This is a genomic window from Shinella sp. R2-11, from assembly GCF_055330205.1.
In genome coordinates this window covers 164,549-275,972 of record NZ_JBVAPC010000004.1, presented here as the reverse complement: position 1 = coordinate 275,972, position 111,424 = coordinate 164,549, and the positions used below count along the sequence as shown (strand labels likewise).

107 protein-coding genes and 1 tRNA gene (2 of these 108 cut by a window edge) are annotated in these 111,424 nt (G+C 65.6%); 59 read left to right on the top strand and 49 right to left on the bottom strand.

The window, feature by feature from the left end; all coding sequences use genetic code 11:
- Positions 1-266 carry the 3' end of an RNA polymerase sigma factor gene (locus tag ACZ1A1_RS13205; RefSeq protein ID WP_119256868.1) on the top strand. Its footprint begins 289 nt before the window's first position, so only the last 266 of its 555 coding nucleotides appear in the window; its start codon lies beyond the left edge, outside the window; the stop codon is at positions 264-266.
- Between the two features lie 120 nt (positions 267-386).
- Positions 387-1,892: a sensor histidine kinase gene (locus ACZ1A1_RS13200; protein ID WP_463620296.1), complete on the top strand. Its 1,506-nt coding sequence runs from the start codon at positions 387-389 to the stop codon at positions 1,890-1,892.
- 75 nt (positions 1,893-1,967) lie between these two features.
- Here ACZ1A1_RS13200 and ACZ1A1_RS13195 read toward each other — a convergent pair whose 3' ends face one another.
- The 6 genes from ACZ1A1_RS13195 to ACZ1A1_RS13170 form a co-directional block, all read right to left on the bottom strand.
- Complete coding sequence (locus ACZ1A1_RS13195; protein ID WP_424547250.1) at positions 1,968-2,396, bottom strand: hypothetical protein; 429 nt, start codon at positions 2,394-2,396, stop codon at positions 1,968-1,970.
- Positions 2,397-2,458: 62 nt separating this feature from the next.
- Positions 2,459-2,857: a glycine zipper domain-containing protein gene (locus ACZ1A1_RS13190; protein WP_463620295.1), complete on the bottom strand. Its 399-nt coding sequence runs from the start codon at positions 2,855-2,857 to the stop codon at positions 2,459-2,461.
- Between the two features lie 136 nt (positions 2,858-2,993).
- Positions 2,994-3,782, bottom strand: coding sequence for a heme ABC transporter ATP-binding protein (locus ACZ1A1_RS13185; protein WP_313193602.1), 789 nt, complete (start codon positions 3,780-3,782; stop codon positions 2,994-2,996).
- Positions 3,783-3,788: 6 nt separating this feature from the next.
- Entirely contained in the window at positions 3,789-4,910 is a 1,122-nt protein-coding gene (locus tag ACZ1A1_RS13180; protein WP_463620294.1) for a FecCD family ABC transporter permease, read from the bottom strand.
- Positions 4,897-5,847: a heme/hemin ABC transporter substrate-binding protein gene (locus ACZ1A1_RS13175; RefSeq protein ID WP_463620293.1), complete on the bottom strand. Its 951-nt coding sequence runs from the start codon at positions 5,845-5,847 to the stop codon at positions 4,897-4,899. Before ACZ1A1_RS13175 ends, ACZ1A1_RS13180 begins: the two co-directional genes overlap by 14 nt.
- Positions 5,848-5,903: 56 nt before the next feature.
- Positions 5,904-6,950, bottom strand: a complete 1,047-nt coding sequence (locus ACZ1A1_RS13170; RefSeq protein ID WP_463620292.1) for a hemin-degrading factor — start codon at positions 6,948-6,950, stop codon at positions 5,904-5,906.
- A 227-nt stretch (positions 6,951-7,177) separates the two neighbouring features.
- On the opposite strand from ACZ1A1_RS13170, the gene ACZ1A1_RS13165 reads away from it, so the two are divergent.
- The 4 genes from ACZ1A1_RS13165 to ACZ1A1_RS13150 all read left to right on the top strand — a co-directional run bounded on the left by ACZ1A1_RS13165 (position 7,178) and on the right by ACZ1A1_RS13150 (position 9,612).
- Positions 7,178-7,606 carry a hypothetical protein gene (locus ACZ1A1_RS13165; protein ID WP_313193599.1) on the top strand — a complete coding sequence of 143 codons (429 nt, stop codon included), beginning with the start codon at positions 7,178-7,180 and terminating at the stop codon, positions 7,604-7,606.
- Between the two features lie 57 nt (positions 7,607-7,663).
- On the top strand, positions 7,664-8,551 hold the full coding sequence (locus tag ACZ1A1_RS13160; RefSeq protein WP_313193598.1) for a TonB family protein: 888 nt from the start codon (positions 7,664-7,666) through the stop codon (positions 8,549-8,551).
- A 405-nt stretch (positions 8,552-8,956) separates the two neighbouring features.
- Positions 8,957-9,349, top strand: coding sequence for a DUF2325 domain-containing protein (locus ACZ1A1_RS13155; RefSeq protein ID WP_313193734.1), 393 nt, complete (start codon positions 8,957-8,959; stop codon positions 9,347-9,349).
- A complete protein-coding gene (locus tag ACZ1A1_RS13150) occupies positions 9,346-9,612 on the top strand; it encodes a hypothetical protein (protein ID WP_463620291.1) in 267 nt (88 codons plus the stop codon). Before ACZ1A1_RS13155 ends, ACZ1A1_RS13150 begins: the two co-directional genes overlap by 4 nt.
- A gap of 95 nt (positions 9,613-9,707) precedes the next feature.
- Here the strand turns inward: ACZ1A1_RS13150 and ACZ1A1_RS13145 are convergent, their stop codons facing one another.
- Positions 9,708-10,082, bottom strand: coding sequence for a DUF423 domain-containing protein (locus ACZ1A1_RS13145; protein ID WP_313193596.1), 375 nt, complete (start codon positions 10,080-10,082; stop codon positions 9,708-9,710).
- A gap of 15 nt (positions 10,083-10,097) precedes the next feature.
- Positions 10,098-10,514 (bottom strand): group II truncated hemoglobin, encoded by a 417-nt coding sequence (locus tag ACZ1A1_RS13140; protein WP_463620290.1) that lies wholly within the window; start codon positions 10,512-10,514, stop codon positions 10,098-10,100.
- A 135-nt stretch (positions 10,515-10,649) separates the two neighbouring features.
- Here ACZ1A1_RS13140 and ACZ1A1_RS13135 point away from each other — a divergent pair, with 135 nt between their 5' ends.
- From ACZ1A1_RS13135 to ACZ1A1_RS13120, 4 genes are all read left to right on the top strand, one after another.
- Positions 10,650-11,210: a TetR/AcrR family transcriptional regulator gene (locus ACZ1A1_RS13135; RefSeq protein ID WP_463620289.1), complete on the top strand. Its 561-nt coding sequence runs from the start codon at positions 10,650-10,652 to the stop codon at positions 11,208-11,210.
- Positions 11,211-11,270: 60 nt separating this feature from the next.
- Entirely contained in the window at positions 11,271-11,612 is a 342-nt protein-coding gene (locus ACZ1A1_RS13130; RefSeq protein ID WP_463620288.1) for an SMR family transporter, read from the top strand.
- Positions 11,613-11,720: 108 nt separating this feature from the next.
- On the top strand, positions 11,721-12,506 hold the full coding sequence (locus ACZ1A1_RS13125) for a ThuA domain-containing protein (protein WP_313193592.1): 786 nt from the start codon (positions 11,721-11,723) through the stop codon (positions 12,504-12,506).
- 8 nt (positions 12,507-12,514) lie between these two features.
- Positions 12,515-13,558 (top strand): Gfo/Idh/MocA family protein, encoded by a 1,044-nt coding sequence (locus tag ACZ1A1_RS13120; RefSeq protein ID WP_415214730.1) that lies wholly within the window; start codon positions 12,515-12,517, stop codon positions 13,556-13,558.
- A 2-nt stretch (positions 13,559-13,560) separates the two neighbouring features.
- On the opposite strand, the gene ACZ1A1_RS13115 is transcribed toward ACZ1A1_RS13120, so the two are convergent.
- Positions 13,561-14,577 (bottom strand): LacI family DNA-binding transcriptional regulator, encoded by a 1,017-nt coding sequence (locus ACZ1A1_RS13115; RefSeq protein WP_463620287.1) that lies wholly within the window; start codon positions 14,575-14,577, stop codon positions 13,561-13,563.
- Positions 14,578-15,038: 461 nt separating this feature from the next.
- Here ACZ1A1_RS13115 and ACZ1A1_RS13110 point away from each other — a divergent pair, with 461 nt between their 5' ends.
- The gene (locus ACZ1A1_RS13110) at positions 15,039-16,013 is read left to right on the top strand and encodes a hypothetical protein (protein WP_463620286.1); all 975 of its coding nucleotides are present in this window, start codon (positions 15,039-15,041) and stop codon (positions 16,011-16,013) included.
- Between the two features lie 5 nt (positions 16,014-16,018).
- On the opposite strand, the gene arsC is transcribed toward ACZ1A1_RS13110, so the two are convergent.
- Positions 16,019-16,441, bottom strand: coding sequence for an arsenate reductase (glutaredoxin) (gene arsC, locus ACZ1A1_RS13105; RefSeq protein ID WP_463620285.1), 423 nt, complete (start codon positions 16,439-16,441; stop codon positions 16,019-16,021).
- Between the two features lie 162 nt (positions 16,442-16,603).
- Here arsC and ACZ1A1_RS13100 point away from each other — a divergent pair, with 162 nt between their 5' ends.
- The gene (locus ACZ1A1_RS13100; RefSeq protein WP_463620284.1) at positions 16,604-17,167 is read left to right on the top strand and encodes a dual specificity protein phosphatase family protein; all 564 of its coding nucleotides are present in this window, start codon (positions 16,604-16,606) and stop codon (positions 17,165-17,167) included.
- A 439-nt stretch (positions 17,168-17,606) separates the two neighbouring features.
- Here the strand turns inward: ACZ1A1_RS13100 and ACZ1A1_RS13095 are convergent.
- The 4 genes from ACZ1A1_RS13095 to xylF form a co-directional block, all read right to left on the bottom strand.
- Positions 17,607-17,683: transfer RNA gene (locus tag ACZ1A1_RS13095), tRNA-Arg, on the bottom strand.
- Positions 17,684-17,841: 158 nt separating this feature from the next.
- Positions 17,842-18,627 (bottom strand): ATP-binding cassette domain-containing protein, encoded by a 786-nt coding sequence (locus tag ACZ1A1_RS13090; RefSeq protein WP_313193586.1) that lies wholly within the window; start codon positions 18,625-18,627, stop codon positions 17,842-17,844.
- A 14-nt stretch (positions 18,628-18,641) separates the two neighbouring features.
- Positions 18,642-19,955: a sugar ABC transporter permease gene (locus ACZ1A1_RS13085; protein ID WP_203319654.1), complete on the bottom strand. Its 1,314-nt coding sequence runs from the start codon at positions 19,953-19,955 to the stop codon at positions 18,642-18,644.
- A 176-nt stretch (positions 19,956-20,131) separates the two neighbouring features.
- Entirely contained in the window at positions 20,132-21,172 is a 1,041-nt protein-coding gene (gene xylF, locus ACZ1A1_RS13080) for a D-xylose ABC transporter substrate-binding protein (protein ID WP_463620283.1), read from the bottom strand.
- 244 nt (positions 21,173-21,416) lie between these two features.
- Between xylF and ACZ1A1_RS13075 the strand changes: the two genes are divergently transcribed.
- Positions 21,417-22,637 carry an ROK family transcriptional regulator gene (locus ACZ1A1_RS13075; RefSeq protein ID WP_463620282.1) on the top strand — a complete coding sequence of 407 codons (1,221 nt, stop codon included), beginning with the start codon at positions 21,417-21,419 and terminating at the stop codon, positions 22,635-22,637.
- Positions 22,638-22,709: 72 nt separating this feature from the next.
- On the opposite strand, the gene iolG is transcribed toward ACZ1A1_RS13075, so the two are convergent.
- The 6 genes from iolG to ACZ1A1_RS13045 form a co-directional block, all read right to left on the bottom strand.
- A complete protein-coding gene (gene iolG, locus ACZ1A1_RS13070; protein WP_203319651.1) occupies positions 22,710-23,702 on the bottom strand; it encodes an inositol 2-dehydrogenase in 993 nt (330 codons plus the stop codon).
- Positions 23,703-23,801: 99 nt separating this feature from the next.
- Positions 23,802-24,821, bottom strand: a complete 1,020-nt coding sequence (locus ACZ1A1_RS13065; protein WP_234186600.1) for an ABC transporter permease — start codon at positions 24,819-24,821, stop codon at positions 23,802-23,804.
- 36 nt (positions 24,822-24,857) lie between these two features.
- Complete coding sequence (locus ACZ1A1_RS13060; protein WP_415214704.1) at positions 24,858-26,396, bottom strand: sugar ABC transporter ATP-binding protein; 1,539 nt, start codon at positions 26,394-26,396, stop codon at positions 24,858-24,860.
- A 103-nt stretch (positions 26,397-26,499) separates the two neighbouring features.
- Positions 26,500-27,429, bottom strand: a complete 930-nt coding sequence (locus ACZ1A1_RS13055) for a sugar ABC transporter substrate-binding protein (protein WP_463620281.1) — start codon at positions 27,427-27,429, stop codon at positions 26,500-26,502.
- 256 nt (positions 27,430-27,685) lie between these two features.
- Positions 27,686-28,498: a TIM barrel protein gene (locus ACZ1A1_RS13050; RefSeq protein WP_463620280.1), complete on the bottom strand. Its 813-nt coding sequence runs from the start codon at positions 28,496-28,498 to the stop codon at positions 27,686-27,688.
- 162 nt (positions 28,499-28,660) lie between these two features.
- Positions 28,661-29,692, bottom strand: coding sequence for a LacI family DNA-binding transcriptional regulator (locus tag ACZ1A1_RS13045; RefSeq protein WP_234186604.1), 1,032 nt, complete (start codon positions 29,690-29,692; stop codon positions 28,661-28,663).
- Between the two features lie 162 nt (positions 29,693-29,854).
- Between ACZ1A1_RS13045 and ACZ1A1_RS13040 the strand changes: the two genes are divergently transcribed.
- The 5 genes from ACZ1A1_RS13040 to ACZ1A1_RS13020 all read left to right on the top strand — a co-directional run bounded on the left by ACZ1A1_RS13040 (position 29,855) and on the right by ACZ1A1_RS13020 (position 33,681).
- On the top strand, positions 29,855-30,940 hold the full coding sequence (locus tag ACZ1A1_RS13040) for a fatty acid desaturase family protein (protein WP_463620279.1): 1,086 nt from the start codon (positions 29,855-29,857) through the stop codon (positions 30,938-30,940).
- 24 nt (positions 30,941-30,964) lie between these two features.
- Positions 30,965-31,279 carry a MocE family 2Fe-2S type ferredoxin gene (locus tag ACZ1A1_RS13035; protein WP_119256909.1) on the top strand — a complete coding sequence of 105 codons (315 nt, stop codon included), beginning with the start codon at positions 30,965-30,967 and terminating at the stop codon, positions 31,277-31,279.
- A gap of 73 nt (positions 31,280-31,352) precedes the next feature.
- Positions 31,353-32,576: an NAD(P)/FAD-dependent oxidoreductase gene (locus ACZ1A1_RS13030; protein ID WP_463620278.1), complete on the top strand. Its 1,224-nt coding sequence runs from the start codon at positions 31,353-31,355 to the stop codon at positions 32,574-32,576.
- Between the two features lie 10 nt (positions 32,577-32,586).
- The gene (locus tag ACZ1A1_RS13025; protein WP_463620277.1) at positions 32,587-33,381 is read left to right on the top strand and encodes a 3-methyl-2-oxobutanoate hydroxymethyltransferase; all 795 of its coding nucleotides are present in this window, start codon (positions 32,587-32,589) and stop codon (positions 33,379-33,381) included.
- Between the two features lie 63 nt (positions 33,382-33,444).
- Positions 33,445-33,681 carry a hypothetical protein gene (locus tag ACZ1A1_RS13020; protein ID WP_460928402.1) on the top strand — a complete coding sequence of 79 codons (237 nt, stop codon included), beginning with the start codon at positions 33,445-33,447 and terminating at the stop codon, positions 33,679-33,681.
- On the opposite strand, the gene ACZ1A1_RS13015 is transcribed toward ACZ1A1_RS13020, so the two are convergent.
- Positions 33,678-34,148: a hypothetical protein gene (locus tag ACZ1A1_RS13015; RefSeq protein ID WP_463620276.1), complete on the bottom strand. Its 471-nt coding sequence runs from the start codon at positions 34,146-34,148 to the stop codon at positions 33,678-33,680. The two genes, ACZ1A1_RS13020 and ACZ1A1_RS13015, sit on opposite strands and share 4 nt — an antisense overlap.
- Before the next feature lie 24 nt (positions 34,149-34,172).
- On the bottom strand, positions 34,173-35,180 hold the full coding sequence (locus ACZ1A1_RS13010) for a LysR family transcriptional regulator (RefSeq protein WP_313193575.1): 1,008 nt from the start codon (positions 35,178-35,180) through the stop codon (positions 34,173-34,175).
- Between the two features lie 256 nt (positions 35,181-35,436).
- On the opposite strand from ACZ1A1_RS13010, the gene chvE reads away from it, so the two are divergent.
- The 6 genes from chvE to ACZ1A1_RS12980 all read left to right on the top strand — a co-directional run bounded on the left by chvE (position 35,437) and on the right by ACZ1A1_RS12980 (position 42,906).
- Positions 35,437-36,510: a multiple monosaccharide ABC transporter substrate-binding protein gene (gene chvE, locus ACZ1A1_RS13005; RefSeq protein ID WP_463620275.1), complete on the top strand. Its 1,074-nt coding sequence runs from the start codon at positions 35,437-35,439 to the stop codon at positions 36,508-36,510.
- 121 nt (positions 36,511-36,631) lie between these two features.
- On the top strand, positions 36,632-38,167 hold the full coding sequence (mmsA, locus tag ACZ1A1_RS13000; RefSeq protein ID WP_463620274.1) for a multiple monosaccharide ABC transporter ATP-binding protein: 1,536 nt from the start codon (positions 36,632-36,634) through the stop codon (positions 38,165-38,167).
- A complete protein-coding gene (gene mmsB / locus ACZ1A1_RS12995; protein WP_463620273.1) occupies positions 38,167-39,468 on the top strand; it encodes a multiple monosaccharide ABC transporter permease in 1,302 nt (433 codons plus the stop codon). The genes mmsA and mmsB overlap by 1 nt, the downstream gene beginning before the upstream one ends.
- Positions 39,469-39,595: 127 nt before the next feature.
- A complete protein-coding gene (gene araD1, locus ACZ1A1_RS12990) occupies positions 39,596-40,591 on the top strand; it encodes an AraD1 family protein (protein WP_463620272.1) in 996 nt (331 codons plus the stop codon).
- Between the two features lie 61 nt (positions 40,592-40,652).
- The gene (locus tag ACZ1A1_RS12985; protein WP_463620418.1) at positions 40,653-42,086 is read left to right on the top strand and encodes an aldehyde dehydrogenase family protein; all 1,434 of its coding nucleotides are present in this window, start codon (positions 40,653-40,655) and stop codon (positions 42,084-42,086) included.
- A 196-nt stretch (positions 42,087-42,282) separates the two neighbouring features.
- Entirely contained in the window at positions 42,283-42,906 is a 624-nt protein-coding gene (locus tag ACZ1A1_RS12980) for a hypothetical protein (RefSeq protein WP_463620271.1), read from the top strand.
- Between the two features lie 85 nt (positions 42,907-42,991).
- On the opposite strand, the gene ACZ1A1_RS12975 is transcribed toward ACZ1A1_RS12980, so the two are convergent.
- The 3 genes from ACZ1A1_RS12975 to ACZ1A1_RS12965 are packed head-to-tail and all read right to left on the bottom strand — an operon-like array spanning position 42,992 to position 46,171.
- Entirely contained in the window at positions 42,992-43,816 is an 825-nt protein-coding gene (locus ACZ1A1_RS12975) for a transglutaminase family protein (RefSeq protein ID WP_463620270.1), read from the bottom strand.
- 14 nt (positions 43,817-43,830) lie between these two features.
- A complete protein-coding gene (locus tag ACZ1A1_RS12970; RefSeq protein WP_463620269.1) occupies positions 43,831-44,772 on the bottom strand; it encodes an alpha-E domain-containing protein in 942 nt (313 codons plus the stop codon).
- Between the two features lie 4 nt (positions 44,773-44,776).
- Positions 44,777-46,171, bottom strand: coding sequence for a circularly permuted type 2 ATP-grasp protein (locus ACZ1A1_RS12965; protein ID WP_313193566.1), 1,395 nt, complete (start codon positions 46,169-46,171; stop codon positions 44,777-44,779).
- 323 nt (positions 46,172-46,494) lie between these two features.
- Here ACZ1A1_RS12965 and ACZ1A1_RS12960 point away from each other — a divergent pair, with 323 nt between their 5' ends.
- Positions 46,495-47,379 (top strand): DMT family transporter, encoded by an 885-nt coding sequence (locus tag ACZ1A1_RS12960; RefSeq protein ID WP_463620268.1) that lies wholly within the window; start codon positions 46,495-46,497, stop codon positions 47,377-47,379.
- A gap of 81 nt (positions 47,380-47,460) precedes the next feature.
- Here the strand turns inward: ACZ1A1_RS12960 and ACZ1A1_RS12955 are convergent, their stop codons facing one another.
- Positions 47,461-48,882 carry a DEAD/DEAH box helicase gene (locus tag ACZ1A1_RS12955; RefSeq protein WP_313193564.1) on the bottom strand — a complete coding sequence of 474 codons (1,422 nt, stop codon included), beginning with the start codon at positions 48,880-48,882 and terminating at the stop codon, positions 47,461-47,463.
- 519 nt (positions 48,883-49,401) lie between these two features.
- Between ACZ1A1_RS12955 and ACZ1A1_RS12950 the strand changes: the two genes are divergently transcribed.
- Together ACZ1A1_RS12950 and ACZ1A1_RS12945 are read left to right on the top strand one after the other, a co-directional pair.
- The gene (locus ACZ1A1_RS12950; RefSeq protein WP_313193563.1) at positions 49,402-49,854 is read left to right on the top strand and encodes a host attachment protein; all 453 of its coding nucleotides are present in this window, start codon (positions 49,402-49,404) and stop codon (positions 49,852-49,854) included.
- A 120-nt stretch (positions 49,855-49,974) separates the two neighbouring features.
- Positions 49,975-53,601, top strand: coding sequence for a PAS-domain containing protein (locus tag ACZ1A1_RS12945; protein WP_463620267.1), 3,627 nt, complete (start codon positions 49,975-49,977; stop codon positions 53,599-53,601).
- Positions 53,602-53,605: 4 nt separating this feature from the next.
- On the opposite strand, the gene mnmC2 is transcribed toward ACZ1A1_RS12945, so the two are convergent.
- Positions 53,606-54,328: a tRNA (5-methylaminomethyl-2-thiouridine)(34)-methyltransferase MnmC2 gene (gene mnmC2 / locus ACZ1A1_RS12940; protein WP_463620266.1), complete on the bottom strand. Its 723-nt coding sequence runs from the start codon at positions 54,326-54,328 to the stop codon at positions 53,606-53,608.
- On the opposite strand from mnmC2, the gene ACZ1A1_RS12935 reads away from it, so the two are divergent.
- Positions 54,327-55,505 (top strand): NAD(P)/FAD-dependent oxidoreductase, encoded by a 1,179-nt coding sequence (locus ACZ1A1_RS12935; protein ID WP_463620265.1) that lies wholly within the window; start codon positions 54,327-54,329, stop codon positions 55,503-55,505. The genes mnmC2 and ACZ1A1_RS12935 overlap by 2 nt on opposite strands.
- A gap of 6 nt (positions 55,506-55,511) precedes the next feature.
- Here the strand turns inward: ACZ1A1_RS12935 and ACZ1A1_RS12930 are convergent, their stop codons facing one another.
- The gene (locus tag ACZ1A1_RS12930; RefSeq protein WP_313193559.1) at positions 55,512-55,886 is read right to left on the bottom strand and encodes a PRC-barrel domain-containing protein; all 375 of its coding nucleotides are present in this window, start codon (positions 55,884-55,886) and stop codon (positions 55,512-55,514) included.
- A gap of 136 nt (positions 55,887-56,022) precedes the next feature.
- Between ACZ1A1_RS12930 and puuE the strand changes: the two genes are divergently transcribed.
- The 3 genes from puuE to ACZ1A1_RS12915 are packed head-to-tail and all read left to right on the top strand — an operon-like array spanning position 56,023 to position 57,995.
- Positions 56,023-56,955: an allantoinase PuuE gene (puuE, locus tag ACZ1A1_RS12925; RefSeq protein ID WP_119256931.1), complete on the top strand. Its 933-nt coding sequence runs from the start codon at positions 56,023-56,025 to the stop codon at positions 56,953-56,955.
- Positions 56,952-57,449 (top strand): 2-oxo-4-hydroxy-4-carboxy-5-ureidoimidazoline decarboxylase, encoded by a 498-nt coding sequence (uraD, locus tag ACZ1A1_RS12920; protein ID WP_463620264.1) that lies wholly within the window; start codon positions 56,952-56,954, stop codon positions 57,447-57,449. Before puuE ends, uraD begins: the two co-directional genes overlap by 4 nt.
- Before the next feature lie 51 nt (positions 57,450-57,500).
- Complete coding sequence (locus tag ACZ1A1_RS12915; RefSeq protein WP_463620263.1) at positions 57,501-57,995, top strand: ureidoglycolate lyase; 495 nt, start codon at positions 57,501-57,503, stop codon at positions 57,993-57,995.
- 241 nt (positions 57,996-58,236) lie between these two features.
- Here the strand turns inward: ACZ1A1_RS12915 and guaD are convergent, their stop codons facing one another.
- The 3 genes from guaD to ACZ1A1_RS12900 form a co-directional block, all read right to left on the bottom strand.
- Positions 58,237-59,544 (bottom strand): guanine deaminase, encoded by a 1,308-nt coding sequence (guaD, locus tag ACZ1A1_RS12910; protein WP_463620262.1) that lies wholly within the window; start codon positions 59,542-59,544, stop codon positions 58,237-58,239.
- Positions 59,545-59,706: 162 nt separating this feature from the next.
- Positions 59,707-60,894, bottom strand: a complete 1,188-nt coding sequence (locus ACZ1A1_RS12905) for an arabinose transporter (RefSeq protein ID WP_463620261.1) — start codon at positions 60,892-60,894, stop codon at positions 59,707-59,709.
- Positions 60,895-61,070: 176 nt separating this feature from the next.
- Positions 61,071-61,958, bottom strand: a complete 888-nt coding sequence (locus ACZ1A1_RS12900; RefSeq protein ID WP_463620417.1) for a LysR substrate-binding domain-containing protein — start codon at positions 61,956-61,958, stop codon at positions 61,071-61,073.
- A gap of 106 nt (positions 61,959-62,064) precedes the next feature.
- Between ACZ1A1_RS12900 and ACZ1A1_RS12895 the strand changes: the two genes are divergently transcribed.
- Entirely contained in the window at positions 62,065-62,250 is a 186-nt protein-coding gene (locus ACZ1A1_RS12895) for a hypothetical protein (RefSeq protein ID WP_415213031.1), read from the top strand.
- On the opposite strand, the gene xdhC is transcribed toward ACZ1A1_RS12895, so the two are convergent.
- Entirely contained in the window at positions 62,247-63,068 is an 822-nt protein-coding gene (gene xdhC / locus ACZ1A1_RS12890; protein WP_463620260.1) for a xanthine dehydrogenase accessory protein XdhC, read from the bottom strand. The genes ACZ1A1_RS12895 and xdhC overlap by 4 nt on opposite strands.
- 39 nt (positions 63,069-63,107) lie before the next feature.
- Positions 63,108-63,881, bottom strand: a complete 774-nt coding sequence (locus ACZ1A1_RS12885; RefSeq protein ID WP_463620259.1) for a 3-hydroxybutyrate dehydrogenase — start codon at positions 63,879-63,881, stop codon at positions 63,108-63,110.
- A 192-nt stretch (positions 63,882-64,073) separates the two neighbouring features.
- On the opposite strand from ACZ1A1_RS12885, the gene glpK reads away from it, so the two are divergent.
- The 8 genes from glpK (at position 64,074) to bacA (ending at position 72,341) form a co-directional block, all read left to right on the top strand.
- Positions 64,074-65,564 carry a glycerol kinase GlpK gene (gene glpK, locus ACZ1A1_RS12880; protein ID WP_463620258.1) on the top strand — a complete coding sequence of 497 codons (1,491 nt, stop codon included), beginning with the start codon at positions 64,074-64,076 and terminating at the stop codon, positions 65,562-65,564.
- 51 nt (positions 65,565-65,615) lie between these two features.
- Positions 65,616-66,020: a YkgJ family cysteine cluster protein gene (locus ACZ1A1_RS12875; RefSeq protein ID WP_463620257.1), complete on the top strand. Its 405-nt coding sequence runs from the start codon at positions 65,616-65,618 to the stop codon at positions 66,018-66,020.
- 94 nt (positions 66,021-66,114) lie between these two features.
- Entirely contained in the window at positions 66,115-66,489 is a 375-nt protein-coding gene (locus ACZ1A1_RS12870) for a YciI family protein (protein WP_318909687.1), read from the top strand.
- A complete protein-coding gene (locus ACZ1A1_RS12865) occupies positions 66,486-67,751 on the top strand; it encodes an RNA polymerase sigma factor (RefSeq protein ID WP_463620256.1) in 1,266 nt (421 codons plus the stop codon). Before ACZ1A1_RS12870 ends, ACZ1A1_RS12865 begins: the two co-directional genes overlap by 4 nt.
- A gap of 81 nt (positions 67,752-67,832) precedes the next feature.
- Positions 67,833-68,894, top strand: a complete 1,062-nt coding sequence (locus ACZ1A1_RS12860) for an LLM class flavin-dependent oxidoreductase (protein ID WP_463620255.1) — start codon at positions 67,833-67,835, stop codon at positions 68,892-68,894.
- A gap of 46 nt (positions 68,895-68,940) precedes the next feature.
- Complete coding sequence (gene map, locus ACZ1A1_RS12855; RefSeq protein ID WP_119256945.1) at positions 68,941-69,693, top strand: type I methionyl aminopeptidase; 753 nt, start codon at positions 68,941-68,943, stop codon at positions 69,691-69,693.
- 76 nt (positions 69,694-69,769) lie between these two features.
- Positions 69,770-70,960, top strand: coding sequence for a YbfB/YjiJ family MFS transporter (locus ACZ1A1_RS12850; RefSeq protein WP_463620254.1), 1,191 nt, complete (start codon positions 69,770-69,772; stop codon positions 70,958-70,960).
- Between the two features lie 103 nt (positions 70,961-71,063).
- The gene (gene bacA / locus ACZ1A1_RS12845; protein WP_463620253.1) at positions 71,064-72,341 is read left to right on the top strand and encodes a bacteroid development protein BacA; all 1,278 of its coding nucleotides are present in this window, start codon (positions 71,064-71,066) and stop codon (positions 72,339-72,341) included.
- A 9-nt stretch (positions 72,342-72,350) separates the two neighbouring features.
- Here the strand turns inward: bacA and ACZ1A1_RS12840 are convergent, their stop codons facing one another.
- A complete protein-coding gene (locus ACZ1A1_RS12840) occupies positions 72,351-73,364 on the bottom strand; it encodes a polysaccharide deacetylase family protein (protein WP_463620252.1) in 1,014 nt (337 codons plus the stop codon).
- 139 nt (positions 73,365-73,503) lie between these two features.
- On the opposite strand from ACZ1A1_RS12840, the gene ACZ1A1_RS12835 reads away from it, so the two are divergent.
- The 3 genes from ACZ1A1_RS12835 to der all read left to right on the top strand — a co-directional run bounded on the left by ACZ1A1_RS12835 (position 73,504) and on the right by der (position 76,330).
- Entirely contained in the window at positions 73,504-74,088 is a 585-nt protein-coding gene (locus tag ACZ1A1_RS12835) for an NnrU family protein (RefSeq protein ID WP_463620251.1), read from the top strand.
- A gap of 103 nt (positions 74,089-74,191) precedes the next feature.
- Positions 74,192-74,863: a tetratricopeptide repeat protein gene (locus ACZ1A1_RS12830; RefSeq protein ID WP_463620250.1), complete on the top strand. Its 672-nt coding sequence runs from the start codon at positions 74,192-74,194 to the stop codon at positions 74,861-74,863.
- Between the two features lie 36 nt (positions 74,864-74,899).
- On the top strand, positions 74,900-76,330 hold the full coding sequence (gene der / locus ACZ1A1_RS12825) for a ribosome biogenesis GTPase Der (protein ID WP_119256949.1): 1,431 nt from the start codon (positions 74,900-74,902) through the stop codon (positions 76,328-76,330).
- Here der and ACZ1A1_RS12820 read toward each other — a convergent pair.
- The 4 genes from ACZ1A1_RS12820 to ACZ1A1_RS12805 form a co-directional block, all read right to left on the bottom strand.
- Positions 76,281-77,138, bottom strand: coding sequence for an AraC family transcriptional regulator (locus ACZ1A1_RS12820; RefSeq protein ID WP_463620249.1), 858 nt, complete (start codon positions 77,136-77,138; stop codon positions 76,281-76,283). The two genes, der and ACZ1A1_RS12820, sit on opposite strands and share 50 nt — an antisense overlap.
- Before the next feature lie 64 nt (positions 77,139-77,202).
- The gene (locus ACZ1A1_RS12815) at positions 77,203-77,754 is read right to left on the bottom strand and encodes a YbhB/YbcL family Raf kinase inhibitor-like protein (protein WP_463620248.1); all 552 of its coding nucleotides are present in this window, start codon (positions 77,752-77,754) and stop codon (positions 77,203-77,205) included.
- Positions 77,755-77,852: 98 nt separating this feature from the next.
- A complete protein-coding gene (locus ACZ1A1_RS12810; RefSeq protein ID WP_463620247.1) occupies positions 77,853-78,767 on the bottom strand; it encodes a sugar kinase in 915 nt (304 codons plus the stop codon).
- Between the two features lie 15 nt (positions 78,768-78,782).
- Complete coding sequence (locus ACZ1A1_RS12805; RefSeq protein WP_463620246.1) at positions 78,783-79,787, bottom strand: Ldh family oxidoreductase; 1,005 nt, start codon at positions 79,785-79,787, stop codon at positions 78,783-78,785.
- Positions 79,788-79,935: 148 nt separating this feature from the next.
- Here ACZ1A1_RS12805 and bglA point away from each other — a divergent pair, with 148 nt between their 5' ends.
- Genes bglA through ACZ1A1_RS12790 form a run of 3 tightly spaced genes read left to right on the top strand, consistent with a single transcriptional unit; the run spans position 79,936 to position 82,175 of the window.
- Entirely contained in the window at positions 79,936-81,579 is a 1,644-nt protein-coding gene (gene bglA / locus ACZ1A1_RS12800) for a beta-galactosidase BglA (RefSeq protein ID WP_463620245.1), read from the top strand.
- Positions 81,580-81,634: 55 nt separating this feature from the next.
- Positions 81,635-81,883 (top strand): type II toxin-antitoxin system ParD family antitoxin, encoded by a 249-nt coding sequence (locus ACZ1A1_RS12795; RefSeq protein ID WP_337182330.1) that lies wholly within the window; start codon positions 81,635-81,637, stop codon positions 81,881-81,883.
- A complete protein-coding gene (locus tag ACZ1A1_RS12790) occupies positions 81,876-82,175 on the top strand; it encodes a type II toxin-antitoxin system RelE/ParE family toxin (RefSeq protein WP_463620244.1) in 300 nt (99 codons plus the stop codon). Before ACZ1A1_RS12795 ends, ACZ1A1_RS12790 begins: the two co-directional genes overlap by 8 nt.
- A gap of 2 nt (positions 82,176-82,177) precedes the next feature.
- Here the strand turns inward: ACZ1A1_RS12790 and ade are convergent, their stop codons facing one another.
- The 8 genes from ade to ACZ1A1_RS12750 form a co-directional block, all read right to left on the bottom strand.
- On the bottom strand, positions 82,178-83,872 hold the full coding sequence (gene ade / locus ACZ1A1_RS12785) for an adenine deaminase (protein ID WP_463620243.1): 1,695 nt from the start codon (positions 83,870-83,872) through the stop codon (positions 82,178-82,180).
- Between the two features lie 170 nt (positions 83,873-84,042).
- A complete protein-coding gene (locus tag ACZ1A1_RS12780; RefSeq protein ID WP_463620242.1) occupies positions 84,043-84,912 on the bottom strand; it encodes an aldose 1-epimerase family protein in 870 nt (289 codons plus the stop codon).
- 300 nt (positions 84,913-85,212) lie between these two features.
- Positions 85,213-86,538, bottom strand: coding sequence for an omega-aminotransferase AptA (gene aptA, locus ACZ1A1_RS12775; protein ID WP_463620241.1), 1,326 nt, complete (start codon positions 86,536-86,538; stop codon positions 85,213-85,215).
- A gap of 158 nt (positions 86,539-86,696) precedes the next feature.
- Entirely contained in the window at positions 86,697-87,032 is a 336-nt protein-coding gene (locus tag ACZ1A1_RS12770; RefSeq protein ID WP_463620240.1) for an ArsR/SmtB family transcription factor, read from the bottom strand.
- 186 nt (positions 87,033-87,218) lie between these two features.
- Positions 87,219-87,983: a HugZ family pyridoxamine 5'-phosphate oxidase gene (locus ACZ1A1_RS12765; RefSeq protein WP_463620239.1), complete on the bottom strand. Its 765-nt coding sequence runs from the start codon at positions 87,981-87,983 to the stop codon at positions 87,219-87,221.
- 75 nt (positions 87,984-88,058) lie between these two features.
- Entirely contained in the window at positions 88,059-89,102 is a 1,044-nt protein-coding gene (gene choV / locus ACZ1A1_RS12760) for a choline ABC transporter ATP-binding protein (RefSeq protein WP_463620238.1), read from the bottom strand.
- Positions 89,099-89,974, bottom strand: a complete 876-nt coding sequence (gene choW / locus ACZ1A1_RS12755; protein ID WP_415213008.1) for a choline ABC transporter permease subunit — start codon at positions 89,972-89,974, stop codon at positions 89,099-89,101. Before choW ends, choV begins: the two co-directional genes overlap by 4 nt.
- Positions 89,975-90,120: 146 nt before the next feature.
- Positions 90,121-91,080 carry a choline ABC transporter substrate-binding protein gene (locus tag ACZ1A1_RS12750; protein WP_415213007.1) on the bottom strand — a complete coding sequence of 320 codons (960 nt, stop codon included), beginning with the start codon at positions 91,078-91,080 and terminating at the stop codon, positions 90,121-90,123.
- Between the two features lie 228 nt (positions 91,081-91,308).
- On the opposite strand from ACZ1A1_RS12750, the gene ACZ1A1_RS12745 reads away from it, so the two are divergent.
- From ACZ1A1_RS12745 to ACZ1A1_RS12715, 7 genes are all read left to right on the top strand, one after another.
- Complete coding sequence (locus ACZ1A1_RS12745; protein WP_313193525.1) at positions 91,309-91,896, top strand: thymidine kinase; 588 nt, start codon at positions 91,309-91,311, stop codon at positions 91,894-91,896.
- 192 nt (positions 91,897-92,088) lie between these two features.
- A complete protein-coding gene (locus tag ACZ1A1_RS12740) occupies positions 92,089-93,177 on the top strand; it encodes a hypothetical protein (RefSeq protein WP_463620237.1) in 1,089 nt (362 codons plus the stop codon).
- A 187-nt stretch (positions 93,178-93,364) separates the two neighbouring features.
- Positions 93,365-94,513 (top strand): hypothetical protein, encoded by a 1,149-nt coding sequence (locus tag ACZ1A1_RS12735; RefSeq protein ID WP_415213004.1) that lies wholly within the window; start codon positions 93,365-93,367, stop codon positions 94,511-94,513.
- 1 nt (position 94,514) lies between these two features.
- Positions 94,515-96,425 carry an AAA family ATPase gene (locus tag ACZ1A1_RS12730; protein WP_463620236.1) on the top strand — a complete coding sequence of 637 codons (1,911 nt, stop codon included), beginning with the start codon at positions 94,515-94,517 and terminating at the stop codon, positions 96,423-96,425.
- 10 nt (positions 96,426-96,435) lie between these two features.
- Positions 96,436-97,737, top strand: coding sequence for a DUF6638 family protein (locus tag ACZ1A1_RS12725; RefSeq protein ID WP_463620235.1), 1,302 nt, complete (start codon positions 96,436-96,438; stop codon positions 97,735-97,737).
- Entirely contained in the window at positions 97,730-98,884 is a 1,155-nt protein-coding gene (locus ACZ1A1_RS12720; protein ID WP_463620234.1) for a DUF2333 family protein, read from the top strand. The genes ACZ1A1_RS12725 and ACZ1A1_RS12720 overlap by 8 nt, the downstream gene beginning before the upstream one ends.
- 119 nt (positions 98,885-99,003) lie before the next feature.
- Positions 99,004-100,683 carry a formate--tetrahydrofolate ligase gene (locus ACZ1A1_RS12715; RefSeq protein ID WP_463620233.1) on the top strand — a complete coding sequence of 560 codons (1,680 nt, stop codon included), beginning with the start codon at positions 99,004-99,006 and terminating at the stop codon, positions 100,681-100,683.
- 100 nt (positions 100,684-100,783) lie between these two features.
- Here ACZ1A1_RS12715 and ACZ1A1_RS12710 read toward each other — a convergent pair whose 3' ends face one another.
- Together ACZ1A1_RS12710 and ACZ1A1_RS12705 are read right to left on the bottom strand one after the other, a co-directional pair.
- Positions 100,784-101,290: a DUF1993 domain-containing protein gene (locus ACZ1A1_RS12710; protein ID WP_463620232.1), complete on the bottom strand. Its 507-nt coding sequence runs from the start codon at positions 101,288-101,290 to the stop codon at positions 100,784-100,786.
- Positions 101,291-101,393: 103 nt separating this feature from the next.
- Positions 101,394-102,230: an extensin-like domain-containing protein gene (locus tag ACZ1A1_RS12705; protein ID WP_463620231.1), complete on the bottom strand. Its 837-nt coding sequence runs from the start codon at positions 102,228-102,230 to the stop codon at positions 101,394-101,396.
- A gap of 232 nt (positions 102,231-102,462) precedes the next feature.
- On the opposite strand from ACZ1A1_RS12705, the gene ACZ1A1_RS12700 reads away from it, so the two are divergent.
- The 4 genes from ACZ1A1_RS12700 to queF all read left to right on the top strand — a co-directional run bounded on the left by ACZ1A1_RS12700 (position 102,463) and on the right by queF (position 108,848).
- The gene (locus tag ACZ1A1_RS12700; RefSeq protein WP_463620230.1) at positions 102,463-104,730 is read left to right on the top strand and encodes a TonB-dependent hemoglobin/transferrin/lactoferrin family receptor; all 2,268 of its coding nucleotides are present in this window, start codon (positions 102,463-102,465) and stop codon (positions 104,728-104,730) included.
- A 256-nt stretch (positions 104,731-104,986) separates the two neighbouring features.
- On the top strand, positions 104,987-107,176 hold the full coding sequence (locus ACZ1A1_RS12695) for an anthranilate synthase (RefSeq protein WP_463620229.1): 2,190 nt from the start codon (positions 104,987-104,989) through the stop codon (positions 107,174-107,176).
- Between the two features lie 293 nt (positions 107,177-107,469).
- Complete coding sequence (locus ACZ1A1_RS12690) at positions 107,470-108,387, top strand: cation diffusion facilitator family transporter (protein ID WP_463620228.1); 918 nt, start codon at positions 107,470-107,472, stop codon at positions 108,385-108,387.
- Positions 108,384-108,848: a preQ(1) synthase gene (gene queF, locus ACZ1A1_RS12685; RefSeq protein WP_463620227.1), complete on the top strand. Its 465-nt coding sequence runs from the start codon at positions 108,384-108,386 to the stop codon at positions 108,846-108,848. Before ACZ1A1_RS12690 ends, queF begins: the two co-directional genes overlap by 4 nt.
- Before the next feature lie 30 nt (positions 108,849-108,878).
- Here queF and ACZ1A1_RS12680 read toward each other — a convergent pair whose 3' ends face one another.
- Positions 108,879-109,454 (bottom strand): HupE/UreJ family protein, encoded by a 576-nt coding sequence (locus tag ACZ1A1_RS12680; protein ID WP_463620226.1) that lies wholly within the window; start codon positions 109,452-109,454, stop codon positions 108,879-108,881.
- A gap of 269 nt (positions 109,455-109,723) precedes the next feature.
- Here ACZ1A1_RS12680 and ACZ1A1_RS12675 point away from each other — a divergent pair, with 269 nt between their 5' ends.
- Complete coding sequence (locus ACZ1A1_RS12675; RefSeq protein WP_313193512.1) at positions 109,724-110,302, top strand: ATP-dependent Clp protease proteolytic subunit; 579 nt, start codon at positions 109,724-109,726, stop codon at positions 110,300-110,302.
- Positions 110,303-110,693: 391 nt separating this feature from the next.
- Positions 110,694-111,424, top strand: partial view of a 2-isopropylmalate synthase gene (leuA, locus tag ACZ1A1_RS12670; RefSeq protein WP_313193511.1) — the 5' portion only. The gene runs 976 nt beyond the window's last position; the window shows 731 of its 1,707 coding nt (coding positions 1-731); its start codon is at positions 110,694-110,696; its stop codon lies beyond the right edge, outside the window.

Here is a 111,424-nt window from a genome sequence, read left to right as displayed (position 1 = left end):
AGTACGGCTCGCTGGACATGCAGGATTTCAAGAAGGCGCTGGAAAAGCTGCCGGACGAACAGCGCGAGGCCATCATCCTCGTCGGCGCCTCGGGCTTTTCCTACGAGGAGGCGGCGGAAATCTGCGGCTGCGCCCTCGGCACGATCAAGAGCCGCGTCAATCGCGCCCGCCAGCGCCTGCAGGAGCTTCTGCAGGTCAGCGGCGAAAGCGACTACGGTCCGGACGCCGTGTCCGCGCCGATCACCTCGCGTGCATTCGCATCCTGATGGCTAGAAAGCCGCCCGTCCTCGTGGCGGGCGGCGGAAAGATTGAGGGAGAACGGCGAAAATACAACCGTTTTCGCGCCTGACGGGTGAAATCGGACGTGGAATCGCCTACCAAAGGGCATGAAGGACAACGTTCAGCCATTGCCGACCGGTGTTGCTGCGATTCTCGGCGCGCGGGATCGGCTTGCGGCATTGCAAGCCGCCATGCCGGTCTTTCTTGGCCCCGATCCCGATTTCGACGATATTGTTGGCCTTGCCGCCTGTCTGGCCGATACCCCCATGGCCTTCGTCACCGTTCTCGGCGAGACGGACCAATGGTTCCTGGCGCGCCGCGGCACGCCGGACATCCGCTCTCCCTCGGAGGAGACCTTTTGCGCACGGATGCTGGCGGAGAAGGATGCCGCGCCGCTCATGGTGGCCGACGCGTGCAAGGATCCCCGCTTTTCCGGCCTGCCGAGCGTCAGCGGCGAGGCGCATGTCCGTTTCTATGCGGGCGCGCCGATCGTGATGGACGGCCAGTCCATCGGCACCGTCGCCGTCGTCGACAGGAAGGCGCGCACGGCCGCTGCCGATACCCTGCTGCCGCAGCTCGTCAAGCTCGCCTCGCTCGCGGGCGTCCTGATCCGCCAGAAGGAAGAGGCGCGGCGGCGCATGCTGGCCGCCGAGGTCCTGTCGCGTGACGAGAAGCGCCATGCGCTGGCGCTCGACGCCGCCAATGTCGCAAGCTGGATGTGGGACCTCTCCACGGGCATCGTGTCGGGCAACGATACTTTCCACCGCATGCTCGGCTTCCGCACGACGCGGCCGATGAGCGCGCGCAGCTTCTTCAGCGCGGTCCACCCCGCCGACCGCAAGACGACCATCGACCGGCTGCGCAACGCGCTCGCCACCGGCAAGGAATATGACGGCCTGTTCCGGGCGTCCAAGTCGGGCCGCTGGCTGCTCGGACGCGGCCGGGTGCATGAATGGGACGCGGAGGGCAAGCCGACACTCTTCCTCGGCATCAATGTCGACGTCACCGACGGGCAGCTCGCCTCCGAGCGCACGCGGCTCCTGCTGCGCGAATTGAACCATCGCGTCAAGAACACGCTCGCCATGCTGCAGTCGCTCGCCCGCCAGACCCTTCGCCAGACGAGCGATCCGGTGGAGTTCATGGATGCCTTTGCCGGCCGCCTGCAATCGCTCTCCGAGGCGCATGGGCTGCTCAGCGATCACGAATGGGGCGTCATCCATCTCAAGATGCTGCTGCAGAAGCAGATCATGCCTTATGCGCTCGACTACGAGAGCCAGGTCGAGATCCACAAGGACGAGGTGGAACTGGGGCCGGACGAGGCGGTCGGCCTCGGCCTCGTGCTGCACGAGCTTGCCACCAATGCCCGCAAATACGGGGCGCTCTCGGTCCGCTCCGGCAAGGTGGTGATCACGGCGCGCATCGTCAACGAAGAGGGCCGCCGCGTGCTCAACATGACCTGGCACGAGGTCGGCGGGCCGCCGGTCAATCCGAACGGGCGGCGCGGCTTCGGCTCCGTGCTGATCGAGCGCAGCCTCGACAAGATCCTCGGCAGCAGCGTGCATGTCGAATATCTGCCGAAGGGCGTTACGGCCGTCGTGCGGATGCCGCTGTAAGTTTTAAGGAAACGGACGTCCTTGTGCGCCCGTTCGGGCGCACGGCTCTCTTGTCAGCAATCCCCGGATTGTCAGTCAGTCGTCGCGGCGCGATTTCGGCGCCAGCAGGAAGCCGAGGGCAAGCGCCACGGCCGTCGCGGCGAAGGGCTTTTGCGTGGCGACGGTGGCGGCCGCGGCCATCAGGTCGCGGCGCGCGGCAAGCTGCTGCCGGCGGATGCGGCGCAGTTCCCGCTCCCGCCTGTTGCGGGCGGCGACGACGACGAGCACGATGATGGCCAGCAGGAGGAAGCCGCCGGCAAGGCCGAAGAGGGCCGGCGCCGTGCCGTAGCGCTCGGCCAGCAGCACCGCGCCGCCGACGACGGCCAGCACATAGGCGGTGACGAGCAACACGCCGGCGATCAGGCCGCCGATCGCGTTGCGCCGGGCGCTGTCGACCGTTTCCTCCACCCGGTCCGTGACGCGGGTGACGAGATTTTGCACGAGAATGGCCCCCAGTGACAGCATGCCTTGTGTGCTCCGCGGAAGTGAGGGGACGCCGGAGCGTCCCGGGATCGTGAAGGGATGGATCAGCGCCGCAGGAGCGCGGCCAGAAGGAAGCCGGCGGCGGCGGCAACGCCGAGCGTCGTCAGTGGGTGCTCCTTGACGGCCTTGCGGGCCATGCGGCCGGAATCCTGGTAGCGGGACTGGAGCTCGGAGAGGATGTCCTCGCCGGCGGCGATCATGTCGCGGAAGTCGCTTTCCGCGCGGTCCTTGAGGCCATGCGCGGCATCGCTCATCTCGGCCTTGGCCGCCCGGGCCTTCTTGCGGATGTTTCCTGCCCCCTTCGAGGCGTCGTCGGCGAGCAGGCGGGCGAGCGAGGCGATTTCCTCGCGAAGTTCCGTGATCTGGTCCTCGACGGCCAGGGCTTCGTCCTTGAGCCCGTTTTTGAGGTTCTTGCTGCGGGATGAAAACATTCCGTTGGCCATGCCGTTTCTCCTTTGCGGTCGCCCGCGTGTTCGCGGGCCGAACTGCGCTCCACCCCCTTGGCGGAACGGTCTTCCGGGGCAGAAAACGTGCAATGTCGCAAAAAGTTCCCTGGATCTGCTCCAGGACGCTGGAACGTCAGGCCGAAGCGGTATGGGGCAGCACGAAGGGCACGCCCGCCTCGGGCACGCCGTTGATGCGCATGCGGCAGCCGAAGACGGCTTCCATCGCATCGTCCGTCATGACATCGGCCGGACGCCCCGCCCGCTCGATGCGGCCGGCCTTCATCATCACCATGTGGTCGGCGAACATGGCTGTGAGGTTGAGGTCGTGCATGACGGCGATCACCCCGCCGCCGTTTTCGCAATAGCGGCGGGCGAGCTGCATGATGGTGAGCTGGTGGCGGATGTCGAGCGCCGAGACCGGCTCGTCGAGCATCAGGAAGCAGGGCTCGCCGTCGAGGACGGGCTCCCAGATCTGGGAGAGCACGCGGGCAAGCTGCACGCGCTGCTGCTCGCCGCCGGAAAGCTCCTGGTAGAGCCGCCCGGCAAAGCCCGAGAGGTCGACGGCGCGGAGCGCCTCGGCCGTGATGGCGTCGATGCGGTCGGCATGGCGGTTCGGGCCGACGGTCAGGCCGAGGCGGACGATCTCGCGCACGGTGAAGGGAAAGGCGATGGTCGCGGCCTGCGGCAGCACCGCGCGCTTGATGGCGAGCTGCCAGGGCTCGAGCGCGCGGATGTCGTGGCCGTTGAGGGTGATGTCGCCCTTGCTGGCAAGCTCGCCGGCGACCGCCTTCAGCGTCGTCGTCTTGCCGGAGCCGTTGGGGCCGACGATGGCGGTCAGCTCGCCGGCCTTCGCCTCCAGCGATACGCCATGGACAATGGTCTTGCCGGAAAGGCTGACCGTGAGGTTCCTTGCAGCGATCATCGCGTCCTACCAGCCGTTCCGCGTGCGGTCGCGCAGCAGCACCCAGAGGAAGAAGGGCGCGCCGGCCAGCGCAGTGATGATGCCGATGGGCAGTTCCGCGGGGGCGACGATGGTGCGCGCCAGCATGTCCGCCCCGAGCATCAGCACGCCGCCGAGCAGCGCGGAGGCCGGCAGCAGGTAGCGATGGTCCGGGCCTATGACGATGCGCAGCAGGTGCGGCACCACGATGCCGACGAAGCCGATGCCGCCGCTAACGGCGACCGAGGCGCCGACGGCGCCCGCCACGGCCACGACCGCGGTGTATTTCAGCCGCTGCACCTTCACGCCCATGTGGAAGGCGGCGGCCTCGCCGAGGGTGATGGCGTTGAGCCCGCGCGACAGGAAGGGCACGACGAGGAGGGCGATCAGGATGATCGGGCCGGCGGCGAAAAGCTTCACCCAGGTCATGCCCGAGAGCGAGCCGAGGCTCCAGAAGGTGACGTCGCGAAGCTGCTTGTCGTCGGCCATGTAGATGAGGATGCCGGTGACGGCGCCGGCAAGGGCCGCGATGGCGATGCCGGCGAGCAGCATGGTGGCGACGGAGGTCTGCCCGCCGCGCGTGGCGATCTGGTAGAGCAGCAGCGTCGTCAGAAGCCCGCCGAGGAAGGCGGCAAGCGGCAGCGCATAGGCGCCGAGCGCCAGCATGAGGCCGGTCGGCAGGCTGCCGCCGAGCACGATCATCAGCACCGCGCCGAGCGCCGAGCCCGAGGAGATGCCGACGAGGCCGGGATCGGCGAGCGGGTTGCGGAAGAGGCCCTGCATGACGGCGCCCGACATGGCGAGCGCCGCGCCGATCAGGAAGCCGAGCAGGGCGCGGGGCATGCGGATGTCGAAGACGATGATGCGGTCGCGCATGCTGAGCGCGGTGTCTTCCGCGCCGGTGAGGAGCGCGCCGATGACATTGACCGCCGATGCGTCCGACGCGCCGGTCGCGATGGACAGCGCGATCGCGGCGACCGACAGGATGACGAGGAGACAGAGGGTGAGGCGGGCGATCGCGGTGCGGTCGCCGGCCGCCTGCCCGCCGGCGGCGCGCATCAGGAAGGACCTGCGTGCGACCGGGCCGCGCATGGCGTCATTGAGAGACATTGCCGGGCTTGCCGTAGAGTTCTTTGTTGAGGTCGCTGACGGCCGAGGCGGTGCGCGGTCCGAAGCCGAGCAGGTGCAGGCTGTTCATGCGCAGGACCGCCTTGTTCTTGCCGGCCGGCGTCACGGCGATGGCGGGATGGGCGAGCACTTCCTCGTCCGTGCTGCCGGCGCCCGGGCGCGTCATGACCATGACGACGTCGGGCTTGGCATTGATGACCGCCTCGTCGGTGAGCGGCTTGTAACCGTCGAAGGTGCCTTCGGTGGCGTTGATCGCGCCGGCAAGGCCGATGATGCCGTCGGCGGCCGTGTGGTTGCCGGCGGCCATGATGCGGCCGTTCTGGAAGCTCAGGATGAAGAGCACGCGCTTGCGCTCGCTTTCCGGCCGCTTGGCGGCATCGGCGATGGCGCCGTCGAGTTCGGCGCCCACCTTCTCTTCCAGCGCCTTCGCCTTTTCCGGCACGCCGAGGAAATTGCCGACAACGTCGATCTTCCTGAGGATCGCGGCGCGGTCATAGCCTTCCGGCACGGTTTCGAAGGGAATGCCGGCGCTCTTCAGCACGGCCAGCGCATCGGCCGGGCCGCTGCCTTCCACCGCGAGGATCGCGGTGGGATTAACGGCGATGACGCCTTCCGGCGAGAGGGCGCGCATGTAGCCGACGTCCGGCAGCTTCAGCGCCTCCTCGGGATACATGCTGGTGGAATCGCGCGCGACGATCCGTTCGCCTTCGCCGAGCGCATAGACGATTTCCGTCACCGCGCCGCCGATCGTCACGAGCTTCGACGTGTCGACCTTCTGCATGTCCTGCGCGGCCGCCCTGCGGACGAAGCCGCCGTCGACGGGCATGGTGAAGGGCGCCAGCAGCGGGGCGGAAAGCGCGAAGACGGTGAGGGCCACTTCCCACGGGCGGGCGCGGCGCAGATCGAAGCTCTTGCTCATGATCGTAATCCTTGGGTCGTGGTCCCTGGGGTCGTGTTCCCCGATGGTGCTCGTCTTCAGGCGGCGGCGCTGTCGGGGCGCGGCAGGCCGTCGAGGATCTCGCGCCAGTCGGCGCGCTCGCTCATGCCTTCCTTCCGCTTGCCGAAGAACTGGACGATCATCTCGCCGCTCGCGTCATAGGCTTCGAGCGAGGTGACGTGGCCGTCGCTGGTCGGCTTGCGGACCACCCAGCATTCGGCGATGTGGTCGGTGCGCAGGTGCATGTGGAAGGTGGGGTCCATCACGTTGATCCACGGGCCCATCGGCTGGATGTTCTTCACCGGGCCGGTGTGGATCTGGATCGTGCCGTGATTGCCGACGAAGCACATGATCTCGGCGTCGCGCTCGGCCGAGGCGCGCAGCAATTCGCTGACGGCATCGGCGCGCACCTGACGGGCGAAATCCTCGCCGACGCTGCGCACGGCGTCCTGGCGGGCGATCTTCAGCTTGCGCAGCATGCCGAAGAACTGGTGCGTATCCGTCATGGCGCTCCAGTTCTCGCGCAGCGCGTCGACGTCGACCGGGCCGGTCTCGACGGTCTTTTCCAAGACGACTTCCACGAATTCCTGCGACTGGTCCTCCAGGCGGAAGTCGGCGACGATGGCCTCGTAGGCTTCGAGGCTGGAGGCCGGGCGAAGGTGGACCTTGTGCACGGCGTCGCCGGCCTTGTCGAAGAACTGCAGGCTGCGGCGGGCCTGTTCGCCGTCCGTCTTCGTCACGGCGAAGCCGTGGGCCCAGGTGCCCGGGAAGATGCGCAGGTCGATGTTCTCGCCGAGCACGATCGAGGCGTGCTTGCCGGTGGTGACCTTCTCGAACACGCCGATCTTCTCGTGCACGACGCTTTCGTTGCGGGTCAGCGCCATGATCTCGCCGAGGGTTTCGGCGCGCTCGAGGAAGCGGTTGGCGCTGCCGTCGATGCGGATCGCGGTGAGCCCGACCTCGGCCGCGACGAGCGCCGCCTCCGAAATGCCGAGCTGGGCGGCGATGTCACGCTCGCGCATCTTGGGGTTTTCCGCGCGGAAGGCGCGGATTTCGGCAGGGGTCGGTCGGGTCGTGTCGGTCATGGTCGCGGCCTTCGTCAAATGTTCCGGGCCAATTTCCTTTCGGCTTCCCCTTGGCTGATTTCATCGGCGAAACAGGAGTTTGCAGCGGAATTTGGCGCTTACTATCTTGACTTGATTACTCATATTTATCTATAGGCGCAATACCGGACTGACAACCTCATGTTAATTTTGTAAGACTCCGTTAGCCAGGGCGGATGCCCGGGCCGGGAACCCGAAACAGGCAAGCCATGATCGTACGCACCCTTCTACTCTCGTCGATGCTTGCAGCCGCCGCCGTCTCCGGCGCGGCCGCGCAGGAAGCCGCTCCCAAGGGGCTGGATGTCGAACTCAATGCGCTTGCCGCCTCGCAGAAGGGCTGCCTCTTCACCTTCGTCGCGGTGAACGGCTTTCAGCAGAACGTTTCGAAGGTCTCCTTCGAATTCGTGATCTTCAACGACAAGGGCACGGTGGAGCGGCTGGCGCTGCTCGACTTCCGCGACCTGCCGGCCGGCAAGTCGAAGGTGCGCCAGTTCGACGTGCCGGGCATCAAGTGCGAGGCGGTGAAGAACCTGCTGATCAACGACGCGCCGGTCTGCGAAGGTGAGGGGCTCGACAAGGCCCGCTGCATGGACGGCATCGTCACCCGCAGCAAGGCATCGGCCGGTCTCGAAGGTTGAGTTGAGTGGCGGCCCGCATGACGCGGGATCGCGGAAAACGGAATGGTGGATAAGACGATGGCTGGAAGCAAGTGGCTCTGGATCGGTGCGGGGGCTCTTTCCCTGCTGGCCCATGCCGGGGCGGCCGCGATCCTCACCATGACGCCGGCGGCGCCGGAAGACGAGGCGCTGATCGCCGGCGGCGTCGTCGCGGAAGTGGCCATGCTCGGCAACGGCGCCTTCGAGGCGGTCGAGTCGGGCAATCCCGAAGAGGCGATCACACCGGAAGCGATCCAGCCCGACATCACCGAGCCGCAGGAAGTCGCGGAAATCCAGCCCACGGAGATCCAGCCCGAGACGACGGAGATTACGCCCGTCGATCCGGTGATCTCGGAGCCCGTGCAGGAGCTGATCGTTCCCTCCGCCGAGGTGGAGATCGCCGCGATCCCGATCCCGGAAATCAAGCCCGAGGTCGAGCCGGAAGAGGAGATCAAGCCGGTTCCCGAGGTGAAGAAGGAAGAGCCGGTCAAGAAGGTCGAGCGCAAGAAGCCGAAGCAGAAGGTCGTCCGCAAGGCCGGCGAGAAGGGCACGGCGAAGGTGAATGCCACGAAGGGCGAGGTGGACGGCTCGGCCGACGTGAAGACCGCTTCCGTCGGCGGCCAGCAGAAGGGCAATTCATCGACGGCCGGCAATGCCGCCGTCAGCAATTATCCGGGCAAGGTCCGCAACAAGATCAACCGCGCCAAGCGGCGCGCGCCGGGTGGCGAGAGCGGCAGCGTGGTCGTGAGCTTCGTCGTGGGTTCGGGCGGGCAGGCGAGCGGCATCCGCGTTGCGCGCAGCTCCGGCAGCGCGGCGCTCGACAGGGCCGCGGTCGATTCGGTGCAGCGGGCCGCGCCCTTCGCGAAGATCCCCGAGGCCGCGGGGCGCTCGTCCTGGGCGTTCAACGTGCCGATCGTGTTCAACTGAGGCGATCTTTCCCGCCGCCTTCCGGACGGCGGGATTTTTTTGTCGGAAAATATGACTTTGATAGTCATGTTTATACTTTACTCTGAAAATCAAGTTTTGTAGGTTGCCCCGGACTGAGGCTCCGCCCACGCGGAGTGCCAAAGGGGATACTGCATGAATATGATGACTGCGGGCCGCATGGAGTCGGTCCTGAAGGCAATGATCGCCGAGCGCGACCGGCGCATCGCCGATCTGGAGCGCCAGCTTGCCGCGCTCCGCAAGCAGATGGCCGAGGGTTTGCAGGAGGGAGCGGCCGCAGCGCCGGCCGCCCCGCGGATGGAGGTGCGGGCGCCGCAGGCGCAGGCCCCCCGCAGCGTGGAAGTCACCAGAGTAAAGCGCCGGACCGGCGAAGCGGAGAGGAAGGCGATGCGCGAGAAGAGGCAACAGCAGCAGGCCCGCCAGCGGCAGGACAATGACGAGAGGGCCGAGGGCAAGGCGGGCCTCGAAGGCCGCAGCTTCCTCTATGTCGGCGGTCGCGACTGCCAGGTGGCGCATCTGCGCCAGATCGCCAGTTCCTACGGCGCCAACCTCATCCATCACGACGGCGGCCTGCGCGAGGCGGTTTCCCGCATCGACAACGTGCTGCCCTCCGTGGACTGCGTCTTCTGCCCCATCGACTGTATCAGCCATGATGCCTGCATCCGCGTGAAAACGGGCTGCAAGAAGTGGGAGAAGGCCTTCGTGCCGCTGCGCAACGGCAGCAAGTCCTCCTTCGAGCGGGCCCTGCAGAGCATGAGCCAGGGAGATAGTACCCAGTGAATGACGAAAGACCCGAGGCCTTCGCGATGATCGGCCTGCACAAGCTGGCCGCCCAGAACGGCGACGGCCTCGTACCGGAGCTCTATGCCCTCCTGACGCGCCGCGCTTGCCTGCTGGACAGCGCCAATGTCGTGGAATTTCCCGTGCACGACGCCCGCCCGCCGGCGCGCCGGGCGGCTTTCGAGGACGATATGGCCCTCGATGCGCGCAACGACAATGTCGTCGCGTTCTCCTCGCTGCGTCGCGCGCCCTCCGGGCGCTGACGTCAGGCTTGCTTCTTAGAGCATTTCCGCTTTTCTCCGAATCGCGAAAACGCTCTAACTCTTTGTTTTAACGCAATTCCGGACGCAAAACCGCTTCACACTTTTGCTGGAATTGCTCTAGGCAGGAACGCGCCGAGCGCCACTGCCAGCCATCCCGCCATCATCACGACGCCGCCGGTCGGCGCGGACATGGGGAAGAGCCCGTGTCCCGCCGAATGGCGGAAGACGAGGTCGCCGGCAAAGAGCGCCGTGCCGAGGGCCAGCAGCAGCGCGGCGAGCGGCGCGGTCCGCACCGCAGGCCAGGCCGCGTGGAGCGCGACCAGCGCCGGGGCATGGGCAAGGCACATGGCGGAAGCGCCGGCCATCAGGCGCGGATCGCTGCCATGCGAGGCGGCCGCGGCCGTTGCGACGCCGGCAAGGCCCATCAGGCCGGCGACGAGAAGGCTTGCCGAGCGGAGCGAAAAGGACATGGATGACTCCCGGGGCTATTCCTGGTTCTGCATGTGGTGGGCAAGCCGGGTGACCGGCTCGAGGATGATCTTCCGCAGGCCCTCGCCGGGCACCGTCTCTTCCAGCGCGCGCACGAAGCAGAGCAGCCATTCGTCCCGTTCGGCCGGGCCGATCGGCGCCACGAAATGGCGGCGGCGCAGCATGGGGTGGCCGCGCTTCTGCGTATAGAGCGGCGGGCCGCCGAGCCAGCCGGTCAGGTATTCGTAGAGCTTTTCCTCGCTGCCCGTCAGGTCCGGCGGATGGATGGCGCGGCAGCGGGCCGCTTCCGGCATTGTATCCATCAGTTCGTAGAAGCGGCGCGTCAGGGCGCGCACGCCCGTCTCGCCACCCACCGCCTGGTAGAGGGTGATCGTCTCGCCCTGCCGTTCCTGCTCTTCCGTCGCGTCGGTCATGGTTCTTCCCGTTGTCCAGGGTCTTAGCGCCGCCGCATCCGCCACGCAATCCCGGCTGAAAAGCTGCGGCAATGCGCCCGGGAGTGCCGTTTGGAGGAGATTGACAAGAAACCGTCCGGACGGTATGTTTTTATCATGAGCAAGGCCCATCACCGCAAGAAGCATCCCGAAGCCGTCCGCCAGCAATTGCTGGAGGTCGCGGCGAAACTGTCGCTGGAGAAGGGGCCGGCGAGCGTGACGCTCGATGCCGTTTCCCAGGCGGCGGGGGTCAGCAAGGGCGGTCTGCTGCACCATTTCCCCAACAAGCTGTCGCTGCTCGACGGCCTGTTCGACGACCTGACGGAAAAGTTCGACCGGGCGCTTGCCGAGCGAATGCGCGACGATCCCGAGCCGAAGGGCCGCTTCACGCGGGCCTATGCGGCGATCTGGTTCCTGCCGGAGGGCCTTTCCGACGGCGAGCAATGGAAAGTGCTCACCGTCGCGCTCATCTCCGAGCCGCACCTGCGCGAGCGCTGGGGACAATGGGTCGACCGGCACCTTGCCGAAAATGTCGGCACGGATTCGACGCTCGACGCCATGCTCGTCCGCTATGCGGTGGACGGGCTGTGGCTGGCCGACCTGCTCGGGGCGCCGGCCATGGATGCCGCAACGCGCGCGGCCATGCTGGAGCGCCTGATGGCCCTGTCGCGCACCTGACCGTCTTTGCAATCTGCGCCGGAAGGCGCCCGTTGGCGCGGCCCGCGCCGGAGACCTCGCATGAACATCACCGCCGTCTATGCCGTCCTCGTCCTCGCCATCGTCTTCGAAGTGCTCGGCACCTCCGCCATGCAGGCCGCGCAGCACTTCTCCCGCCTCGGGCCGACCCTCGTCATGGTGGTCTGCTATGCCGTGGCGTTCTACTTCCTCTCCTGGAGCCTGCGCTACGTTCCGGTCGGCATCGCCTATGCGATCTGGAGCGGCCTCGGCATCGTGCTGATCTCGCTCGTCGGCTATTTCGCCTTCGGCCAGAAGCTCGATCTTGCCGCCATTGCCGGCCTCGGGCTGATCATTGCCGGCGTCCTCGTGCTGAACCTTTTCTCCAAATCGACATTCCACTGAAAGGGAGCCGGAATCGCGAGGGGACCCGCTTGCCAAAAAGCGGGACTGCCTCTAACGGTTTCGACGAATTGAAAGCGGTTTCAATTTTCGGCCTTGAAGGAATGGCACATGGCAATACGCACCATCGTATGGGGTGAGAACATCCACGAGCAGACGAACGAGATCGTCCGCTCGATCTATCCGAACGGCATGCACAACACGATCGCCGAGGCGCTGAACAGGGATCCGGCGATCCGCGCCACGACGGCGACGCTGCAGGAGCCGGAACACGGGCTCACCGAGGCCCGCCTTGCCGAGACGGACGTCCTCGTCTGGTGGGGCCACAAGGATCACGGCGCGGTCGACGATGCGGTGGTGGAGCGCGTGGCGCGGCGCGTGTGGGAGGGCATGGGCCTCCTCGTGCTGCACTCCGGCCATTTCTCCAAGATTTTCAAGCGTCTGATGGGCACGCCCTGCGCGCTGAAATGGCGCGAGGCGGGCGAGCGCGAGCGAGTCTGGGTGATCAATCCCCGCCACCCCATCGCCGAAGGGCTCGGCGAGAATTTCGTGCTGGAAAACGAGGAGATGTATGGCGAGCAGTTCTCCGTGCCGGAGCCGCTGGAGACCGTCTTCATCTCGTGGTTTGCGGGCGGCGAGGTGTTCCGCTCGGGCCTCACCTGGCGCCGCGGCGCCGGCAACATCTTCTATTTCCGCCCGGGCCACGAGACCTACCCGACCTATCACGACGCCACGGTCCAGAAGGTCCTGGTCAACGGCGTGAAATGGGCCTTCAACCCGCAGGGCACCTATGCGGCGATCCACGACGCGCCGAACGTGCCGGTCGACAAGGCCCTGGAGCCGATCGAGGAGCGCGGCCCGAAACTGCATGAGGCCGGCGAAGCCGGTTACCGCTGAGGCGAACGATGCGTCTTCTCGTTGTTGGAACAGGCGGCATGGCCAATACACATGCCAGATATTTTGCCGCGATAGACGGCGTCGAGCTGGTCGGCGCGGTCGATGTCGACCCCTCGCGGGCCAAGGCCTTCGCCGACCAGCACGGCATCGCGAACGTCTTCACCTCGCTGGAGGACGCCATCGCCTGGAATGGCTTCGACGCGGCGACCAATGTCACGCCCGACCGCGCCCACCATCCGACGACGCTGGCTCTGCTGGCGGCGGGCAAGCATGTGATGTGCGAGAAGCCGCTGGCGGAAAACCACGCCAAGGCCGACGAGATGGCCCGCGCCGCCGAGGCCTCCGGCCTCGTGACCATGGTGAACCTCACCTATCGCAACGTGGCGCCGCTGCAGAAGGCGCGCGCGATGGTGCTGGCGGGCGAGATCGGCCGCGTGCGCCATGTCGAGGCGTCGTACCTGCAAAGCTGGCTCGTCTCGAAGGCGTGGGGCAACTGGGCGACGGAAAGCCAGTGGCTCTGGCGCCTTTCCACCCGGCACGGCTCGAATGGCGTGCTGGGCGATGTCGGCATCCACATCCTCGATTTCGCCAGCTACGGCGCGGCGAGCGACGTGGACCACGTCTTCGCGCGGCTGAAGGCCTTCGACAAGGCGCCCGACAACCGGATCGGCGAATACGACCTCGACGCCAATGACAGCTTCACGATGACGGTGGATTTCGACAACGGCGCGCTCGGTGTCATCCATGCCAGCCGCTGGGCGACCGGCCATCTCAACGAGCTTCGCCTGCGCATGCATGGCGACAAGGGTGCCCTCGAGGTCATCCATTCGACCGAGGGATCGAAGCTGCGCGGCTGCCTCGGCGAGGATGTCGAGCAGGCCGTTTGGCGCGAGATCGACGCCGGCACGGTGCCGACCAATTACGAGCGCTTCGCAGCGGCCGTCGCGGCGGGCGAAAGGATCGAGCCGGGCTTCCGCCATGCCGCCGAGCTCCAGAAGGTGCTCGATCTTGCCATTGAAACCGAGAAGGGGCGCTGCGAGCTGGCGGTCTGATCTTAAGTCCGGGCCGGGCCTGTCGAGCCGCGGATGACGAACTCGACCGGCCAGACCTCCTGAAGCGCTTCCGGCGCTTCCCCCTGCAAAAGCCGCAAGGCCATGTCGCCGATCCGCCCGCCCGCCGCGCGGATCGGCGATTGCGTCGTGGTGACGGCCGGAACGAGATTGTCGGGGCTGAGATAGGGAAAGACGTCGTCATGGGCGATGAGCGAGACATCCTCGCCCACGGCAAGCCCCGCGATGCGGATCGCCCGCATCGCGCCGAGCGCCGACATCATCGACCCCGCGATGACCGCCGTCGGCGGGGCGGGGAGGGCGAGGAAGCCCTGCATGAGCCGGAAGCCGGTCTCGTCGGTGAATTCGCCGTGGCCGGTCAGCGCCGGATCCGCCGCGATGCCTTCTGCCGCGAGCGTCCTGCGGTAGCCCTCGTCCCGGTCGCGGGCATAGGTGCTGTCCGTATCGCCGTTGATGAGGGCGATGCGGCGATGGCCGAAGGCGGCGAGATGCTTCGTCGCGGTGGCGATGGCCCCGAAATTGTCGATGTCGAGGAAGGCGAAGGGCTTTTCCGCCTCGCTCCGCCCATGCACGATGAAGGGCAGGCCGAGCGCCTGCAACAGCGCGATGCGCTCGTCGGTGCAGGCGGGCGTATGCACGATGACGGCATCCACCCGCTTGCTCGCCGCAAGCCGGCGATAGGCGGCCACCTCGTCTTCCGCGGTCTCGACGGTCGAGACGAGGATGTCGATGCCTTCCTGCTGCAGGCGCGTCGAAAGACCGCCCATGAACTCGCTGGAATGGGGCCCGAAGCGCCCGCCGCCCTGGAAGACGATGCCGATGGCGCCGGCCCGGCCGGTCGCCAGCCGCTGGGCGATGCTGTTCGGGCGGTAGCCCAGCTGCTCCGCGGCCTCCAGCACGCGCGCGCGTGTCTCTGCCTTGACCTCCGGGTAGCCGCTTATCGCCCGGCTCACCGTCGTCTGGGAGAGGCCGATGCGCGCGGCAAATTCCTTGAGGTTCATCCTCTTCCCCTCGGAGGCAGTCTTTCGATTGCGGCCTTTATGGACTCTCCCGCCCATCGCCGCAAGCAAGGGCAGGGGCATGGCTGTCCGCTTCCGGTAAAGCCGTTCGCGCGAAGGCATCATTCAGGTTGCAGAATCCCGCTTGATAAATGTTAACGACACGTTAAGGTCCGGATTTGAACGACATGGTTGTGGCGGAGGTGAGTTTCGCTTCTGCTAATATGTCGATGGGGTGAGGGCCGGAGGGAACGCGGCCGCTCATCCGGGCCTTTCGGGCAGGGACGGCTTCGAGGGCTATTCGCGACGATTTTGGGGGGAAGATCATGCAGGCGGGCAGCGTGTTGCCGGCCGCGACGGGTCCGTCTGTTCGATCGGATCTGCAGCCGGAAAATCTCGACGCGAGGGCAGGCGGGCGGTCACGCGACGCCTTGGCGGGGCAGGGCCGGCCGGGCGCGCCGTTCGTGTATAGCCGGAGCGAGGCTGGCCGGCGGCCCGCCTATTTCCGCGTGCTGGAGCGGGTGTTCGGCGCGCGGCGGGCGCGGCTTCGCAGCCTCCTGTTCGCGCGGGCGCCAGTGCTTTTCCTTATGGTGGAGGAGGCGTTCCTTCTTTATGTACTGGTCGGGCTTTTCCGTGCCCTGCTGGGACGGCGGACCGTGGGGCTCCTGCTCAAGCCGGGGCCGCTCGCCATTTCGCCCCGCTGGGGAAACCGCTGGCGGCGCGCGGTGCTGCAAAGGCTGAAGCGCTGCCGCGCGGTGCGCACGCTCTCCATCGTGCCCTTCAGCGTCCTTCCGCCCGCCGCCGCCATTGCCGATGGCTATATCTACGATTTCCAGCTCTGGGACCTGAGCGAGGAGGAGCGCAAGGCGGTGAACGCTCTGCGCGCCGAGCGCCGGCCGGGCGACCGCCTTGTGCTGACGGCCATCGGCAGCCAGTGCGGCCGGAAAGGCTTCGATCTCTTCGCCGATATCTATGCCCGGTCCGCGCGGCTGCGGGCGTGCTACCAGTTCATCGCCTGCGGCAAGGTTGCCGTGGCCGCGGCCGAGCATGCGGAGGTCCTGCGCGAGGGCGGCGGCGTCACGGTCGACCGCTTCATCTCCGATGCCGAGCTGCTGGGCGCCTATGCGGCGAGCGATGCGATCTGGTGCTTCTACCCGCGGACGGGGGACCACGCCTTCGGTATTCTCGGGCGGGCGGCGCAGCTCGGCCTTCCGGTGGTGGTGCGCGAAGGCTCGCTCGCCCATCGTCTGTGCGCCATCGAGGACGTGCCGCATCTCGCCGCCCGGATGGAGGGGCTTTCGGCCCGTCTCGCCGGCCCGCTGCCGCCGCGGGACGAGCTGCGCGGCCGCCGCGCGGCCGAGCGCTTTGCCCTCGAAAGCGAGGCGACGCTGCGCGTCGCCCTCGGCCTTGCCGCGCCGCATACGGCCACGGAGGCATAAAGCTCTCAGGTGAGCCGCTTGCCGTCCTCGCCGATCACCTTCTCGCCATCCTCCTTGGCGAAAGGCCCCTTGTGCGTGTCGGGAAGGATATCCAGCACGACTTCCGAAGGCCGGCAGAGCCGCGTTCCGAGCGGCGTCGTCACGAAGGGGCGGTTGATGAGGATCGGCTCGGCCAGCATGTGGTCGAGCAACTCATCGTCCGACAGCGCGGGATCGGCAAGGCCGCGGGCAGCATAGGACGCCTCCTTCTCACGAATGGCGGCGCGCACCGCAAGGCCGGCGGCGGCGATCAGGGCCCGCAGCTCCTCCCGTGTCGGCGGTGCGGCGAGATAGTCCACGATCCTCGGCTCGATGCCGGCATTGCGGATGAGGGCCAGCGTGTTGCGCGAGGTGCCGCATCGCGGATTGTGATAGATGATCGCTTCCATGGCCGGCCTTTTGAAGAGGTGTCCGGCAAGGGATACGCGATCCCGGCGCAGCGTCAAGCCGGAAGGCGAGGCGACGCCATCCCCGCCATTTCGGAGCTGGCGTTCAGCGCCCTGTCAGCCGCAAGGCCTTTCCTGCCGCCGAAACCGGCAGGAAAGGCGATCATGAAACGGTTCTTGAAATGGACAGGGCTTGCGTCCGTCGTGGCGGGCCTCGGGCTCGGCATCTATCTCGTGGCAATACAACTGACAGGAAATTTCGCCGCCGTGGTGCCGGGGGAAGCCTACCGCTCCAACCAGCCCACGCCGGCCGATCTTGCGGCCTATGCTGAGCGCTACAAGATCCGCACCGTCATCAACCTGAGAGGCCGGGATGAAAAGTCGGCCTGGTACAAAAACGAGGCCGCCGCCGCAAGACAGCTCGGCCTCACCCTGATCGACTTCCCCCTGAACGCCAGCCGGCGCCTCGACGCGAAGACGGCGGACGGCCTTGTCGCAACCCTCCGCGACGCTCCACGCCCGATCCTTATCCATTGCCGCTCAGGCGCCGACCGAACCGGCCTCGCCTCCGTCATCTATCTCTCCCGCATAGCCCAGAAAGACGAGGAAACCGCCGAACGCCAGCTCTCCATCCGCTACGGCCATTTCGGCGTTCCCTTCTTCTCTCCCACCTATGCGATGGACGAAAGCTGGGAGGATATGGAGGCCGCGGCGCGTTCCGCCGGCTGAGAGTTCCCGCTTGCAAAGGGCGGGTGCATTGGGTTCGGGAGAACGGGGCTGTGAAGAGAAGGGAAGCGATATGGAGGCGGCAAATATCGGCCGTCTCTGACCACTCTTCTGCTTCTTCAGCTTCCGCTGACCGGCTTACTCGCGAAACGCACGTAATTCATTTCATCCGTTTACTAGAGACGACGGACTCTCCAAAACTTGGATAGCGATAAGAGACCAGGCCGCAATCACTGAATGATGCAGGTCCCCGGCCAATCGCTGCATTGGCGGCCGGCGCAGTTCGCCAGAGACAAGCCAACGATCAAGATGCAGGTGATGGTGGTGATCTTCTTCAACGGATGGTTCCCTTGCGTCTGGCGATGTATGTGGCATTCAGCCATTCCACCGCGCCGGCGGCAACACACCATTTGTCGAGAGGTCCACAAAGGGTTGATTTTGGTGGCGCACCCGACAGGATTCGAACCTGTGACCTTTGGAATCGGAATCCAACACTCTATCCAGCTGAGCTACGGGTGCATCCAGGGCGATGACTCGCCTGTCCGATGAGAGGGTTCTTAACCCAGGTGGGGGCGGGCTTCAATGCGGAAATTGCGGAAATGGCAAACTGTTATGGGTTTGCCGGTGATGAAGGGGAAAGGCCGCCTCTTGGGGCGGCCTTTCTGGCGTTAGGGGGATCAGGCGGTCTGCATGGCGCCGGGGCCGGGGATGGCTTTTTCGGGGACCTTGCCGAGGATGATCATGCCGAGCACCTCGTCCTTGGTGACGTCCTCGGTGCGGGCGTGGCCCACCACTTGGCCGTTCTTCATCACCGAGACGCGGTCGGCGAGGTCGAAGACGTCGTGGATGTCGTGGCTGATCAGGAAGATGCCGATGCCTTCCTTCTTGAGCTGCTTGATCAGTTCGCCGACCTGCGCCGTCTCCTGGGGCCCGAGCGCCGCTGTCGGCTCGTCCATGATGAGGATGCGGGCGTTGAAGAGGATGGCCCTTGCGATCGCCACCGACTGGCGTTGGCCGCCGGAAAGCGCCTTCACCGGCTCCTTGAAGCGCTGGAAGTTGGGGTTGAGGCGGCCCATGACCTCGCGGGTCTTGGCCTCCATCGCCACGTCGTCGAGCGTGCCCCAGGGGGTGCGCAGCTCGCGGCCGAGATAGAGGTTGGCGGCGGCGTCGACATTGTCGGCGACGGCCAGCGTCTGGTAGATCGTCTCGATGCCGTATTTCTTGGCGTCGCGCGGGTTGGCGATGTCGGCGGGCTCGCCGTTGATCAGGATCTCGCCGCTGTCGCGCTTGTAGGCGCCGGAGAGGATCTTGATCAGCGTCGACTTGCCGGCGCCGTTGTGGCCGAGCAGGGCGACGACCTCGCCGGGATAGAGATCGATAGAGGCATTGTCCACGGCATGGATGCCGCCGAAGGAGATGGAGATGTTCTTCATCTCCACGAGGGGCGTACGGGTGTCCGTCATTGGGTGGGCTCCTCTTACTTGGCGCGGGCGCGGTAGATCGTGTCGAGCCAGACGGCGACCACGAGGACCACACCGACAACGATGCGCTGGAACGGGGTGTCGATGCCGACCAGCACCATGCCCGATTGCAGCGATTGCATGACGAGGGCGCCGAGCATGGCGCCCGCGATGGTGCCCATGCCGCCGCCGAGCGAGGTGCCGCCGATGACGGCGGCCGCGATGGTGTAGAGCTCGTCGAGCTCGCCCTGCGCGTTGGTCGCGGCGTTGAGGCGGGCGGTGGAGATGGCGGCGGCGATGGCGCAGAGCATGCCCATCAGCGCGAAGATCTTGACCGTGACCCAGCGGGTCTTGATGCCGGCGAGCTCGGCGGCTTCCTGGTTGCCGCCGATGGCGAAGACATAGCGGCCGAAGCGCAGGCGCGTCGAGATGAAGGTCATGACGATGCCGACGACGATGGCGATCAACACGGGGATGGCGATGCCGTGCGGGATGAAGAGGCCGCCGTCCGGCCAGGCGATGCCGTTGGCATCGGCATATCTGCGGGCGATGGCGACGGGCCAGGGATAGCTGTTGACGACCCCGACGGCGCCGAGCACCAGCGCGCAGCCGATGGCGACGAGGAAATATTCGGCCCACATGGGGCGAAGCGGAAAGCCGAAGCGCTTGCGCTGCTTGCGGGAATTAGCGATCGTCGCGACGATGGCGACGCAGGCGAGGGCGCCGACGATCCAGCTTGCCGTCGCGCCGATCGAGCCCTCGGTGCCGCCGCCCATCAGGCGGAAGGTGGCGTCCATCGGGGCGACCGTGCGCCCGCTGGTGACGAACCAGGTGGCGCCGCGCCAGACGAGCAGGCCACCGAGCGTGACGATGAAGGACGGCACGTTCATGAAGGCGATGATCGAGCCTTGCAGCGCGCCGATGGCGGCGCCGAGCAGGAGGCCGGCGAGCAGCGTGACAATCCAGGTGGCCGGATGGTTGAAGCCGAGAAGCTGCGGCAGCAGCTCGGCCTGCAGCACGCCCATGATCATGCCGACGAACCCGAGGATCGAGCCGACGGAAAGGTCGATGTTGCGCGTGACGATGACCAGCACCATGCCGGTCGCCATCACGGCGACGGAGGCGGTCTGGACGGAGAGGTTCCAGAGGTTTCGCGGCGTCAGGAAGAGGCCGCCGGACAGGAAGTTGAAGCCGATCCAGATGATCAGCAGCGCGCCGACCATGCCGAGCAGGCGCGTGTCGATCTCGGTCGCGCGGAAGAAGCGCTTCACCGGATTCTCGCTCGCCGAGCGCGCACGGTTGGCATGTGCGGTATTCGTGATGTCGGCCATGGTCTTGCCGTCCCCCTCACTTCTGTTGAACGTTCGTTTCGGGCGCGCAGTTCGGGTGCTGCTTCTTGAAAGGATGGATCCGCGTCATCCTCCGCCCGCTGCCCACCTTGCGCAAGCGCCGCAACGGTGTCGTTGCGGCGCCTGGCGATGGTCAGGTCGTTACCGGTAGATCGGGCTCAGTCGCAGGCTGCGACCGAACCGGCCTTCACGCCCTGGCAGGCCGCGTCCTTGGAGATCCAGCCGGCGTCGATGACGACGTTCAGGTTGTCCTTGGTGACGGGCAGGGGGGCGAGGAAGACGGACTTCATCTCGACGCCCTTCGGGCCGCCGTTGAAGGTGGTGACGCCTTCGATCTCGTCCATGGTCTTGCCACCGGCAAGCTCGGCCGCGATTTCCGCGGCGCGCTTGCCGAGTTCACGCGAGTCCTTCCAGACCGAGACGGTCTGCGTGCCGAGCGCGACGCGGTTGAGCGCGGCGTGGTCGGCGTCCTGGCCGGAGACCGGAACGGAGCCGGCAAGGCCCTGGGCCGCGAGCGCCGCGATCGCGCCGCCGGCGGTGCCGTCGTTCGAGGCGACGACCGCGTCGACCTTGTTGTCGTTCGCCGTCAGGAACTGCTCCATGTTCTTCTGGGCATTTTCCGGCTTCCAGCCATCGGTATAGGCTTCGCCGACATTCTTGATCTTGCCGGCGTCGATCGCTTCCTTCAGCACTTCCTGCTGGCCAGCGAAGAGGAAGTCGGCGTTCGGGTCGGCGGAGTTGCCCTTGATGAAGACATAGTTGCCTTCCGGCTTCACCTTGAACACTTCGCGGGCCTGCATGCGGCCGACTTCCTTGTTGTCGAAGGTGATGTAGAAGGCGGCCGGGTTTTCGATCAGGCGGTCGTAGCCGACGACCGGGATGCCTTCCGCCGCGGCCTTCTCGATGGCCGGGCCGATGGCATCCGAATCCTGCGCCAGGACGATGATGGCGTTGGCGCCCTGCGAGATCAGCGATTCGATGTCGGTCAGCTGCTTTGCGGCGGACGACTGGGCGTCAGCGGAAATGTACTTGTCGCCGGAAGCCTCGAGCGCTGCCTTGATGGCGGCTTCGTCGGTTTTCCAGCGCTCTTCCTGGAAGTTGGACCAGGAGACGCCGACGACGAGGTCCTTGGCGTGAACGGCGGAATGCATGGAAACGATGATGGCAGCCCCTGCCATCAGCTTCAAAACGGATTTCATCTTATCTCCTCCCAAGTGAACACCGGCCGCCTGGACGAACCCCGTCCTTTCAACGACCGGCCACGATAGCACTGTCTCGACAACCCCTCCCGACACGCCGGGACTTTTTTCTCGACAGTCGAGAAAATAAATGTCAGATGTTTCGAAGGCTGTCAACAAGGCTTTGACGGCTCTTGAACGGCGGCGTGACAGGTGCTTTGGAGGGGCATGTGTTGCATCTCATGAAAGCGAGCGGAAACAGGCGATGCTGGTGAAGTCGAGCACGGAGCTAGTGCGTCAGCAGAACAGCGCGCTCGTGCTCGCCTCCCTGCGCCGGCATGGCCCGCTCGCTCATACCGATATTTCCCAGCATACCGGCCTTGCCTCGGCGACCGTCTCGGCCATCACGGCGGAGCTCGAAAAGGCCGATGTGCTGGAGCGGCGCGAGCAGCAGGCGACCGCGATGCGCGGGCGGCCCCGCGTCATCTTCGGCCAGCGGCGTGCGGCGGGCTATCTCATCGCGGTGCGCATTTCCTCCGACATCGTGCAATATTCGCTGGCGGACTATGGCGGCACGCTGATCGACCGGTTCGAGGAGGCGCGCAACCATGCGGACAGCTCCACGCAGCCCTTTGCGGAGGCCTTCGTGGCGGCGCTGGAGAAGCTGGCAAGCCGGTCGCGGATCGCGCGGGAAGACGTGCTCGTCGTTTCGATCAGCAGCAAGGGGCTCGTCGATCCGGCGCTTGCGCGGCTCGTCTGGTCGCCGATCTTCGGGTCGCAGCAGGTGGATTTCGCCGCGCTGCTCCAGCCGCCCTGGCGGGCGAAGATCCTGCTCAGCAACGAGACGCTGCTTGTCGCGCATGCCATGGCGCTGCGCATGGAGCGGGCCGGCATGGAAAACCTGCATTCCGTCGCCGCGCTGTCGCTCGGCCACAGCATCGGGCTCGGCATCGCGCGCTTCGACCGCTCCGGCGAATTGTCGGTGACGGCGCCGAATTTCGGGCACATGCTGAATTCGTCGGACGGCAAGCTCTGCCGCTGCGGCTCGCAGGGATGCATCGAGGCCTCCGCCGGCTTCTACGGCATCCTGCGCACGGCCTTCGAAGTGCCGCCGGATACGATTCCAGCCAAGTTCGTGCCGCTGGCCGAGATGGACAAGATCGCGCTCCGGGCGCGGCAGGGGCACCGCATGTCGGAATATGCCTTCCGCCAGGCCGGGCTTGCGCTGGGGCAGGGGCTGTCGCGCATGGTCAGCCTCCACGAGAGCATGCCCATCGCCATCACCGGCCCGGGCACGCGCTATTTCGATCTCATGCGGCGCGGCCTCCAGGAGGGGCTGGCGCAGTCGCAGCAGGTCCGCCTCTTCGGCGCGCCGCCGATCACCGTCGTGCCGGAGGAGGCGACGCTGGTGCTGGAGGGGCATCTCGACCGGGCATTGGCGGAGATGGACCACGATATCATCGCGGCGCGGACGAGCGGGGATTAGGGCGCGCCCGCCGGACGCAAAAAGACCGGACGATGGAACCGCCCGGTCAGGTGCCTTGGCAGTCGTCTTCCGTCAGGCGACGGAGATCTGGCGCTTTTCTTCCACCGACTTCACGGCCGCGTCAGCGAGCGCCAGGGCGGCGAGGCCGTCGGCGCCGGAGGGCGAGATGGCGGCGCCCTTCTCGATGGCGGCGATGAAGGCCGCGATCTCGTTGGCATAGGCCTCGGTGTAGCGGGTCATGAAGAAATCGTGCAGTGGCGGGCGGGTGTAGCCGTCGCCGTTGGCGATCTCGATGGAGACCGGGCGCTGGTTCTCGGCGGAGACGACGCCCTTGGAGCCGTGCACCTCGATGCGCTGGTCGTAGCCGTAGGTGGCGCGGCGGGAGTTCGAGATGATCGCCTGCTTGCCGGACTTCGTCTGGAGGATGACGGAGACGCTGTCATAGTCGCCGGCCTTGCCGATTTCCGGATCGACCAGCACGGCTGCCGTCGCGAAGACAGAGGCGACCTCCTCGCCGAGCAGGAAGCGGGCCATGTCGAAGTCGTGGATCGTCATGTCGCGGAAGATGCCGCCGGAGCGCTTGATATAGTCGACCGGCGGGGCGCCGGGGTCGCGCGAGGTGATCGTCACCATCTCGACGTCGCCGATGCGGCCGTCGTCGATGGCCTTGCGGACGGCCATGAAATGCGGGTCGAAGCGGCGGTTGAAGCCGACCATCAGCTTGCCCCTGGTCTCCTCGACCACCTTCATGCAGGCGCGGACGCGGTCAACGTCGAGGTCGATGGGCTTTTCGCAGAAGATCGCCTTGCCGGCGCGGGAGAAGCGCTCGATGAGGTCGGCATGGGTGTCGGTCGGCGTGCAGATCACGACGGCGTCGATGTCCTTGGCGGCTTCGATCGCCTCGATGGTGCGGACCTCGCAGCCATACTGCTTGGCGATGGCGTCGGCAGCGGCGGGGAAGGCATCGGCGACGGCGACGAGCACGGCATCGGGATTGCCGGTCACGGCCTTGGCGTGGACCTTGCCGATGCGGCCGGCGCCGAGAAGACCAAATCTCACAGTCATCTTCATTCTCTCTGGTGTACTGCCGGCCGCGCCGGCGGGGAGGGACGGGGCGATGCGCTCGCCCCGCGAAGGCGCCGCGGCCGGGCCGCGGAGATTGAATCAGACCTTGCGCTTCTTCTGGCGGTAGACGTCGACGACGACGGCGGCCACGATGATCACGCCCTTGACGATCTCCTGGTAGAAAGCATCGACGCGCAGGAACGTAAAGCCCGATGTCATGACGCCGAGGATGACGGTGCCGATGACCGTGCCGGTGATGCGGCCGACGCCGCCGGCAAGCGAGGTGCCGCCGATGACGGTCGCGGCGATGGCGTCGAGTTCGTACATCACGCCCATGCCGGCCTGCGCGGTCTGGGCTCTTGCCGCGGTGACGACGCCGGCAAGACCGGCAAGCGCCCCGGCGATGGCATAGACCTTCACCAGATGGGATTCGACGTTGATGCCGGAGACGCGGGCGGCCTGCACATTGGCGCCGATGGCGTAGGTGAACTTGCCGTAGCGGGTGTAGCGCAGCGCGATGTGGAAGATCACCGCGACGACGAGGAAGATCACGACGGGCCAGATGCCGGTGCCGATGAAGTTGAACTGCTCGGTGAGGCCGGAGACCGGCTGGCCCTTGGTGTACCACTTGGAGATGCCGCGGGCGGAGACCATCATGCCGAGCGTGGCGATGAAGGGCGGAATCTTCGTCTTGGCGATGAGCTGGCCGTTGATGAAGCCGGCCAGAAGGCCGACGCCGATGCCGACGACGACCGGCACGATGACCGGAAGGTCCGTCAGCGAGGGATAGAGCGCGCGCGGCCATGTCGAGGCTTGGGCGAGCGAGGCGGTGAACATCGCCGTCATGCCGACCACCGAGCCGGACGACAGGTCGATGCCCCCGGTGATGATGACCTGCGTCACCCCGACGGCGATGATGCCGATGACCGAGACCTGAAGGATGATGATCGTCAGGCGCTGCGAGTTCATCAGGAAGCTCTGGCCGACGAAGATCCAGCCGAGGATCTCGTAGACCAGCGCGATGCCGACGAGGACGAGAAAGATGCTGAGTTCCGGCGGCAGCCGGCGGGCAGATTTCTGCGCGGCGACCTGGGCCTGCGCTGCGGAATTCGTGCTCATGATTACCTCCCTTGCGGCCGCTCGGCGGCCCTGAACTTATTGGGCCGCCAGTTCCATGACCTTGACCTGCGTCGCCTCGGCGCGGTCGAGGATGCCGGTGACGCGGCCCTCGTGCATGACCATGACGCGGTCGCTCATGCCGAGCACTTCCGGCATTTCCGACGAGATCATGACGACGGCGACGCCGTCGCGGGCAAGCTCGGTGACGAAGCGGTGGATTTCCGCCTTGGCGCCGACATCGATGCCGCGCGTCGGCTCGTCGAGGATGAGGATGCGCGGATTGGTGAGCAGCCAGCGGCCGATCAGCACCTTCTGCTGGTTGCCGCCCGAAAGGTTCTCGATCCTTTCGGAAAGGTTCGGCGTCTTGACGCGCAGCTTCCGGCTCATCTCCTCGCAGACCTTGCTCAGCGCGCCCTCCTGGACGAAGCCGTTCTTGACGAACTTGTCCTGCAGCACGGCGATCTGCATGTTCTCCAGAATATCGAGGATCAGGAGACAGCCGGTGTCCTTGCGGTCTTCCGTCAGGAAGGCCATGCGGTGGCGGATCGCCGTGTTCGGGCTGTCGATCGCGACTTCCTTGCCGTTGATCGAGATCGTGCCTGATGTGGCGGGCGTCACGCCGAAGATCGTCTCGGCGACGTTCGAGCGACCCGAGCCGACGAGGCCGGCGAGGCCGAGGATTTCACCGGCGCGCACGTCGAAGGAAACATCGTGGAAGACGCCCTTGAGAGTGAGGTTCTTCACCGACAGGACGACGTCGCCGATCGGCACCTCCTCCTTCGGGAACATCTGGGTGATCTCGCGGCCCACCATCATGCGGATGATGTCGTCGCGCGTCACGTCGGTCGAGGCGTGGGTGCCGATATACTTGCCGTCGCGGAACACCGAGAATTCGTCGGCGATCTCGAACAGCTCGTTCATCTTGTGGGTAATGTAGACGATGCCGATGCCCTGCGAGCGCAGGTCCCGGATGATGGTGAAGAGATGCTCCACCTCGCGCTCGGTCAGCGCCGAGGTCGGCTCGTCCATGATGAGGACATCGCTCTCGTAGGAGACGGCTTTCGCGATCTCGACCATCTGGCGGTTGGCGACGGAGAGGTCGCGCACCTGCGTTTCCGGGTCCATCGCGATGTTGAGGCGCTTGAAGAGCTCGGCCGTCTTGCGGTGCATCTCGCCGTGGTCGACGAAGCCGAAGCGGTTCTTCGGCTCGCGGCGGATCCAGATGTTCTCGGCGACCGTCATGAAGGGCATCAGGTTGAGCTCCTGATGGATCATGGCGATGCCGTTCTCCAGCGCGTCGAGCGGCGATGCGAGCCGGATCTTCTGGCCCTTCAGCAGCACCTCGCCCTGGTCGGGCGTGTAGATGCCGGCGAGAATCTTCATCAGGGTGGACTTGCCGGCGCCGTTCTCGCCCATCAGGGCATGCACGGTGCCGCGCTTCAGCTTGAACTGGACGTCGTCGAGCGCGACGACGCCGGGGAATTCCTTGCGGATGCCTTCCGCGGACAGAAGATAGTCCGCATTCGGAATGGCGCCGCTTGCACGAACCGCGGCCATGGTGGTCGGACTGACCATCGTGTTCCTCCCTCCCGGAGCACCTGAAACGGGTCGGACGCGCGCACGCAGGCGTGCGCGCGTCCATGGCAGTCTAATCGGTTTTCGTTTGCCGGCGAGCCGGTCAGTTCTTCGCCTGGAAGTCGGCGATGTTCGCCGGGGTCACGAGCTGGAAGGGGATGTAGACCTTGGTATCCACCTTCTCGCCCTTGGCGAGCTTCAGCGCGGCGTCGACCGAGCCCTTGCCCTGGCCGGCGGCATCCTGGAACACGGTGGCGTCGAGGTCGCCGGCAGCCATGGCGGCGAGCGCGTCCTGCGTGGCGTCGACACCGGCGACGACGACGCTGTCCATCGAGCGGCCGGCGGCCTTCAGGGCCTGGATCGCGCCAATGGCCATTTCGTCATTGTTGGAGATGACGGCATCGAATTCCACGCCGGCGGAGAGCCAGTTGGTCATCAGGTCCGAGCCCTGCGTGCGCGACCAGTTGGCGGTCTGCTCCTCGACGATCTCGAGGCCCTTGCACTCGTCGGTCGCGATGACGTCCTTGATGTCCTGCGTGCGCATGCGGGCGGCCTGGTTGGACAGCTCGCCCATCATGACGACGACCTTGCCCTTGCCGTTCAGCAGGCGGCAGACTTCCTGGGTTTCCAGCGTGCCGGATTCCTGCTCGTTGGAGGCGACGAAGGCCTGCTTTTCCGGCAGTTCGTTGATGTTGACCGGCTCGCGGTTGACATAGACCAGCGGAATGCCGGCATCGGCGGCGGCCTTGGAGAGCGCGGCGGTCGCGTCGGTATCGACCGGGTTCACGATGATGGCGCTGACGCCCGAGGCGATGAAGTTCTGGACCTGGCTCTGCTGCTTGGCGACGTCGTTCTGGGCGTCCTCGATCTGCAGCTCGACGCCGTCGAGCGTCTTGGCGTAGTCGGACATGCCGTTGCGCAGGACGGTCAGGAAGTTGTCGTCGAACAGCGCCATGGAAACGCCGATCGTTTCGGCATGGGCGGCCGTGGACATCATGACGGCGAGCACCGAACCAAGAATGAATTTTTTCATGTTGTTCTCCTCCTCAACATGGTGTCCGGCGGCACCACAGATCAACCGGATGACCGGCCCTTGCGGGACGGCCCGCCCCTTGCTCCTCCCGGGATGCAAAAGGTCAAAACAGAATAAACAAACCGCGAATTCCGTATTGCGGAATGTTTATTCCATTTTCTGCCCGGGACGTCAAGCCCGTTCCATTTCTGCGATAAGGCAAGGCCCGGGTCCTGGGGAAAAAATACCGGCGGCGGGGCCGCCGGCGTGAGGCTTTTCAGATATTTGCGCTGAGGAACGCGACGCTTTCGGCAACGGCGGCCTTCGGGTCCGCGATGTCGTGGACGGAAGGCGAGAAGGGCTCGAAGGAGAGCGAGCCGGCATAGCCGGCGGCCAGCAGGGCCTTGATCTGGCCGGCATTATCGAGACGGTCCTTCGGGCCGACGAGGACGCGGTGGCCGTCGCGCATGTCGGAAACGGAGACCGCCGGGTCCTCGACGCCGGAAATGTGCACGAGGCCGGTGAGGCCGGCGAAGAGGTCGGGCTCGCCGGCAAGGTGGTGGTGGAACGTATCGTGCACCAGGCGGAACGTCGCTTCGCCGCCGACGGCGCGGATAGCCTCGGCCGCCTCGCGCTTGGAGCGCAGCGAGCAGATCTCGAAGCCGAGCGGCTCGACGAGGCCGACGATGCCGGCGGCGTCGAGCAGGGGTTTCAGGGCCGTCAGCGCGGTGCGCAGGTTCGCCTGCCGCTCGCCGTCGGCCTGGCCGGTGCCGTCGTTCTTCGGCACGAGCACGAGCGCGCGGGCGCCGCAGGCGCTGGCATAGTCGATGAGGTCCTTCGCCTCGGCGGCGCGGGCGGGCGTCCACTCGTTGAAGCGCTGGAGCGCGTTGATCGAGATGATCGTGACGCCGTGGCGCTCGGCGAGCGCCTTCACCTCGGCCGGCGTCGTGCCGTCGAGGATGGCGTTGCCGTCGAGGTCGTTGCGAATCTCCACCGCCTTCATGCCGAGGGAGACGGCAAGGGCGAAGAAGGCGTCCAGCTTGAGGCCGGGGGCCGTCATGTGGTTGAGGGCGAAATCAAGGGGCGGCATGGAATGGGTGTCCTCCGGTCTTCGAGGCCGCCGACAGGGCGGCCTCGCATGCACGCATGAGGATCGGGACGCACTTGACGGGCGTCAAAGCCCAAGGCGCGGCGGGCGCCTTCATCGCTGAGAGATTTGGCCAAGGCGTGATGGAAAACCATCATCCCGGCGTCAGATATTTTCCGGCAGGAGGATGTCGAAGGGTAGGAAGGTCTGCCCCGGAACGGCGTTTCCGCCCTTCTCGATGGCCGTGACCATCAGCGAGACGAGCTCGCGGCAGAGGGCCGGCAGCGGGGTGTTGATCGCCATGGTAACGACGTCGTCGGCAAGGCCGGCCTTCGATTCGGGCGTCAGCTCGTTGACGATGAGCTGGATCCGCCCGGCGTAACCTTCCTCGCGGATCGCCGAGATCGCCCCCTCCATGCCGCCGCCGGCGACATAGAGGCCGACGAGGTCGGGATGCTGGGCGAGAAGGTTCGCCGTCGCCTCGTGGGTGATCTCGCTGGTGTCGAGATTGACCAGCGTGTCCAGCACCTCGAAATCCTGGCCCTTCTCGCGGAAGAAGGAGCGGAAGCCCATCTCGCGCAGCTCGTGGCCGTGGAAGCGGTGGCTGCCGACGAAGATCGCCACCTTGCCCGGCCGTTTCGCGCCCTTGGCGATCATCCAGGCCGCCGTGCGCCCGACCTTCATGTTGTTGAGGCCGATATAGCCCTGCCGCACGTCCATGGCGAAGTCGGAGAGCAGGCAGAACAGCGGCAGGCCGCGGTCCTTCAGTTCCTCCACCATGGCGGTCGTCGCCGGATAGTCCGGCGCGACGACGGCGAGCGCCTGGTTGCGCGCGGAAAGCTGGCGCAGCATCTCCGTCATCGCCGCCGGGGTCTGCGCGTTGATGAAGTCGACCTGCGGCACGATGCGGGCGGTCGTGCAGGCATTGCAGGCGATTTCGATCTCGCGGGCGAAGTTCTGGTAGAAGGCCTGGCTCGGGCGCTGAAGGCTGAAGCCGAGCCGGTATTGCGGCAGGTCCTCGAAGACGCGCTGCCGGATGAGGCCGATGGCATGGTAGCCGATCGCATTGGCCGCCTCGTAGACCCGGCGCGCCGTCTCCTCGCGGACCTTGTGGCGGCCGTTCAGCACCCGGTCGACCGTCGCGACGCTGACGCCGGCGGCCCGGGCGAGATCCGAGATGGTGGGTCTCGATGCCATTTTCCCCTCCCTGAAATCTTTCCATCAAGGACGAATGATAGCGGATGATGGAATTTGATGCATTCTATCATGGCAGGATTGAGAGACGCAAGGAGCGGCGCTATCGTTCGGTCACTGGACGAGGCGTGGAGCGGAAACGCCCCCTCATGGAGGAAACGAGCGATGAAGCCGACGAAGCGGGACTACAGCCTTCTTGGCCGCGATGCCGAGGCCGCCGTTGCCAACGGTCTTGCGGCGGCCGAATGGTACCACACCGAAATCCCCCGCAAGGAGATGAAGGCGCTGATGCAGCGCAGCGACGCCCCGGCGATCCGCGACACCGCGATCTGGCTCGGCTGTCTCGTCGTGTCCGGCGGGCTCGGCGCGTGGTTCTGGGGAACCTGGGCCTGCGTGCCGTTCTTCCTCGTCTATGGCGTGCTCTACGGCTCGGCCTCCGACAGCCGCTGGCACGAATGCGGCCACGGCACGGCCTTCAAGACGATGTGGATGAACAATGCGGTCTACCAGATCGCCTGCTTCATGATCATGCGCAATCCGGTGACCTGGCGCTGGAGCCATACGCGTCACCACACGGATACGGTGATCGTCGGCCGCGACCCGGAAATCGCCGTCATGCGCCCGCCGGATCTTGCGCGCCTCGTGCTGAACTTCTTCGGCCTTCTCGATGCCTGGCATGCCGTCATCGACATGCTGCGCAATGCGGCCGGTGTCATGAGCGCTGCGGAAAAGACCTTCATTCCCGAATCCGAGCAGCCGAAGGCGATCCGCATCGCCCGCATCTGGCTCGCCATCTATGTCGCGACCATCGCCGCCTGCTTCGCGTTCGGCTCGATCCTGCCGGCCATGCTGATCGGCCTGCCGCGGCTCTACGGCGCCTGGCATCATGTGCTGACGGGCCTTCTCCAGCACGGCGGCCTTGCCGACAATGTCATCGACCACCGGCTGAACAGCCGCACGGTCTACATGAACCCGGTCAGCCGCTTCATCTACTGGAACATGAATTACCATGTGGAGCACCACATGTTCCCGATGGTGCCCTACCATGCGCTGCCGAGGCTGCATGCGATGATCAGGCACGACCTGCCGGAACCGAACCCGTCGATGTGGCACGGCTACAGGGAGATGATCCCGGCCTTCCTGCGCCAGCTTCGCAACGAGGACTACTTCCTGAAGCGCGAGCTGCCGCCGACGGCGCGGCCCTACAAGGAAGAACTCCACGCGGAACCGGCCTTTGCTGCCGCCGAATAACCAACAGTCACTGGAGGAGAGACCATGAGCGACACCTGGATCGAGGTCTGCGCGGCGGACGAGATCGACGAGGAGGACGTCATCCGCTTCGACCATGCGGGCCGGACCTTCGCGATCTACCGCAGCCCGGAAGACACCTATCACGCCACGGACGGGCTCTGCACGCACGAGAAGATCCACCTCGCCGACGGCCTCGTGATGGACCACGTCATCGAATGTCCCAAGCACAACGGCCGCTTCAATTACAAGAGCGGCGAGGCGCTGGGCGCGCCGGTCTGCATCGACCTCAAGACCTATCCGGTCAAGGTCGAGGGCGGCACCGTCTTCATCGGTCTCTAGAGCAATTCCAGCAAAGTGTGCAGCGGTTTTGCGTCCGGAATTGCGTAGAAACAAAGAGATAGAGGATATCGCCATGATGAGCTTCGTCATCGTCGGTGCCGGCGAATGCGGCGCCCGCGCGGCCTTCGCGCTGCGCGAAAAGGGCTTCGACGGCGCGATCACCCTGATCGGCAGCGAGACCCATCTGCCTTATGAGCGCCCGCCGCTCTCCAAGGAGGCGCTGGTCGCGGGCGCCGGCCCGAAGCTCGTCGCGGTGGCGGAGCGCTATGTCGAGGCCGGCATCGACCTTCTGCTCGGCCGCACGGTGTCCGAGATCGACCGCGCCGCAAGGCATGTCGTGCTGGGGAACGGCACCGTCGTTGCCTATGACAGGCTGCTGTTGGCCACCGGCGCGCGCCCGCGCGCGCTGCCGGGCACGAAACACGGCGGCCGCATCGCGGCGCTGCGCAGCCATGACGATGCGGCCCGCATCCGCGCGCATCTGGTGGAGGGCAGCCACGTCGCCATTCTCGGCGGCGGCTTCATCGGGCTGGAACTTGCCGCGAGCGCCCGCAAGCTCGGCGCCTCCGTCACGCTGGTCGAGGGCCTGCCGCGCGTGCTGACGCGGGGCGTGCCGCCCGAGATCGCCCAGATCATCGCCGACCGGCACATAGCCGAAGGCGTGGAAATCCTCTGCGGCGCGAAGGTCGCGGGGATCGAGGACCTGCCGGGCGAGGTGCGCATTGCGCTGGAGGATGGCCGCGTCGTTTCCGCAAGCCTCCTCGTCGTCGGTATCGGCGCGGTGCCGAACACGGAACTGGCGGAGGCCGCCGGCCTTGCGGTGGACAACGGCGTTGCCGTCGACGGCCATCTGCGCACCTCCGATCCCGACATTTTTGCTGCGGGAGACTGCACGTCTTATCCGCTCCCCCTTTACGGTGATCGCCGCATCCGCCTCGAATCCTGGCGCAACGCGCAGGAGCAGGGCCAGCTTGCCGCGGCCAACATGCTTGGCGGCGCGGAGGTCCATTCGGCCGTGCCGTGGTTCTGGTCGGACCAGTACGACATGACGCTCCAGATCGCCGGCCTTGCCGACGGCGCGGTGACGACGGTGCGGCGCGAGATGGGCGAGGGGGCCTTCATCCTCTTCCATCTCGACGGCGAGGGCCGGCTGATCGCGGCGAGCGGCATCGGGCCGGGCAGTGCGGTCGCCCGCGACATCCGCCTTGCGGAAATGCTGATCGCCGCCCGCATCCATCCCGACCCGGCAGAACTCGCCGCGCCGGAAACCAAGCTCAAGAAACTGCTCGCCGCCTGAGGAGAACCCCGTGAAGACCAAGAGACCGACCGTCGCCGACCTCCAAGCCATGAAGGGCAAGCGCCAGCTCACCATGCTGCGTGTCGTGACGCTGGAGGAGGCGGAGGCCGCCGAGCAGGCGGGCATCGACCTCGTCTCCGTGCCGCCCGCCCTGCTGGGGCCTGCCTTTCGCGAGGCCGCGCCGACGGTCTTCGCCTTCCCGGGCCTCGAATATGGCGACTTCGTCACCGCCGACGATTACCTGCGCGGCGCCTTCCAGGCGATGAAGGCGGGGGGCGATGCCGTCTATTGCGCGGCCGGCCTTTCGACCGTGCGGCGGCTGCGCGAGGAGGGCATCCCGGTCTGCGGCCATGTCGGCCTCATCCCCTCCAAGGCGACGTGGACGGGCGGTTTTCGCGCCGTCGGCAAGACGGCGGAGAGCGCGCTGGACATCTTCCGGCAGGTCAAGGCGCTGGAGGAAGCGGGAGCCTTCGCGGCCGAGATCGAGGTCGTGCCGGGCGAGGTCGCCGCCGCGATCAGCGCGAAGACGTCGCTCGTCATGCTCTCCATGGGCGCGGGAACCGGCTGCGATGCGCAATATCTCTTCGCCGAGGACGTGCTCGGCCAGAACCGCGGCCACTATCCGCGCCATGCCAAGGTCTACCGCAACTTCGCCGCCGAATACGGCCGGCTGCAGCAGGAGCGCATCGCCGCCTTCCGCGAATATGCCGACGACGTGCGCTCCGGCGCCTATCCTGAGAAGGGCCATCTCGTCGGCATCGAGGCGGCGGAGCTTGCGGCCTTCCTCGAACGGCTCGGTGCGTGAAAGCCGGTTTCCTCGCGGCGGAAAACCGCCTATGTACACGGGCAAAGGCGTGAGGAGACGTTCATGAAATTCATCGATCCCGACCATCCGTTCTACCGTCCGCTCTGGCGGCGGCTGCTTCTGGTCGGGGTCTGCGCCGCATGGACCGGCGTGGAATTCTACAATGGCGAGCAGACCTGGGGCACGGTCTTCCTCATCGTGACCGCCTATGCCTTCGCCAACCTCATCCTCTTCTTCAAGCCCTCCGATCCGGCCGCCAAGCCGCCGGGCGAGGGTGGCGAAACGAAGAACGAAGGCTAGAGGCCGAGGCTCCTTTCCACATTGATCCGCCGGATCGTCTCGTCGATCAGCATGTTGGCGATCTTCATGCGGAGCGTCGCATTGGCGCGAAGCTCGGCCGGGGCGCGGTCGGGATGGTTTTCGCGTGCGAAGCTGCGGCGGCGCGCGGCGAGGTCGTCGATGCCCTCGCGGCCGGTAAGGGCGAGGTCTTCCGCGACCGCTTCCGGCGTGATGCGCAGGAGGTGCTCCGGCACGGGGGCGGGTTCTTCCGGCGGGCTTTCCGGCTCCGGCGGGGCAGGCTCCTCGTAGAGGTCGAGATAGGCGGCGGCGGCCTGCGAGCCGGACATGAAGGCACCCGTCGCGCCGAGGCCGGCAAAGCCGGACGTCAGCCCACGGACAGGGCCGGGGCCTTGCTCTTCCGCTATCTCTTCTTCCGCCTCGCGCGCCTCGGCGCGCAGCCGCTCCAGCACGGATTCGAAAACGGTCATGCCGAACATGGTCTCTCCGATCGATCAGTCCGGCGAAAGCATCCGGCTGCGTTGCAGGATGAGATCATAGAGCAGTTTGGCGCTCGGCGGGAGCGCCCGGCCTTTGACGGAGATGAGGCTGTAGGGCTTGATGTCGATCTCGAAATCCGTGTCGAGGATCCTGATCTCGCCGGCCTGCGCGCCGACATCGGCGACGAAGTCGGCCATGTCGCGGGCCACCGGCGCGATGGCGTTGGAGCCGCAGACGATGGCGGTGGTGAGCAGGATGGACGAGGTGTTGACCACGGTGGAGGGAAGCGGCACGCCGGCGGCGAGGAACAGCTCCTCGATGCGCCGCCGCAGCAGCGTGCCCGAGGGCTGGAACACCCAGTCGTAATGCGGCAGGTCGGCAAGGCCGACGACCGGCTTGTCCGCAAGGGGGTGTCCCTTGCGGACGATGAGACAGGCCTTCTCGATGCCGATCTCCGTGACGTTGAAGAGCCGCGGGTTGAGGTCGTCCGGCACGCGGGCGATGATGAAATCCTGCTGGGCGGCCAGCAGCTCGCGGGCGAGCACGTTGCTCGTCTCCACGCGCACATTCACCTCGATGCCGGGATAGGCGGCGCTGACCTGCTGGATCGCCGGCACGGCAAGGCTGATGGCCGGCGCCGTCACGGAGCCGAGGAAGACCGAGCCGCCGGTGCCGGATTTGAGCGCCGAAAGCTCGCGGTCGACCTCGCGCAGTTCGAGCAGGATGGTGCGGGCGCGGCGCGCGAAGGCCCGGCCGAAGGCGGTGAGGGCGACGCCCCGCGAGACGCGCTCGCAGAGCTGCGCCTTGAGGATCATCTCCATTTCCGTCAGCATGCGCGAGGCGGCGGGCTGGGAGATGTTCAGCGCATCGGCGGCCGCGCTCACCTGCTTGTGCTCCTCGATGGCGACGATCATGCGCAGGTGGCTGAGCTTCAGGCCGCTGCGCAGCAGCGCCACACCCTGCAGGTTGTCGAAGCTCTCGCCGGCAAAAAACTGATCCTCGCTCTCGCCGTGCGAACGCATGGTTTCTCCGATCGGTAAAAAGTAATATATTTCGCTCACTGCATATCAAATTTGATATCGATTTAGAAGCTCATTGCATTTGACAGTTATGGCAATTCGGTAGACCTTGCGCCAATGTGCGCTGGGGTCCTTGGGAGTGGGGATCGGCGGGCTTTTGCCCGGCCGTTTCCAGGCGTCGCCTGAATGCGACCCTGCCGCGCATGGAACAATGCCTGGCTGCAATTACAGCCAGTGCGCACAAGGGAGAGACCTTTCAATGAAAATGATCACTTCGCTTCTCGCCGCCGCTGCCATCAGCGTCGCGTCGTTCGTGGCGCCGTCCTTCGCCCAGGACAAGGGCATGGTCGGCATCTCCATGCCCACCAAGACCTCGACCCGCTGGATCTCTGACGGCGAGACGATGGAAAAGCTGTTCAAGGACGCCGGCTACACGCCGGACCTGCAGTTCGCCGACGACGATATTCCGAACCAGCTCGCCCAGATCGAAAACATGGTCACCAAGGGCGCCAAGGTCCTCGTCATCGGCGCCATCGACGGCACGACGCTTTCCGACATCCTGCAGAAGGCTGCCGATGCCGGCGTCAAGGTCATCGCCTATGACCGCCTGATCCGCGATTCGGGCAATGTCGACTACTACGCCACCTTCGACAACTTCCAGGTCGGCGTCCTGCAGGCCACCAGCCTCGTCGATGGCCTGAAGGCGAAGTTCCCGGACACCAAGCCGTGGAACGTCGAGCTCTTCGGCGGCTCGCCGGACGACAACAACGCCTTCTTCTTCTATGACGGCGCAATGTCGGTCATCCAGCCGCTGGTCGACAGCGGCGACATCGTCATCAAGTCGGGCCAGACCGGCATGGAAACCGTCGGTACGCTGCGCTGGGACGGCGCCGTCGCGCAGGCCCGCATGGAGAACCTGCTCTCCTCGACCTACACCGATGGCCGCGTCGATGGCGTTCTTTCGCCCTATGACGGTCTTTCCATCGGCATCATCTCGGCACTGAAGGGCGTCGGCTACGGCTCGGGCGACCAGCCGATGGCCATCGTCACCGGCCAGGACGCCGAACTCCCCTCCGTCAAGTCGATCCTCGCCGACGAGCAGTACTCGACGGTCTTCAAGGACACGCGCGAACTTGCCAAGGTCACCGTCGGCATGGTCAACGCGATCCTGGAAGGCAAGGAGCCGGAAGTGAACGACACCAAGACCTATGACAACGGCGTCAAGGTCGTTCCGTCCTACCTGCTGAAGCCGGTCGCCGTCGACAAGTCCAATGCCGAGAAGATCCTCGTCGAGGACTCGGCCTACTACACGGCCGACCAGCTCAAGAACTGATCGCTTCCCACATTCCCCGGGGTTCGCGCGTTTCGCGCGAACCCTCTTTTATCCGGATCGCAGAGCGAATAGGCTCGCTTTCGCCGCCGCGAGGTGGCGAACGGCCGCTGGAAACTGGTAAATGAGCAAGACCCTTCTGGAAATGCGTGGCATCACGAAGACGTTCCCGGGCGTGAAAGCGCTCGACAACGTCAACCTGAAGGTCCGCGAAGGCGAAATCCATGCCCTCGTGGGCGAGAATGGCGCCGGCAAGTCCACCCTCATGAAAGTGTTGAGCGGCGTCTATCCCGCCGGCTCCTACGAGGGCGAAATCCATTTCGACGGCGAGGTTCGCCGCTTCTCCACGATCTCCGACAGCGAGCATCTGGGCATCATCATCATCCATCAGGAGCTGGCGCTGGTGCCGCTGCTCTCGATCGCCGAAAACATCTTCCTCGGCAACGAGGTCGCGACCAACGGCATCATCGACTGGAAGCAGGCGTTCCGCCGCACGCAGGAACTGCTCGACAAGGTCGGCCTCAGGGAGCCGCCGGGCACGCTGATCACGGACATCGGCGTCGGCAAGCAGCAGCTCGTCGAGATCGCCAAGGCGCTGTCGAAGAAGGTGCGCCTGCTCATCCTGGACGAGCCGACGGCCTCGCTCAACGAGAAGGATTCCGACGCGCTCCTGAAGCTGCTCACGGAATTCCGTACGCAGGGCATGACCTCGATCATCATCTCGCACAAGCTGAACGAGATCAAAAAGGTCGCCGACCAGATCACCATCCTGCGCGACGGCGGCACGGTGGAGACGCTGGACTGCCACAACGAGGACATCTCGGAAGACCGCATCATCAAGGGCATGGTCGGCCGCGAGATGGAAGACCGCTACCCCCCGCGCGAGCCGAAGATCGGCGAGACGCTGCTGGAGGTGAAGAACTGGAACGTCTTCCACCAGCACCACCGCGACCGGCAGTTCCTGCACGACGTGAGCTTCACGGTGCGTGCCGGCGAGGTGGTCGGCATTGCCGGCCTCATGGGGGCAGGGCGCACCGAGACGGCGATGAGCCTCTTCGGCAGGAGCTGGGGCCACAAGATCACCGGCGACGTCGCCATGCGCGGAAAGCCCGTCGACGTCAGCACGATCCCGAAGGCCATCGACGCCGGCCTTGCCTATGTGACGGAAGACCGCAAGCATCTCGGTCTCGTACTCATCGACAATATCATGCACAACACGACGCTCGCCAACCTCAATGCCGTCGCCAGTAGCGGCGTGATCAACGGTCATGAGGAGCGCAAGGTCGCGAGCGATTATCGCTCGAGGCTGCGCATCCGTTCCCACTCGATCTATCAGGAGACGGTCAATCTTTCTGGCGGTAACCAGCAGAAGGTGGTGTTGTCGAAGTGGCTCTTCACCGATCCGGACGTTTTGATCCTTGATGAACCCACGCGCGGCATCGATGTCGGCGCGAAGTATGAAATCTATAGCATAATCAATCAGCTTGCTACGGAAGGAAAAGGAATTCTGATGATTTCGTCAGAAATGCCCGAACTTCTGGGAACCTGCGATCGCGTCTACGTCATGAACGAAGGGCGCATCGTCGCAGAACTTTCCAAAGCAGAAGCGAGCCAGGAATCCATCATGCGCGCCATCATGCGCTCCGGGGAGAAACACTAATGGTCACCGAAACCAGCGTTGCAGCCGCTGCCCCCTCTCTCGGCGCTTATCTGAGAAACAATATCCGCGACTACGGTCTTCTGATCGCATTGGTCGTTATCATGATCTTCTTCCAGATCATTACGGGAGGCGTGCTCTTCCGGCCGGTTAACATCACCAATCTCGTTCTACAGAATTCCTTCATCGTCATTATGGCGCTGGGTATGCTGTTGATCATCGTGGCCGGGCATATTGACCTGTCTGTAGGATCGATTGTCGCCCTTACCGGCGGACTGTCGGCTATCATGCTGGTCAAGTGGGGTGTTCATTATTCCATCGTGGTCCCGCTATGCCTTGTGCTCGGGGGTGTCGTCGGCGCGGCTCAAGGATACTGGGTCGCGTACCAGAAGGTCCCGTCCTTTATCGTGACGCTTGCCGGGATGCTCGTTTTCCGAGGCCTGACTTACGTCATTCTGCAGAACCGGCCAGTCGGGCCTTTTCCGAAGGATTTTCAGCTGCTTTCGACAGGTTTCGTTCCGGACCTGCTCGGTTTCCTGACGCCCTTCTCCTTCTCTGCGCCGTGGCTCCAGTTTCAGCAGCCCCTGATGACTGGTGACGGATGGCAGTTGCAGTGGCCTAGTCCGCAGTTCGTTTTTGCAGAGTGGACGATCAACAATCTCTTTGCGTTGGTTGTCGTCCTCATCGCCGTTGCGTTTATGGTTTATAGTGGTCTGCGTTCTCGCGCCGTAAATCGGAGCCACAATACCGAGAACGAGCCGCTGAGCTTCTTCGTGCTTCAAATGGTCATCATCGGCGCAGTCGCGATTTTCCTTGGCTTCCAGCTTTCGACCTATCGCGGTTTTCCCAATGTGCTGATCGTGATGGCGTTGCTGATTGCGCTCTATACCTTCGTCACCACGCGTACGACTATCGGCCGGCGCATCTACGCCATGGGCGGCAACGAGAAAGCGGCGAAGCTCTCGGGTATCAACACCGAGCGGCTGACCTTCTACACCTTCGTCAACATGGGCGCACTTGCGGCGCTCGCCGGCATGATCATCGCGGCCCGCCTCAACTCGGCGACGCCGAAGGCCGGCGTCGGCTTCGAGCTGGACGTCATCGCGGCCTGCTTCATCGGCGGTGCCTCGGCCTCGGGCGGCGTCGGCAAGATCACCGGCGCGGTCATCGGCGCCTTCATCATGGGCGTGATGAACAACGGCATGTCGATCATGGGCCTTGGCATCGACTACCAGCAGCTCGTCAAGGGCCTGGTGCTGCTCGCTGCCGTGTTCTTCGACGTCTACAACAAGAACAAGGGCTGACCGGGTAACCGGCCGGCCGCCCCATCGCAAGCGTGTTTGACCGGCCGCCGGCGCGGCCAGAGCGGGGACCTTCGTCCGCCGCAAGTGCGGAGCTCGGCTTGCTGCCGGCTTCAGGAAGGAAACGAAGATGCTGATATCGCAGGTAGGTAACGCCGATGGCTCGATCATGGTGGTCGTGCGCGAGGAGGGCGGCAGGGGCCGTGCGGTGAAGGGCGCGGAGAGCGTTCACGCGCTGGCCATGGAAGCGGCCAATGGCGGACAATCGCTGAAGGCCGTCATCGACGCGAAAGGTCTCGGCGCGGAGGTCGATCTCGAAGCGGCCTATGCCGAGGGCCGGCTGCTGCCGCCGATCACCCATCCCGATGCCGCGCACCTCCACCTGACCGGCACGGGCCTGACCCATCTCGGCTCGGCCGCCACGCGCGATTCCATGCACAAGAAGACGGCGGAAGCGGCCGAGGAGACGTTGACGGACTCGATGAAGATGTTCCGCATGGGCCTTGAGAACGGCAAGCCGAAGGCCGGCGAGAAGGGCGTGCAGCCCGAATGGTTCTACAAGGGCAACGGTACGCAGGCCGTCGCGCCCGGCGCGGCGCTGACCTCGCCCTCCTTCGCGCTCGACGGCGGCGAGGAGCCGGAAATGGCCGGCATCTACGTCATCGCCGCGGACGGCTCGCCCTTCCGCATCGGCTTTGCCGTGTCGAACGAGTTCTCCGACCATGTGACGGAGCGGATCAACTATCTCTATCTCGCCCATTCCAAGCTGCGGCAGGCGAGCTTCGGCCCGGAAATCCGTATCGGCGCGGCGCCGGAGGATATCCGTGGCTTCTCGCGCATCCTGCGCGCCGGCAAGGTGCTGTGGGAAAAGCCGTTCGTCTCGGGCGAGGCGAACATGTCGCATAGCTTCGCCAATCTCGAATACCATCATTTCAAATATGGCCTGTTCCGTTCGCCGGGCGACGTGCATGTGCACATGTTCGGCACGGCGACGCTGTCCTTCGGCGACGGCATCCGCACGGAAGAGGGCGACGTGTTCGAGATCGGCGCGGAAGGCTTCGGTTTGCCCCTGCGCAATCCGCTGGCCATCGCCGCGGAAGAAGAAATCGTCATTCGGCAATTGTAATTCCGGTCGCGGCCCGGTTTTATCGGGCCGCATCATGACAGACAGGAGGCTTGTCGAGCCCATGACCATCCACCAGAACCTGATTGCCGGCGAATGGGTCGGCTCCGAGGCGATCAAGAACGTCAATCCGTCCAATACCGACGACGTTGTGGGCGAATATGCCCGCGCCTCCGCCGACGACACGAAGGCGGCGATTGCCGCCGCCAAGGCGGCCTTCCCCGCCTGGTCGCGCTCCGGCATCCTGGAGCGCCACGCGATCCTGAGGAAGACCGCCGACGAAATCCTCGCCCGCAAGGACGAGCTCGGCCGGCTGCTCTCGCGCGAGGAGGGCAAGACGCTGGCCGAGGGCATCGGCGAGACGGTGCGCGCCGGCCAGATCTTCGATTTCTTCGCAGGCGAGTGCCTTCGCCTTGCCGGCGAGACGCTGCCTTCGGTGCGCCCGAATATCGGCGTCGAGATCACCCGCGAACCGGTCGGCGTCGTCGGCATCATCACGCCGTGGAACTTCCCCATCGCCATTCCCGCCTGGAAGATCGCGCCGGCGCTCTGCTACGGCAACACGGTCGTCTTCAAGCCGGCCGAGCTGGTGCCGGGTTGCTCCTGGGCCATCGTCGACATCCTCGTGCGCGCCGGCCTGCCGAAGGGCGTGCTCAACCTCGTCATGGGCAAGGGTTCGGTCGTCGGCCAGACGATGCTCGACAGTCCCGACGTTCACGCCATCACCTTCACCGGCTCCACGGGCACCGGCAAGCGCGTCGCTGCCGCCTCCGTCGAGCATAATCGCAAGTACCAGCTCGAAATGGGCGGCAAGAACCCCTTCGTCGTGCTCGACGACGCGGATCTCACCGTCGCGGTGGAAGCCGCCGTCAACTCGGCCTTCTTCTCCACCGGCCAGCGCTGCACGGCCTCCTCGCGCGTCATCGTGACGGAAGGCATCCACGACCGCTTCGTCGCCGCCGTCGGCGAGCGGCTGAAGAGCGTGGTGGTGGACGACGCGCTGAAGGCCGGCACGCATATCGGCCCGGTCGTCGACCAGAGCCAGTTGAAGCAGGACACCGACTATATCGAGATCGGCAGGCAGGAAGGTGCGAAGCTCGCCTTCGGCGGCGAGCTCCTCAAGCGCGACACGCCCGGCTTCTATCTTTCGCCCGCGCTCTTCACCGAGGCGACGAACGACATGCGCATCTCGCGCGAGGAGATCTTCGGCCCGGTCGCCGCGGTCATCCGCGTCAAGGACTACGAGGAAGCGCTGGCCGTCGCCAACGATACCCCGTTCGGCCTTTCCTCGGGCATCGCGACGACGAGCCTCAAGCACGCCACCCACTTCAAGCGCAATGCCGAGGCCGGCATGGTCATGGTGAACCTGCCGACGGCGGGTGTCGACTTCCATGTGCCCTTCGGCGGCCGCAAGGGCTCGTCCTACGGCTCGCGCGAGCAGGGCAAGTACGCCAACGAGTTCTACACGACCGTGAAGACGGCCTATACGCTCGCCTGAGCCGGCGGACGATCGTCGTTTTTCCCGGGCGCGGTCTTCGGATCGCGCCCGGACTGTTTCGATACGGTACCCTTCGAAACCCTTCATTTGCCTTGATGAAGGCCTGCTGCCGCGATGCGGGAACAATCGCCAAGTGCTCAACCTTCCGTTTCCAGATGCCGGCCCAATCCCGGGCCGGGGCTGAGTGGAGGTTCCCATGTTCACAGCATCACGTGCAGTGTCGATCCCGAAGCTTTCGGCCGTGCTTGTTGCGGCGGTACTTGCCGTTCCGGTCTGCGCGCAGGCGCAGCAGAGGAGCGGGACCAATGTCGGCGTCGGCGTCAGCCTGGGCAGCGTAAAGGCGGGCGTCGGGGCGACGGTCGGCGGCAGCAGGGGGCTGGCGAGCGCCAATGTCGGCGCGAGCGTCGGCGGCTCGAAGGGCGTCAATGCCGGCGTCAATGCGAATGTCGCCGGCTCGCGCGGCCTCGTCGATTCAAACGTCACCGCATCCGTCGGCGGCAGCGGCGGCGTGAATGCCCGCACGACGGCGACGGTCGGCGGCGCGAACGGGCTGGTCGACGCGAATGTCCGCGCCGGTGTCGGTACGCTCGATGCCAATGTCGATGCGACCGTCGGCGGCGGCAGCCTGCTCGATGCGAATATCGGCATCGGCACGGGCGGCGGCCTGACCCCGGGCGGCCGGAGCGTCATCCGCGAGTTCGCGCAAATGCCCGAGAGCGAACGCATGCAGCTCGTCAAGCGCTGCCGCGGCGTCACCAGCGGCGGCTACGACGCGGCGCTGGTCAAGCTCTGCCGCCTGCTCCGGACGGCATCCCGCTAGAGTTTGTCAGGGAAAAGTGGAACCCGGTTTTCCCGACAAGACAAACTCCAGGCCAGAAGGAGGCGGCGGCCGGGCGGCCGCCGCCTCAGCTCTGGCTTTGCGACTGGCTCTGGCTTGCCGTCGGCGCCACGGTGATGGAAACGTTCATCGTCTCCGCCGTCTTGCCGAGGACCATGCCGGAAACCGGGGCGGCGTCCTTGTAGTCGAGGCCCGTCGCAAGGCGGACATAGCGCGCGTCCGGGCAGATCTTGTTCGCCGCGTCGAAGCCCACCCAGCCGAGGCCCGCCAGGTGCACCTCCGCCCAGGCATGGCTTGCCGTCTGGTCGGGCTCGTCCATCAGGAGGTAGCCCGAGACATAGCGCGCCGGAAGCCCGAGATGGCGCGCCGCCGAGAGGAAGATGTGGGCGTAGTCCTGGCAGACGCCCTGCTTCTTTTCCAGCGCCTGCTCGGCCGTGGTGTCCGGCGCGGTCTCGCCCGGCCTGTAGGCGACGGCCTCGTGCAGCATCGCCATCAGGTCGTGCATGCGGGCCAGCTCGTTCTCGCCGCTCGATGCCCTGGCCATGTCGCGGATCAGCTTGCCGGGCCGGGTCAGCGGCGTTTCGCGCAGATAGAGCCAGAGCGGCACGAAGCCCTGGTGCGGGCCGAAGACGCCCGCGCGGTCCTCGGTCTCCACCTCTCCCTCGGCGACGATGCGGATCTTCACCTGTTCGGCATTGGTGCTGACGAGATCGACATGGTTGCCGAAATGGTCGGTATAGCCCGCCTCGACATGGGCGCCGTCGACGGTGGTCTTCCATTCGCGCACGGTCTGGCCGGGCTGGCTCCTCGGCGTCAGGCGCAGCCGTTGCAGGGAATATTGCACCGGGTCGTCATAGCGGTATTCGGTCGTGTGGCTGATCTTCAGTCGCATCCTGCGTCCCCAGCCTAGCGATAGAAACGATAGCCGTCGGAGATTTCCTCCCCGAGGCGGTTGTTGTGCACGATGAACTCCTCGAGGAATTCGTGGAGGCCCTGTTCCATGACGTCGTGGATGTTGCGGCTTCTCAGCAGCATCAGCGTCGAGGACGCCGTCTCGTGCGCCGCGTGGTTCTCGCCGTAGAGCTTGGCGAGATAGCCGAGATTGCTGACCAGCTTGTCGTAGCTGTAGGCAAGCGAGCGCGGCATGCGGTCGTTGAGGATCAGGAAATCGGCGATGTTGGCGGGCGAATAGTCCCCGTCATAGACCCAGCTATAGGAGCGATGCGCCGAGACCGAGCGCAGGATCGATTCCCATTGCTTGTTGTCGAGCGAGGAGCCGACCTTGGCGATGGCCGGCAGCAGCACGTAGTATTTCACGTCGAGGATGCGCGCGGTGTTGTCGGCGCGCTCGATGAAGGTGCCCATGCGCGAGAAATTGTAGATGTCGTCGCGCAGCATCGTGCCGTGGAAGGCGCCGCGGATGAGGCCGGTGCTGCGCTTGATCATGTCGATGATCGCCGGCATGTCGGCCGGCTTGGCGCGCTTGGCGAGAACCTGCTTCAGCTCGATCCAGCATTCGTTGGTCGCTTCCCAGGTCTCGCGGGTCAGCGCCGTGCGCACCATGCGGGCATTGTTGCGCGCCGCCTCGATGCAGGACATGACGCTCGACGGGTTGGAGTGGTCGCGCAGCAGGTAGTCGATGGCGTCGGCGCTCGTCAGCCTGTCGTGCGCGGCGTCGAAATCCTCGCGCACGCCGGCGCTTTGCAGGACGCCGTCCCAGTCCTCGTCGGAGGAGCCGGAGCGCGTTAGCGCCATGCGCAGGCCCGCGTCGATGAGGCGGGCGATGTTCTCGCCCCGCTCGATATAGCGGAACATCCAGTAGAGGCCGTTTGCAGTTCTTCCCAGCATCGGCTCAGTCCTCCAGAACCCAGGTGTCCTTCGTGCCGCCGCCCTGGCTGGAATTGACCACCAGCGAGCCTTCCTTCAGCGCCACGCGGGTCAGCCCGCCGGGAATGATCTGCACCTTGTCGGAAACGAGCACATAGGGCCGAAGATCGACATGCCGGGGCGCGATGCCCTTGTTGACGAGGATCGGGACCGTGGAGAGGGAGAGCGTCGGCTGGGCGATGTAGTTCGTCGGCCGGGCCTTCAACTTCTCGGCGAAGGCCGCGCATTCCTTCCTGGAGGCGGTCGGGCCGACGAGCATGCCGTAGCCGCCCGAGCCGTGCACTTCCTTGACGACGAGTTCGCTCAGATGCTCCAGCACGTATTTCAGGCTGTCCTCCTCCGAGCAGCGCCAGGTCGGGACGTTCTCCAGGATGGCCTTGCGGCCCGTATAGAACTCGACGATCTCGGGCATGTAGGAATAGATCGCCTTGTCGTCGGAAATGCCGGTGCCGGGGGCGTTGGCGATGGTGATGTTGCCGGCCTTGTAGACGTCCATGATGCCGGGGATGCCGAGCGCGGAATCCGGCCGGAAGGTCATGGGGTCGAGGAAGTCGTCGTCGACGCGGCGGTAGAGGACGTCGATGGCCTCGTAGCCGCGGGTGGTGCGCATCTTCACCTTGCCGTCGACGACGCGCAGGTCCGAGCCCTCCACCAGCTCCACGCCCATCATGTCGGCGAGGAAGGCGTGCTCGTAATAGGCGGAGTTGAAGATGCCGGGCGTCAGCACCGCGACGCGCGGCTTGCCGGAACAGCCGGGCGGGGCGAGGGAAGCAAGGCTCTGGCGCAGCAGTTTCGGATAGTCCTCGACCGGGCGCACCTTGTTGAGGTGGAACAGCTCCGGGAACATCTGCATCATGGTTTCCCGGTTCTCCAGCATGTAGCTGACGCCGGAGGGGGTGCGGGCATTGTCCTCCAGCACGTAGAACTGGTCCTCGCCGGTGCGCACGATGTCGGTGCCGACGATGTGGGTATAGACGCCGCCCGGCGGCTTGAAGCCGATCATCTGCGGCAGGAACGCCTCGTTGCGCTCGATCAGCTCGCGCGGGATGCGGCCCGCCTTGATGATCTCCTGCTTGTGATAGATGTCGTCGAGGAAGGCGTTGAGGGCGATGACCCGCTGCTCGATGCCCTGGGCGAGCTTGCGCCACTCCCGGCCGGAGATGATGCGCGGTATGATATCGAAGGGGATGAGCTTTTCGGAACTGTCGGCGTGCCCGTAGACCGCGAAGGTGATGCCGGTTTTGCGAAAGAGGTTCTCGGCGTCCCTCGATTTGGCGATCAGGCGGGCCCGATCCTGTGCTTCGTACCATTCATGGTAGTTCTGGTATGGCTGCCGCGCACCGGAGTCCGCGTTCATCATTTCATCAAATGCCAAAGGCGTGTTCCCCATTTTTCGTCATTTGAGTACAACATTCCCGGCAATGCAAGAACCATGCTCAATTAGCGATCAAGAATTCTCATACCGCTTTGAGGCATGTAAAACCGGCCATCGCGACGGTTTCCGCCGGCAAGGCATCCGGCGAAGCGCATCCGGGTGACCCATGCCTGCCGAAAACATGGGCAGGTGCCGAAAGACTGTTCGTTCCGCTTTTCCCTGAACCTAAGCATCAAGGAAATTCCTTTGACCATCATCGGCGCGATGCCTATCGCTCGCGCACCGATTGTCCCCTTCGCGGAAAGCCCATGTCCCTCGACCGCCTGGCCCCGGCCATCTTCGTCCTGCTCTGGTCCACCGGCTGGGTCGTTGCCAAGTTCGGCGCCATCGTCTCCGAGCCGCTGACCTTCCTCAGCATCCGCTACGTGACGGCGGCCATCCTGTTTGCCGTACTCTGTCTCGTTTCGGGGGCCGCATGGCCGCGCGACATGCGCACCGTCCTGCACGCCGTCGTCTCCGGCGCCTTCCTGCACGGCATCTATCTCGGCGCGGTCTGGTGGGCGATCGGCCAGGGCGTGCCGGCGGCGCTGTCCTCGATCATCGCCGCCCTCCAGCCGTTGATGACGGCGCTGGCGGCACCGTTCTTCATCGGGGAAAGGCTGGGCAAGTCACAGAAGCTCGGGCTCTGTCTCGGTTTTCTCGGGGTGCTGATCGCCGTCCTGCCGAAGTTCTTCGGCCATGGCGCGGCGGAGATCCCGGCCCTCGCCATCGTCGTCAACATGCTGGGCATGGCGGCCGTCACCTACGGCACGATCTACCAGAAGCAGCACCTGCATACCGGTGACATCCGCACCATCGCGACGCTGCAATATGTCGGCGCGCTGGTCGTCACCGTCCCCATCGCGTTCGGCCTGGAAAACCTGCATGTCGATTTCGGCTTCGCCTTCGTCGCGCTGCTCGCCTGGTCGGTGCTCGGCATTTCCGTGGGGGCGATCCTGCTGCTGCTCTATCTCCTGCGCCGTGGCCAGGTCTCCCGCGCCGCCTCGCTCATCTACCTCGTCCCGCCCATCGCCGCCCTTCAGGCCGCCGCCGTCTTCGGGGAGGAGCTGACGGTTCCGATGATCCTCGGGACGGCCATCGTCGTGGTGGGGGTCTACCTCACGAACCGCAAGGACGTCGCACCGGCGGAGTGAGGGGGCGGCTCCCGCAACCTTCCTGCAAACAAAAACGGCGGGCCGAAGCCCGCCGTTTCCGCATTCGATACCGTGACTGGCTCACGCCTGTTCGCGGCGCTGGCCTTCCGCACGGCGCGGCTTGTTGCGGTTCTGCGGGCGGCCGGGCTGGCCGTTGCCGCCGTGGTTGCGGTTCTGGCGGTCGCCCTGCTTCTGGGCCGGGCGGCCGTGCTGCGGGCGCTTGGCGCCGGAGGGGGCGCCGGCTTCCGCCTGCGCGCCGTCGCCGAAGGGCTGGCGTGCCGGGCGGTTCGCGGCGCGGCCATTGCCGGAGCGCTGGCCGCCGCTGTTGCGGCCCTTGCGGGACTTGCCGCCGGGGCCGGCGGTGCTCTCCACCGGGGCCTCGCCGCTGGCGACGGCGATCTTGATGCCCATCAGCCGCTCGATGTCGCGCAGGAGATGCGCCTCGTCGGGCGCGCAGAAGGCGATGGCGATGCCGTCGCGGCCGTTGCGGGCCGTGCGGCCGATGCGGTGGACGTAAGCGTCCGGCACTTCCGGCAGGTCGTAGTTGTAGACGTGGGTGACGCCCGGGATGTCGATGCCGCGGGCGGCGACGTCGGTGGCGACCAGCACGCGGATTTCGCCGTCACGGAAGGCCTTGAGGGCGCGCTCGCGCTGGCCCTGGCTCTTGTTGCCGTGGATCGAGGCAGCCTTGAAGCCGACATGGTCGAGATGCTTCATCAGCTTTTCCGCGCCGTGCTTGGTGCGCGAGAAGACGAGCGACAGGCCGTCCGGATTGTCGGTGAGCGTCTGCTTGAGGATCTGTGTCTTCTGATCCTTGCCGGGCACGAAGTGCACGTACTGCTCCACCTTGTCGGCGGCCTTGCCGGGCGGGGTGACCTCGACCTTCTTCGGGTTCACGAGATATTCGCCGGCAAGCTCGGCGATCAGCTTGGGCATGGTGGCCGAGAAGAGCAGCGTCTGGCGGTTCTTCGGCACCATTTTCGAGATCTTGCGCAGGTCGTGGATGAAGCCGAGGTCGAGCATCTGGTCGGCCTCGTCGAGCACGAGGTAACGGGCCTGCGTCAGCGTCACGGACTTGCGGGCGACGAGGTCGAGCAGGCGGCCGGGGGTGGCGACGAGGATGTCGGTGCCGCGGTTCAGCATTTCCGACTGCTTGTTGATGGAAGCGCCGCCGACGACGGTGACGACGCGCAGCGGCGTCTTCTTCACGAAGTCGCGCAGGTTGTCGGCGATCTGGTTCACCAGTTCACGGGTCGGGGCGAGGATAAGGGCGCGGATGTTGCGCGGGTCGGGGCGACGGGCTTCGAGGAGAAGCTTCTCGATCATCGGCAGGCCGAAGGCGGCCGTCTTGCCGGTGCCGGTCTGGGCAAGACCGATCAGGTCCGAGCCTTCGAGGACCAGCGGAATGGCCTTTTCCTGGATCGGCGTCGCCTTTTCGAAACCGAGCGCGGAGAGGGTGGCGACGATGGTCTTCGAGAGACCGAGGTCGTGGAAAGTTGTCAAAGCAATACCTTTCGGGGCGCCAGGCGACTTTCCGAATCCGGTCCCGGGCGCAATGCGCCATTTCTTGCGGAACCGCCTCGGGCCGGAACGCACCATGCGATCCGGTTTCGTCTGGCGTCAAGAACCCCGCGTGAATTGGGAACTTGTGGGTTGGATTTGCGTCTGCGCAGTCTTCCGCCGCTATCCGGCGGACCAGTCTTCTGCGCTTCTCCTTCTCGCGTCCCGTGCTCGGGAAGTCGCTGGGCTCGCTCACGCGGCGGCCGAAGGGCGACGCTCGGGGTCTCATGTCGTTGTTTCGCGGTGAAAAGTCAAGCGCTACTTTCGCATGTGCGAAATGCCGGATGCGCGTTCCTTGCCCGAACCGGCATGTCCGGCGGCCGGAATGCTTGCCCGTCACGGATGGCGGAACATGCCCGCGCGCGTTGCGTTGGGCCAATACGCATCCTGCCACAATCCTGTCGGATGCTTCCTCGCGCAGTACCATCTGCGTTTCCGTGAACCTTGCTAGGGGAGTGAGAAATGACCGCTACGACCTGGATCCTCGCCGCAGACGGCAATCAGGCCCGCCTGCTCAAGGGCGTGAACCTATTGAAGGAGGGCCAGCAGAGCCCGGAGCAGGAGGTCTTTCGCTGGGAACCGAAGAAGGCTCAGGACATCATGGCCGACAAGCCGGGCCGCAGCCACTCCTCGGTCGGCCCCGGCCGGTCCTCCATGGAATATTCGAGCGATCCGGTTCGCGAGGAACAGCAGAAGTTCACCGCCGAAGTCGCCGGCCGGATCGACGACTATGCCGCCGAGGGCGCGTTCGACCGGCTCGTGCTCTGCGCCGCGCCGCAGACGCTCGGCGATCTGCGCGGCAGGCTTTCCGACAAGGCGCGCGCGCTGACGGTCGTGGAGATCGACAAGAACTTCTCCAACCTGCCGACCGAGAAGCTGATCTCCAGCGTTCGCTCGATCATGTTCGAGACCTGACGGAGGCCGGGACAACCCGGCAGTTCCGGCAACGAAGGGTTAACCATCCGTTCAAGGATTGATGATACTCCCCGAGAGGTACGAATCCCTCCTTCCGTGCCGCTTCGGGGAGTTCTTGGCGTGGCTGAATCTCAAGACGAATTGCTGGTGGCGGCCTGTGCGCGCGTTCGCGCGCACCCGCATCCTGCATACGTCAAGAGCAGCGAACTGCGCTATCTCGCGGTGAACGACGCCTATGCCCGCCTTTTCGGCCGGGTTCCGGAGGAGATGATCGGGCTTCGCACCGACGAGGTCGGCGAGGCGCCGGGGCATGACGACCGCGACGATCCGGAACGGCGCTGCCTGATCTTCGGCAATCCCGAGCGTGCCCGCTACATCCACCCCTTCGGGAACGGCAGCTTCGATATCGCGCTGAAGCGTGAGCGGCTTTCGGCGGCGCTCTCCATTCTCGTCGGGCTGTTCACGCCATCCGCCGACGTGCTGGCGGCGGCGATCCGTTCCGCCGCGAATGCCAATGGAGATGCCGAGCGGGCACCGGCGCGTGCCGGCGAACATGTCGAGGGCGCGCTCGATGCGATGGGGGCGGGCGTTGCCGTCTTTTCCCCTGACAACCGCCTCGGCTACGCCAATAGCAGCATGCGGGAATTCTACCGGACGCTCGTCGGCGACAGTGCGGATGGCGCGGTCAGCCTCGCGGCCCTCACCGAGGCGCTGCATGACATCGAGGTCGGGCAGGCTGAAGCGGGCGAGCGCGAGCGCTGGATCGCGGCGCGGCTTGCCGCCTACGACCTGCCGCTTCACGAATCCGTCTTGCGCCTTGCCGGCGGCTGGGTCCGTCTCGTCACGCAGCGCCGGCCGGACGGCGTGCTCGTCGCGCTGCGCCTCGACGTCACGGCGCTGAAGGAAAGCGAAGGCCGGCTGAAGCAGCATTCGCAGGAGATCAGCCTCTACCGCGCGCTGCTCGACGAACTGCCGGTCGCAAGCTTCATGCGCGACGAGAACCAGCGCATGATCTTCGCCAACCGCGCCTATGTCGAGATGACAGGGCGTCAGCCGGAAGAGCTGCTCGGCCTCAACACGCTCGACATGTATCCCGAGCAGGGCGAGGAGTTCCACCGCCAGAACCAGCTGGTGCTCGATACCGGCGAGCTGATCGAGACCGAGATCGAATATATCCGCGCCGACGGCACTATCCTGCCGACGATCTCGCGCCTCTACCGGGTGACGACGCTCGACGACAAGAACTACCTCATCGGCTCGATCACCGACACGACGGTGCTGAAGAAGCGCGAGGACCAGCTCATCGAGGCCCAGCGCCAGGCGGAAGCGGCGCGGGCCGACCTGGAAAGCATCGTGGAATCCATTCCCGTCGGCATCGTCGTGGTCGACGAGGCGAATGTCGTGGAGCTGGTGAACGGCGCGTTCGAGGAGCTGTGGGACGGCGCGCTGCCGCCGATGCGGGGGCGCCCGCTCGACGATCTGCTGCTTTTCCAGCAGGAGCGGGGCGGAATCTACGGAGGCGAGGGCGCTTCGGCCGACGACTATCGGGCATGCCTTGCGGGCATGCGCGCGGGCGAAACGCCGGTGCGCGAAGTCACCTATGCCGGCGGCCGGACGGTGATCGAGGCGGGCTGCGCGATTTCCGGCGGCCGGTGCCTACTGACCTATATCGACATTACCGAGCGGCGCGAGCGCGAGCGCGAGGTGCTGGAGGCCCGCAGCGCCCTCGAAGAGACAGGCAGCCTGCTGAAGGATGCGGTCTCCTCGATGAGCCAGGGCCTGCTCGTCCTCGAAGGCGGGGTGGTGGTGCTGTCCAACGAGGCGCTCTCCACCATGATCGCCATGCCGCGCGAATTGCTGCAGCCCGGCGCGCGCGTCGAGGACCTGCTGCAAAGCTGCATCGACCGCAAGATCGCCGGCTTCCTCGGCGAGGAGTCGGTGGATGCGGACCGGTTCGGCGAGATCCTGCTTGCCGGCAAGCCGGCCTCCCTCGTCATCTTCAGCGGCCACCAGCGCTGGCTGCGACTCGATGTCACGCCGAGCGACCGCGGCCGGTTCGTGCTGGTCTTTTCCGACATCACGGACCTCAAGAGCCGCGAGGACGAGCTGCGCCGGCTCGTCACGCGTGCCGAGCTCGCCGACAAGGCCAAGTCCGAATTCCTCGCCAATATGAGCCATGAGATCCGCACGCCCATGAACGGCGTGCTCGGCATGGCGGAACTGCTCGCCAAGTCGAACCTCGACACGCGCCAGAAGACCTTCATCGACATCATGGTGAAGTCCGGCAACGCGCTCCTGACGATCATCAACGATATCCTCGACTTCTCCCGGATCGATGCCGGCCAGATGACGCTGCGCGACGTCGCCTTCAATCCGGTGGAGGCGATCGAGGACGTGGCGACGCTTCTCTCGGCCAAGGCGGCGGAGAAGGATGTCGAGCTCGTCGTGCGCGGCGCGGCCAACATGCCGGCGGCGGTGATGGGCGATGCCGGGCGCTTCCGCCAGATCGTCACCAATCTCGTCGGCAATGCCGTCAAGTTCACCGACCGCGGCCATGTGCTCATCGATCTTTCCTCGCAGACCACGGAAAGCGGCGTGGAGATCGTCGTTCGCGTCGAGGATACCGGCGCGGGCATCCCGACGGAGAAGATGGAATCGATCTTCGAGAAGTTCTCGCAGGTCGACGCCTCCTCGACCCGGCGGCACGAGGGCACGGGCCTCGGCCTTGCCATCACGGACGGGCTGACGCGGCTTTTCGGCGGCACGCTGGACGTGGTGAGCGAGGTCGGGCGGGGCTCGGTCTTTACGGTGCGCCTGCCGATGGCGCTCGCCGTTTCCGCGCTGCCCGCCCGGATCATGCCGGCGAAGGCACCCGACGGGCGCATCCTCGTCGTCGATGCCCACGAGCTTTCCCGCAAGGCCGCCTACGACATGCTGCTCGACTGGGGATACGACGCCACGGCGGTCGCTTCCGAGGTCGAGGCGCTGGCGGTGCTCGCGGCGGCCTCGGACATGGGCGTCGCTGTGGATGCGATCCTTCTCGACTACCAGCCGGAGCGCTCGCCCGGCTTCGTGCGGGCGCTGCGCGAAAGCGCGCCGACGGCGGATATCGCCGTGATCGTTCTGACCTCCATGAACCTCTCCGCCGAGGACCAGCTCCTCTCCTCGCAGCAGGTCGAGGCCCATCTGATGAAGCCCGTGCGCGCCGATCTTCTGCGCGAGACGGTGTTCGAGGTGCTGCGCGCGGCGCGGGCGAAAACGGTGCCTTCCGCCGCCGCGGCAGGCAAGGTGCTGCCGCTGCGCCCGCAGGTTGCCACGCCGGTAGCTCCGGCCGGGGACGGGGCGCTGGACGTGCTGGTGGCGGAGGACAACGAGGTCAACCAGATCCTCTTCACCCAGATGCTGCTGGCCGCCGGCCTTCGCTTCCGGCTGGTCGAGAACGGCGAGGCGGCGGTGGAAGTCTTCCGCGCTTGCCGGCCCGGCATGATTCTGATGGATATCTCCATGCCGGTGATGAACGGCCTCCAGGCGAGCCGGGCGATCCGCGAGCTCGAAAGCGGCACCGGCCATCGTGTGCCCATCGTCGCCGTTACCGCCCATGTGCTCGACGGCGACCGCGAGGACTGCCTTGCCGCCGGCATGGACGACTACCTGACCAAGCCGATCAGCATCGAGAAGCTGGAGGAAAAGCTCGACCGCTGGCTGAAGCGCGGTAATGCGCCGGCCGTGAAAGGCACGCTGCACTAAGCCGTCAGGCGGCCGGCTTTTCCCCGCACAGCATTTCGCGCTTTCCCGCAAAGCCCGGCCGGCGTTCCACGATGAAGCCCGCGGCGGCGAGGTTGCGCCGCACGAAGCCGGCGGCGGCATAGGTGCCGAAGCGCCCGCCCGGAACCGTCAGCCTGTAGACCTCCGCCATCAGCTCCTCCGACCACATGTCCGGATTGCGCGAGGGCGCGAAACCGTCGAGATACCAGGCGTCGAAGGGGATTTTCTCCTCCGAAAGGCTATCGAGCGCCGCGCCGCAGACGACGGTGAGGCGCATGCGGGGTTCGAGCTCGATCTCGACGCGGCCCTCGGGAGCGTCGGGCCACCTTGCGGTGAGGATCGCGCGTTCCCGTTCGATTTCCGGCCAGTGCGAAAGGGCGCGGTCGATATCGGCGCGGGCCATCGGGAAGCGCTCGAAGGAGGTGAAGTGGAGGCTTGCGCCTTCCGGCGCGGTCTCGCGCCATTGCCGCCATGTCTCGCACAGGTTGAGGCCGGTGCCGAAGCCGAGTTCGGCGATGCGGAACGGCTCCCGGCGCTGCCAGCGGCGGGGCAGGTCGTTGCCGGCAAGGAAGACATGGCCGCATTCCAGCCGCCCGTCGCTGCGGCAATAAAAGTGATCGTCAAAGGCACGGGAATAGGGCATATCGCCCTCGTGCCAGTCGAGGACCGCTTCGGTCCCGGTCGTGTTCTCAGGATTGTGGTCAGCCATGGCGAATGGCGATAGTCGCGTGAAGGCCGCCGGTCAACCGGGCGTGGACCTCCTCGTCGTCGGCGGCGGGGTGATGGGCCTGTGGACGGCCCTTCTGGCCGCCCGCGAAGGGCTCTCGGTCTCGCTCATAGAAAAGAGGCATATCGGCGCGGGGGCGAGCGGCGGCGTGCTCGGCGCGCTAATGGCGCACCTGCCCGACAGGTGGAATGCCAAGAAGGCCTTCCAGTTCGATGCGCTCGTCTCGCTGGAGGGGGAGATCGCGACCCTCGAGGCCGAGACCGGGCTTTCCACCGGCTATCGCCGCTCCGGCCGTCTCATGCCGCTGCAAAAACCCCATAATCGTGAGCGTGCCCTCGGCCATGCGCAGGACGCGCTTTCCGCCTGGCGCACGCCCGAGCGGTCCTTTGCCTTCGAGGTGCTGGATGCGGCGCCGGTTTCCGGCTGGCCCGCTGTGGAGGCGATGCCATACGGCATCGTGCACGACCGCCTTGCCGGGCGCCTTGCGCCGCGCCTCCTGCTCGCCGCCCTCAAGGCTGCGCTCGGCCGCATGGCGAATGTCGCCATCCGCGAGGGAACCGGCCTTGCGGCGCTCGATCCGGCGGCCGGCCGGGCGCATCTCGACGACGGGACCAGCCTTGCCTTCGGTACCTGCGTGCTGGCGGCCGGCGTGCAGACCTTCGATCTCCTGACGCCGCTCGGTCCGAAGCTCGCCAAGCCCGCCGGCAGCGCGGTGAAAGGGCAGGCGGCATTGCTGAAGGCCGATCTCGATCTGGCGCTGCCGGTGATCTTCGCCGACGGCCTCTATATCGTTCCGCATGAGGACGGGCTGGTCGCCATCGGCAGTACCAGCGAGAACCAGTTCGCCGATCCCCATGGTACGGATGGCCTGCTCGACACGCTGATCGAACGAGCCCGGGCGATGGCGCCGGTCCTTGCCGATGCGCCGGTCGCGGAGCGCTGGGCGGGGCTTCGGCCGCGGGCGGTGGGGCCGGACCCTATGGTCGGGCGGCACCCGGACCACCGCAATGTCAGCCTCATGACGGGCGGCTTCAAGGTGAGCTTCGGCATCGCGCACAGGCTCGCCCGCGCGGTGCTGAACGAAATCGAGGGCGGCACGCTCGACGTGCCGCCCTCGTTCACCGTCCCGGCACACTTCGACGAAGCCGGGCGGATATAGGCTGCCTTACATCCAGTAGGGCGGCACGCCGTAATAGTCGTGGATGACCTTGCCGTTGCGGCGGTTCCAGTCGTATTCGGCATCGCTCTCGTAATGCGGGGCGTTTTCGACCTGTTCCTTGGTCAGGTCGACGCGGTAGCCGCCGAGGCCCTCGTCATAGCTGAGCTTGGCCCAAGGCAGGGGGTAATGATCCTGGCCGATGCCGAGGAACCCGCCGAAGCTGAGGACGGCATAGGAAACGCGGCCGCTCCGCTTGTCGAGGATCAGGCGCTCCACCGAGCCGATATGCTTGCCGTCGGCGCCGTAGACGCTCGTACCCTCGACCTTGTCGCTGGCGATCAGATCCTGGGTTTCGCGAATGTTTGCATCCTGCATGGCCATAAGTGTTTCTCCTTGGTTGTCATGGACAGGAAACGGGCCAAGGCGGTAATGGTTCCTCTTCATGGGGTTATGCACCAGATTCAATTCGACTTTCCGCCGTCCGGTGCTACGGTAGGCCCAATTTCGAGGTGAGCGAATGACCGACAAGACCTATGCGCGCGACCTGATCGGCTACGGCCGCAACCCGCCGCAGGTGCGCTGGCCGGGCGATGCGAATATCGCCGTGCAATTCGTGGTGAACTACGAGGAGGGCGGCGAGAGCTGCATCCTCGACGGCGATCCGTCCTCGGAATGCCTGCTGTCGGAAATCGTCGGCGCGCAGCCCTGGCAGGGCCAGCGCAACCTCAACATGGAATCGATCTACGAATACGGCTCGCGCGCCGGCTTCTGGCGCCTGCACCGGCTCTTCACCAGCCGCAACGTCACAACCACCGTCTACGGCGTGACACTCGCCATGGCGCGCAATCCGGAAGCCGTCGCGGCCATGAAGGAAGCCGGCTGGGAGATCGCCAGCCACGGCTATCGCTGGCTGGAATACAAGGACTTCTCCGAGGAGCAGGAGCGCGAGCACATCCGCGAGGCGGTGCGCCTGCACAAGGAGCTGACCGGCTCGCATCCGCTCGGCATGTATCAGGGCAAGCCGTCGTCCAACACGCTGCGGCTCGTGATGGAGGAGGGCGGCTTCGTCTACTCCTCCGATTCCTATGCCGACGACCTGCCCTACTGGGTGCCGGGCGTCGATGGCGAGCCCTTCCTCATCATTCCCTATACGCTCGAAACGAACGACATGCGTTTCGCGACGCCGCAGGGCTTCAATGCAGGCGACCAGTTCTTCAACTACCTGAAGGACGCCTTCGACGTGCTCTACCAGGAGGGCCAGGACGGCAGCCCGAAGATGCTGAACATCGGCCTGCACTGCCGCCTCGTCGGCCGTCCGGGCCGCGTCGCGGCGCTCGCCCGCTTCGTCGACTACGTGCTCGGCCACGAGAAGGTCTGGATCCCGCGCCGCATCGACATCGCGCGCCACTGGATCGAGCATCACCATCCGTCGAAGGGCAAGGGCGCATGATCGACCGTGCCGATTTCCTCGACCGGTTCGGCGGCGTCTTCGAGCACTCGCCCTTCATCGCCGAGCGGGCGCTCGATGCCGGCGCGGTGTCGCTGCCGCTGACCGCCGGGGGCGTGCATGCCGCGCTGAGCGACGCCTTCCGCGAGGCGAGCCATGCCGAACAGCTCGGCGTGCTCCAGGCCCACCCGGACCTTGCCGGCAAGCTGGCGATTGCCGGCGGGCTCACCGAGGACAGCCGCAAGGAACAGGCCGGCGCCGGCCTCGACCGGCTGAGCCCGACCGAGCATGCCCGCTTTACCGAGCTCAATACGGCCTATACGGAAAAATTCGGCTTCCCCTTCATCATCGCCGTGAAGGGGCTGACGAAGGACGATATCCTCGCCACCTTCGAGGCCCGCATCGGCAACACCGCCGACGTGGAATTCGAGACGGCGAAGACCCAGGTGGAGCGCATCGCGCTCCTGAGATTGATTGCTCTGCTCCCCGGAGATTGAAAATGCCCGACGACCCACGACCGCCCTTCCTCTCCCCGGGAGGGCTGTCCGATGGCTGAGACACTGACGATCCGTCCATTGACGCGCGAAGCCTTCGCCCCCTTCGGCACGGTGATCGAGGCCGATCCCGCCACCATGCGCCATATCAACGGCGGCAACACCGAGCGCTACCATGCGCTCGCCGAAGCCGAAGCCGTCGGCGAGGATGCGAAGGTCATCATCAACATCTTCCGCGGCAGCCCGCGGAGCTTCCCCTATGCCGTCGACATGATGGAGCGCCATCCCTTCGGCAGCCAGAGCTTCTCGCCGATCGACGACCGGCCCTGGCTGGTGATCGTGGCGCAGGACGAGGGCGGCAGGCCGGGCCGGCCGCAGGTGTTCCGCGCCGGCGGGCGGCAGGGCGTGAACTACCGCCGCAACGTCTGGCACCACCCGCTGATGACGGTCGGCGCCACCAGCGACTTCATCGTCGTCGACCGTCTCGGCAGCGGCGTCAATCTGGAAGAATACTTCTTCGACACGCCGTTCATCATCGAACAGCCTTGATCGCTTGCAGGGCAGGGCCATCGCATAGGGGTGGACGGCGCCGCACCTTTCCTTCTCCCCTCGGGGAGAAGGTGGCCCGAAGGGTCGGATGAGGGGCATGGCTGAAGACTGCTGTTTTTCCCTCCTCCGGCGTCCCTCTCATCCGCCTGCCGGCACCTTTTCCCCGGAGGGAGAAGGGAACCTGCGGCGCTGCCCTGCCTATCGGCAATAGCCGCGAATTGCGGGGAACTGACCCCTCTTCTCAAAGCATCGCCTTCATCGGCCTGCCGGCCACATAGGTCTCGCGCACGGCGCGGTCGTCGCCGACGGTCTGGAGCAGGAAGAGCTCGTCGGTGAGCGAGCGCACCACTTCCATCTTCAGCGCCATGGCCGGCGTCGCGGCGGCGTCGAGCACCACGAAATCGGCGTCGGTGCCGGCCTCCAGCGTGCCGATGCGGTCCGCCAGCGAGAGCGCTTCGGCATTGCCGAGCGTCATGTGGTAGAAGCTCTCGTAGGGGTTCAGCCGCTCGCCGAGCAATTGCTGGATCTTGTAGGCCTCGTCCATCGTCTTCAGCATGGAATAGCTCGTGCCGCCGCCGACATCGGTGGCGAGCCCGATGCGCACCGGCTTTTCCCGCCGCGACAGGCTCTTCAGCGGGAAGAGGCCGGAGCCGAGGAAGAGGTTGGAGGTCGGGCAATGCACCGCCACCGCGCCCGCCTCGCTCATCGCATCCGCCTCGCGCTCGGAAAGATGGATGCAGTGGCCGAAGAGGCTTTTCGGCCCGAGCAGGCCGTATTTCGCGTAGACATCCGTATAGTCGATGGCGTCCGGGTAGAGTTCGCCGGTGAAGCGGATTTCGTCGTGGTTCTCCGAAAGATGCGTCTGGATATGCAGGTCGGGGAACTCGCGGGCGAGCGTGGCGGTCATTTCCATCTGCGCCGGCGTCGAGGTGATGGCGAAGCGCGGGGTGATGGCGACATGGTTGCGCCCCTTGCCGTGCCATTCGGCGATCACCGCGCGGGTCTCGTCATAGCCCATCTCGGGCGTGTCGAGCAGGCCCTGCGGGGCGTTACGGTCCATCATCACCTTGCCGCCGATCATGCGCATGCCGCGCTTCAGCGCCTCGGCGAAATAGGCGTCGGCCGAGGCCTTGTGCACGGAACAGTAGGCGACCGCCGTCGTCGTGCCGTGGCGGATCATCTCGTCGTAGAAATGGCGGGCGATGCGGGCGGCGTGCTCGCTCTCGACGAAGCGGCATTCCTCCGGGAAAGTGTAGGTGTTCAGCCACTCCAGGAGGTTGGCGGCATAGGAGCCGATCACCTGCATCTGCGGGAAATGCAGATGCGTGTCGATGAGCCCCGGCAGGATGAGGTGGGGGCGGTGGTCGATCTCCTCGGCATCCCCGGCGGCTTCGGCGTGCACGGCGGCATAGGGGCCGCAGGCGAGGATCCTGCCATCGGCGATCAGCAGGCCGCCGTCCTCCTCGTAGCGGTAGCTTGCGGCATCGTCGATGGCTTGCGGCCGGCGGAGGAAGGAGAGCAGGCGTCCGCGGATCAGGGTCTGGGTCATGGCGGTCGGCTTCCTTCTGCGGCTGGTTCGAACGGGATGGTGAGGGCGTGTCTCATCTGTTTCCATATTGTGCAAGCTTTGCGGGCGAAGAAAGGGCGGGTGCCGGTTTTCCGCCCGCGCGAAGGCTGTCCGCGCGGGCGATCTTCACGCATCCGTGGATTGCTATGCGGCGGCCGCGAGGCTTTTGCGCCTGAGCGACAGCGCGATCACGAAGCCCGCCGCCGCCGCGATGCCGCCGATGAGGAAGACGCTGTCATAGCCGGCATGGTCGGCGAGCAGCCCGGCAAAGGGGCCGGTGAGACCATAGGCGGCGTCCTGGAAGGCTGAGAAGCCGCCGAGCGCCGTGCCGCGCAGATGCGGCGGCACGCGATGCACGACCTCCCGCCCGAGCGAGGGAAAGATCATCGAGCAGCCGATGCCGGTGAGGAATGCGCCGACGAGGGCGAGCGTGGGATCGTTCGCGCTCCAGATGAGCATCTGGCCGACGGCCTCGACGGCGAGCGAGCCGATCGCCACCGGCAGGCCGCCGATGCGGTCCGGCAGGTGGCCGAAGAAGATGCGCATCAGCACGAAGCCACTGCCGAAGGCCGTGAGGCCGAGGCCGGCATGGCTCCAGTGCTGGTCGCGGAAATAGAGGGCGAAGAACGCGCCGATGGCGGCAAAGCCGATGCCCTGCAGGCAGATGATCGTGCCGTGCAGCCAGATGCGGTTGATCACGCTGCGGAACGAGGGCCTTTCCTGTTCGGGATGGGGCGCGACGGCCGGGATGCGCCAGATGGCCAGCAGGCCGAGCGCCGGCAGGAGGGCGCTGATCGTCATCGCCCCGGCAAAGCCGACCGACTGGAGCAACGCAAGGCCGAGCGGCCCGCCGATGGCGAGTGCGCCGTACATGGCCGCGCCGACCATCGCCAGCACGCGGCCCGAATTGGCCGGGCCGACGATGCCGACGCCCCAGGCGATGACGCCGACGGCGACGAGGCTTTCGCCGAGGCCGAGAAGCAGGCGGCCGGCGAGGAGAATGGCGAAGGCGGCCAGGGGCTGGCCGGGCAGCAGGCCGGCGGCGAGCGAAGCCAGCGCGCCCGCGATGTAGAAGACAAGGCCGCGCGCGACGGCGGTCTTGGCGCCGCGGCCATCGGCAAGCCGACCGGCATGGGCGCGCGTGAGGATCGTGGACAGGAAGGCGCTGCCGACACCGAGCCCCGCCCAGACGTTCCCCAGGCCAAGCGAGCCCGTGACGAAGACGGGGACGATGGGCAGCGAGATCGCGACGCAGAGATAGGAGACGAGCAGGATGGCCGTCAGCAACAGAAGCCGGCCCGGCGGGGCCGCGCGCATGAATTGGGGAGCCATGGTTTCCTCCAGGCTTTCCCTCGTCCGACGGCGCATGAAAAACGCACTCCGACCGGCGAGGGTCGTTGTGCGTTGCTTGACGTCAGACGCTTACGGCCAGAACACTGGCGTAAAAACGCAATAGATTTTCCCGCACGGCAAGTCAACGGCTTGCGGCAGCAAAGACCGGCGGTAACCTACGCCTCCTGCGGCATGATCGCGAGGATCCAGTCGCGGAAGGCCCTGATCTTCGGGATGTTGCGACGGTTTTCCGGGTAGGCGAGCCAATAGTCCCGCCCGTCGTTGCAGGTCAGCGCGAAGGGCTGGAAGAGCTGGCCGGCGGCGATCTCCAGGCGGAAATGGTCGGGATTGAGGACGGCGACGCCCTGGCCGGCCATGGCGATCTGCGCGTCGATGGTCTGCGTGCCGAGCTCGTTGGGCGGGAAGCGTTCGAGATCGGGATTGTCGACGCCGGCGGCGGCAAACCAGGTGCGCCACCAGATGTCGCGCGCGCTGATGATCGGCAGCTTCAGGAGGTCGGCCGGCTCCTTCACGCCGCCAATGGTCTCGGCGAGCGCCGGGCTTAGCATCGGCGTGAAGTTCATGCGCATGACGCGGTGGCTGGCAAGGCCGAGCCAGTCGCCCTTGCCCCAGCGGATCGCGACATCCGCCTCCTCCTTGGCGAAATCGATCACGTCCTGCGAGGTGGTGAGGCGGACGGCGATGTTCGGGTGTCTGAGCTGGAAATCGCCGACGGTGCGGCTCAGCCATTGCAGGGCGAAGGTGGGCGTGGAGTGGATGCAGAGCTTCTGCTCCGTCGCGCCGCGCAGGTCCGCGACGGCCTCGGCGAGCTTGCCGAGCCCCTCGGCCACCTTCGGCGCGAGGCGTTCCCCCGCCTCGCTGAGGATGACCTGCCGGGGCTGGCGCAGGAACAGCGGCTCGCCAAGCGTCTCCTCCAGCAGCTTGATCTGGTAGCTGACGGCCGTCTGCGTCATGCCCAGCTCGTCGCCGGCGCGGGTGAAGCTCGCATGCCGGGCCGCCGCGTCGAAGACGCGTAGCGCATTGAGCGGGAAGTTGCGGGACATCTTCAAGGCAAAGTTCTCTTCATGCACGCAGACGAAGCTTCGATTGGAATTCCATCATCTTTCGGCGCACCCTGCAAGCAATGGATGGAATTTACGAGGTTTTCCCATGACATGCATCGCCGACCCGGTACAGGCGGGCGCCCTGCAATTCCGCAAGCCCGGCCTTTGGCATAAGCTCTCCATCGCCTTGCGCCCGGGCGCGAGGAAGCGCCGCCCGCGGCTCGATCCGCGGGAACTGTCCGATCACATCAAGCGTGATCTCGGTTTTCTCGACGGGCGCAGCGGTCGCTAAGCCGTCTCGCCCCGCCATGCGGCGAAGGCGAGCAGCACCTCGGCCGCCGTCATCGCGGCGATGACCTCCGGGCGCTTGTCGTCGACCGCCGTTCCGCCGATGGGCAGGACGAGCCGGTCGGCCACGGCGCGGTCGAGGCCTTCCTCCTCCAGATAGTGGAGGAAGCTGCCGCGCTTCGATTTCGAGCCGACCATGCCGATATAGGCAAGGTCCGTACGGGCCAGCGCCTCGCGGCCGATCAGGAAATCGAGCGCATGGTCGTGGGTGACGATGACCACCGCCGAGCCCGGCGGGATATCGGCGACGAGCGATTCCGGCATGGCGTCCAGCCGGTGGTGCACCTCGGAGGTGAGCTGGTCGAGCTCGCTCTTGCGCGCCTCGACGACGAAGACCTTGAGGGGCAGGAGGGTCAGCGCCTCGGCGAGCGCCCGGCCGACATGGCCGGCGCCGAACACCCAGACCTGCGGCTTTCGCCGTTCCTCTTCCTTCAGCCTTGCATCGAGGGCCTTGCGGGCCGCTTCGTCGGCGACGGTGAAGATCAGCTTGACGCGGCCGCCGCAACACTGGCCGATATCCGGGCCGAGGGGAATGTCGAGGCTCGCCTCGCCACCGGCGCCCGCCAGGAGCTTGCGGGCATTCTCGATCGCCACATATTCGAGCTGGCCGCCGCCGATCGTGCCGTGGATATCGGTCGGCGCAACCAGCATGAAGGTGCCCTTGTCGCGCGGGGCGGAGCCTTTCGTTGCACTGACCTCGACGATGACGACCCGGTGCTCCCGGGCGAGAAAGCCCTCGAGGCTATCCTGTAGAAAGTTCATTTCGTCCTTCTTGCGCGCCCCACCATCGGGGGCGCCTTCTTATTGGGCGGTCCAGCCGCCATCGACGGATATATGGGTGCCGTTGATCGACTTTGCCGCATCCGAGGCGAGGAAGAGCGCGATGGCCGCCACCTCGTCGGTGCCGACGAATTCCTTGGTCGGCTGGAATTTCAGCATGACGTCGGTCTTCACCTCGGCCTCGCTGATGCCGCGGGCCTTGGCCGTATCGGGGATCTGCTTTTCGACGAGCGGCGTCAGCACGTAGCCGGGGCAGATGGCGTTGACGGTGATGCCGTTCTCGGCGACTTCCAGCGCGACGGTCTTTGTGAGGCCCATGACGCCGTGCTTGGCCGCGACATAGGCGGCCTTGAAGGGCGAGGCGACGAGGCCGTGCGCGGAGGCGACGTTGATGATGCGGCCCCAGCCCTTGCGCTTCATGTGCGGCACGGCGCAGCGGATCGTGTGGAAGGAACTGGAGAGGTTGATCGCGATGATCTGGTCCCACTTCTCGACCGGGAAATCCTCGATCTTCTCGACATGCTGGATGCCGGCATTGTTGACGAGGATGTCGACGCCGTCGAATTCCTCCACCGCCGTCTCGATGAGGTCGGAGATCTCGTGCGGCTTGGTCATGTCGGCGGGATGGTAGATGATGCGGCCCTTGCCGAGCCCATCGAGCTTCGCTCGGATCGCCTCGATCTCGTCCGCCGCGCCAAAACCGTTGATGACGACATTGGCGCCGGTTTCGGCAAAGGCGGTGGCGATGGCAAGGCCGATGCCGCTGGTGGAGCCGGTGACGACGACGCTCTTCATGACTATCTCCCGATATGCTGCGTTGCGGCAGCCTACGCCTAAAACTCAAGCGATGACAATTGCGTTTTCCGCGCGGTACAGTCCCGCTGGAGGCAAAGCGCGACTTGCGTTTTATTTTCCTTTGACATTCGTTTTTGTATCGTATTGAAGATTCCGAAGGGCCTGGGAGCGGCCCTGAACCGGGAGGGACAGATGGGCGGATATGTTCTCGCGATCGATCAGGGCACGACATCGAGCCGGGCGATCGTCTTCGACGGCAACCAGAAGGTCGTCGGGTCCGGCCAGAAGGAATTCACGCAGATCTTTCCGCAATCCGGCTGGGTCGAGCACGATCCCGAGGAAATCTGGGAAAGCGTCGTCTGGTCGGTGAAGGCCGCGCTGAAGAAGGCTGGCGTCAAGGCCTCCGATATTTCCGCCATCGGCATCACCAACCAGCGCGAGACGGTCGTCGTCTGGGAGCGCGAGAGCGGCAGGCCGATCCACAACGCCATCGTCTGGCAGGACCGCCGCACCGCCTCCTATTGCGAGAAGCTGAAGAAGCAGGACCTCGAAAAGACCTTCACGAAGAAGACGGGCCTGCTGCTCGATCCCTATTTCTCCGGCACCAAGCTCTCCTGGATGCTCTCCAACGTGAAGGGCGCGCGGGCGCGGGGCGCGAAAGGCGATCTCTGCTTCGGCACCATCGACACGTTCCTCATCTGGCGGCTGACGGGCGGCAAGTCCCATGTCACCGACGCCACCAATGCCAGCCGCACGCTGATGTACAACATCGCGGCGAACGAATGGGACGGCGAACTGCTGGAGATCCTGCGCGTGCCGAAGGCCATGCTGCCGGAGGTGCTGGACTGCGCCGCCGATTTCGGCGTGACGGAGAAGAGCCTGTTCGGCGCGGAAATCCCGATCCTCGGCGTTGCCGGCGACCAGCAGGCGGCGACCATCGGCCAGGCCTGCTTCGAGCCCGGCATGATGAAATCCACCTACGGCACCGGCTGCTTCGCGCTGCTCAACACCGGGCCGGACATGGTGCGCTCGAAGAACCGCCTGCTCACCACCATCGCCTACCGGCTCGATGGGGAGACGACCTATGCGCTGGAGGGCTCGATCTTTATCGCGGGTGCCGCCGTGCAATGGCTGCGCGACGGGCTGAAGGTCATCAAGGCCGCGCCCGACACCGGCGATCTCGCCGCCAAGGCCGACCCGACGCAGAACGTCTATCTCGTGCCCGCCTTCACCGGCCTCGGCGCGCCGCACTGGGACCCGGAGGCGCGCGCCGCCATCTACGGCATGACGCGCAACACGGGACCGGCGGAATTCGCCCGCGCGGCGCTGGAGGCCGTCTGCTACCAGACGCGCGACCTACTCGACGCCATGCACAAGGACTGGAAGGCCAATGGCAAGGAAACGGTTCTGCGCGTCGACGGCGGCATGGTCGCCTCCGACTGGACCATGCAGCGCCTTGCCGACATCCTCGACGCCCCCGTCGACCGCCCGACCATCCTGGAGACGACCGCGCTCGGCGCGGCGTGGCTCGCCGGCCAGCGCGCGGGCGTGTGGCCGGACCGCAAGGGCTTCGCCAAGTCCTGGGCGCGCGACACGCGCTTCACGCCCAAGATGGACGAGAAGACGCGCGCGGTGAAGATCAGGGGCTGGAAGGATGCGGTGCGGCGGACGCTGAGCGCGTAATTCCCGTAGCTGGCCCTTCTAGGCTCGGCGGCCGGATGCTATGCACCGGCCATGCAATCATCGCCTAACGTTGTTGCCGGCCGATCCTGCGGCACCTGCACGCTCTGCTGCCGGCTGCCCGACATCGATCATTTGGATAAGCCGGCCAATGCCTGGTGCAGGCACTGCGTCGCGGGCGAGGGGTGCTCGATCTATGCGGATCGGCCATCGGTCTGCCGGGATTTCCTCTGTCTGTGGATGACTGACGAAGGGCTCACGGAAGCCTGGGAGCCGTCGCGCTCGCACATGATGGTCTATCGGCAGGGGCCGCAGGTTACGGTTCTGGTCGATCCCGACCACCCCGATATCTGGCGACGCGAGCCCTATCATTCGCAATTGCTGGACTGGGCGTGTGAAGCCGAAGCGACGGGCGGCTACGTCATCGTGTTCCGGCAGGACGACGTGTTCAAGATCTGAGCGGGCGGCACTTCCTGCCGAAAATCAAAAATATTCCGGTGCGCCCTGTCGGCTGAGGCGTTACTCCTGCGTCTATCAACCACGGGAGTTCACCATGCTGTATGCCGTTCTTTGTTACGATGCCGAAAGCGAAGTCTGCGCCTGGTCGAAGGAGCTGGACGAGAAAGTCATGGCCGATCTCGGCGCCGTCAACCAGCGCTATGCCGAGGCCGGCAAGCTCGGGCCCGTCGCGCGGCTGATGCCGACGACGGCGGCCGTCACCGTGCGCAAGGGCCCGACGGACAATATCGTCATGGACGGTCCCTTCGCCGAGACCAAGGAGCAGTTCCTCGGCTTCTTCGTGCTTGAGGCCGAGACGCTGGAGGAGGCGATCCAGTTCGCCCGCGAGCTCTCCGCCGCCAATCCGGCGAACGGGACCTATGAGATCCGGCCGCTGCAGTTCTTCAATCCGGGAGTGCCCATAACATGACGGACCTTGCCTGGATCGACCTGGCGCTCACCTCGGCGCGGCCGCAGGCCATGGGGGCGCTGCTGCGCTACTTCCGTGACCTCGACATGGCGGAGGAGGCCTTTCAGGAGGCCTGCCTCCGCGCGCTGAGGACATGGCCCGACAAGGGCCCGCCGCGCGATCCGGCAGCATGGCTCATCTTCGTCGGCCGCAACAGCGGCATCGACCAGGTGAGGAAGCGCGCGAAAACCCGGCCGCTGCCGCCCGAGGAGGTGCTGTCCGACCTTGAGGACACCGAGAGCGACCTTGCCGACCGGCTGGACGGCGCGCATTACCGCGACGACATCCTGCGCCTGCTCTTCGTCTGCTGCCATCCGGGCCTGCCGGCAACGCAGCAGATCGCGCTGGCGCTGCGCATCGTCTCCGGGCTTTCGGTCAGGCAGATCGCTCGGGCCTTCCTCGTCTCGGAAGCGGCGATGGAGCAGCGCATCACCCGCGCCAAGGCAAAGGTCGGCGCGGCCGGCATTCCCTTCGAGACGCCGGATGCGTTGGCGCGGGCCGAACGGCTCGGGCTGGTCGCGGCGATGATCTATCTCGTCTTCAACGAGGGTTATTCGGCCGGCGTGCCGGAGAAGGCCGATACGCCCTTCTGTGCGGAGGCGATCCGGCTCGCCCGGCTGCTGCTCAAGCTCTTTCCGGCGGAGCCGGAGATCATGGGGCTGACCGCGCTGCTGCTCATACAGCATTCGCGGCTCGCCGCCCGCTTCGATGGGAACGGGCAGATCGTGCTGCTGGAGGATCAGGATCGTTCGCTCTGGGATCGCGCGCTCATCGACGAGGCGCTGGTGCTGATCGACAAGGCGCTCCGCCACCGCGCGCCCGGCCCCTTCCAGATACAGGCGGCCATCGCCGCACTGCATGCCCGCGCCGCGACGGCGGCGGAGACGGACTGGGTGGAGATCGACCTTCTCTACCAGACGCTGGAGCGCCTCCAGCCCTCGCCGGTGGTGCGGCTCAACCGCGCCGTCGCGGTCTCCAAGCGCGAGGGGCCGGAGGCGGCGCTGGTGCTGATCGAGCCGCTGGCGGAAAAGCTCGACGGCTATTTCTATTTCCATGGCCTGCGCGGCGGACTGCTCAAGCAGCTCGGCCGCTATGCGGAAGCACATCAGGCCTTCGACCGCGCCATCGCGCTCGCCACTACGTCGGCCGAGGCGGCCCATATCCGCCAGCATCTCGACAGCATGCAGCGCGAGGCCGCCGGCGCGGTGTTTCCGGCCCCGTGAACACACTGTTTCCCCGGCGCCTCTTCCAACCTTCGCCCGCGCGCCATATCTGAGGGAAAATCCTCTCATATGGAACATCCCATGGAACTTGGCCTCTATACCTTCGCCGATGTCGATCCCAATGCCCCCGACAAGGGGCGGGAAGGGGAGCGGCGGCTGAAGAACCTGCTGGAAGAGATCGAGCTTGCCGATCAGGTGGGGCTCGATGTCTTCGGGCTCGGCGAGCATCACCGGCCGGATTATGCCGCCTCTGCGCCGGCCGTCGTGCTGGCCGCGGCGGCGGCGCGCACGAAGACTATCCGTCTTTCGAGCGCGGTGACGGTGCTGTCCTCGGACGATCCGGTGCGCGTTTTCCAGCAGTTCTCGACGGTCGATCTCCTGTCCGGCGGCCGGGCGGAGATCATGGCGGGGCGCGGCTCCTTCATCGAATCCTTCCCGCTCTTCGGCTATGCGCTCGACGACTACGACCAGCTCTTCGAGGAAAAGCTCGACCTGCTGCTCGCGCTCAACGCAAGCGAAAAGGTCTCGTGGAACGGCGTCATGCGCGCGCCGCTTTCGGGCATCGGCGTCTATCCGCGGCCCCTCCATGGCCGGCTGCCGGTCTGGATCGCCGTCGGCGGCACGCCGCAGTCGGTGGCGCGGGCAGGGGCCTATGGCCTGCCGCTGGCGCTTGCCATCATCGGCGGCACGCCAGCGCGCTATGCGCCGCTCTTCGATCTCTACCGCGAGGCCGCGCGGCGGGCGGGACAGGACGAGGCGAAGCTGAAGACCAGCATCAACGTGCACGGCTTCATCGCCGATACGACGGAGGCCGCCGCCGACACCTTCTACGGGCCGCAGGCCGATGTGATGAACCGCATCGGCCGCGAGCGCGGCTGGGGGCCGACGAGCCGGGCGCAGTTCGACCAGTCGACCGGGCCGGACGGCCATCTCTTCCTCGGCGATCCGGAGACGGTCGCCAGGAAGATCGTCGCCCACCACAGGATCTTCCGCAACGACCGCTTCCTGCTCCAGATGGCGATCGGCCTGATGCCACACGACCGCATCCTGCGCGGGATCGAGCTTTACGGCACGAAGGTCGCACCGCTGGTGCGCGAGATGCTGGCGGACGAGCCCAGGGCGGAAATGGCCCCTTCCGCCTGACAGCGCGGCGCGAACGTGCTAGGACGCCCCGCGAAAGAGAGATGCGATGACCCTTGGAAACGATGAAGACCTCAACGGCCTGAAGGCGATCGGCCGGATCTGCGCGAACGTGCTGCAGCACATGTCGACCGCCGTCCGGCCCGGCATGACGACGGCCGAGCTCGACCTGATCGGCCGGCGCATGCTGGAGGCGACGGGCGCCCGCTCGGCGCCGGAAAGCTGCTACAATTTCCCGGGCGCGACCTGCATTTCCATCAACGAAGAGGTGGCGCACGGCATTCCGGGCGAGCGGGTGATCAAGGAAGGGGACCTCGTCAATATCGACGTTTCCGCCGAGCTCGACGGCTATTTCGCCGACACCGGCGCATCCTTCACTGTCGGCCGCTCGGTGCCGGCGGTGGAGCGGCTCTGCCGTGACGGCAAGCGGGCGCTCTGGGTCGGCCTCAAGGAAGTCAAGGCCGGCAAGCCGCTGGCCGAAGTCGGCAATGCCATCGGCGCCTTCGCGCGCAAGAACCGCTATACGCTGATCGCCAATCTCGCCAGCCACGGCGTCGGCCGTTCGCTGCACGAGGAGCCGACGGAGATCGCCACCTGGCCGGACCCGCAGGAAAAGCGCCGCATGACGGAAGGCCTCGTCTTCACGGTCGAGCCGTTCCTCTCGCTCGGCGCCAACTGGGCGGAAGGCGGCGACAAGGACGAATGGACGCTCTACAGCGAGCCGAGCGCGCCGACGGTGCAGTTCGAGCACACGGTCGTCGCCACGCGCAACGGCCCGCTGGTGGTGACGCTGCCGGGCTGAGAGCCTTCACCGGCGCTGATCCGTCGATCAATAAATGTCGTTTGCCGCGGCCATGTTGCAGTGCAATGGTCCCGCCATGATGCATCGCACAGCCGCTCCTTCGCGCGAGACCCTGCGCGCCGCCATTGCCGGCGCGCTCGCCATGGCGGTGGCCATGGGGCTCGGGCGCTTCTTCTATACGCCCGTCCTGCCCGGCATGATGGCCGGCCTTCACCTCGATGCGGCGGATGCCGGCATCATCGCGGCGGCGAATTTCGCCGGCTATCTCCTCGGCGCCGTGCTGGCCGCCTATGGCTGGGCCGCCGGCCACGAGCGGCGCCTTGCGGTCGGCTCGCTCGTCGCGACTGTCCTGTTGCTTCTCGCCATGGGGCTGCTTTCGGGCGTCGCGGCGCTCTCTGTCGTGCGCTTCCTCGCAGGACTCGCCAGCGCCTTCGGCCTTATCTTCACCTCCGGCATCGTGCTGTCCATCGGCCTTTCGCACCGCGAACCGCGGGTCCAGATGGCGCATTTCTCCGGGGTCGGCATCGGCATCGCGGTCTCGGCGGTGCTGGTCTATCTGCTGTCGCTGGCGCCCGCATCCGCCATTCCCGCCTGGCGGGTCGACTGGTTTGCCGGCGCGCTGCTCGGCGCCGCCGGCCTTGCAGCCGTCGCCTGGCTGCTGCCGCGGCCGGAGGGCAGCGCCTCGGCGGTGCGCGAGCCGGCCATTGCCTGGACGCGGCCGCTCGCGGCGCTGACGCTCAGCTACGGGCTTTTCGGCATCGGCTATGTGGTGACGGCGACCTTCATCGTCGCCATCGCCCGGGAAGGGGCGGAAAGCCCGCTGCTCGAATGCCTCACCTGGCTCGTCACCGGCGCTGCGGCGGCCGTCTCGCTCCTCGTCTGGAAGCCCGTGGAGCGGCGCCGTGGGGTCGCGGCCGCCTATCTCATGGCGATCCTCGTCGAGACCATCGGCGTCGCGGCGACGGTCGTGCTGCCCTTTCCGGCATCCGCTCTCATCGGCGGCGGGCTGCTCGGCCTCACCTTCATCGTCATCACCGCCTATGGCCTGCAGCTCGGCCGCATGCTGGCGAGCGCCAGCGCGCGCCGGGTCCTGGCGCTGATGACGGCGGCTTTCGGCGTCGGGCAGATCCTCGGGCCGCTCGGGGCAGGGTTTCTTGCGGCGCGCACGGGAAGCTACGCGCTGCCCAGCCTTGCGGCGGCGGGCGTTCTTCTGCTTGCCGCGGCCATCACCGCGCTCGGCGGGGTGCTTTCCATTAAATCTCGGTAATGCCTCAGGGCACCAATTGTTGTGCTGCGCAAACTCCTTTAGGTTCTGCGCATCTTCGGTGCGCTTCGCGCCGCCCGGCCTATGAGAAACGAAAGCTATTCCTTTGTTCGTCTCCTTCTTTCCCTATCCCAGATTGTTCTTTCCTTCCGTCATCCTATGGTCGGCCCTCGCCATGGCGATCTGGTACGCCGGCGGGGAAGGTCTGGGCGCCTATATCGGGCTGCCGCCGCTGAAGCCGGGCGAGGAGGCGATCATCGGGGTCTCCGTCTTCTGGTCGGCGCCGTTCCTCTGGTTCTACATCTATTATGCGGTGATGGTCGGGCTGTTCGCGGCCTTCTGGTTCACCTACAGCCCGCATCAATGGCAGCTCTGGTCCGTGCTCGGCTCGGCGCTGATCATCTTCAACACCTATTTCTCGGTGCAGGTAAGCGTTGCCATCAATGCGTGGTACGGGCCGTTCTACGACATGATCCAGCGCGGCCTCGCGCGCACCGAGCCGATCCCGACGGAAACCGAGATCTATGTCGGCATGATCGGCTTTGCGGGCATCGCCTTCGTCGCGATCACCGTCGGCACGCTGAACCTCTTCTTCGTCAGCCACTACGTCTTCCGCTGGCGCACGGCGATGAACGATTTCTACATGTCCCACTGGGACAAGCTGCGCCATATCGAGGGCGCCTCGCAGCGTGTGCAGGACGATACGATGCGCTTCTCGCGCACCGTCGAAGGGCTCGGCGTCAGCCTCGTTTCCTCGATCATGACGCTCGTCGCCTTCCTTCCGGTGCTGTTCAAGTTCTCCAGCACGGTGACGGTGCTGCCCTTCGTCGGCGAGGTTCCGCATGCCCTCGTCTGGGCGGCGATCTGCTGGTCGCTGTTCGGCACGGTGTTCCTTGCCGCCGTCGGCATCAAGCTGCCGGGCCTGGAATTCCGCAACCAGCGCGTCGAGGCGGCCTACCGCAAGGAACTGGTCTATGGCGAGGACCATGCCGACCGGGCGCAGCCGCCGACGGTGGCGGAGCTCTTCGCCAATGTGCGCAAGAACTATTTCCGCCTCTATTTCCACTATCTCTATTTCAACGTCGCCCGCATCTTCTACCTGCAGGCCGACAATCTCTTCGGCACCTTCGTTCTGGTGCCCTCCATCGTCGCGGGCAAGCTGACGCTCGGCGTGATGAGCCAGATCCAGAACGTGTTCGGGCAGGTGCGCGAGTCGTTCCAGTATCTGGTCAATTCCTGGACGACCATCGTCGAGCTCTTGTCGATCTACAAGCGCCTCAAGGCCTTCGAGGCGGCGATCGACGACCAGCCGCTGCCCGATATCGACGAGCGCTACCTGAAAAGGGCGGCCGTCGAAGGCGAGCTTGCGGCCAACGAACCGTAAGGGTTGCGATCAGAGGGCGGCCCCGGCCGCCTTCTTCTCTTTCGCGAGGATGTCCAGCGCGCCGGCATAGCTGACGCAGGCGACATCCGCCTTGCCGCAGGTCTCCGTCAGGAAGCGGTCGAGCGCGCGCCAGTAGGCGCCGGCATTCATCTCTACGAAATGGAAGCCGAGCTGGAGGGGAATGCGCTCGCCGTCATATTGCCTGGCGAAGGCGTCGCGGTAGGCTTTCAGCGTGCTTTCCTCGAAGGCGGCGCTCTTTTCGGGGTTCTCCTTGCCCTTGGAATGGCGGACATAGAGATTGTAGTCCATGGCGATGACGGGGCGCTGCGAGGCGCCTTCCGGAACGAGCGGCAGGCCGAAGCGGACGATATCGCCGCTTGCCACAGGCATGGCCGGCCCCTTGGTGACGAGGCTTGCATCATAGGCAAAGCCGTCAGCCTCCAGCGCCTTCACAAGGCCGCTTCCGGCCGAAAGATAGGGCGCGCGAAAACCCTTGATGTCCTCTTCGGCAAAGCGCTTCCAGTCCGCCGGCTCGCGCTCGCCGACGCCGGCATTCTGCCAGGCGTTCTTCAGCGACTCCCGGAAGAAGGCGATCTCGGCCTTCCAGTCCTCCGCGCTCCACTTGCCGCCGTCGAAATGGCCGCAGGCATGGCTGCCGATGTCGTGGCCTTCCAGCTTGGCGAGCCAGATCTCGCCGAGCCGGAGGATCGTATCCTCCCGGTCCGGCGCGAAGCCGACATTCGAGCGGCCGCGCTTTTCGTGCGGCGCCTGGTATTTGGTGCGCTCGGCCTTCGGGAAAAGGAAGGTGCAGGAGAGGAAATAGGTGAAATGCGCGCCGGTGCGCCTCGCCATGGCGCGGCTCTTCTCCCAGAGCAGGTTGTCGTGCGCGCCGTCGAAGGAGACGATGACGAGCTGCCTGCGCTTTGCCGTCTCCGGCGCCTCGTCCCCCGCGAGCACCGGCCCGGCGGCGAGCGCCACGGCGAGGGGAAGAAGGAGGGAACGAGGCGAAAACAAGGAGGACATGGCTACCCGCGACAATTTGCAAAGGGTCTCTCATCGATTCCGAATGCGGCAATCCTTTGATCGGGCTGGAATTGTCGCTTCGCGACGGATATTCCATTGGTGACGGCCATCCGCCGACTTTTCCTCAAGGGGCATTTTCATGACGTTGCTCATAACCGGTCTCGTTCTCTTCGTCGTCACCCATCTGCTGCGCCCCGTTGCGCCGGGGCTGCGCAATGCCGGCATCGCCGCGCTCGGCAAGCCGGGCTGGATGGCGCTGCACGGCATCGTCTCGCTCGCAAGCCTCGCCCTCATCGTCTACGGCTTCATCGACGCGCGCGAGAACGGCGGCGAGATGCTGTATTTCCCGCCCGCCTTCATGGCGCATATCACGCTGACGCTGATGGCCATCGCCGCGATCTGTCTCGTGGCGGGCTTCCTGCCGCCCGGCCATATCCGCACGAAACTGAAGTTCCCGATCCTCGTCGCCATCAAGATCTGGGCCTTGGCGCATCTGCTGGCGAACGGCGAGAGCTATTCCGTGCTGCTCTTCGTGACGATCCTCGCCTGGGCGGTCATCCTGCGCATCACGCTCAAGAAGCGCATCGCGGCGGGGGAAACCAAGCTGCCGGTCTTCGTCTCGGCGAAATACGACGTCATCGCCGTCGTCGCCGGCCTTGCGCTCTATGCGGTGATCGTCCTCAAGCTTCACGAATGGCTGATCGGTGTCGCCCCGCTGCCCTGATCCGTTGCCTATCCCGGGGGCTTTTCGCGCCTGCCCCCTTACAACGCCGCGAAAATCGGGTAGAAGGCGCTAACTTTAAACGTTGGTTGGCGCCGGGCAGGACATGGTAAATCAGGACGACAGCTTTATCCGCGAGGTGAACGAGGAATTGCGCTCCGATCAGATGCGTCTGGTCTGGAAGCGTTTCGGCCGCATCCTCATCGGCGCGGCCGTTCTCGTCGTGCTCGGCACGATCGGCAAGGTGGGCTACGAATACTGGCGCGACAGAGAGGCGTCCGCTTCCGGCGACGAGTTCCTCGCCGCCCTGACGCTCGCCCGCGACGGCAAGAAGGACGAGGCGCTGGCGGCGCTCGGCGCGCTCGAGAAGGACGGCTTCGGCTCCTATCCGGTGCTTGCCCGCATGCGCTCGGCCTCGCTGCTGGCGGAAACCGACGCCAAGGGCGCCATCGATGCCTTCACGGCGATCTCCAAGGACGGCTCGGTGCCGCAGGCGCTGCGCGATGCGGCCCGCCTTCGCGCCGCCTATCTCCTCGTCGATACCGGCAGCTACGACCAGGTCTCGGCCGAGGCCGAGCAGCTTGCGACGCCGCAGGGGGCGCTGCGCCATTCCGCCCGCGAGGTCCTCGGTCTTTCGGCCTACAAGCACGAGGACTATGCGCGCGCCAAGGAATGGTTCGACGCCATAATCAACGACAGCGAAAGCCCGCGCAATGTCGCCAACCGCGCGCAGATGCTGCTTGACCTGATCACGGCAAGCGGCAAGCTGTCTTCCTGAGCCGGCATCTGCCGGCCGCTACAACGGAACACGTTCATGAGCTTCACCGTCGCCATTGTCGGACGCCCCAATGTCGGCAAGTCCACCCTGTTCAACAGGCTCGTGGGCAAGAAGCTCGCGCTCGTCGACGATACGCCCGGCGTCACCCGTGACCGCCGGCCGGGCGACGCCCGCCTCATCGACCTGAAATTCCGCATCATCGACACGGCCGGCCTCGAGGAGGCTGCGCCCGAGACGTTGCAGGGCCGCATGCGCGCCCAGACGGAAGCCGCCATCGAGGAGGCCGATCTCTCGCTCTTCGTGGTCGACGCCAAGATGGGCCTGACGCCGGTCGACCAGACGCTGGCCGAGATGCTGCGCCGCAAGGGCAAGCCCGTCGTGCTCGTCGCCAACAAGTCGGAAGCCCGCGGCTCCGACGGCGGCTTCTACGACGCCTTCACGCTCGGCCTCGGCGAGCCGACGCCGATCTCCGCCGAACACGGGCAGGGCATGCTCGACCTGCGCGACGCCATCGTCGCCGCCATCGGCGAGGAACGCGCCTATCCCGAAGAAGACGAGGCCGAGACCAATATCGACGTGCGGGCCGAAATGGCCGAGGGCGCGGAAGCGGACGAGGATTTCGAGCCGGAATATGACGAGACGAAGCCGCTGCGCGTCGCCATCGTCGGCCGCCCGAATGCCGGCAAGTCCACGCTGATCAACCGCTTCCTCGGCGAGGACCGCCTGCTGACCGGCCCGGAAGCCGGCATCACGCGCGATTCGATTTCCGTCGAATGGGACTGGAAGGGCCGCACGATCAAGATGTTCGACACGGCCGGCATGCGGCGCAAGGCGAAGGTGCAGGAGAAGCTGGAGAAGCTTTCCGTCGCCGACGGCCTGCGCGCCATCCGCTTCGCCGAGACCGTGGTCATCGTCTTCGATTCCACCATTCCCTTCGAGAAGCAGGACCTGCAGATCGTCGACCTCGTGCTGCGCGAAGGCCGCGCCGCCGTGCTCGCCTTCAACAAGTGGGACCTGATCGACGACCCGCAAGCCGTGCTCGCGGAGCTGCGCGAGAAGACCGACCGGCTGCTGCCGCAGGCGCGCGGCATCCGCGCCGTGCCGGTCTCCGGCCAGACGGGCAGGGGCCTCGACAAGCTGATGCAGGCCGTCATCGACACGGACCGCACCTGGAACCGCCGCATCTCCACCGCCAAGCTGAACCGCTGGCTGGACGCGGTGCAGACGCAGCATCCGCCGCCGGCCGTTTCCGGCCGCCGCCTCAAGCTGAAATACATGACGCAGGTGAAGGCCCGCCCGCCGGGCTTCATGGTGTCCTGCACGCGTCCCGACGCGCTGCCGGAATCCTATATCCGCTACCTCACCAACGGCCTGCGCAACGACTTCAACCTGCCGGGCGTGCCGATCCGCATCCATTTCAAGGCGGCGGACAATCCGTTCGCGGGCCGGGCGAAGAAGAAGCGCTGACCGCCGGATCGGGCCGGATGTGGCCGCGGATCGCGCTCGGCGCAAAGCCGAAGCGGGCGCGGAACCGTGCGGCAAAGCGCGACTGCGATTCATAGCCCACCGTCCCGGCAATGCCGAGGATGGACATGTCCGTCGATTGCAGGAGCTGCATGGCGATCGACATGCGCACATCGATCAGCAGGGACTGGAACGACCATTTCTCGGCGGCGAGCCTGCGGCGCAGCGTCGCCTCGCTGACGCCGAGCGCATGGCAGAGGTCGGCGCTCGTCCAGTTGGCTTCCGGTTTCCCCGCAACGAGATCCCTCACGCGGTCGCTGAACCCGGCCGGACGCGGCAGGGCAAAGCGCCCGCCGGCAAGATCGAGCCAGAGCAGGAGTTCGCCGAGCCGGTGGCGGGTGATCTCGGCGGGGATGCCGCCGGGATCGGTGATCGCCTCGGTGCAACCGGCAAAGGAATCGTGAAAGCCCCGGTGCGGCTCGCGGATGGTGAAGGCGCGGCCGAAGGGCTGGCCATTGCCGGGCCTTGCGGCGAAGGCCGCGACGGTGTCCGGCTCGAAGGCGATCCAGCGCGCTTCATAGGCCCGCTCGCCTTCGGCGGCGTTCACCACGTCGAAGGTCTCGCCCTGCGCCAGCGCGATGCAGCCGCCCGCCGGCACCACCCATTCCTCCTCGCCGGTGCGCAGGAACTTCGTGCCGCGCTCGACGAGGATGAGAACGGGACGGTTGATCAGGATATTGGCATAGCGCAGCCGGTTGTACTGCACGATGCGGGCCGAGGCACCGATCTCGGGGCGTATGGCGATGCTCATCCTGTCCATCCCTTGGGTCTGCCGGAACCTATCCTTCCCGGACGGCCCCCGGCAAGAACCGCCGTCAGCGCCTGCCCTTCGCGGAGATCGTCGCGGTGGCGAGCGCGTTCATGTTGCTGACGAAGCCGACCATGGCCGGGGTCGCGTCGTCCGGCACCGGCAGCCTGTCGATGCCGAGCGCCTTCACGGTGATCGTATAGTCGTGCTCGGGTCCTTCCGGCGGGCAGGCGCCGAGGAAGCCCGGCGCGCCCATGTCGGTCGGCGTCATGCGGGCGCCCTTCGGCAGGTCCGCCCTGCCGCTGCCGGCACCCTCGGCAAGCGCGGTCGTATCGGCCGGCAGGTCGATGACGACCCAGTGCCACCAGCCGGAGCCGGTCGGCGCGTCCTTGTCGTAGACCGTCACGACGAAGCTCTTCGTGCCCTCCGGCGGATCGGACCACTGGATGTCCGGCGAGAGATTGCCGCCGGTGCAGCCCATGATGGCGGAGAACTGCGCCGGCTGCACCGTGCCGGAGGCAAAGGCCTTCGAGGTGGCGGTGAAATCGGCGGCGCGGCCTGCCGCCGGGCAAAGGGCGAGGGTGGCGGCAAGGGCCGCGATGAAGCGTGATGGGATCATGGGTTCCGTCCTGTCTGTGATGAAGACAGGGGAAGGATAGGCGGGATCAGCCGCCGCGTCGGTGCGCGGCCGATCGATTTTGGCGCCGATCCGATCAATCAGCCTTGCGGCAGCTTGTCCTTTACGACCAGCGCGCCGTGATGCTGGATGACGGCGGCGGCGACGTCCGCCGCAAAGCGCGCGGCCTCCTGCGGCGCCGCGCCTGCCGCGAGGCGGGCGAGGAAGGCGCCGTTGAAGCTGTCGCCGGCGCTCGTCGTGTCGACGATCTTCTCGACGCGCCCCGACGGGACATGGCTGCGCTTCTCGCCGAAGACCAGCGTCGCACCCTCGCCACCGTCCTTCACCACCTGTTCCGCGACGCCGAGCGCGGCGTAGCGGGCGATGGTCGCCTCCAGCGAGGTGTCGCCGAAATGGGTCGTCTCGTCGTCGAGGCTCGGCATGACGAGCGTGGCGGCGCGGGCGCCCTCGGTGACCGTCGCGCGCATCCGGTCCATGTCGTCCCACAGGCGCGGGCGGATATTGGGATCGAAGACGACGCGCTTGCCCGCGGCCCTGGCGCGGCGCAGCTCGGCAAGCAGGGTCTCGACATCCTCCGCCGGCAGGATCGCCAGCGTGATGCCGGAGAAGACAATAATGTCGGAAGCCTCGATGGCGGCGCGCAGCCGGTCGCCGTCGCGGGCCAGGAGCTTTGCGGCGGAGGCGGAGCGCCAGTAGGAGAAGCTGCGCTCGCCGTCCTTGAGGTGGATCATGTAGAGGCCCGGCGAGCGGCCGGCGATGCGCGCGACATGGGCGGTGCCGACGCCGTGTCCTTCCATGAAGGCCAGCATCTCGTCGGAAATCGTGTCGGTGCCGACGGCGGAGAAATAGTCGACGCTCCAGTCGGACGGCAGGTATTGCCGGGCGTAATAGGCGGTGTTGAACGTGTCGCCGGCAAAGCTCTTGCGCATCAGGCCGCCCTCGGCCTGCATCAGTTCCACCATGCATTCGCCGATCGCCAGCAGCCGTCCCGCCATATCCGTTCTCTCCGGTCAATTGCGCCGGAAAGAGGAAATACTGTCAAAGAGTTGGCGGGGCAAGACGATGCCCGCGCTTTCCGCCTGCCGCCGCCGCTCCGTGCGGCGAAGGCCGGGGATGTGCACGCCGTATTCGCCGGAAAGGCGCTCCACCTGCCCGACGAGCCGGGCCGGGAAATCGTCGGCGAAAAGCTGTGGCGAGAGGGCAAGGACGAAGAGGCCGATGCCGGGCGTCGCCTCGCCCGCCTGGAAGTCCGGCGCGTCGAGCGACCAGTTGGCGCCCGTGAGGCCCGCTGCCAGCACCTCCACCATGAGGGCGATGTTGGCTCCGTTGGTGCCGCCATAGGCCAGCAGCGCGCCCTGCATGGCGGCGAAAGGATCGGTGGTTGGTTCGCCGTCCTGATCGAGCGCCCAGCCATCGGGAATGGCCTCGCCCCGCGCCGCCGCCTCGCGGATATCGACGAAGGCCGCCATGCTGGAGGCCTGGTCGATCAGCATGAGGCGCCCATCCGCAAGGGGAGCGGCGAAGGCGAGCGGATTGGTGCAATAGACCGGCTGGCGGCTGCCCGCGCCGGCCATCAGCGCCGGGCCGTTGGTTGCGGCGAGCGCGACGAGGCCTTCTTCGGCGAGCCGGGCGGCATACCAGCCGAGCTCGCCGGTCGTATAGCTGTTGTGCAGGGAAAAGACGGCGATGCCGAAGGTCCTTGCCTTGGCCGCCAGCTCCTCATGGGCCAGCGAGAAGCCGTGCTGCGCCACCCCGCCCATGGCGTTGCATTTCATGATCGCCGGCACCGGCGAGGTAATGAGCGGCTCGGCCCGTGCCGTGATCCTGCCGTCGACGAGGCTCCTGAGGTAGTCCGTCAGGTGCAGGAAGCCGACCGGGCGCTTGCCGGCCATTTCCGCATCCAGCGTGGCGCGGGCGAGCGCCGCCGCTGCCGCCTCCGCCATGCCGACGCGCATCAGCGCCATGCGGGCGAGGTCCATTGCTTCTGTCGGGGAAAGGGTGACGTCATCGGTCATACGGCAACCTTCTCTATGGAATTTGCCGACATCATCCAGACCGGCCCGCCCTTCGTCAACCGCCGAAAAATCCGGCCGCATGCCGTTTACCCCTGGCAGGTGCCGCGTTACATCTTGCCCGAAGCAACAGGAACCGGAGCGAGAACGCATGACGAAGCCCCGCAGGAAGGCCGACGACTGGTGGCGCGGCGCGGTCATCTACCAGGTCTATCCCCGCTCGTTCCAGGACACGACCGGCGACGGCATGGGGGACCTCAGGGGCATCACCAGGCGGCTCGGGCACATCGCCTCGCTCGGCGTCGACGCCATTTGGCTTTCGCCCTTCTTCAAGTCGCCGATGGCGGACATGGGCTACGACGTCTCGGACTATTGCGACGTCGACCCGATGTTCGGCACGCTCGCCGATTTCGACGCGATGCTGGCCGAGGCCCATCGCCTCGGCATCAAGGTCATCATCGACCAGGTGATCTCGCACACGTCCGACCAGCATCCCTGGTTCGTCGAGAGCCGCTCCAGCCGGGCGAACCCGAAGGCGGACTGGTATGTCTGGGCCGATCCGAAGCCGGACGGCACGGCGCCCAACAACTGGCTGTCGATCTTCGGCGGGCCGGGCTGGGAATGGGACGGCGTGCGCAAGCAATATTACATGCACAACTTCCTGACCTCGCAGCCGGACCTCAACTTCCATAACAAGGCCGTGCAGGACGCGCTGCTGAAGACCGTGCGCTTCTGGCTCGACCGCGGCGTGGACGGCTTCCGTCTCGACACGGTGAACTTCTATTTCCACGACCGGAAGCTGCGCGACAACCCGCCCCATGAGCCGAACCCGGACGAGATCGGCCTCGACGCGCCTGATGTGAACCCCTACGGCATGCAGACGCATCGCTACGACAAGACGCAGCCGGAGAATGTCGATTTCCTCAGGCGCTTCCGCGCGCTGCTCGACGAATATGAGGGGCGCATGACGGTGGGCGAGGTGGGCGACGGCGCGCGCTCGCTGAAGACGGTGGCCGAATACACGGGCGGCGGCGACAAGCTGAACATGTGCTACACGTTCGACCTGCTCGGACCGGACTTCACCGCCGACCATATCCGCAAATGCGTGCAGGGCTTCCAGCGGGCGGTGACGGATGGCTGGGTCTGCTGGGCCTTCTCCAACCACGACGTCAACCGCCATGTCAGCCGCTTCATCCATGCCCCGGAGGAGCGCGAGCGCGTCGCCAAGCTGGCTGTCACCCTGCTTTCGACGCTGCGCGGCTCGATCTGCCTCTACCAGGGCGAGGAGCTCGGTCTCACGGAAGCCGAGCTCGCTTTCGAGGACCTGCGCGATCCCTACGGCATCCGCTTCTGGCCGGCCTTCAAGGGTCGCGACGGATGCCGCACGCCGATGCCCTGGCAGCGCGGCGAGGCCCATGCCGGCTTCAGCACCGCCAAGCCCTGGCTGCCGGTGCCGGAGGACCACGCCCGCCTTGCCGTCGATACGCAGGAGAAGATCGCCGGCTCCGTGCTCAACCACTACCGCGCGACGCTCGCCTTCCGCAAGGAGCACGAGACGCTGCACGACGGCGACATGTCCTTCCTCCATTCCAACCACGACATCCTCGCCTTCACCCGCGAGAAAGGCGGCGAGAAGCTGCTCTTCGTCTTCAACCTGACGCGCGAGAAGGCGGAATTCGTGCCGGCGAAATCGCTGAAGCTCGGCGAACCGCTCCCGGTCCCCGGCTTCGGCGCGAAGCTGAAGGACGGGACGATCGAGCTGGACGCGCTGGACATGGCCTGCGTGCGGCTGTGAGCTTGCAGGCGGCCGGCGCCGATAGTATCATAAAGTGATACTTCGGAGTTTCGCCATGACCTCCAGCTATACGCTCGGCAATCACTACGAGACTTTCGTCCGCGAGCTTCTGGCCAGCGGCCGTTATGCCAGCGCCAGCGAGGTGCTGCGGGACGGCCTGCGCCTTCTGGAGGACCGCGAACGGCAACGGGAGGCGAAGATCGCCGCGTTGCGGGACGCCATCCGCGAAGGGTTGGAAAGCGGCCCGGCTGCCCCGCTCGACATCGATGCCATCAAGGCGCGGGCGCGAGCCGGCCGTGCTTGAGGTCATGCATCTTCCGCAAGCGGAAGAGGACCTGATCGCGATCTGGCGCTATATCGCAGACGACAACGAAGCGGCGGCCGACAGTCTCCTCGACCGCATCGCGGCGGTCACGCGAAAGCTTTCGGCGCATCCCGAGGCCGGCCGTTTGCGGCCGGAACTCGCGGCAGGTCTGCGCAGCTTCGTGATCGGAAACTACGTTCTTTTTTATAAGGTCGACCCCGCCCGTCTTGTGCTCGTGCGTGTTCTCAGCCGCTACCTGGATATTGGCGAGGACGAGTTTCCCGCCGGCTAGGCTCACCCGATCAGCGCGAACCGGTCCACATCCACCATCCCCCTGTCTGAAATCTTCAGATGCGGGATGACAGGCAGGGGCAGGAAGGCGAGCTGGAGGAAGGGTTCTTCCAGCGTGGCGCCGAGGGCGAAGGCAGCCTGGCGCAGGTGATGCAGGGTGTCGCGTACGGCCTCGTAGGGTTCGAGGCTCATCAGGCCGGCGACGGGCAGGGCGATCTCGCCGGTGACCTTGCCGTTCTCCACCACGACGAAGCCGCCCTTGATTTCGCCGAGACGGTTCGCCGCGAGCGCCATGTCGTCCTCGTCGACGCCGACGACGCAGATATTGTGGCTGTCGTGCCCGACCGTCGAGGCGATGGCGCCCTTCTTGAGGCCGAAACCCTGCACGAAGCCGTTGGCGTGGTTGCCGTTCTTGCCGTGGCGCTCGATGACGGCGACCTTGATGATGTCCTGCGCGAGGTCGACGGCGGTCTGGTTGCCGCTGGCCGGCAGGCGGTAGCGGCGGTGCTCGGTGATGATCTTGCCGGGCAGCACGCCGATGACCGGAGTCTCGCCCTCCGTGACGGGAACGGCGAAATGGGCGGCGCTGACGGGGCGGGCCTTGACGCTGTCGAGGCCGACGGGCTCGATAGCCTTGCGGGTCGTGAAGAGCGCGTCGTCCACCTTGCGGCCGGCGGAGAAGACCATCCCGGCCTTGCAGTTCTCCAGCGTATCGACGACGACGAGGTCGGCCCGCCAGCCGGGGGCGACGAGGCCACGGTCGCGGAGGCCGAAGGCCTTTGCCGCGGAGATGGAGGCGGCGCGGTAGACGGCGAGCGGCGCGCGGCCGTGGGCGATGGCCGTGCGGATCATGTAGTCGAGATGGCCCTGTTCGGCGATGTCGAGCGGGTTGCGGTCGTCGGTGCAGAGCGCGAGGAAGGGGGAGAGCCGTTCGGTGAGGATCGGCATCAGGGCGAGGAGGTCCTTGGAGACGGAGCCCTCGCGGATGAGGATATGCATGCCCTTGCGGATCTTCTCCAGCGCTTCCTCGGCCGTCGTGCATTCGTGCTCGGTGCGGATGCCGGCGGAAAGATAGCCGTTGAGGTCGTTGCCGCGAAAGAGCGGCGCGTGGCCGTCGATATGGCCGCCCTGGAAGGCCTCCAGCTTGGCGAGGCAGACGGGGTCCTTGTGGATGACGCCGGGGAAATTCATGAATTCGGCAAGGCCGATGACCTTGGGATGGTCGCGGAAGGGCAGCAGGCGCTCGACCGGCAGGTCGGCGCCGGAGGTTTCCAGATGCGTCGCCGGCACGCAGCTCGACAGCTGCACGCGGATATCCATGATCGTTTCCATCGCGCTGTCGAGGAAGAACTGGATGCCCTCGGTGCCGAGTACGTTGGCGATCTCATGCGGGTCGCAGATGACGGTCGTCACGCCGTAGGGCAGCACGCAGCGGTCGAATTCGTGCGGCGTCACCAGCGAGGATTCGATATGGAGATGCGTATCGATGAAGCCGGGCACGACGATACGGCCGGTGATGTCGATCTCCGTCTGGCCCTTGTATTCGCCGCAGGTGCCGACGATGCGCTCGCCGCAGATTGCGATATCGGAGGCGACGAGCTCGCCCGTCACGAGGTCGAAGAACTGCCCGCCCTTCAGCACGATATCGGCAGGCTCGCGGCCGGTTCCCTGGTCGATGAAGCGTTCCAAGTCGGTCATGGCTGGTCTCCGAATCCCTTTTCGGAGACTCTAGAGCATTTCCGCTTTTCTCCGAATCGCGAAAATGCCCCAACTCTTTGCTTGCCGCATTTCCCTACGCAAAATCGCTTGGCACTTTTGCTGGAAATGCTCTAGCCGCCGCAGGTAGAAAACGCCGGGGCGGCGAATCTTCAGTGCGGGAAGGTCACGGTGAAGGCGAAGCGCGTGCGCGCGCCCGCGGCAAGCACGGTGGTGAAGGGCCGGTCCTTCAGTTCGCGCGCGCCGCCATATTCGGCGGCCGTGCCGTGCCACGGCTCGATGCAGAGGAAGGGCGCGCCGGGCTTCGTCCAGAGCGCGAGGTTCGGCAGGTTTTCGAAACGGAAGCGCAGCGCCGGGCCATCCTCGGCGGCATAGGTGAGGCCGGTACCGGCGCCCTGCGGGAAGACGAGGGCGTCGTTCTCGAAGAGCGCATGGGCGAGCGTGAGCCGGCCATCGCTGAAGGGCGAGGGGAGCCGGTGGGGCGAGAGGAGGCCCTTTTCCAGCGGCTGGCGCTCCGGCTCTTCTCCATTGTCGAGCGTGACGGTGTGCGGCCGGCCGGCGGCGCCCGGCAGGGGCCAGAGGAAGGCGGGGTGGAAGCCGCAGCCGAAGGGCATGGGGACCGCGCCGCGGTTCTCCACTTCGGCGGAAACGGTCAGCGCCGGGCCATCCAGGCGGTGCTCGACGGAAAGCCGGAAGTCGAAGGGATAGGCGGCGCGGGTTTCCTCCGATGCTTCCAGCACATAGCGGCAGGCGCTGTCCTCCGCCGCTTCGAGGGAAAACCCCTGCCGGCGGGCAAAGCCGTGCTGCGCCATCGGATAGGGCTTGCCGTCGACCAGCAGCGTATCGTCCGGCGCCTTGCCGACGATGGGGAAGAGGACCGGCGAGCGGCCGGTCCAGAAGGCGGCGTCGCCGTTCCACAGCCAGTCCGCCCCGTCGCGCGTCGTCGCCGATTGCATCTCGGCGCCGAGGGCGGAGACCTCGATGGAGAGGAATTCGTTCGCTATGCGGGTCATGGTCGGCATCGGCTGGCCCTCGTCGTGGTGGCCGCACAATTGCGCTGAACGGGGCGGACTTGCAAGAGCGGTGGTCGACGATGGCATGTGCCGCCTGCCCCTCATCCGGCCTGCCGGCCACCTTCTCCTTGGCTGCGGGGAGAAGGAATATGCCGAACTGTTTTCCAAGATCTCCAGCGCTGCGTGGGGCACGTCCCCTCTCCCCGCTTGCGGGGAGAGGGTTAGGGTGAGGGGCAAGAGCCATCCCGTGCCGGCGAGAAACAAGAATGGCCGCCGGAGCCGCCATTTCCGTCTGCCCGGCGTGCCGGATCAGATATTGTTCTGCAGGACCTCGCGCAGCTTGCCGAACAGTTCGTCGATCTCAGGCTTCTCGATGATGAGCGGCGGGGAGAGGGCGATGATGTCGCCGGTCGTGCGGATGAGCAGGCCCTTCTCGTAGGCCTTGAGGAAGGCGTTGAAGGCGCGCTTGGTCGGCTCGCCGGGGATGGAGGCGAGCTCGACGGCGCCGATCAGGCCGACATTGCGGATGTCGATGACGTTCGGGCAATCCTTCAGCGAGTGCAGGCCCTCTTCCCAGTAGGAGGAAAGCTCGCTGGCGCGGGTCAGAAGGCCCTCTTCGCGGTAGGTGTCCAGCGTGCCGAGGGCGGCGGCGCAGGCGATCGGGTTGCCGGAATAGGTATAGCCGTGGAAGAACTCGATCATGTGTTCCGGGCCGTTCATGAAGGCGTCGTGGATTTCCGACGTCACGAAGACGGCGCCCATCGGGATCACGCCGTTGGTGAGGCCCTTGGCGGTGGTGATGATATCAGGCTTCACGTCGAAATACTGCGCGGCGAAGGGCGCGCCGAGGCGGCCGAAGCCGGTGATGACCTCGTCGAAGATCAGGAGGATGCCGTGCTGCGTACAGATCTCGCGCAGCTTCTGGAGATAGCCCTTCGGCGGGATGAGGACGCCGGTGGAGCCGGCGACCGGTTCGACGATGACGGCCGCGATGGTCGAGGCGTCGTGCAGGGTGATGATGCGCTGGAGTTCGCTGGCGATGTCGCCGCCATGCTCCGGCTCGCCGCGGGAGAAGGCGTTCTTGTCCGGGAAGTGCGTGTGCGGCATGTGGTCGACGCCGGTCAGCAGCGTGCCGAACATCTTGCGGTTGGAGACGATGCCGCCGACGGAGATGCCGCCGAAATTGACGCCGTGATAGCCGCGCTCGCGGCCGATCAGGCGGAAGCGCGAGCCGTCGCCCTTGGCGCGGTGATAGGCGAGCGCCACCTTCAGCGCGGTCTCGACCGATTCGGAGCCGGAATTGGTGTAGAGGACGTGGTCCATGCCATCGGGGGCGATGTCGACGAGGCGGTTGGCGAGCTCGAAGGCCTTGGGATGGCCGAGCTGGAAGGCGGGGGCGTAGTCGAGCTCCCCGGCCTGCTCGCGGATCGCCTCGGTGATCTTCGGGCGGCAGTGGCCGGCATTGACGCACCACAGGCCCGCCGTGCCGTCGAGCACCTGACGGCCGTCATGGGTGGTGTAGTACATGTCCTTGGCGCCGACGAAGAGGCGCGGTTCCTTCTTGAACTGCCGGTTCGCCGTGAACGGCATCCAGAAGGCGCGCAGATCGTTGGGGGTGTTGAGGCGGTTGGACATGCGGTCTCTCCATGGCCTTTGACTGCGGGGGCCGTCCCGGCTGGTATTTTTACCCGACGGTCAAATTAGCAAGGCAATGGGGGGCGTCAAGCAGCCCTTTGACGGCAAAACGCCCCGGATGGCATCCGGGGCGTTGCGAATCATCGGCCGGGAAGGGGTCAGGCGATGCGGAGCTTCTTTTCCGCGGCGACGCCGGCCTTCTTGTAGATCCGGTCCAGCGCGTCGAGGATGGTCATCACCGCATCCGACTTGCTGGAATAGTAGATGGTCTGGGCGTCGCGGCGCGTGGTCACGAGATTCTGCGCGCGCAGCTTCGACAGGTGCTGCGAAAGGGCGGACTGGCTGAGGCCGACCTGGTTGGCCAGCGCACCCACGGCGATCTCGCCTTCCACCAGGACCTTGAGGATGAGCAGGCGCTTGGGATTCGCCATGGCGGAAAGGAAATCGGAAGCAACTTCGGCCTGTGCGTGCTCTGCGTCTGAAATCTTGTCCATTTGAAACTCCTTTGGGCGTTTCCGCTTCAAAACACGTGATTTTATGTGAATCCGCTTGTTAGCATATAAGCAAAACCCTTCCCATCAAGTGGCAAGAAATCAGGGGTCGGGTGCACGCAATGCTATAAGTCTCTTCTCCAGTAACGGTGGACGCGAACAGTGGATTCATGCGTGGACATCGGCGGATCAGCCCGTTGCTCTTGCCTCGCGGAGCAAACGTGCCAACTCGGTGCGAAGTTCCTTCGCATCTTCAAGTTCATGTGCATATTCGAAACGACTTAATTTGTCACCGCTCGCAAGATCGATTCCCGCGGCGTCGAGCCCGACGATGATCCATTCGCCGTCCCTGGCGCCGCAATAGTGGCGCGCATAGATGCCGGCGGCTTCCGCGTGGTCGCTGTTCATGTGCTCGACGGCGCCGGTTTCCATCGCTGCGAGGGCCGCGCGGGCGGGCGAGCGAATCATGAGATCGTCGGCCGTCAGCATGAAGGCTTTGCCGAAGCCGCCGTTGAGGAAGGCGCGCTGCGGCACGAGGCGGAAAAAGGTGAAGTCGGGGAAGTCGACATAGAGCTTGGCCTTGGGATGGCGGCGGATGAAGCGTTCGCGCAGCGCCGCGCGCGCCTCGCTCTCGCGCGGGATTTCCTCGGCCTCGCAGATGACGGTGAGGCGCGGATGGGCGAGGGGATCGCCCTTGCCGGGCTCGCCGGCCAGCAGCGAGGCCCGCCTGTCGGCCCGCAGCGCCTGGGTGTGGACCGAAAGGGCGGAGACGAGGATGACGGGCGTTCCGTCCGTGTCGGTTCCCGTCAGGGCGCGGCTGGCGAAGGGCACGCCTGTTTCCGGCTCCAGCACGGCGAGCGCGCAGCTTCGCGCCGAGCGCAGCAGGGTGCGGGCGAGGCGGCGGGCGTCGTCGTCCGTTTCGCGCAGAACGCCGGGCTTGTCCTTCTCGGTCATGGTCTTCGACTCCCAGTGAAAAAGGCGGCGCCCGTCAAGGGGCGCCGCCCTGTCTAGACGTATCGGCGGTCGCTGTCAGCCGCGCCGGCGGTGCCGCGTCAATCCGTTCACGATATCCTGTGCATTGATCGTGCCGATCACCGTGCCGTTGTCGATGACGCCGACATGGCCGGGTGTGCGGGCCATGGCGTCGAGCACGTCGACGAGCGGGGTCTGCGGGGCGGCGGTCGCCGTCACGCCGCCATTGTCGCCGGAGGCGCCGGGCTGCATGACATCGCCGGCCGTCAGCATGTTGATCGGGTTCATGTTCTGCACGAAGTCCGCGACATACTGGTTGGCCGGGTTCCTGACGATCTCCTGCGGCGTGCCGCACTGGATGATACGCCCGCCTTCCATGATGGCGATGCGGTTGCCGATGCGGAAGGCCTCGTCGAGGTCGTGGCTGACGAAGATGATGGTCTTCTTCAGCCGGCGCTGGAATTCCAGCAGCTCGTCCTGCAGGCGCGTGCGGATCAGCGGGTCGAGCGCGGAGAACGGCTCGTCCATGAGCAGGATCGGCGCGCCGGTGGCAAAGGCGCGGGCAAGGCCGACGCGCTGCTGCATGCCGCCCGACAGCTCGTTCACCTTGCGGTCCGCCCATTTGGCGAGGTTGACGAGTTCGAGCTGCTCGGCGACGCGCGCCTTGCGCTCGCTGTCCGGCACGCCGGCAAGCTCCAGGCCGAAGCCGACATTGTCCGCGACCGTGCGCCAGGGCAGCAGCGCGAACTGCTGGAACACCATGGAGACGGTGTGCATGCGGAAGTCGCGCAGCGCCTTCTGCGTCGCCCCGTAGGGCTTGACGCTGCCGCTGCCGGCCTTGACCTCGACCTCGCCGCGCACCACCGGGGCGAGCCCGTTGACGGCGCGCAGCAGCGTCGACTTGCCGGAGCCGGAAAGGCCCATCAGCACGAGGATCTCGCCCTCGGTGATCGACAGCGTCGCATCCGCGACGCCGAGCACCAGCCCGGTTTCCGCGCCGATCTCGTCGCGCGATTTTCCGGCATCGGCCAGTGCAAGCGCTCTTTGCGGATTGTCGCCGAAAATGATGGAGACGTTCTTGAAGACGACGGCGTCGGTCATTTTGCGTCTCCCTCGTCGGAGGAGCGGAACAGGCGGTCGAGGATGATCGCGAGGATCACGATACAGAGGCCGGCCTCGAAGCCCATGGAGATGTTCACGGTGTTGAGCGCGCGCACCACCGGGACGCCGAGGCCCTTGGCGCCGACGAGCGCGGCGATGACCACCATCGACAGCGAGAGCATGATGGTCTGCGTCAGGCCCGCCATGATCTGCGGCATGGCGAAGGGCAGCTCCACCTTGCGCAGCACCTGGCCGGGCGTCGCGCCGAAGGCCTGGGCGGCCTCCACCAGCGAGGGCGGCGTCGAGATGATGCCGAGGCGCGTCAGGCGGATCGGCGCGGGGATGGCGAAGATCACGGTGGCGATCAGGCCCGGCACCATGCCGAGGCCGAAGAGGATGAGCGCCGGGATGAGGTAGACGAAGGTCGGGATCGTCTGCATGAGGTCGAGGATCGGCCTGAGGATCGAGTAGAACCACGGCCGGCGCGCGGCGGCGATGCCGAGCGGCACGCCGACGACCATGCTGACGCCGGTCGCCGCCAGCACGAGCGCCAGCGTCTCCGTCGTCTCCTTCCAGTAGCCCTGGTTCACGATGAGCAGCAGGCCGAGGAAGGTGAAGACGGCAACGCCGAGCGAGCGGCGGAAATACCAGCTCGCCCCCGTGACGAGGACGATGAGGAACAGCGCATAGGCGAGCTTGCCGCCGGGGCTGGTGATGAACGGTCCCTGCAGGAGGACGAGCAGGGCGTCGATGCCGGCCTGCAGGAAGACCTTCAGGAAATCGAACAGTCCCTTGCCGTTCGTCGTCAGCCAGCTGACGACTTCCTTGGCGATCGGGCCGATCGGAATTTTGGAAACGGTGAGCCAATCCACGGCAGCAAGCCCCTGGCTGAAAGTTGACGATAAGCAGCGGGTTCCGAAAAATCCGGATTCAAGGTCTCTTCGAAACGTCTGCGGGAAGGGCAGTATCCGGAGAGAAGAAGGGCGGGAAAGTTTCCTCCCCGCCCTATTCTTGCCTATTAGAGACCCAGCGCGGCCTTGGCGGCGGGCAGAGCCTCGCCGCTGCCGTCCCTGGTCGTCACGCCGGCGAGCCACGGCTCGATGGCCGCCGGATTGGCCTTCATCCATTCCGTGGCTGCGGCTTCCGGATCCTGGCCGTCGTTCAGGATCTTACCCATGATCTGGTTTTCCATTTCCAGTGAGAACTTGAGGTTCTGCAGGAACTTGCCGACGTTCGGGCATTCGGTGGTGTAGCCCTGGCGCACGTTGGTGTAGATCGTCGCGCCGCCGAAGTCCGGCCCGAAGATGTCGTCGCCGCCGGTGAGGTAGGTCAGCTTGAAGTTGGCGTTCATCGGGTGCGGCTCCCAGCCGAGGAAGACGATCGGCGCGCCTTCCTGCTCGGCACGGGCGACTTCCGCCAGCATGCCCTGCTCGGAGGATTCCACGACCTCGAAGCCCGAGAGGTCGAACTTGCCGGCCGAGACCATGTCGATGATCAGGCGGTTGCCGTCATTGCCGGGCTCGATGCCGTAGATCTTGGAGCCGAGCGCGTCCTTCTGCTTGGCGATGTCGCCGAAGTCCTTGATGCCGAGCTCGGCGCCCTTGGCATTGGTCGCGAGCGTGTACTTCGCGCCCTCCAGGTTCTCGCGCACGGTCTCGACCGTGCCGTTGTCGCGGAACGGCTTGATGTCGGCTTCCATGGTTGGCATCCAGTTGCCGAGGAAGACGTCGATGTCCTTGTTGCTGAGCGAGGTATAGGTGACCGGAACCGAAAGGACGGTGACTTCCGTCTCGTAGCCGAGGCTCTTGAGGATGGTGGTCGCGGTCGCGGTGGTGGCGGTGATGTCGGTCCAGCCCACGTCCGAGAACCGGACCTTGCCACAGCTTTCCGCTTCGGCGGCCGAAACGTTGGCGACGCCGAGGGCGAGGACGGATGCGGCAGCGGCAAGGAGTATCTTCAATGGTGATGCAGTCTTCATGTTTTTGCTCCCCTTATGACTATGTTTTAGCCAATCATCAAAACGACATGCTTTCAAGCGCCTTGGCGTAGCCCGAAGCCTCTGAAACGTCCAATAAATTTCAGCCCTGTTCGCAATTTTGCACATGGATGTCGCAACGGATGGGCCCCTGTGTTTTCTGTGGTTTTCAGGCCTTTGCGACTGGAAAAACGCTCCCTGCCGGGCCATGACGCGGGAACGGAGAAAATCATGGCCAAGCTCTATTTCAGTTACGCGACGATGAACGCGGGCAAGTCGACGCTACTCCTGCAGGCGTCCTACAACTATCGCGAACGCGGCATGCGCACGGCAATCTTCATCGCCTCCTTCGACGACCGCGCCGGGCAGGGCCGCATCTCCTCGCGCATCGGCCTTTCCTCGGACGCCATCGCCTTCGACCGCAGCGACGACCTCTACCGGCATATCGAGACCCTGAAAGGCGAGGGCGGGGAGGAGATCGCCTGCGTCTTCGTCGACGAAGCGCAGTTCCTTTCCGAAGAGCAGGTCTGGCAGCTCGCCCGCGTCGCCGACCGGCTGCATATCCCCGTCATGGCCTATGGCCTGCGCACGGATTTCCAGGGCAAGCTCTTTGCGGGCTCGCAGGCGCTGCTCGCCCTTGCCGACGAGCTGCGCGAGGTGCGCACCATCTGCCATTGCGGCCGCAAGGCGACGATGGTCGTGCGCCTCGGAGCCGACGGCAAGGTGGTGAAGGAGGGCGCGCAGGTGGAGATCGGCGGCAACGACAAATACGTTTCCTATTGCCGCCGGCACTGGGACGATATCATGCAGGCCGATTGAAGCGGGTACGGCCTTTCGGGCCGTGCGGCGAAAAAAATCCCCGGCCATCTTGCGGTGCGTCGGCCGTGTCCCACATGTTCTGCGGGAAAACCCTCGGACAGGTTCCTGTCTGTCCGAAATCGTATAGTGTTGCCGCGATGGAATAAATCGGGTGACGCAGACGTCTGCCGTGGAGAGTGCAAGGGGACAAGAATGGCCACACTTCAGAATTTCGATGCGGAGATCGATAAGACCCGCAGTGTCGTCAACGAGATGCGCGGCAAGCTCGAACAGTCCGGCATCGTGCTGGAACAGTTCGCCAAGGCGGACACCAAGCTCGGCGACGTCAATTTCGACATCGAGAATGCGCGCATCCAGGATGTCATCGCCCAGCAGAAGGTGATGGAAGGCAATATCGCCGATCTCATCATCGGGCTGGAGGATGCGACGAATGTCTTCGGCACCGAATTCGAGAGCATGAAGAGCTATTCGGGCTACGAGAAGTTCATCGGCATCTTCTCCAAGCAGAAGATGCAGCGCATGCGCACCGACCGCGTGCGCAACATGTCGCTCGCCGGCAATCTGCAGGAGCTGCTCTCCAAGTCCGACACGATCGTCGGCATCCTCAAGGAGCAGAAGTCGATCCTCGACCAGCGCTACAAGACCTCCGAGACGAGCCTCGTGCAGGTGATCGAGCGCCGCAAGGGCACGATGTCGAACCTGGAGGCGACGCAGAAGCGCATCGAGGAGCTGAACCCTCTCCTCATGGACCTCGAGAACCGCATCGCCGCCTCGACGGACCAGAAGACCCGCACGGACCTGGAAGGCGAGCGCTCGGCGCTGGCGACCGAATACAACCAGATGCAGGCGAAGGAGCAGGAGCTTCTGGCCGAGAGCCAGACGCTGGAGCGCTATAGCTCGATGTTCCAGACCTTCGTCGATTCGCTCAACAACCAGATCGCCGCGCAGAACACGCTGATCAACAAGCTGACCATAGATACCGAGCAGCGCATCGTGCTCTACAAGGCGCTGGAGGATTCGCTGAAGACGGCGGCACAGCAGGACGTCGCGCACAAGATCAACACGCTCGGCTCGCAGGTCGACACCGCGGCGGAAGAGACCATGGCCGGCATCGGCTCGGCCGCCCAGCGCCATATCGGCGACCTTCTGGAGATGCACGAGAAGAACATGCTGGCGACGCAGGACATCCAGCGCCGCAAGAAGCTCGCGGACGACGCCTTCGCCCGCCGCTTCCAGGCCGTCATGGACAAGCACAATACCGCGAACTACGTGAAGTCGTGATGGTGCCTGTGACGAGTTTGCTGGCTGTGCGGCCGAGAGGAGGCTTTACCCCCCTCTGCCCTGCCGGGCATCTCCCCCACAAGGGGGGAGATTGGCTTGGGGCAAAGCCGTGCCACGATTCGATCTCCCCCCTTGTGGGGGAGATGCCCGGCAGGGCAGAGGGGGGTGTTTATGAGGCACCTCATCGATGAACATCCCCGCCGACAGCGCCGTCGCGCAATATTTCTCCACCATCCGCTCCGCCCTCGGCGGGCTCGAAATCTTCCTCGGCGACCGCAATTCCCCGCTCTACCGCAACAGCGTGGTGGGCGAGGTGGTCATGCCCTATCTCGCCCGGCTGCGGGCCTCCTTCGCCTGCTGGGAGAACCGCATCGGCTTCGTCCAGCAGTTCCGCGTGTCGCGCGCTGAAAGCGGCTTTCCCGTCTTCCAGAACGTGATGGAGCTGGAGAACGACCGGCAGGGGGCGGAAAAGCGCCTTGCCGCCATGCCCGATGCCGACCAGCTCCGTTCGGAGATGGCCGATTTCATCCTGCGGCAGAAGGCGTTTCCGACGGATCTCCAGACGCGCATGGCCGAACGGCTCTATCTGGAGCAGATCGGCAAGGGCGACATCTTCTCGCCCTTCGTGCTGCCGGAGACGATCCGGGTCGCCGTCAACCCGAAGACCATGCGGCCCTACTATGTCGTCTGCTGGGGCGCCTTCGACGGCACCGCGACGCTGCCGATGGTCTATATGGCGACCATCGAGGATTCGAGCGACAATGTCGTCGACATGCTCGTCACCAAGGACGGCAAGCTCAATCAGGACGTCGATATCCCGCTGCCCGTCGGGGGTCTGCTCAATCCCGATCTTGCCAGCCGCTTCGACGATTTCGCGCTGAAGAACAGCGCCTATTCGCTGACGCCGGTGACGATCGCCACCAATCTCGACAGGGATTTCCCGGCGCTGCATCCCAAGCAGCTCCGCCGCATCGTGCTCGGCCCGTTCTATTCGGCGGGCATCACCGAGAACAATGCGAAGGTCAACGAGATCCTCTCCAAGGTGCGCAAGCCGGAAAATGCCTGGCTGCTGACCTGGACGGTGCAGGAAGTGTTCTCCAAGGCCGAGCGGCCGGCGCAGAAGGGCTTCTGGAGCTCGACGCCCGCGCAGGAGGAGTTCCACATCGAGACCGACGATCTCGAAGCCGCCCGCATGGGCGTCAGCGCCTACGAAAAACATGCGCTCGTGCCGCACGATGCCTATCAGGCGCTCTATGCCGCGGGTGAGACGCAGGGCATCTTCGGCAGCTACAAGGTGCATGTGATTTCAGGAAACCAGGTAATCACCGAGGGATGAGATGAGCCTCAATGCCGGACTGACGACGATCCACGAGGACGACATCGCCAAGCATCAGGCGATGGCGCAGAGCCTCGTTTCGAAGCTCGTCATCCTCGAAAGCGATGACGGCAGGAACGGCACGGCGCTCGCTGGCACCGGCCGCCGCTTCGTTTCCACCGTCTCGACCGCGGGCGCGCGCCGCACGCGCGAGGTGGAGCTGGCAAGGACGATCCAGTCGGTGCGCGCCGCCGATCCGCTTCTTTCCCCGCAGCAGCATGCCGTGCTGTTCCGCGCCCGCCGCGGGCTTCAGGTGGCGCTGGCGGTGACGGACGCCTTTTCCCGCCAGACCGATCTGGAGGGGCTTCAGGCGCGCAATCTCGCCGCGCCGCTGACCGGCGCCGAGGCCGATCATTTCAGGGCGCTGCTGGCGGCCTCCGCCTATATCGCCGCCTTCACCTTTGCCGCCTATCTCGGCGCGACGCTGCCGGGCGAGGGCGAGCCGGTGGAGGACGGCGGCGAGCCGGACTATGTCTTCGACACGCCGCAGGACGCGCTGAAAAGCATGGTCGCCGGCCTCGACCGCACCCTTGCCGGCGCGCCGGACGACGGCGCGCTCGTCAGCCGGGCGCGCGCCTTCTCGCGCGTCGCCATCGAGGGGCTGATCGGCCGCCGCGCCCGCTTCACCGGCCTTGCCGGCTTCGAGAACGCGCATATCCGCATCGAGCAGGACGACTTCACGCTGTCCGGCTTCGACGTCGCGCCGGGCCAGAAGCGCAAGCCGCTGGTCATGACCTTCAAGAAGCCGAACGAGATCATCGGCAACCATATCGCCAAGTACCAGGCGATGAAGCTCGCCAAGATGCTGATGGCCTACGATTTCGAGCGGCAGATGAACCCGTTCGTCGAGCTCGGCGGCTTCCTCTTCACCTTCATCGGCGACGGCATGCCCGGCACCGGCAAGACGATCCTCATCCAGATGCTCGCCGGCCTCGTCAACGACTATTGCCAGGTCGCCGGCTACGCCTTCCACTACGAGAATTTCGGCGTCGACCAGATCTCGTCCTACCAGGGCAAGTCCGGCCAGAACTGCAAGGAATTCGTCAACAACGTCATGAACCCGAAGGCGATCGGCTTCGGCACCATCGACGACGTCGACCAGGTCGCCGCCAAGCGTTCCGACGACCGCGCCTCGGCCGGCCAGCACGAGGTGACGGCAGTGCTGATGGAAAGCTTCGCCGGCGCCTCGACCGTGGTGCGGGGCAACTGCACCTTCGGCATGTTCTCCAACTATCCCGAGAATGTCGACGATGCGCTTCGCCAGCGCGCCGGCGCCCGCTGGCTGGTCGACGGGCCGCAGACCGAGGACGACTATATCGACATCTTCGCGCTGCTCGTCGGCAGGAACCATTCGATCCCGCTCGGCGGGCATACGCTGTTCGAAGGACAGGAGATCCAGCGCGCCGTCTCCAATTCCTACGGCCAGCATGCGCGTCCGCAGGAGGAGGGGCTTCTCGCCGTCTGGGAGCGCCATGAGAAGGAGCACGGCGCGATCCGCACGCTGGAGGATATCGGCGGCTACCTGCACGCCATCAAGGTCGCCGAGCCGCGCTTCACCGGCCGCGCCATCAAGAACATCACCGATGCGATCAAGATGCGCGCCATGGACGTGGAGCTGCCGGACGACTGGTTCGCCACCGCCGATGCCTTCATGCACAGGAGCTACGACGAGAAGAAGGCGATGATCGAGGAGCTGCGCGGGCCGATCACCATGGAAATGGTGCTGCAGGAGATCAACCGCTACGCCGATTCGGAATTCCGCTACACCGACAAATCCGACGACGCCGCCGTCTCCGACATCATCCGCCGCGAACGCCAGCGCGAGAAGGCGGTCCGCGAGATCGAGACGATGAAGGCGGAGGGGCGGTGGTGAGGGCGCCCGCATGAAACGCCTCCTCGAAGCCGAATTGATCTACGGGCGGCTGCTGCCGGTCGATGAGCCGCATCTGGTCGAGCGCTACAACAAGGCGCTGGACGGGTTCGGGATGCGGCGCACCGGGCTTTCGAGCTTCCGCATCGACATGACCGGCTTTTCGCCGGAAATCGCCGACGAGCTCGGCGACCGGGACTATCTCGATCCCAACCGGGTCAACCGGCGCTTCGTCATCATGACGCCGGACCAGGTGAACCTGCCGGTGGTGCATACGAGCTTTTCCAACACGGCCGCGCTGATGCACGAGTTCTTCTCGGCCAATGCAAGGGCGATCAACGCGATCACCATCCGCGACGCGCTCTATGGCGAGATCGAGGATTCCGTCTCCGTCGTCAACGATATCGACGACCTGCTGTCGATCAACGAGGTGCGCTTCAAGGTGCTCTCGGCCGAGGACATGCTCGGCAAGGCGGCCGAGCTGCGCGGGCTCGTCGACCGGCTGAAGACCGTGCCGAACGCCTGGGCGGACGACGCGATGCTGGGCCGCATGGTGGAGCTTGCCAAGCAGACCGGCGACATCCGCCAGAACGCGCTGGTGCCGGACCAGCTCGTCTTCCGCCACGAGGCCTATTGGGCGAACCATTTCGGCGGGGTCTTCGTCTTCCTCGACGACAGGACGACGACGGTGATCTGCGACCCCAGCGTGCCCGGCTTCCGCCGCTCGCGGCCGTGGCAGGTGAGCTACATCGCGCTCGACGATCACCGGCGCATCTTCGATTTCCTCGCCTCGACCAGGCGGCTGGAGCTGCCGCGGGCCTCGTGGGTGGAGCCGTCGGGCCTCTTCCAGCACCGGGCGGATATGACCGTCGCCGGCCTCGTCAACCGGAGCGACCCGACCGCAGACCTCGAAAAGGCCGACCGCATCTGGCTGCAGACCTGGATGCATCGCAATGCCGCGCTGGTGGCCGAGGAGGGCACCTATCCCTTCCTGCAGGAGGCGATGCGGACGGTCGCGACGACCGGCGAGATCAAGATCGACGAGGTCGCGCCCGACCGGCGCTTCCTCCTCGTGCGCGCCGCGCCCGACCACCCGGACCAATGGCTGGTCAACCGGCTGATTTCGCAGATGGTTCCCCATGACTTCGTGTCGCGGTTCGTCTTCGACAAGCAGGGCTTCTATTCCGCCTACGAGCACTACAGCGAAAAGTTCCGCGAATACGTTGTTGCGACGTTGACGCGAACCTATCTGCAAGACAAGGCTGCATTCCGCAGGAAACTCTTCGGCATCAGAGAGGACGACCCCAATGCTTGACCCGATCGTCGCCTTCTTCCAGCGCATCTTCGCGGCCATCGGTCGGGGCATCGGCATGGTGATCGCCTGGATCCTCTGGCCCTTCATCACGGTGGCGAACTGGTATCGCGCGCGCGGCTGGATCATCAAGGGGCCGATCGGCATCGCGCTCGTCGCGCTCATCGCCCTCTATGCCTATTTCATCTGGCAGACCCAGGTGTGGAGCGGCTTCAACCCGGACTATGTGAACGCCTACAATCTCGGCCAGCGCAAGCAGGATGCGGGCACTGCCGGCGGCGGTGCGGCTTCCACGACGTCGGCGGCGGGGGGCGATCTCGCCGAGCCGGAGCCGAAGACCTGCGTGCGCTCGGCGATCGTCGACGTGACGGCCGACCTCATCGACTTCAACGTCAACCAGAATGCCTGGATCTCCTCCATGCTGCTCTACAAGCTCGGGCTCTTCGGGCTCGACTGGGACAAGACGCCGTGGTTCGACAACAAGGCGTCCTTCCAGCGCGGCATCAACCAGGCCGTCCGGCGCACGGCGGTGGAGCTGGTCGACGCGCTCGGCCGCGTGCGCGGCACCTCCGGCATCAACGCCGACCTCCAGCGCGCCCGCGGCAACCTGCAGTTCGACGAGGAGACCTGGTATTTCGGCTCGGATTCGCTGCTGCCCAAGACGCCGACGCCGAACTACTACCGCACGGCGATGGCGGACCTGCGCAAGTTCAACACCTCGCTCGAAGCCTGCGACGCCATCTTCGACGGCCGCTCCGACAACCTGATCGAGTTCCTCGACCGCATCACCAACGATATCGGCGCCACCACGGCGATGATCCGCGAGCGCTCGGAATTCTACAACGGCGGCTGGTTCGACACGCGGGCGGACGACCGCTTCTGGTTCGCCTACGGCCAGCTCTACGGCTATTACGGCATCCTCTCGGCCGCCGGGGCGGACTTCGAGGCCGTCATCAAGGCGCGCGGCATCGAGCCGCTCTGGAAGGCGACGATCTCGCAGCTTCGCTCGGCGCTGAAGATCCAGCCGGCCATCATCTCGAACGGCAAGGAAGACGGCTGGATCATGCCGACGCATCTTGCCACCATGGGCTTCTATATTCTGCGCGTGCGCTCGAACCTGGTGGAAATGCGCGACGTGCTGGCACGCTGATGGAAATGATTTCGCGGGGATTGCGAGCGGCATTCCCCGCTGCCTTTGCGTATTGACCGAATGCCGCCTCCGGGAGAGGAGACCCGGTTGCGGCAGCGATGCTGAGGGGAGCACACCGCATGGCCGACGTGAAATCCGACATCGAAATCGCCCGCGCCGCGAAGAAGCAGCCGATCTTCGAGATCGGCGCGAAGCTCGACATCCCGCCGGAAGCGCTGCTGCCCTACGGCCACGACAAGGCGAAGATCACCGCCGGCTTCATCGCCGCGCAGAAGGGCAAGCCCGACGGCAGGCTGATTCTCGTCACCGCCATCAACCCGACGCCGGCCGGCGAGGGCAAGACGACGACCACGGTCGGCCTCGGCGACGGGCTCAACCGCATCGGCAGGAAGGCCATCACCTGCATTCGCGAGGCATCGCTCGGCCCCTGCTTCGGCGTGAAGGGCGGGGCGGCCGGCGGCGGCTATGCGCAGGTCGTGCCCATGGAGGACATGAACCTCCATTTCACCGGCGATTTCCACGCCATCACCTCGGCGCACAACCTGCTCGCCGCGCTGATCGACAACCACATCTACTGGGGCAACGAGCAGAACATCGACACCCGTCGCATCGCCTGGCGGCGCGTGATGGACATGAACGACCGCGCGCTACGCCAGATCGTCTGCTCGCTCGGCGGCGTCGCCAACGGCTATCCGCGCGAGGCGGGCTTCGACATCACCGTCGCCTCGGAGGTGATGGCGATCCTCTGTCTGTCGATGGACCTCAGGGACCTCGAAAGGCGGCTCGGCAACATCATCATCGGCTACCGGCGCGACAAGTCGCCGGTCTTCGCCCGCGACATCAAGGCGGACGGGGCGATGACGGTGCTGCTCAAGGACGCCATGCAGCCGAACCTCGTGCAGACGCTGGAGAACAACCCGGCCTTCGTGCATGGCGGGCCCTTCGCCAACATCGCCCATGGCTGCAATTCCGTCATCGCCACCACGACGGCGCTGAAGCTTGCCGACTATGTGGTGACGGAGGCCGGTTTCGGCGCCGATCTCGGGGCGGAGAAATTCTTCGACATCAAGTGCCGCAAGGCCGGGCTCAAGCCCGATGCCGCCGTCATCGTCGCGACCGTGCGCGCCATGAAGATGAACGGCGGGGTGAAGAAGGACGATCTCGGCCGCGAGGATGTCGAGGCGGTGCGCAAGGGCTGCGCCAATCTCGGCCGGCATGTGCAGAACGTGAAGAAGTTCGGCGTGCCCGTCGTGGTCGCCATCAACCATTTCACCTCCGATACCGAGGCGGAAATCCGCGCGGTGCAGGCCTATGTGGAAACGCTCGGCGCCGAGGCGATCGTCTGCCGGCACTGGGCGCTCGGCTCGGCCGGCATCGAGGAATTGGCGCGCAAGGTGGTGGAGCTTGCCGAATCCGGCCATTCGCAATTCTCGCCGCTCTACCCGGACGAGATGCCGCTTTTCGAGAAGATCGAGACGATCGCCAAGGACATCTACCATGCCGATGCGGTGATCGCCGATAAGACGGTGCGGACCCAGCTCCACATGTGGGAGCAGCAGGGCTACGGCAACCTGCCGGTCTGCATGGCCAAGACGCAATATTCCTTCTCGACCGACCCGAACCTGCGCGGCGCGCCCACCGGCCATACCGTGCCGGTGCGCGAGGTGCGCCTGTCCGCCGGCGCCGGCTTCGTCGTGGTCGTCACCGGCGAGATCATGACCATGCCGGGCCTGCCGAAAGTGCCGTCGTCGGAGAGGATCTTCCTCAACGAAGAGGGCCATATCGAAGGGCTCTTCTGAAAGTGGAGGGGCGCCCGCGGCGCCCCCCGGATTGCTGGCGGGCTTTCATGCCTGTGTCGTCATTCTCGGGCTTGTCCCGAGCATGACGGAGGAGAAGTTTTCAAGTGCGGCCGAGATAGTCCAGCTTGCCGACGGGAACGCCGTTGTGGCGCAGGATCGCGTAGGCGGTCGTCAGGTGGAAATAGAAATTCGGAAGCACGAAGGTGAGGAGATAGTCCTTGCCGGAAGAGCTCAGTTCCCCGCCGCGCGTCTTCAGGACGACGGTGCGCTCGGCCGCGCCCTCGAAGGCGGCTTCCGGCACGGAGGCGAGATAGGCCGTGGTCTTCTCGATGCGCGCGCGCAGGTCGGCTAGCGTCGTTTCGTCGTCCGCAAAGCTCGGCGCGTCGGTGCCGGTAAGGCGCGCGGCGGCGCCCTTGGCCGTATCGCTCATGCGCTGGACCTGGCCTGCGAGCGAGAGCATGTCGGGCGCAAGGCGCGCATTCACGAGCACTTCCGGCTTGATGCTTTTCTCCTGCGCAAAGGCTTCGGCCTTGTCGAGCAGCCTGGACAGGACGGTGAAACCGCGCTGGAACGCGGGGATGGAGAGTTCGTAGGGCGTGATCGACATGGGGGAACCTTTGCGTGGCGGGATATCGGGCTCTGGGCCGCACTACAGATAGGAGCGGCGCGCGCATCTTTTCAGGAGCCGCCGAAAATATCGCCGGGGTTCCTTACCAGCAGTAGCGGTAGCCGCCGCGCCGTTCCTTCACGTCGAGATGCAGGTGGTTCTGGTGTGCCGCGTCGCTGCCGGGATCGAGCACGGTCGTGAAATAGAGGCAGGCCGCCTCGGTGATCGCGCGCTGGAAGGCGCCTTCCAGCGTGGAATCCTTGTCCGCCGGGCGGATGGTGAAGGTCTTGCCGCTCTTGAAGGTGAAACCGGCGATATCGATGGCATTGCCGAAGGCATGCTCGGAAATCCTGCCCTCCGTCGCGCCGTTGCGATTGCGGCAGACATAGGCGGAGGCCTGGGAGAGGCCGGTGATCGTTTCCTGCGGCATGGCGGCCTGAAGCGAAGGCTTCACCGAGCCCTCCAGCCAGCGGGCAAGCTGGAGCGCCGCTTCGCAGCGCACCGTCGCCTGCGGCTCGACCTCGATGCCGCCCGGCAGTTGCTTGAGGAGGACGGGCTTGTCGATGCCGCAGGCCTTGCCGTCCTCGACCTCCGGCGCCTCCTCGAAGCCCACGCCGATCTCCGTCAACGCCTTCCGGCAGGCCGCCTCTTCGCCGGCGTCCTCATGCGGACGCTCGCGCGCCTTCTCTTCTTCCGTCTTCTCTTCCGCGGCCTTGCTCTCGGCCTCCGTTTTCGCATCGACCGCCGGGGCTTCCTTCTTTTCCTCGACGCGTTTCTGTTCGGGACGCGATGCGGGCAGGGGGCCTTTCTCCGGCAGGTCCGCGGCACCGGCGAGCAGGAAGGACAGGGCGAGGAGGGCGATGGGGCGAAGGCTGAGAATGGGCTGTCTCCCACTGAAAAGATCAGCGGGGAAACGCCCGGCGGCGGATTTGGTTGCCACGACCCTGTGAGCGGTCGGGCTCTGTATGGGCTCCAGGCGTGGCGATCCGGCAACGAAGTGAATAGTGGATTAATAAACTCATCTTTTTTATGTTGACAAGTTTAGTCATGTTTCATAGCGATGAGCCGGGCTCAGCCCGAACACGTTTTTGCCATTTTTCCGCATGGCTCGCAGCCGGCCGACATCTTGCGCCGGGACGATGCCGCGCGTGCCGAATCAGTAGAGGATAGACATGCAGGCCCGTCGTTCCCGTTCCGCACTTCTGGCTTGCACGGCGCTCGCCGTGCTCTCGCTTTCCACCGGCGCTCTTGCGCAGGATGCCGCAGATGGCGCCAACGGCGAGGGGACGACGCTGAAGGCGATTGTCGTAAAGGGCAAGCGTGTCAAGACGGTCGGAACCGGAGTGGCGGAAACGCCGTTGGCCTCGACGGTGACGGCCGAGCAACTTGAAGACAAGCAGATCACCAGTATCGAAGATCTGGGCCGAAGCCTTGAGCCGGGCGTATCCTTCAACCGTGCGAACGGTGCGGTTAATATCCGCGGCCTCGAAGGCAGCCGTGTCCTGACAACGATTGACGGCCTTCCGGTTTCCTATCTCTCGGATGCGACACGCGATGCCAGCGGCGGCGTCAATTCGTTCGATTTCGGTTCGCTTTCGCAGGCCGACGTCGTTCGCGGCGGCGATTCCAGCCGGGCCGGCCCGGGTGCGCTCGGCGGCGTGCTCGCGCTTCGCACGCTGGAGCCCGAGGACCTGATCGGCGAGGGGCGTACATGGGGTGGCCTCGCCAAGATTACCTATGACAGTGCCGATCGCAGCTTCAACACCAATGCGGCGATTGCGAGCCAGTTCGACAATACGGCCGTTCTGTTCCAGGGCGGGTATAAGAAGGGCCACGAGCGCCGGAACAATGGGACGGTCGATACCTATGGTGCGACACGGTCGGAAGCCGATCCGGCGGATTTCGATCAGCATAATCTGCTGTTCAAGGTGCGCCACTATGCCGAAAGCGGCCATATGTTCGGCGTGACGTTGGAGCGCTATCGCCGGGATACGGACAGCGACCCGCGCTCGATCTTGGGGAACTCCTCCGGTACTTATCGAAAAGACAATTACGACGCTTTCAATAATACAGATCGCGATCGGGTTTCCCTCGATTACGCCTACGAATCGCAGGAGGAAGGCAGTCTTTTCGATACAGCCGCGGCGTCGATCTACTGGCAAAGCCAGTTGCGTGGTGTCGGTTACGACGCCATCCGTTTCCCGTCTGGAGGACCGGGAATCCCGCTTCTCGGCCCAATCAGCCGCTTCAACACGCTGGAAGACGAGAACTATGGCTTCATAGGAAGTGCCGGCAAGACGCTCGACAATCATAAGGTCACGATCGGATGGGACATTGCGGCGGGCAAGACGACACAATATTCTACAGGCAAGGATAACTGCGCGGCGATCCCGACGCCGGATGCTTGCGCCAACCTGCATACGAACCAGGCCGACAGCCCGAAAGTCGACGGCACCCGGATCGGACTATTCGTCGAGGATAAGATTGCATTTGGCGACGCGGGTTTCAGTGTGACGCCGGGTATTCGTTTCGATTGGGTCAGCTTCGATCCGAAGATGACGCCGGAATTTGCGGCTAACCACAGCAATCCTAGCTTGCCGGGCAGCTTCGAGGATATGGCGGTCTCGCCCAAGCTGCGTTTCACTCGTGAGATCAACGAGAGTCTGGAACTGTATGCGCAGTGGGCCATGGGGTTCCGCGCGCCAACAGCGGGGGAACTCTATAGCTCTTTCGGCGGCGCGGGCACATATTTGCGTGTCGGCAATCCTGATTTGAAGTCCGAGACGAGCAATAGTTTTGACATCGGCGTGAACTTCGGCGACGAGGATGAAGGCGGGCGTCTCAATGTCTTCTATAGCCGTTACAAGAATTTCATCGATACTACTGACCAACTAAGTGACGCTGAAATTATAGCGCTCGGTTATGATCCCTTGGACTATCCATACGGCTTTACACGGGGGGTAAATCTCGACCGCGCCCGCATCTATGGCGTCGAGCTTTCCGCGCATAAACGGTTCGACAATGGCTTCGGTATTCGTGGCTCGCTTGCCTATGCCGATGGCAAGGATATGGCGACAGGAGATTTCCTCCGGTCGGTGCTGCCCCTCAAGGGCGTTCTGGGTCTCGACTACGATGCCGGAAGCTGGGGTGTTGGAATCGACTGGATTGGAGCGCGTGGCGGTAAGGGTAAGGATGTGGTCACTACGGTGGGAAGACCTGCTCGCGAATACTTCGCAACGCCGGGCTACGGTATCGTCGACGTGACCGCGCGCTGGGAGCCCGAACAGCTTCCCGGACTGAAGATCAATGCCGGCATCTATAACGTATTCGACAAGACTTATTACGATTATGCGACTGCGCGTACGGCCGGCACGCAACCGAACCCGTTCTATTCCGAACCGGGACGGACCTTCCGGGTTTCGCTCACGCAGAAGTTCTGATCGGATTGCAAGGCGGCCTGAAAAGGCCGCCTTTTCCGCGCCGGCGCAATTCACAGACAACGGCTTGCGTAGCGCCGCGTCTCGCGCTAACAATTCCGCCCATGACAAACGCACGCATCATTTCTGGCTGGTGGTGGGCTCGCTGAGGCGGCCTTGACCAGTCATGCGTGATTGAGACGACAAGCCGCCCGGAAAATTCGAGGCGGCTTTTTTGTGTTCGGCCGCCTCGCAGGACCGGGCCGAAACGGAGTTGGGGATGGCGACGAAAATTCTGGAAGACGGCGGCGAAGCCTATGAGACGCGCGGCGGGGTGACCGTCACGCGGCGGCGGCGCGCGGCGGATTATGCCAATGCGATCTCCGCCTATATCGACAGGCTCGACGAGCGGCGCGGCGCGGTCTTCTCCTCGAACTACGAATATCCGGGCCGCTATACGCGCTGGGACACGGCCGTCGTCGATCCGCCGCTCGGCATTTCCTCCTTCGGTCGCTCCGTCTGGATCGAGGCCTACAATGCGCGCGGCGAGGTGTTGCTGTCGCTGATCGCCGACCGCCTGGCGAGCGTGCCGGAGCTGGCGCTCGGCGCGCGCACGGCAAGTCGGCTCGATCTCGACGTGAAGCTGCCCGACCGGGTGTTCACCGAGGAAGAGCGCTCGAAGATGCCGACGGTCTTCACCGTTCTGCGCGCCGTCACCGATCTCTTCCATTCGGCGGAGGATGCGAGCCTCGGCCTCTACGGCGCCTTCGGCTACGACCTCGCCTTCCAGTTCGACGCCATCGACCTCAAGCTCACGCGGCCGGACGACCAGCGCGACATGGTGCTCTTCCTGCCGGACGAAATCCTCGTCGTCGACCACTATGCCGCCAAGGCCTGGATCGACCGCTACGATTTCGCCAAGGGCGGCCTTTCGACCGAGGGCAAGGGCGAGGCGATCGCCGCCGAGCCGTTCCGGACCTCCGACGTCATCCCGCCGCAGGGCGACCACCGGCCGGGCGAATATGCCGAGCTCGTCGTCAAGGCGAAGGAAAGCTTCAAGCGCGGCGATCTCTTCGAGGTCGTGCCGGGCCAGAAGTTCTTCGAGCGCTGCGAGAGCAGGCCCTCGGAAATCTCCCGCCGCCTCAAGGCCATCAACCCGTCGCCCTATTCCTTCTTCATCAATCTCGGCAACCAAGAATATCTCGTCGGCGCCTCGCCGGAAATGTTCGTGCGTGTGTCGGGCCGGCGCATCGAGACCTGCCCGATCTCGGGCACGATCAAGCGCGGCGACGACCCGATTGCCGATAGCGAACAGATCCTGAAGCTGCTCAACTCGAAGAAGGACGAATCCGAGCTGACCATGTGCTCGGACGTCGACCGCAACGACAAGAGCCGCGTGTGCGAGCCCGGCTCCGTCAAGGTTATCGGCCGCCGGCAGATCGAGATGTATTCGCGCCTCATCCACACGGTCGACCACATCGAGGGGCGCCTTCGCGACGACATGGACGCCTTCGACGGCTTCCTCTCGCATGCCTGGGCCGTCACCGTCACCGGTGCGCCAAAACTCTGGGCGATGCGCTTTATCGAGGCGCATGAGAAGAGCCCGCGGGCGTGGTATGGTGGGGCGATCGGCATGGTCGGCTTCAATGGCGACATGAACACGGGCCTGACGCTGCGCACCATCCGCATCAAGGACGGCATTGCCGAAGTGCGCGCCGGCGCGACGCTGCTCTATGATTCCAACCCCGAAGAAGAAGAAGCCGAAACCGAACTGAAGGCCTCCGCCATGATCGCAGCCATCCGCGACGCCAAGTCCGGCAATTCCGCCAAGGTCCAGCGCGACGTCGCATCCGTCGGGGCAGGGGTGAATATCCTGCTCGTCGACCACGAGGACAGCTTCGTGCACACGCTCGCCAACTATTTCCGCCAGACCGGCGCGGATGTGACGACCGTGCGCACGCCGGTTGCCGAAGAGGTGTTCGACCGCGTGAAGCCGGACCTCGTCGTGCTGTCGCCAGGCCCCGGCAACCCGAAGGACTTCGACTGCAAGGCGACGATCAGGAAGGCGCGCGCACGCGGCCTGCCGATCTTCGGTGTCTGCCTCGGCCTTCAGGCCCTCGCCGAGGCCTATGGCGGGGAGCTGCGCCAGCTCGCCATCCCCATGCACGGCAAGCCCTCGCGCATCCGCGTGCTGGAGCCGGGCATCGTCTTTTCCGGCCTCGGCAAGGAGGTGACGGTCGGCCGCTACCACTCGATCTTCGCTGATCCGGCGACGCTCCCGCGCGATTTCATCATCACGGCGGAAAGCGAGGACGGCACGATCATGGGCATCGAGCATGCCAGCGAGCCGGTGGCGGCCGTGCAGTTCCACCCGGAATCGATCATGACGCTCGGCCAGGATGCCGGCATGCGCATGATCGAGAACGTGGTGGCGCATCTGTCGAAGAAGGCGAGGGTGAAGGCGGCGTAGTGTAGCAGGGCCGCCCCTCATCCCCCTGCCGGGACCTTCTCCCCACAGGCGGGGAGAAGGAGGAAAATGGCGAGGCTTGCGCTCCTCGCCCCGTCTGCGGGGAGAGGATGCCGGCAGGCAGGTGAGGGGCAAACCGCCAACCTGTGATCCGAACCGCGCGGGCTTTGACAAAGCCACCGTCCTGGTCCATAGCGAACTCCGAGAGAAAAACCGCGTGCACGTCCCCGTGCGCGCGGTTTTGCGTTGATGGGCCAGGCTTTTTGCAACTCGGTTGCATGCGCATGGAGAGCGGCATGGGAAACACGGACGGCAACACGGTCAAGCGGCTTGCGCTTTGGGGCATCCCGCTGGCCTTCGGCGTGATGGGGCTGAAGCTCGTCGCCTGGTGGGTGACGGGCTCGGTGGCGCTGCTTTCGGACGGGCTGGAATCGAGCGTCAACGTGGTGGCGGCCATCGTCGCCTTCGCGGCCATCACCTATGCGGCCAAGCCTGCGGACAAGACGCATCCCTTCGGCCATCACAAGGCGGAATATCTTTCGGCGGTTCTGGAAGGCGTGCTGATCGTCGTGGCGGCGCTACTGATCGTCATGGAGGCGGTGCCGGCGGTGATGGCGCCGGCGTCGATGGAAGCGCCGGTCATGGGCCTTGCCATCAACTTCGTGGCGGGGGTGATCAATGCCGTCTGGGCCTATGTGCTCATCCGCGCGGGCCGGCGCTACCGCTCGCCGGCGCTGGCCGCGGACGGACAGCATATCCTGTCGGACGTCGTCACCTCGATCGGGGTGCTGATCGGCCTCGTCCTTGCCATCGCGACGGGCTATGCCGTGCTCGATCCGCTGCTGGCGATCCTCGTCGCGCTCAACATCCTCTACCAGGGCTGGAAGGTCATCGCCCATTCGGTCGACGGCCTGATGGACCATGCGGTGGAGCCGGGGGAGGCCGAGGCGATCCAGGCGGCCATCGCGGCGAACGGCGCCGGCTCGCTCGGCGTGCACGACCTGAAGACCCGGCGGGCCGGCTCGGCGACCTTCGTCGATTTCCACCTCGTCGTGCCGGCGGCCATGCCCGTCGGGCAGGCGCATGACATCTGCGACCGGCTGGAGGACGCCATCCGCGCCGTGCAGCCGGGCGCCCAGATCGCCATCCATGTCGAACCCGAGACGGAAAAGGCGCATGGTGTGAGGGTCAGGATCGAAAGGGTCGGATCATGAGCAGGACGGACGTATCGGGATTGTCGCAACTCGGGCAGAAGGTGGATCTTCCCGCCGATCCCGATGCCGCGCTTCTGGAAAAGGTGCCGAGCAGCCATGCCGGCACCGATTTCGTGGTGCGCTTCACCGCGCCGGAATTCACCTCGCTCTGCCCGATGACCGGCCAGCCGGACTTCGCGCATATCGTCATCGACTACATTCCGGACGGCTGGCTCGTCGAATCGAAGTCGCTGAAGCTCTACCTGCATTCCTTCCGCAACCACGGCGCCTTCCATGAGGATTGCACCATCGACATCGCCAGGCGGCTCGTCGGGCTGCTGGAGCCGAAATGGCTGAGGATCGGCGCCTACTGGTATCCGCGCGGCGGCATCCCGATCGACGTGTTCTGGCAGACGGGCGAGGCGCCGAAGGGCGTCTGGCTGCCGGACCAGGGTGTTCAGCCGTATCGCGGGCGGGGATGAGGCGGCGGGCTTCCGCCGCCCCACGAGACTTCAGCCGAAGGCGAGAACGAGGCCGGCAAGCGCCGTCAGGCCGCCGATGACGCGCGCCGCCATGCCGCCGGAAAGGCGGGCGACGGTAAGGCCAAGGCCGATGCCGGCGGCATGCAGGAGGGCCGTCGCGATGACGAAGCCGGCGCCGAACTGCAGGGCGCCGGCCGCGCCGAGTTCGCCGCCATGGGCATGGCCGTGGAAGAGCGCGAAGACGGCGACGATGGCGGCGGAGGCCACCGTGTCGAGCCTGACGGCCATGGCGACCAGAAGGCCGAGGGCGACGACGGAGGCGAGGATCGCCGGCTCGACGAAGGGCAGGGCGATGCCGCAGACGGCAAGGCCGAAGCCCATGGCCATCGTGGCGACGAAGGCGGCCGGAACGGCCCACGTCGCCCGGCCGCCGATCTGCGCGGCCCAGAGGCCGACGGCGATCATGACGAGGATGTGGTCGAGGCCGAAGAGCGGGTGGGAGAGACCGGCCATGAAGGAGCCGTGCTCCAGCGGGTCGAGATGGGCGAAGGCCGGCGCGGTCGTGGCGGCGAGCGCGGCGAAGGCCAGCGTGATGCGTCTGATCATGATGTCCCCTGTTCCGCCGGCCCTGGGAGCTGGCCGGGCGTCCTGTCGATGAGAGCTTCATCCTAGGAGCGAGACCGAGGCCAAGTCCATATGCAAATTGCGAAGGCTTCCCTTTGCCGGGCCACGGGCAATCGCCCGGCATTTACCCTGTTTTCCGGTGGCGCGGGCATGCTCTATCGCCGCGTATCGGTTTTGTTGCATTGTCTTGGCCGGTGAGTCGCATTATCTGACAGCGACAGGACTATTGACGAGCAATCCGGAGACTTTGGATGAGCGACGAAGACGACAAGAAGACGGAACTGCCCCTGGGCAAGGAAACGGAGGCGAACCTTTTCAAGTCGCGTTCGATCTTCATCTACGGGCCGATCAACCAGGAACTGGCGCAGAAGGTCTGCTCGCAGCTCGTGGCGCTTGCCGCCGCCAGCGACGAGGATATCCGCATCTACGTCAATTCGCCGGGCGGTCATGTGGAATCGGGCGATTCGATCCACGACATGATCAAGTTCATCAAGCCGAAGGTATGGATGATCGGCACGGGCTGGGTCGCCTCGGCCGGCGCGCTGATCTATGTCGCCGCGCCGAAGGAACGGCGCCTTTGCCTGCCCAACACCCGCTTCCTGCTGCACCAACCGTCGGGCGGCACCCGTGGCATGGCATCGGATATCGAGATCCAGGCCCGCGAGATCATCAAGATGAACGAGCGCCTGAACAAGATCTTCGCCGACGCCACCGGCCAGCCGATCGAGAAGATCGCCAAGGACACGGACCGCGACTACTGGCTCTCCGCCGAGGAAGCCAAGGGCTACGGCCTCGTCTCGCGCATCGTGACCTCGCAGGGCGATATCTGAGGCTTTTCGGCCACTTGAATAGAGGAAGCCCTCCCATTGCGGAGGGCTTTTTCGTCTTGGTGGGTTGCGCAGCGGCCTTCCCGCCGCTATAAGCGCCCCATCATGTTGAAGACCGGCGCACAGATCATCGAACGAGTTTCCCGCGGCAGCGCTGCTGTTCGCGAGCGTTCGCGCGGCTTCTCCTCGCTTCTTCTTCTCGGCCTTACGCGCGGTTGCCGGGTTCGCTGAGGAGCGCCCGGCGGCCGAAAAGCCCGTCCGGCAATAGCTCCTCGTTTCACCCCATGCATTAATTCCGGTTCTGGCCGCCCATGGCCAGCATTCGCCGTCGCCAAGCGCCGACCGTTGCGCTAAGACGCTTTCGCGAATGCCGGGACGACGAAGAGAAGACGCGATGATTGTGAAGACCCACACGCCCAAGCAGGGCATGCCCGATGCCGCAACCAAGTATCAGGCCTATCCGACGATCAACATCCCGGACCGTACCTGGCCCGGCAAGACGATCACCGAGGCGCCGATCTGGTGTTCGGTGGACCTGCGCGACGGCAACCAGTCGCTGGTCAACCCGATGGGCCACGACCGCAAGGCCCGCATGTTCCAGCTCCTGCTCGACATGGGCTTCAAGGAAATCGAGATCGGATTCCCCTCGGCCTCGCAGACCGACTTCGACTTCGCCCGCTGGTGCGTCGAGGAGGGCAACGTGTCCGACGACGTCTCGCTGCAGGTGCTGGTCCAGTGCCGGCCGGAGCTGATCACCCGCACCTTCGAGGCGTTGGAAGGCGCGCACAGGCCGATCATCCACTTCTACAACTCGACCAGCGAATTGCAGCGCCGCGTGGTGTTCGCCAAGGACGTCGCCGGCATCAAGCAGATCGCGACCGACGCGGCCAAGATGATCACCGACATGGCGGCCAGGGCCGGTGGCGGCTACCGCTTCGAATATTCGCCGGAAAGCTTCACCGGCACCGAGCTGGAAGTGGCGCTGGAGATCTGCAACGCCGTCGTCGAGATCGTGAAGCCGACCGCCGACAACAAGCTGATCCTCAACCTGCCCTCCACCGTCGAGATGGCGACGCCGAACATCTATGCCGACCAGATCGAATGGATGTGCCGCAACATCGACAA

Bases quoted from the DNA above. Each gene is read 5' to 3' on its own strand.
- uraD (WP_463620264.1), top strand. From the start codon at position 56,952: ATGATCGACCGTGCCGATTTCCTCGACCGGTTCGGCGGCGTCTTCGAG.
- ACZ1A1_RS13185 (WP_313193602.1), bottom strand. From the start codon at position 3,782: ATGATCGCTGCAAGGAACCTCACGGTCAGCCTTTCCGGCAAGACCATT.
- ACZ1A1_RS12700 (WP_463620230.1), top strand. From the start codon at position 102,463: ATGCAGGCCCGTCGTTCCCGTTCCGCACTTCTGGCTTGCACGGCGCTC.
- ACZ1A1_RS13040 (WP_463620279.1), top strand. From the start codon at position 29,855: ATGAAGCCGACGAAGCGGGACTACAGCCTTCTTGGCCGCGATGCCGAG.
- ACZ1A1_RS12695 (WP_463620229.1), top strand. From the start codon at position 104,987: ATGGCGACGAAAATTCTGGAAGACGGCGGCGAAGCCTATGAGACGCGC.
- ACZ1A1_RS12810 (WP_463620247.1), bottom strand. From the start codon at position 78,767: ATGGCGGGACGGCTGCTGGCGATCGGCGAATGCATGGTGGAACTGATG.
- iolG (WP_203319651.1), bottom strand. From the start codon at position 23,702: ATGACTGTGAGATTTGGTCTTCTCGGCGCCGGCCGCATCGGCAAGGTC.
- ACZ1A1_RS12915 (WP_463620263.1), top strand. From the start codon at position 57,501: ATGGCTGAGACACTGACGATCCGTCCATTGACGCGCGAAGCCTTCGCC.
- ACZ1A1_RS12865 (WP_463620256.1), top strand. From the start codon at position 66,486: ATGACGGACCTTGCCTGGATCGACCTGGCGCTCACCTCGGCGCGGCCG.
- choV (WP_463620238.1), bottom strand. From the start codon at position 89,102: ATGACCGACGCCGTCGTCTTCAAGAACGTCTCCATCATTTTCGGCGAC.
- puuE (WP_119256931.1), top strand. From the start codon at position 56,023: ATGACCGACAAGACCTATGCGCGCGACCTGATCGGCTACGGCCGCAAC.
- ACZ1A1_RS13035 (WP_119256909.1), top strand. From the start codon at position 30,965: ATGAGCGACACCTGGATCGAGGTCTGCGCGGCGGACGAGATCGACGAG.
- mmsA (WP_463620274.1), top strand. From the start codon at position 36,632: ATGAGCAAGACCCTTCTGGAAATGCGTGGCATCACGAAGACGTTCCCG.
- ACZ1A1_RS12885 (WP_463620259.1), bottom strand. From the start codon at position 63,881: ATGAAGAGCGTCGTCGTCACCGGCTCCACCAGCGGCATCGGCCTTGCC.
- ACZ1A1_RS12675 (WP_313193512.1), top strand. From the start codon at position 109,724: ATGAGCGACGAAGACGACAAGAAGACGGAACTGCCCCTGGGCAAGGAA.
- ACZ1A1_RS12795 (WP_337182330.1), top strand. From the start codon at position 81,635: ATGACCTCCAGCTATACGCTCGGCAATCACTACGAGACTTTCGTCCGC.
- ACZ1A1_RS13055 (WP_463620281.1), bottom strand. From the start codon at position 27,429: ATGAAAAAATTCATTCTTGGTTCGGTGCTCGCCGTCATGATGTCCACG.
- ACZ1A1_RS12900 (WP_463620417.1), bottom strand. From the start codon at position 61,958: ATGTCCCGCAACTTCCCGCTCAATGCGCTACGCGTCTTCGACGCGGCG.
- ACZ1A1_RS13125 (WP_313193592.1), top strand. From the start codon at position 11,721: ATGGCAATACGCACCATCGTATGGGGTGAGAACATCCACGAGCAGACG.
- ACZ1A1_RS12730 (WP_463620236.1), top strand. From the start codon at position 94,515: ATGAGCCTCAATGCCGGACTGACGACGATCCACGAGGACGACATCGCC.
- ACZ1A1_RS12830 (WP_463620250.1), top strand. From the start codon at position 74,192: ATGGTAAATCAGGACGACAGCTTTATCCGCGAGGTGAACGAGGAATTG.
- ACZ1A1_RS12765 (WP_463620239.1), bottom strand. From the start codon at position 87,983: ATGACCGAGAAGGACAAGCCCGGCGTTCTGCGCGAAACGGACGACGAC.
- chvE (WP_463620275.1), top strand. From the start codon at position 35,437: ATGAAAATGATCACTTCGCTTCTCGCCGCCGCTGCCATCAGCGTCGCG.
- ACZ1A1_RS12710 (WP_463620232.1), bottom strand. From the start codon at position 101,290: ATGTCGATCACGCCCTACGAACTCTCCATCCCCGCGTTCCAGCGCGGT.
- ACZ1A1_RS12870 (WP_318909687.1), top strand. From the start codon at position 66,115: ATGCTGTATGCCGTTCTTTGTTACGATGCCGAAAGCGAAGTCTGCGCC.
- ACZ1A1_RS13085 (WP_203319654.1), bottom strand. From the start codon at position 19,955: ATGGCCGACATCACGAATACCGCACATGCCAACCGTGCGCGCTCGGCG.
- ACZ1A1_RS13200 (WP_463620296.1), top strand. From the start codon at position 387: ATGAAGGACAACGTTCAGCCATTGCCGACCGGTGTTGCTGCGATTCTC.
- mnmC2 (WP_463620266.1), bottom strand. From the start codon at position 54,328: ATGGCTGACCACAATCCTGAGAACACGACCGGGACCGAAGCGGTCCTC.
- ACZ1A1_RS12975 (WP_463620270.1), bottom strand. From the start codon at position 43,816: ATGCGACTGAAGATCAGCCACACGACCGAATACCGCTATGACGACCCG.
- mmsB (WP_463620273.1), top strand. From the start codon at position 38,167: ATGGTCACCGAAACCAGCGTTGCAGCCGCTGCCCCCTCTCTCGGCGCT.
- ACZ1A1_RS13015 (WP_463620276.1), bottom strand. From the start codon at position 34,148: ATGACCGTTTTCGAATCCGTGCTGGAGCGGCTGCGCGCCGAGGCGCGC.
- ACZ1A1_RS13165 (WP_313193599.1), top strand. From the start codon at position 7,178: ATGATCGTACGCACCCTTCTACTCTCGTCGATGCTTGCAGCCGCCGCC.
- ACZ1A1_RS12905 (WP_463620261.1), bottom strand. From the start codon at position 60,894: ATGGCTCCCCAATTCATGCGCGCGGCCCCGCCGGGCCGGCTTCTGTTG.
- ACZ1A1_RS13120 (WP_415214730.1), top strand. From the start codon at position 12,515: ATGCGTCTTCTCGTTGTTGGAACAGGCGGCATGGCCAATACACATGCC.
- ACZ1A1_RS12680 (WP_463620226.1), bottom strand. From the start codon at position 109,454: ATGATCAGACGCATCACGCTGGCCTTCGCCGCGCTCGCCGCCACGACC.
- ACZ1A1_RS12950 (WP_313193563.1), top strand. From the start codon at position 49,402: ATGACCGCTACGACCTGGATCCTCGCCGCAGACGGCAATCAGGCCCGC.
- ACZ1A1_RS12970 (WP_463620269.1), bottom strand. From the start codon at position 44,772: ATGCTGGGAAGAACTGCAAACGGCCTCTACTGGATGTTCCGCTATATC.
- ACZ1A1_RS13175 (WP_463620293.1), bottom strand. From the start codon at position 5,847: ATGAGCAAGAGCTTCGATCTGCGCCGCGCCCGCCCGTGGGAAGTGGCC.
- ACZ1A1_RS13130 (WP_463620288.1), top strand. From the start codon at position 11,271: ATGAACATCACCGCCGTCTATGCCGTCCTCGTCCTCGCCATCGTCTTC.
- xdhC (WP_463620260.1), bottom strand. From the start codon at position 63,068: ATGAACTTTCTACAGGATAGCCTCGAGGGCTTTCTCGCCCGGGAGCAC.
- ACZ1A1_RS12860 (WP_463620255.1), top strand. From the start codon at position 67,833: ATGGAACTTGGCCTCTATACCTTCGCCGATGTCGATCCCAATGCCCCC.
- ACZ1A1_RS13160 (WP_313193598.1), top strand. From the start codon at position 7,664: ATGGCTGGAAGCAAGTGGCTCTGGATCGGTGCGGGGGCTCTTTCCCTG.
- ACZ1A1_RS12835 (WP_463620251.1), top strand. From the start codon at position 73,504: ATGACGTTGCTCATAACCGGTCTCGTTCTCTTCGTCGTCACCCATCTG.
- ACZ1A1_RS13010 (WP_313193575.1), bottom strand. From the start codon at position 35,180: ATGCGTTCGCACGGCGAGAGCGAGGATCAGTTTTTTGCCGGCGAGAGC.
- ACZ1A1_RS13140 (WP_463620290.1), bottom strand. From the start codon at position 10,514: ATGACCGACGCGACGGAAGAGCAGGAACGGCAGGGCGAGACGATCACC.
- ACZ1A1_RS12935 (WP_463620265.1), top strand. From the start codon at position 54,327: ATGGCGAATGGCGATAGTCGCGTGAAGGCCGCCGGTCAACCGGGCGTG.
- ACZ1A1_RS12980 (WP_463620271.1), top strand. From the start codon at position 42,283: ATGTTCACAGCATCACGTGCAGTGTCGATCCCGAAGCTTTCGGCCGTG.
- ACZ1A1_RS12690 (WP_463620228.1), top strand. From the start codon at position 107,470: ATGGGAAACACGGACGGCAACACGGTCAAGCGGCTTGCGCTTTGGGGC.
- ACZ1A1_RS13030 (WP_463620278.1), top strand. From the start codon at position 31,353: ATGATGAGCTTCGTCATCGTCGGTGCCGGCGAATGCGGCGCCCGCGCG.
- queF (WP_463620227.1), top strand. From the start codon at position 108,384: ATGAGCAGGACGGACGTATCGGGATTGTCGCAACTCGGGCAGAAGGTG.
- ACZ1A1_RS13195 (WP_424547250.1), bottom strand. From the start codon at position 2,396: ATGCTGTCACTGGGGGCCATTCTCGTGCAAAATCTCGTCACCCGCGTC.
- ACZ1A1_RS13145 (WP_313193596.1), bottom strand. From the start codon at position 10,082: ATGTCCTTTTCGCTCCGCTCGGCAAGCCTTCTCGTCGCCGGCCTGATG.
- ACZ1A1_RS12770 (WP_463620240.1), bottom strand. From the start codon at position 87,032: ATGGACAAGATTTCAGACGCAGAGCACGCACAGGCCGAAGTTGCTTCC.
- ACZ1A1_RS12815 (WP_463620248.1), bottom strand. From the start codon at position 77,754: ATGATCCCATCACGCTTCATCGCGGCCCTTGCCGCCACCCTCGCCCTT.
- bglA (WP_463620245.1), top strand. From the start codon at position 79,936: ATGACGAAGCCCCGCAGGAAGGCCGACGACTGGTGGCGCGGCGCGGTC.
- ACZ1A1_RS13155 (WP_313193734.1), top strand. From the start codon at position 8,957: ATGCGCGAGAAGAGGCAACAGCAGCAGGCCCGCCAGCGGCAGGACAAT.
- ACZ1A1_RS12745 (WP_313193525.1), top strand. From the start codon at position 91,309: ATGGCCAAGCTCTATTTCAGTTACGCGACGATGAACGCGGGCAAGTCG.
- ACZ1A1_RS13115 (WP_463620287.1), bottom strand. From the start codon at position 14,577: ATGAACCTCAAGGAATTTGCCGCGCGCATCGGCCTCTCCCAGACGACG.
- ACZ1A1_RS13100 (WP_463620284.1), top strand. From the start codon at position 16,604: ATGAAACGGTTCTTGAAATGGACAGGGCTTGCGTCCGTCGTGGCGGGC.
- ACZ1A1_RS12740 (WP_463620237.1), top strand. From the start codon at position 92,089: ATGGCCACACTTCAGAATTTCGATGCGGAGATCGATAAGACCCGCAGT.
- arsC (WP_463620285.1), bottom strand. From the start codon at position 16,441: ATGGAAGCGATCATCTATCACAATCCGCGATGCGGCACCTCGCGCAAC.
- ACZ1A1_RS13190 (WP_463620295.1), bottom strand. From the start codon at position 2,857: ATGGCCAACGGAATGTTTTCATCCCGCAGCAAGAACCTCAAAAACGGG.
- ACZ1A1_RS12820 (WP_463620249.1), bottom strand. From the start codon at position 77,138: ATGAGCATCGCCATACGCCCCGAGATCGGTGCCTCGGCCCGCATCGTG.
- ACZ1A1_RS13020 (WP_460928402.1), top strand. From the start codon at position 33,445: ATGAAATTCATCGATCCCGACCATCCGTTCTACCGTCCGCTCTGGCGG.
- der (WP_119256949.1), top strand. From the start codon at position 74,900: ATGAGCTTCACCGTCGCCATTGTCGGACGCCCCAATGTCGGCAAGTCC.
- ACZ1A1_RS12735 (WP_415213004.1), top strand. From the start codon at position 93,365: ATGAACATCCCCGCCGACAGCGCCGTCGCGCAATATTTCTCCACCATC.
- ACZ1A1_RS12715 (WP_463620233.1), top strand. From the start codon at position 99,004: ATGGCCGACGTGAAATCCGACATCGAAATCGCCCGCGCCGCGAAGAAG.
- ACZ1A1_RS12750 (WP_415213007.1), bottom strand. From the start codon at position 91,080: ATGAAGACTGCATCACCATTGAAGATACTCCTTGCCGCTGCCGCATCC.
- araD1 (WP_463620272.1), top strand. From the start codon at position 39,596: ATGCTGATATCGCAGGTAGGTAACGCCGATGGCTCGATCATGGTGGTC.
- map (WP_119256945.1), top strand. From the start codon at position 68,941: ATGACCCTTGGAAACGATGAAGACCTCAACGGCCTGAAGGCGATCGGC.
- ACZ1A1_RS13075 (WP_463620282.1), top strand. From the start codon at position 21,417: ATGCTGGTGAAGTCGAGCACGGAGCTAGTGCGTCAGCAGAACAGCGCG.
- ACZ1A1_RS13170 (WP_463620292.1), bottom strand. From the start codon at position 6,950: ATGACCGACACGACCCGACCGACCCCTGCCGAAATCCGCGCCTTCCGC.
- ACZ1A1_RS12780 (WP_463620242.1), bottom strand. From the start codon at position 84,912: ATGCCGACCATGACCCGCATAGCGAACGAATTCCTCTCCATCGAGGTC.
- ACZ1A1_RS13060 (WP_415214704.1), bottom strand. From the start codon at position 26,396: ATGGTCAGTCCGACCACCATGGCCGCGGTTCGTGCAAGCGGCGCCATT.
- guaD (WP_463620262.1), bottom strand. From the start codon at position 59,544: ATGACCCAGACCCTGATCCGCGGACGCCTGCTCTCCTTCCTCCGCCGG.
- ACZ1A1_RS12850 (WP_463620254.1), top strand. From the start codon at position 69,770: ATGATGCATCGCACAGCCGCTCCTTCGCGCGAGACCCTGCGCGCCGCC.
- ACZ1A1_RS12930 (WP_313193559.1), bottom strand. From the start codon at position 55,886: ATGGCCATGCAGGATGCAAACATTCGCGAAACCCAGGATCTGATCGCC.
- ACZ1A1_RS13090 (WP_313193586.1), bottom strand. From the start codon at position 18,627: ATGACGGACACCCGTACGCCCCTCGTGGAGATGAAGAACATCTCCATC.
- ACZ1A1_RS12985 (WP_463620418.1), top strand. From the start codon at position 40,653: ATGACCATCCACCAGAACCTGATTGCCGGCGAATGGGTCGGCTCCGAG.
- glpK (WP_463620258.1), top strand. From the start codon at position 64,074: ATGGGCGGATATGTTCTCGCGATCGATCAGGGCACGACATCGAGCCGG.
- ACZ1A1_RS13045 (WP_234186604.1), bottom strand. From the start codon at position 29,692: ATGGCATCGAGACCCACCATCTCGGATCTCGCCCGGGCCGCCGGCGTC.
- ACZ1A1_RS12725 (WP_463620235.1), top strand. From the start codon at position 96,436: ATGAAACGCCTCCTCGAAGCCGAATTGATCTACGGGCGGCTGCTGCCG.
- aptA (WP_463620241.1), bottom strand. From the start codon at position 86,538: ATGTCCAACCGCCTCAACACCCCCAACGATCTGCGCGCCTTCTGGATG.
- ACZ1A1_RS12805 (WP_463620246.1), bottom strand. From the start codon at position 79,787: ATGACCGATGACGTCACCCTTTCCCCGACAGAAGCAATGGACCTCGCC.
- ACZ1A1_RS12720 (WP_463620234.1), top strand. From the start codon at position 97,730: ATGCTTGACCCGATCGTCGCCTTCTTCCAGCGCATCTTCGCGGCCATC.
- ACZ1A1_RS13180 (WP_463620294.1), bottom strand. From the start codon at position 4,910: ATGTCTCTCAATGACGCCATGCGCGGCCCGGTCGCACGCAGGTCCTTC.
- xylF (WP_463620283.1), bottom strand. From the start codon at position 21,172: ATGAAATCCGTTTTGAAGCTGATGGCAGGGGCTGCCATCATCGTTTCC.
- ACZ1A1_RS12840 (WP_463620252.1), bottom strand. From the start codon at position 73,364: ATGTCCTCCTTGTTTTCGCCTCGTTCCCTCCTTCTTCCCCTCGCCGTG.
- ade (WP_463620243.1), bottom strand. From the start codon at position 83,872: ATGACCGACTTGGAACGCTTCATCGACCAGGGAACCGGCCGCGAGCCT.
- ACZ1A1_RS13050 (WP_463620280.1), bottom strand. From the start codon at position 28,498: ATGCCGCCCCTTGATTTCGCCCTCAACCACATGACGGCCCCCGGCCTC.
- ACZ1A1_RS12965 (WP_313193566.1), bottom strand. From the start codon at position 46,171: ATGATGAACGCGGACTCCGGTGCGCGGCAGCCATACCAGAACTACCAT.
- ACZ1A1_RS13065 (WP_234186600.1), bottom strand. From the start codon at position 24,821: ATGAGCACGAATTCCGCAGCGCAGGCCCAGGTCGCCGCGCAGAAATCT.
- ACZ1A1_RS12895 (WP_415213031.1), top strand. From the start codon at position 62,065: ATGACATGCATCGCCGACCCGGTACAGGCGGGCGCCCTGCAATTCCGC.
- ACZ1A1_RS12875 (WP_463620257.1), top strand. From the start codon at position 65,616: ATGCAATCATCGCCTAACGTTGTTGCCGGCCGATCCTGCGGCACCTGC.
- ACZ1A1_RS12960 (WP_463620268.1), top strand. From the start codon at position 46,495: ATGTCCCTCGACCGCCTGGCCCCGGCCATCTTCGTCCTGCTCTGGTCC.
- ACZ1A1_RS13135 (WP_463620289.1), top strand. From the start codon at position 10,650: ATGAGCAAGGCCCATCACCGCAAGAAGCATCCCGAAGCCGTCCGCCAG.